Source organism: Yoonia litorea (genome assembly GCF_900114675.1).
Taxonomy (GTDB): Bacteria; Pseudomonadota; Alphaproteobacteria; order Rhodobacterales; family Rhodobacteraceae; genus Yoonia; species Yoonia litorea.
Map to the genome: position 1 here is coordinate 1,519,355 of NZ_FOZM01000001.1, position 115,343 is coordinate 1,634,697.

Below are 115,343 nucleotides of genomic sequence, written 5' to 3' on the forward strand. Positions count from 1 at the left end.
CCGCCCCCTTTGATCTCAGAGAGTTGCTGGCGCACAAGATTCATCGCGCGGATATCAAGCCCCGCTGCAAGAAGTGCTTCGTTGACGGCCGCCTTGTCGGCCAAAGTCAGATCACCACTCGGCGCTGGTAAAAGCGCAGAACCACCCCCCGAAATGAGGGCCAAGGCGGGGCCATCTGCCTTGCGCAGTGCGGTGATCACTGCCTTTGCTGCCTTGGCGCCGTTTTCATCAGGTACAGGATGCCCGGCAGCATAGACCTCTGCGCCGTCAAGCGGGCCTGCGTTTTCGTAGTTCGTCACCACGATTGTCGGGCGACCGGGAAAACGCGCCATGGCGGCTTCGGCCATCCGCATCGCGGCCTTGCCGATCGCGACAATGAGCGCAGGCGATGGAATGTCATCCAAGTGTCGGGAAACGGCTGCATAGGGATCAGCGGCGGCGACACCAGCCTGAAAGATGCGCAGCGCTGCAGCACGTGGGTTGTCCATAGGTTCCTCGCTTTGCAGGAGTGAGATGGGGCGGGGATAGCGCGATTTCGAGCCTAGCCCCCTCTTCATCAACCCGCAATCACGGCAACCTGCGATGCTATTCCATATGTTTGCGAATGCGGTTGACCATCAGCCAAACCAGCAACAGCACGACCGGCGTTGCCGCTGCTGCCATAAAGGCTTTGCTCAAGCCAAAGCTTTCTTCCAACGGTGCCAAAAGATACATGACCAGATTGACGGCGTAGTAACTGATGGCGACGACTGACAGCCCCTCAACGGTGCGCTGCAGGCGCAATTGCAGGTCGGCACGCTTGTCCATGCTTTGCAGCAATTCCTGATTTTGCGCTGAACGGTCGACGTCCACCCGTGTCCGCAACAGATCGCCTGCCCGCAAAGCGCGTTCCGACATCGCTTGCAGGCGCGCCTCGGTGGATTTGACCGTCCGCATGGCAGGATCGAAGCGGCGCATCATGAATTCGGAAAACGTCTGACGCCCTTCGAACCGTTCTTCGCGCAGGACCTGAATGCGCTGATTCACAATTTGCTCATACGCACCTGTCGCGCCAAACCGAAAGGATGACTGCGCAATTGTGTTTTCAATCTCTGCCGAAACCTCCAGCAAGGATTGCAACACGTCAGCCGCATGTGATGTTTCGTTTCGCATGTCTTCCAGCAACGATGTCAGGCGCTTGTCGAACTCACCCATCTTTGGCCCAAGCTCCCGCACGCGCGTCAGACCAAGCATCGACATCGCTTTATAGGTCTCTATCTCGCAAAGCCGCTGCACAACACGTCCGACACGCCGGTTTCCGACCCGCGGGCGTGCGAAGATTGCGAAACGCATGTGACCGGCGGTGTCGATGCGGAAATCCCCAGCCACGACGAGATCGTTTTCAATCACCCGACTGATAGCGAGGCTTTCAGGGACAAACCAGTCACGCGCTTTTTCGATGATCCCGTCATCGCCCTCCGCAACCTCGATGCGGATCAACGCAGACGTCACCCGCGTTCCGGGGGCCTTTTCCAGCCAGTCGGAGGGAAAGACGCCAAAGGTTGCTGCATCAAACGGACGCTCGGCCAGCCCTTCGCCGAAGATCGTGTAGGTCACAAACTCGGTATGGCTTTCCCATTTCAGCTGATGCTTGCCAATCGTGCCGAAATAATGCGTGGCATCAGGCTGCGGGTGCTGGGCCCCAAAACGGTCGAGCAAATCTATCAGATGCGCGCGATCAGCAGCACGATCACGTCCTGCTGCGTTGTCTGCCGGTTTGATTGCAAGATAAGCCGCGCGGCTTGGCGCATCGACAGACGGAAACGGACGCGCGTGAAGCTCATTTGCCATCGCATAGCGAAGCGGATGATCAGCGATGGTCGACATGGCAATGGCCCTTTGCGGGTTACTCTGTCCGCTAACCTAGCGGCGATCCATGCCATGTAAAGAAAAACATGTTGTTTTTGAAGGCGTTACCGGCACACCACAGTATACTGGGTGCCGGTAACGCCGGGTGCCGATATCAGATGACGACGACGTCGAGTGGTGGGAAGCCGTTGAAACCAACCGAGGAATAGGTCGATGTGTAAGCGCCTGTATTGCGGATCAGGACACGGTCACCAGATTTCAGGGTCAGCGGCAGTGAGACCGGGCGCTTCTCATACAGAACGTCAGCGCTGTCACAGCTTGGGCCAGCCATAATGCAAGGACCGTGCTGGTCAGCGTCACGGGGTGTTTCGAACTGGTAGCGGATCGCTTCGCCTTCGGTTTCGGCCAGACCGGAGAAACGGCCAATGTCGAGATAGACCCAGCGGTGCAGGTCACGCTCTGACTTGCGCGACACCAGCATGACTTCCGAAACGATGACACCTGCCTCTGCGACCATACCGCGGCCGGGCTCTGCCATGATTTTCCGGGCCTCCGGGAAGCGGGCCTCGACCATCGCGATGACCTGCGACGCGTAGGCTGTCGGTGCTTCGATTTCTTCACCGTAGAACGCAGGAAAACCGCCACCGATGTTCAGAAGGCTCAGGTCGTGACCGGCTGTGCGGGCGTCTGCCCAGATTTTCGCAAAAACATCGAGGGTCGGTGCCCACATGGAGGCCTGACGTGTTTGCGACCCAACATGGAAAGAGAACCCGACCGGTGTCAGCCCCAGCGATTTCGCAACATCCAGAAGGTGCAGCGCCATATCACGGTCGCAGCCGAACTTACGGGACAATGGCCAGTCAGCTTCGCTCACTTCGACGATCAGGCGAATATAGACCGAGGCACCAGGCGCGTGCTCTGCGATTTTGACAAGCTCTTCCTCGGCGTCTGCAGCAAACAGGCGGATGCCTTGCGCATGAGCCCAGGCAATGTCGCTTGCGCGTTTGATGGTGTTGCCGAAGGAAATCTCTGACGGATCAGCGCCTTCTGCCAAGCAGAGTGCGATTTCACCGCGAGAGGCTGCATCAAAGTGCGACCCGAGATCGACCAGACGTGCAATGACCTGACGTGCCGGGTTTGCCTTGACCGCATAATGGACATCCGCACGGCCCAGACCGGCCTTCAACGCGCGGTATTGAGCACTGACGCGATCCAGATCCATGACTAGGGTTGGACGATCAAACTCTCTGGATGCGACATAAGCATCGAGGCGGGATACGGAATCGACAGAAATTTTGCCCAGATCGGGCACGTAATGCATAGTCATTGGTCATCTCCAAAAGACCCGGCCATGATGGGGTTTCCCACCGCAGACCGCTCAGTTCCAAGGGAGACGTTACCGTCGCTACGTAAACACGTGTGCGTTGACTATCACCGGCCAGAGGCGCGTGCGTTGGCGTCTTGAGCGCGCATTTGCGCTTCTTTTGGATTCGGCGCAAGAAGTTTTTTGCGTGATTGCGATTTTTCATAACTGCGTGGACGCAGATGCATATCTCGCGTTAGAGAACGCCATGTCTCGCGTGATCCTTTTCAATAAACCGTTTGGCGTTCTGTCCCAATTTACAGATGCCAAAAGCCCGACACCACGGCCAACCCTGTCGGGCTACATTGATATTCCCGATATCTATCCGGCCGGACGGCTTGATCGCGACAGCGAAGGATTGCTGGTGCTAACCGATGACGGACGCCTGCAAGCCCGCATCGCTGATCCGAAAAACAAAATGACCAAGACATATCTGGTGCAGGTCGAGGGCGCACCGACAGACGGTGATCTGGACCCTCTGCGTGAAGGTGTGACGTTGAAGGATGGACCGACGCGTCCCGCCAAAGTCCGCCTGATTGATCCGCCCCAGCTTTGGGAGCGTGAACCCCCTGTCCGCTTCCGCAAATCCGTGCCTGATCGGTGGATCGAAATCACACTCAGCGAGGGGCGCAACAGACAGGTCCGGCGCATGACGGCCAATATCGGCTTTCCGACGCTGCGCTTGGTGCGTTGGCGTGTCGGCAATTGGACGCTCGACGGCATCGCATCGGGCAAATTCGTGGTCGCAGATATCTAAGGGGATGGTGCGGTCGGGGTGCATTGAAGCTATGTGTCACCAAGTCTCGTGTTGCTCTATAATTTTTATTTGTCAGCTACTTATGAAGAGCCCCCTGTCCCGCCACGTTGCATAATGCCCCACGGTATACCGTATGTAGGAGTGGATAGGGAGGGGGATAGATGAGTCGTGCTTTGAACAAGCTCTCGGCAGCATTTGTAAGGAATGCTCCTGAAGGCAAACACTCCGATGGCGGTGGCCTCTGGCTTTTCCAGCGTGCGGACGGAGGTGCCCAGTGGATCTTGCCTGTGACGATCCATGGTCGCAGGCGCGAGATGGGACTGGGCTACCTTTCGTTCGTGAGCCTGAAGGAAGCGCGCGAGGAAGCGGAGAAGTGGCGCGCTGTTGCGCGCGTCGGTCGAGACCCCATAAAGGAGCGCGAGCGCGAACGGCGCGAGACAGAACGCAACCTGCACATTCTGGCCGATGTCGCGCATGACTGTTTCGAAACGCGTAAAGCCGAACTCAAGGGTAATGGAAAAGCCGGCCGGTGGTTCTCTCCGCTGTAACTGCATGTGTTGCCCAAGCTCGGCAAAGTGCCAATCACCGAACTCGACCAGCTTGATATCCGCAACACGCTCGCTCCGATCTGGCACACCAAGGCAGCAACCGCGAAGAAGGCTATTGATCGCCTGTCCGTCTGTATGAAGCATGCAGCGGCCCTTGGTCTGGACGTGGATCTGCAAGCTGTCGCTAAGGCCAAGGCGCTATTTGGGTGCGCAGCGCCACAGGGTCGAACATACCGCCTTTGTGCCGTGGACGGAAGTTCCGGCCTTCTACGCGTCTCTCGAGCCCGACATCGTAACACATCTGGCCCTGCGCTTGCTGATCCTGACCATCGGGACGCGGTCCCGCCCCCTGCGCTTTCTGCGGCTGAACCAGATTGACGGAGAAGTTTGGACAGTCCCTGCCGATCAGATGAAGGGCCGCAGCGGGATCGGCAGTGACTTCCGTGTGCCTCTCTCGATGCAGGCCCTCGACATCATTGAACGCGCCAAACCCTATGCACGGGACGGATATCTCTTCCCGAGCTCACGCAAGGGCGTCATCTCGGATGCGACGATGGCGCGGCTGATGGAGCGGCGCGGGATGGACGCGAGGCCGCACGGCTTCCGCTCCAGTTTCCGGACGTGGTGTGCCGAAGAAGCACAGGCTCCTTGGGAGGTCGCGGAAGTCCGTCTCGCGCACAGTGTCGGCGGCAAGGTCGAGCGGAGCTACAAGCGGACGGACTATCTGGAGCAGAGGCGCGAACTGATGCAACTGTGGGCGGACTTTGTTGCTGAGAGGGCGTCATGAAAGGGAAGCGCTTTGATCTACCTCGTCGTCCAAGGGCCGCCCCGCACCTTACTCTGAGTGAAGACGAATGGAACGCATGGGAAGCACTGTTTCGAGTGCAAGGTAGACCTCAGTCCGAGCGTGTGTTCAGCGACCAGTTTCGAGATCGTGTACAAGTATGTCTTGAAGATTTTGTATCCTATAAGGAAGACTATTTCGACCCGAACCGCATTTCACCTTCTGACTTGCGCAAGAAGATAAAGCGGCTAACGGAACGCGATCAGAAGGGGCAGGAACTGGACGATCCTGAAACCTTAAGACAGCTGTTCATGTTGGTGCCGGAACGGATGGCTACTTTCGCGGAAAAGGCTGAACTTGCCCTCCTGCGGCACGACACTGAGATGGAGGACTCCGCTCAGGAGGCTCGAAAGCCGGAGGTGGTCTTTACAAAGATAATCTACGAACGTTTCAAGGAACACGGTGCAAGGGTAGTGATCACAGGTGGTTGGGGCCTGTCTCAAAACGGTTATTCCACGGTCCACCCAACGTCCATTGAGCAGTTCATACTGAAGTACATTTGGGAAATAGATCATCCCCTGGTCAAAGATGTTGATCGCATCCGAAAAATTATTCGTAACTATTTCAAATAGTTAAATAAGCAAATCTCGATTTCCAAACTTTTTCCCCCGAGTAGAAACCGCAACATGCTGATAGGTATCTGGTGGTTCAAACCTAGAGGAGTAGCATAATGACACCCTATCTGAACACACGAGACGTTCAACAGCACTACAGGATCGGTCGGAGTACGCTGTATCGCTGGCAGACCGTGCCAGACATTCGGTTCCCGAAGCCGCTAAAAATCGGACATCGCCTGCTGTGGCGTGAATCCGACCTCGTCAAGTTCGACGAAAGGATCTCGGCCCGGTAAGGGCCGCTCCAACTCTCCACAAACCGACAGCCTAGACATGAAGTGACCGCTTTGGCGGAGCCAGTCGTGCTGTCTCTGAACATTGCCGAAAGGAATACTGATGACCGAGCAATCAAACCGTCTGGACCGTATCTACGCCAAAATGAACCCGTACCAGCCAGAAACAGAAACTGTCCGAAAGATGTTCCCGCGATCCGAGTGGTGTGAGGGCCCTACCGACTTTGCAGCCGTCGTTGACAGCGACGCTGTCTTATTCTGCCTAAAGATGCGTGAAACTGGCCCCTCAATTTCAGTTCTACTGGATGCCACCGAGGCAAGAGCCATAGCCCTCAGACTCCAAGACGCGGCCACATGCGCCGTCGGGATGAAGCTCATGGATATGGCGACAGAGGGAGGAGAGTAATGACACACCCTTCGTACGTCCCCGAAGGACTCCCAAACCAATTCCTGAACTGGCGTCTCAAGGACGGTAAGAAGCTACCCTGTCGCCCTGACGGAACGATCTGTGACGCCCATGATACGGCGAACCACGTCGATTACGCGACTGCTTCTGCTGCGCCATATGACGTCGCGTTCGCGCTACGTGCCGAAGATCCGTGGTTCTTCCTCGATCTGGACAAGTGCCATGAGGGAACGGATTGGTCACAGGAAGCCAAGAACATAGTCGGTTATTTCCCCGGCGCATGGATCGAAGTGTCCCAATCGGGAACCGGACTTCACATCATGGGACGCTGTGATCCTTCGCAGTTACAGGACCGGCGCAATAAGTGGGATGGATGGCTTGAGTTCTATACGCAGGACCGATTCATCGCATTCGGTCCGCATGGGTGGTCGCCCATCGGCGGCACCGCGACCAACAAAGACTGGACACGCGAATTGCTGTCATTCGTTCCGCAACGGGAGTTCTTGGGTGAATTACTGGACGGGCGAGATCCGGCTTACACCGGACCCGAAAACGACGACGAACTGATTGCGATGATGCTCCGGTCATCGAGCAAGGCGTCAGCGTTCGGTGACGCTGCGACAGTCAAAAACCTGTGGGAAGCCAATGTGGCCGTCCTTGCCAAACAGTATCCGGCATATGAAGAGTCGCAGGACTTCGATCACAGTAGCGCGGACGCGGCACTGATGTCGCATCTGGCGTTCTAGACCGGCAAAGATATGCCGCGCATGGATCGCCTGTTCCGCAAGTCGGCCCTGATGCGCGACAAGTTCGAGAAGCGGGCCGATTATCGGCGTAATACGATCCGGAATGCGGCGCGGCTATGCAAGCGGGTCTATACTGGGGAAGCAGATCGGGTCGCACAAACGCTGGATGACCGCTCTCCTGTTGATGCGATTGCCAAGGCATTTGTTTCATGTCAGGCCCATGCTGGTCGATGGATGCATGTCCAGGCAACGGGAAAGGACTACCTCTACAATGGCCGGCATTGGAGCATCTGCAGCAATGAAGAACTGCTGTCCGCAATCCGGGACTTCGTAGCTTTCAGAGTCAGAGGCCAAAGGGCCTCCCAACACAAACCAGCCTTCTGGGAGGAGGTGCGTAAAGCGGTTCGGATTGACCCATCCGTCGCTCGCGCCCCGGACGCCGACCTATCCCTTCTCAACACACCGGCGGGCACACTCAATCTAGCGACAGGCCTAATGCAGGCTCACAATCCTGCGGACATGCTTACTCACATGACGGCGGTGGCGCCGGAACCATATCAGGGCACCCGATGGGATCGCTTCGTGCAAGAGATTGTCGGGCGCGACACAGAACTGGCCGCCTTTTTACAAGTCGCTATTGGCGCCGCGCTATCGGGCGCAGTTGACGATCACTGGTTCGCGCTTCTCTTCGGGCAGGGCAGAAATGGCAAATCCCTCTTCATCGAAACTGCCATCGATGGGTTGGGCTCCTACGCCATCCAGATACCCTCGCAGGCCCTGATGCCGGCAAAGAACCCGGTTGGTCGCGATGTACTGGCGCAACTACAGGGAAAGCGCCTCGTTATTACGTCGGAGGTCGACTCGGCTGCGCACATCGATGAAGTGTTGATAAGGTCCCTTACGGGAGACAAGCGCATTTCCGCGCGCCCTCTGTACAGGGACACCTTCTCGTTTCGACGAAGCTTCAAGCTGGTGATGGTTGGTAATCACCGGCCACAACTCAGAACTGACGATACGGCCATGCGATCCCGCCTAAAACTGGTTAGTCTCGATCAGGATTTCTCTGACGACCGCGGCGATCCATCACTCGGAAAGACGTTTCAGAGCGAACTTGGCAGCGTTCTTCAATGGATGATTGATGGCAGTCAGAAATACAGAGAACTTGGAAGGCTGCCGCACAGCCGACATGTTGAGGAACAGGTAGAGGACTACTTTTCTTCTCAGGCGACGGTCGAGCAGTGGATAGAAGAGCGCATTATTCGGGTCTGCGATGAAGGTCAGCCGGTTTCCTCATGGCCGAAAGCAGGAAATCTATACTCGGATTACAGTGACTGGTGTCGCTGCACCGGTACAAATCCCGCCAATCAGACACGGTGGTCGGATGCTATGCAGCGCAATGGCTTTCGGAAGTTAAGATCAAACGGCTGGCGCTATGTCGGCGCCAAGGTTCACAGTGGGGGCCATCAGTTCTCGGCACTTCCCGCTCCAAGCAAGTTTTGGAACCTTTGCCCCCCCCTTCTTTTGTTTTGAGAGGAAGAAGATTCCTAGAAAAGGAAAGGGAGCACTTCCAAAGGTTCCAAGGTGAAAATTACCAAAAAGTTTCTGTCACTAGTATTTTGTCGCGGTCGCGCGTTACCCGCGATGCAATTTGCCATACGAGGATCCATTGTGATTGTAGATACGGCGACTCCGTTTCGCCAAAGCTGCTACTAAGGGCGGAAAGCGGACTTTCGCTGCGCGAGCCGCCAAGGTCTGCAACGCGGGACGAAGTGTGAATTCGCCGCGGTTGCGCCATTGGCTGCTTTGGAAGTTCTGAGAGGCACTATTCAAGCCCGCATGCGTTCGAACCTGGGGTCATAGGGTGATGGTTCGATAATTTGCGCAGCGATGTGTTTGCCGCACAGGTCCAGCTGCAGCGTTGATCCGACATCGGCAAAATCGGGTTTCACAAAGGCATAAGCAAGGTTCATTCCTACGCGGTGGCCGTAGTCGCCGGACGTGATGGTGCCAACCACTGTGTTGCCTTGCATGAGTGATGCGCCCGGGTGTGCCGGGGCGTGGTTGGTACCGATCTTTAGCGTGACCAGCTTGCTTTGCGGTCCGGCAGCCTGCCGTTTCAAGAGTGCCGCTTTGCCGATGAAATCTGGCTTGTCCAGTTCCACAAAACGGGAAAGGCCCGTCTCGAGAGGGTCGAATTCGGTAATCAGGTCGGTTTTCCAGTGCAAGAATCCCTTCTCCATGCGCATGGAGTCGATGGCCCGCGCGCCGAAGAGTTTCAAGCCATGCGCCTGCCCGGCCTCCCGCAAGGCAAGATAGGATGCATAGAGCGATGCGTTTGGCACGTGGATTTCATATGCCAATTCCCCCGAAAAGCTGACGCCCATCACCACGGCGGGCGCGAACCCGATGCAACATTCGCGGGCCGACAACCACGGGAATGCCTCTGCAGACCAGTCGCCGCGCGCGCAATCGGACAGGACGGCACGCGCCTTCGGCCCCGCCAGCACCAGAATAGTGTGATCATTGGTCAGGCTGCGAAGCTGCACATCCTCACTCGGGTCCAGATGCGCCCTAAGCCAGTCCATGTCGTGGTACTCCGACGCCGCTGCCGATCCGTACCAAACCCGGTCCGGCCCGCGATCCGATGCGGGCAGATTGGCCACCGTCGCCTCTGCCTTGACGCATCCATGATGGTTCAGCAGATACCCCAGTCCTAAACGGCCGTCGCGTTTGTTAACGGTCCCGCACATCATGCGATCGAGGAAAGCGTGACGATCTTTCCCGGTGATTTCGATGCGGTTGAAGCCGTTCACCTCCGCCAACCCCACGTTACTCGCAACATTGGCGACCTCCGCGGCGACCACGTCGAAGACTTCGTCGAAATCGAAGCTAAGCGACGGGTGAAAGTCGGGCGAAGGCTTGATGTAGTCAACACGCTCCCAGCCGTTCACGACGGTGAATTCCGCGCCCTCGGCAGCGAGAATAGGCGTCAGGGGCGTTGTCTTGGCGTTCCGTCCTGCGGGGCGGTGTTCGTGCGGAAAATGAAATCGGAACTCGTTCTGGTAATCCTCAATCGCCTTGCGCGAGGTCAGCTCCACCGTTGCATGGCCGGTAAACCGCCGCGGGTCGATCACCCAGGTGTCAAAGCACGCCTCGCCATGCACGATCTGCTGCGCCAGAAGCCATCCATGTCCGCCGCCTTCGCCCAGGCCCGCCCGCAAGCCGATGATGCAGTAGGCGTTGCGTTTTCCCGGAATTGGGCCGACCAGAGGCGCACCGTCTATGGTGTAGGTGATCGGGCCGTTCACGACCCGTTTGATCCCGACCTCCGCCAGAACCGGCATCCGTTCGAACGCGCCCTCGAGAACGTCCATCACGCGGTCGAGATCGTCAGGGCACAGGTCGTTCGAAAAGCCCGGGTTGATCCCGTCCATACCCCATGTCTTGCAATCCTGTTCGTAGAAGCCGACCAGAAGACCGTCCTTTTCCTGGCGGCAGTAGTAGTCGGATATAGGACAGCGCAGGAGAGGCATGCGGTGCCCGGCCTCAGTGATGGCGGGAATGTCTTCGGTCACGAAATACTGGTGTTCCATCGACGCGACGGGATGCTGCACGCCCATCATCGCCCCGATCTCGTTCACGCGGTAGCCGCCCGCATTGACCACGATGTCACAATCGATATCACCATGCTGTGTATACACGGTCCAGGTATCGTCCTTGTGCTGGGTCAGCTCGGTGACAGCTGTGCTGCGATAGACCTCTGCCCCGGCCTTGCGGGCATGAAAGGCAAGCGCTTGGCAGAGCTGGGCCGGATCGACATCACCGTCCTCGCCATCCCAAAGTCCACCAAGGAGGTTGTCGGTGGAAATGAGCGGGTGGCGGCGCGCACATTCTTCGGCGTCGATCACCTCGAATTCCACACCCATGCCCCGCGCCATCGACGCGAAATGCCGATATCCCTGCATCTGCTCTTCGGTGTTGGCCAGACGAATGCCGCCATCGCCGTGATGATAGCCGACAGGATACTCAGGATCGTCCCGAAGCTTCTTGTAAAGGGCGATGGAGTGTGACTTGAGGCCCACCATCGTCTGCGTCATCCCGAAATTCGTGACCTGCGCCGCCGAATGCCATGTGGTGCCGGACGTCAGTTCATCCCGTTCGACCAAGACCACGTCAGACCATCCCTCCTGCGTGAGGTGATACAGGGTCGAACAGCCCGCGATTCCGCCACCGATGACGACGACTTTGGTTCTGGACTTCATGCTGCGCTCCTTGATCTGTTGCCGCGATCACCCTGGCAGACCCAATATCCTTTGAAAATTCTTTATATAATTGGTATTATCTCAGAAAAATTGAGGTTTAAGCGTGACACTTTCCCTGCGCGCCTTGCGCTACGTACAGGCCGCCTTGAAGAGAGGCAGCATCACGGGCGCGGCTGAGGCCACACACGTGACACCGTCCGCTATCGCGGCTGCATTGGATCAGGCGGAAGCCGCGTTTGGAATGGCGCTTGTCACGCGCGCCCGGGCCAAGGGCATCTTTCCGACCGCCGCAGGCCGCGATGTCGGACGGCGTATCGATGATCTGCTGGAACGCTACGATGGATTGCTCACGAGCATTTCCGATCTTCAATCGAACCTCTCAGGCAATCTGAGCATTGGGTACAACGCGCCGATCGCTCCGGCATTTCTACCAATGCTTGCGGCGCAGATGTTGCAGGCCAATCCCGGCGTGACGTTTACGCTGACCGAAGGCGACAACAATTCTGCCCAAACCGGGCTAATGGACGGGCAATTCGACGTGATCCTGTTTGTCGAAGAACTGCCTAATCCGCAAATCGAGACGCAACCGCTGATCTATGCTCCCACCTATTGCCTGTGCCCCACGGACCATGCGCTTGCCCAGCATGAGACGGTCAGTGTTACCCAAATTGTCGCCGAACCGCTGATACTGTTGGATCGACCGGCTGCACGTAGGTATTACTTGGATCTGCTCGAACAGAACGGCGGAGACCTGCGCATAGTGGCAACCGCCAATTCAACCGAAATGGTCCGGTCGCTCGTCGCCTCGAAAGTCGGGATTTCCCTGTTGAATATGAAACCACGGGATCTGCCGACCTACGCGGGACAAGACATACGCTGCCTACCGATCCGGGACTGCAACAGTAGCGTCACACTATCACTGGGTTTCGCACCAGGGCCGAAACGAAAACTGGTTCAGACCTTCGTCGAAAGTTGCGTCACATTTTTTGAGGGACCGTCGAGCGCGAATTTGACTGTTTCCATGGCTTGATGCGCGGCAAAGACGCTGCACCGTGAGTCTCAGGAAGACGGTATCGCGGACATTTGTTCATCGCGCAGCATTCGGTACTTCGGGCTCTGTCCTGCCATTCGCTGCAAAACGCTCTAAAGTCCGGTACCGGCCCATTGCTGCCGTTCGTCGAAACTTAGCATCGCTGCAGTTGCACTTCGCGTTGCGGTCAATCGCTGCATTTGCAAATTCCAGCGATCGGCGAACTGGTGGAGTGCAGGACAGCGCAAGCTTTCGCTGCGGGTGCGCCCCGGTCTGCTTTCCTTACAGCACATCCGGTGTAAAACAGTCGCCAGCGCGGAAACTGGGGTCCGCGTGCCGCAGGCAGTGATGCCATGCGCATGAAGAACCTGGGCACAGTGAGCCTGAAACATCGATCAAAGTTCTCAAGGTGCAAGCTAGAGATCAAGCGTTCTCGCAACGATCTGCTTAAGGCTGTCTGAGCTGTATGGTTTGTTGAGCACTTGAACTTCAGGGAACCGCTCAACGATAGCCGAGTTCGCGCCATACCCTGTTGCGAGGGCCGTGGGAATGCGCAACTCCAAACACTTCTCGATCACGGGGAGCGATGTCTCATCGCCCAAATTGACATCCAAGAGTGCAAACGAGATGTCACGTTCACCGATGAGCTTAAGCGCATCGGCAACGGAGCTCGCGGTAAAGACATGCTCGGCACCCAAGTTTGACAGCATGTCTGACGCATCTAACGCGATGACCATATTGTCCTCCAGTACGAGGCACTGTCCCTCGAGTCGCACTTTCGAAGCTTTTTCGTTCTCTTCCACTTGCGGCCTTACAGTCTTCAACTCGGCCTTCCGAACATGGGCAGATGGCAAGACGAAGTCGGCTTCTAACCCTGTCACGCGGTATCGCGTATCGGCCCGGCCTTTCAGTTCGAATGGAATGGAGCGCTCGATGATCGTCGTTCCGAAGCCACGCCGTTTAGGTGCCTGCACAGGGGGGCCGTTTTTCTCGCGCCAAGACAGCTTCGCGACCCCATCAGGCTGCAGACGGACATCAAGCGCAACGGAGCCCGATGAGTCGTTGAGCGCGCCGTACTTGGCCGAGTTTGTCACAAGTTCGTGTATCACGAGCGCAAGGGTCGAGAAAGCCGTGGGCGACAGATCAATCTCATCGCCGGTGATCATCACTCGCGAGGCTTTCGCCGTCAAAAACGCTTTCACCTCGGTTTCGACCAAGGAGCGGAAAGAGACCCAATTCCACTCTGTCTGTGTCAGCTGGTCGTGCGCTCGAGCGAGGGCAAAAATGCGATCTTCCAGAACGGATCGGTAGTCGTCTAGCGACTTCGCATCTTCCTGTCCCTGGGATACCAATCCACGAATAAGATTCAGAATGTTCCGGACGCGGTGGTTCAACTCCGCCACGAGTAGCTCTTGCTGATCCTGCGCCTTCTTGCGTACCGCGTTCCGCTCATCGGCCATCTTCAGTACGACTTCCAGCAGCGTCACGCGAAGGGCGTCAGCTGCACGCAGTTCTGAACTTCGCCAGGGCGCGGATTGTCCGCGCACGACCTCTTGCCAGGCGTCAAAGCTTTTGCGTGGGGTTAGCCGGACACCGTTTGGACCAAGCTCGACGGGTTTTTCTGGGTTTCCCGCCCACTTTACGGAAGACGCGATCTCGCGACGGAACAGTACGAGATAGTCTCTTGGAGTACGAGATACAGGGAGGGCCAGAATACCGGCCACCCGATCTGCGAAGTTCTCAGCGGCCGGATAGCGCGTTGAGAGCGCATGAGTTTGGTAGACCTGTCCCGACGGCGTTGTGTTCAAAAACCTCGCCAGACCCATGAATTCTTCTTTGGTCGGTGTGGCTCCGGCCGACTTGTAGTCGCCATCCGTGAACACAGCAGCCCCGTCGAAGGGGATGACTTCTTTGATATTCTCAGACAGGACGTCGAAGGCCTCTGACATGGATTTGCCGCCAGAGAGCTGAGTCATCAACCGATCGTGCAACGACCGCGCAAGATCCACTTCGGCCAGTTCATTTGTCAACTCCACCTGGGCGAGTTGATAGTTGAAAAGCTCTGAGAACAGCTCGATCTCGCTGCGGGTCTCGTAGCTGATGTGTTTTGCCATTTGGTGATGACACGCAAACAGTCCCCATAGCTTGCCATTTCGAATGATCGACACCGACATCGAGGCAGAGACGCCCATATTGCGCAGGTACTCGAGGTGGATCGGAGAGACCGCGCGCGTCACCGCCAGCGAAAGATCGAGCGGCTGACCATTTGGATCAAGGGAAGGGTGTATGGCATAGGTCTTTGCATTGACGTCCGAGATGATCCTTAAGGGGCTGCGGAGATAGAGCGCCCGTGCCTGCTTTGGAATATCGCTCGCGGGATAGCGTAGGCCCAGAAACGGTTCCTGATCGGGTTCGGCAACTTCCGCGATGACTGTGCCGCTATCGTCTTCGTTGAACCTATAGACCATGACACGGTCGAATCCGGACAACAGCTTCACCGCACGGGCAGCTTCGCGCGACATGTCCTCGATCGTTTCGTGCCGCCTTACCCGACCAATCAAAGCGCGCACCGACGAACGATCCTGTTCGCTCTGTGTCCCGATCTGGCGCGGCTCGAATTCGAAGATCATATTCCGGTCGCTTTGACTGACTGAGATGTCAAAAAGCCTCTCATCTTCGAGAGCGGCATATGCGAACACACGCGCCGTGCCGGTTTGATAGCTGAGCACCTGCATCTTCGTTCGCAGGTTGTGGACCGTCTCCTGGGGGAAGATATCCGTGAACCGTGAACCAACAATGCTTTGGGCGTCGAGCCCAAGAATGGTGCCACAGTTCTCCGAGGCACACGTCACCATCCAGTCTGACGACAGCGCGATCAAACACCCGTAGCTTTGGACACGCCCGAGAATATGGATCGGTTCGCGGTCGCAATTGGTCAGATCGTAGTCTTGCTGTTGCTGGATTGGGTCTGTCTCAGGCATGGGTCTCTCCCTTCATGAGCGTAACAGCGCGGGCACACTCACGGTACATATGAAAAATTCGGTCGGCGTCTCTGACGATTTGATCAGCAAGTGGACCGGTAGAAGACAACTCTTCGGCAGTGTCGCAGAAAGATGCCCAAATCTCGATATAGCTCGGTGCCGAAAAGTATGCGTCTGCCTGTCGAACCTGAGCGTTAGTCGTTGCTTGCCATCTCTTTTTGAGGATTCGTGAGCCAAGCCTTGACCCTGAAATGGCGTAGTCGATGGCAAGCGGGTGAACCGGTTCGATTTCAGCTGGTGATGTTTGAGTGGACGAGCTCAGTTTTCGAAGGTCACGCGTTGCGCGCTCAAGCAGATCTTGTATCACGGCTTCCGCTTTCGCCGAGACGTCAAGTGCCGAGAGCGTTTGAAGCGCGGCGGACTGCATATTGAGAAAGCCCATAAGACCATCCGGCATCGTCAGGTTGAACCTAGACACCTCATGATCGAGGCTTTCATGAGCCGAGTACGTGTCTATTCGCAAACGCGCGCGCAGGCTGGTCTGTGTGTGTTTTATCATCCTCCAATCATGTCAAAAATTCTAGCAACTTCAATGTAAACGACACTGGACAGTTTTGCATTAATCTATGACATCTCTCGTGCGCGAGTGGTGAAGCATAGTGATGTGGTTAGGCGCACAACCAAAGCCGGGTTTTCACCGACGGCAATGAAACGAAAACGCTCGAGAACCGTTCGCATCATATCTTCAGCAAAACGCGCTCTAATTCTGTCATGCTTTCAAACACTCGCCGGGCCGCGGATGTTGATGTACAGTATAGGATCTGGAGATTTGTGTTCAGAGCCAACCTCCTAGGCGTAGAATCAAGGCATTTCAGCTCGGATGGCCTTCGGGGACGGCCCATAGCTGCCGTTCACCGACTGATCAACATGCTGCGCTCGCAGCCCGCTTTACGGACATTCGCTGCAGGCGCGAAATCTGGGCGTCGTTGGCCTCATAGTCTGCAGGGCCTTGCTGCCGTTCGGTCCTTTGATTCGAAGATCAGCCATATGCGCATTACGAAATCAGAGAAAGCCGCAACAGACGAAGAGTGTGAAATCGCGGCAGTGCAACGCGTTCGGCCACAAAAAACAAGGCCGACGACCTGCGCCTCATCACAAGCCGCCCCCAACCAAGGCATATGCTGCCGTCTGCAGATCGGACATTTGGCGTGAGACATGTGCCAGAGCCAAGCGAAACAGCCGAACGAACTTAAGGTTTGGCTTCGTGGCAATGGCTTGAGCAGAAAGAGCTGCAACTGATGCGCCGTTGCCCTACTTTGCGCGACGCGTAATCTAGAGGTTGTTCGTGAATGTATTCAGCTGCCTGAGCGACGTAATGTGGTGCAAGGTTTTGCCCTTGGCCCGTACTTTGATTTTTTCAAGCAAATCTGGCGTCCAGAATGCCCGGGACAACTTTAGGTACTTGAAGCCTGCGAGGGTCCCTTTGAGAACAGAGCTTCCTTCGGGCCACCCCAGCGGCTTCACGAATGGAGCCTTAAGGAACCTCTTGATCACCCACCAGTAGTGAATGCGGTAGGGCAGATCGACGTAGACGAGCGTATCTGCCGCATCAATGCGATCCCAAAAGGACCGCATGGTTCCCAGGCCTTCGATCACCCATTTGTCGGACGCTATCAGCTCTGCATGTTTCTGGTAAAAGACGTCCCTATCAACAAGCTCGCCGTTTTGATGGTATTCCATCAGATCCAACGGAAACAGGGCGATACCGGTCGCCTCTGATATCTTGCAGCTCAGCGTTGACTTGCCGCCCGCAGGCTTTCCGAAAACCGTTACTCTTTTGATGGCTGCTGTGGTTGAGGCGTCTTGTGTCATCTTTTTTGTCTACTGTCGGACCCGTCGTGATGGAAGCCCGTTGGGGGGCTTCAGGTTTGTGTGTCGAATACGTGGTCGAGCCAAGAGCGGACCGAAGTTTCAAACCCGATGAAGTCTGCTGCAAGGAAGAGCGTGGGGACGGGAGCGACTGCAACTGCGGCACAAAAGAGGAATTGCCTGAACGTCAGCAACCGGCTGTATCCCATGGCCATCGCGATGCCGCCACCGCCGCCCACGACGGTGTTGGCGGGCATGTTAATCATGGCGATGAACGCCAGACCGCGAAATCGTAGAAGGCGCCGCAGGGCTGGCCGATGGCACAGCCTGTCTTGCAGCAGCGCGATCCCATCGGACGTCCATAAATCGTCGCCCGCACCATTGCCGCGCCGGTAAAGATGCGCGTGGCGCCCGGCTATGAAGGCGATGGTCAGGCCGAGAACGGTTGCGGCGTAGACCGGCACGGCCATTGACGATCCCAAGGCAAGCATAACGGCGAGCCCGATTTCTGCGCTTGGCACAAACGGGATGGCAAGGAGGACCACGTAGAGGAGTAGAATGATCCAGGCCAAAGAGAACGATGGCATTCCGATCTGCAGTTCCGCCAGGAGTGTCGCGGGGAACGCTGACATACGGACCGCCAGCCAACCCGCCACCCCAACGATGAGGGCCAAGCCGATCAGGCGGGTGCCGCTCAGGACCAGTCCCGGTGTGCCGGTCAAGTCGGAACGCATCGGAGGAAGCAGCCGCGTCATGGCGCGGGCCGCGCGGCTGGCTTATCGACGGCTCTGGTAGGTCTTGCAAGGTCGGCGTGGCGGATGATCGCCTCTGCGATGACAAGGTTGATCACCCAGGCAGCCACCATCAGGACATCGCGTGAAAAGCCCGATGGCTCGGCGCCGAAGAGGGCCATCCCAGCGATGAACAATGCAGTCTGCGTCGCAGCGCCCTGGCCGATGGCGTAGGTCCGCAGCATGGCGGCCCGGTGGGCTGCTATGTTTCTTGCCCGTATCGCAACGACCGCCCAGACAATGGCGGCAACCATTGCAATACTAAGAACGACGCGCGCCCAATAGAGCAACGGGCCCTGAAGTGCCGACGGAAAGACGTAGAACACCGTCATCCAAAGCCCGGTCAATGCACTGACACAGCCGGCCGCTGCAACCAGTCGACCAAGACCCCGGTGCAGGGCGGGGCGAGTGCGCCGCAAGCTCGGCAGAAACTGAACCGCACCGGCAAGACAGAAAATTGCGCTCGCCAGGATATGCAGAACAATCGGCACCGGCTCGTTGATCGCGCGTGGGTTGGGCGGCATGATGATCGGCCCGCCCAGAAGCTCGGAAACCCGGACAAAGGGCAAGACAGCGGGAATGAAGGAATAGACCAAGGCGAACGCCAGAAAGGCCCATTCGAATTTGGTGACGTTGCGCATTTCCGGCTCCGTTTGACTGAATGCCCCCTGTCAGGGCATTGGCTGACTAAGTGCTGCGCGACGTCAGCGAAGGCGTCGCGCGGTTTGGCACTGTGGCGGTGTTCGTGCCGTCGGCACTCCTCACTTGGAGATCTATTAGCTGTGCGCCTATAAATGGTGGATTGCCCAAATCCTGACAGCTGCCATACACAGATGTATAAGCGCGGGGTCCGCCCTTTGGATTAGAAGCAGGTCCGGGTGTCAGGCTGCCTCAAGCTTCGCTGACAGGCAGGCAAGGCCGAACACCTGACAGGACAGGGCTTATAGTGACGCGAGATTATGTGCCAGCGCATGGCCGCTGTTCGGATTTCGGAGATGGACCATGCAGGCACAAATGGGCATTCCTGAGGTCGAAAGCCCGTCCTGCCGCGACTACGGGACCATGGCACCAGGGACGGAGCCATTCAAGAATGAACGATTTTGGTCGCGCCGCTCCGAGTGACAGGGTTGCGGACGGTCTTGAACAAGACAAAGCCATTATCGTTTGGCAAAAGTGAACGTCATGAAGAACCCTCGACGCCCACTTCGCGTGCACTTTGCGCGCCCATCCCCCTCTGGGATATGCGCCGCTCGGCTGCGGCGCGGGGCATGGACACTCACGTTTGCCTTTCTTGCCGTGCATCCGGCGCTGGCCCAGACGCCTCAGACCAAATTGCGCGAAACCGTCGCCAGCATAGAAGACACGCTCGATGCGCGGGTCGGGCTGGTCATCCGCCAGAGCGGCACCGACTGGTCATGGAGCCATCGCGGAGATGAGCGGGTTTTGATGACGAGTACGTTCAAGGCACTGCTCTGCGGCGCGGTCCTGGCCCGCGCCGACGCGGGTACCCTCGATTTGGATGAAGCCCTTGCGATCACGCCATCGGACCTTCAGGACTATGCCCAGGTGACCGAGGCCCGCGTCGGGACCTTCATGTCCATCGGCGATCTCTGCCTTGCGACCATTGATCTGAGCGACAACACAGCCGCGAACCTCTTGATTGACCGCTTGGGCGAGCCGGGCGCCGTTACCGACTTTCTGCGGAGCATCGGGGATGAGGTGGGGCGGCTGGACCGTCACGAACCTGCGCTGAACACACGCAGCGCTGATGGCCTTTCGGACACCTCGACACCCGACGCGATGGCTACGTCACTGGAAGCATTGCTGGTGGGCGATGCGCTGTCACCGTCCTCCCGCGCGCAGTTGCGCGAGTGGATGGGCCTCGGCGGGGTGACGGGCAGCCTGTTGCGTGCGTATGTGCGGGACACCTGGGATGTTGCAGACAAGTCCGGGGCTAGCGCCAACAGCCGAAGCCTGATTGCAATGGTGACCCCGGATGCGGAGGCGCCGTATTTTGTCGCGATCTACATCTCGGAAGCCGAAGTGGGCTTTGAGAGGCGCAACGCCGCGCTGATTGCGCTGTCAGCTGCTGTTGCCGACCTGATGGCAGACCAGTGAAGTGATGGACGCCACACCAGCCGATCCCGACCCGCTTGACAGATATCGCGCGTCTCCGTAGTGACAACGCAGGCCACAGACGCCCGCCGCCCGCCGACATTCGTCACGGTGAAGTTCTGCATCAGATACGATCTTTGTCATCCTCGGCCTGTGTCGTGCAGATGGTAATGCGGGCCCCATCCACCTATTGCGCGACCAAAGCCAGAAGGAAAACAGGGTCATGTCGTCCCAAACCAATACGTTTCTGAATGGGCCATTGCGCCCGATCTATATCCGCACCGCACTGCCGATCATCTTCGTGATGAGCATGAACGGGCTGCTTGCGGTCGCGGATGCCTTGTTTCTCGGCCATTTTGCCGGGGCTCAGGCCTTGGCGGCCGTCACACTGATGTTCCCGCTCTATATGCTGGTCGTTTCGCTGGCGACGCTGGTGTCTTCGGGCATGTCAAGCTGCCTCGCCCGCGAGTTCGGTGCAGGCAGGATGGCCGGGGCCCGCGCGACCTATGCCGGCGCGCACGGCATGGCACTGGCGATGGGTGTCGGTCTTGTGGCCCTGTTTCTTGCCTTCGGAGAGCCGGTGGCGCTTCTCGCCGCCGGTGGGTCGGAAGAGTTGGCCGAGATGGGGCTGATCTATCTCCGCATCACGGCCTTCGCGTCACCCATCGTCTTCATCTTGTCGGTCAATTCCGATGCGTTACGGAACGAAGGGCTGGTCGCGTTAATGGCAGGGATGAGCCTGTTCGTGTCGCTTGCCAACATGCTGTTCAATTACATCCTGATCGGGCAACTCGATCTGGGGGTGGCCGGTTCTGCCTATGGAACTGCGTTGGCGCAAGTGTTGGCGCTGGTTCTCATTCTCGGATACCGCGTCCTTGGTGCGACGGCGCTGAAACCTTCTGCCTTGTGGCAGCATTCGCTTTGGTCAGGGTGGGCGCGCATGCTTGCGCTTGGCGCGCCGCAAAGCCTCAATTTCATTGGCCTCGCACTTGGGTCCGGGGCGATCATCGCTGCCTTGCAATGGGTTGAAACCCCGAATTACGATGCGACGGTTTCGGCCTATGGCATCATTACCCGGCTGATCACCTTCGCTTTCCTGCCGCTTCTTGGGCTGGCCCACGCAATGCAGACAATCACCGGCAACAACTTTGGCGCGGGCCTGTATGGGCGCAGCGATGCTAGCTTGCAGACGGCGGTGATTGCGGCCTTTGTCTATTGTTTGACGCTGCAGATCGCGATGTCCGTCTTTGCCGGACCCATTGGTGGGACATTTGTGTCGGACCCGACTGTCATTGCCGAAGTTGCACGGATCTTGCCGGTGCTTTCTGCCGGGTTCTTTGTCGCGGGTCCGCTGATGATGATCGCGATGCATTTCCAAGCGATTGGCGATGCCGCGCGTGCGGCGGTCCTTGGCCTGTCCAAGCCCTATCTCTTTGCGATCCCTTTGACCTTTGTCCTTTCGGGTCTGATCGGTGAGCCCGGAATATGGATTGCCGGTCCGTTGGCCGAGGCGCTTCTGGCGGGACTGACCGGCCTCGTCCTGTCGCGGCTGGCACGCAAGCAATCATTGAGATGGGGCCTGTTTTCACAAACTGAGAGGGTTGCCCTATGAACCGTGATCTTCCTTCCGTGGCGGAGGCCAAAAGCGAGGCGAAGGCGTTGCGCACCTCGCTTGCCGAGCAGGGCCAAAAGATCAGCCACGCCCAGGCGCTTGAGCGGATTGCGATGCATTATGGTTTTCGCGATTGGAACGCACTTCACGCGAGACTAAGCGATGTGCGGCCACGTAATTTGCAGATCGGAGCGCGCGTCACAGGGCGGTACATGTCTCAACCGTTCCGCGCGACGGTCCGGCAGTCCGATCAGATCCGACCCGGGTGGTTTCGGCTGGTGCTTGATCTTGAGGAGGCCGTGGATGTCGTCCGCTTTGACAGTTTCTCGAACCTGCGCAAACAGATTCGGGTCGAGATCGGCCCGGCAGGTCATTCGAAAGAACGCACGTCGGATGGGGTACCGCATGCAGAGATCGACCTGTGAAGTTCAGACCATCCATGTAATCGGTGCACGCGGCGACAGGTCCGGACAAATAGACGCCTGAAACCCTTAGCCGCCGTGACAGGTTCTTGGTCCGAAGACCCGCCATCCGTGGATTTGGCCCATCAATGCCTAGTCGGCCTTTGCATATTGGCTAAGGCCATGCGCGATTTGGTCGAAGACGATGCGGATCCGCTTGCTGGTCTGAAGCTCGCGATGCGTCACCAGCCAAACCGGCATTTGCGGGGTGGGCAGGTCGGGCAGAATCCGCTCAAAACCTGGATCACCCTCGCAAGTCGCGGCGGGCAAGAGAGATACCCCGTAGCCTGCCTTGACGCAGCCGGAAATGGCGACGCCAGCGTCGCTTCCTATGATGAAGTTGCGCGCGTTGACCGGTATCCCCAGCCCGTTCATCAAAGCGTGCACCTCGCCTTGTTCGGTCGGACCAACGAAGGTCAGATCCCCAGCCTCACGCGGTGATTTTGGCCGCCCGACACGATCCAGGTAACTGGGCGCGGCGTAGAGATTTGTTGCCAAACCGCCAAGCCGCCTTGCGACCAATTCAGGCTGCTCGGGCCGCACGTGCCGCACCGCGATGTCCGCCTCGCGTCGCAAAAGGTCATCAACCGAATTGGACGAGATCAAAATCGGCCGTAATCCGGGCGCCTTATCACGCAAGGGCAAAAGGATGGTCGGCAACAGTTGCGCGGCCATCATGTCAAATGCCGTGATCCGCACAGTCCCTGACACCTCGGCTGACTGGCTGACGGCTGCCATTGAGACCATCACCGCTGCATCGCTCATGGCGCGCACGTGATGCAACAGAACGCCGCCCGCCTCGGTCAGATTTGGCCCTTTCGGGCTTCGTTCGAGCAGCGTGACGCCAAGCCTTTCTTCCAGTTCCGCGATTTGGCGTCCGATGGTCGGCTGGGTGGTCTTAAGCGCGCGCGCAGCAGCACTAAACGTGCCCTCTTCGACCGTCGCCAAGAAAGCACGCACCTGATTCCAATCAAACGAAATTGCGTCCCAGTTCATGCATTGACGTATAGCAGAAAGCCATTTTTAGACAATCGATAGATCGCATGCGCATGGCTAGACTGGTGCACAAGGGTTGCGATGCACGTTGCGCCCCGAGCAATAGCACCTTGTTCTCGCACGCAGAAAGCGAAGATTTTGAAGTATTCCGGTCATTGCAGCCTTATGGTGGAAAGACTTTTGACGGCGGCGGGTTACCACCCTTGCTGCCGCGCTTGCCGGTCGGTGCCCAATTCGCATCTTCCCGAGGCCCATCCTTGATCACGACCGAACACATGGACCGTGCGATCCTGCCGGATCAACGCCTGCTGCGTGCTTACGATCGGTTGGCGCCAACTTACGCTTTCCGACATCAGAGGTGGCTTCGATTTGCAGGTGGTGAGGCGCAGGCGGCCTTAGAGGCAGCTGTGCGCATGGTCCTGGCCTCGGGGTCGACCATCTTGGATGCGGGGGCCGGGACGGGTCAATTTGCCCGGTCATTGTTGTCTGAAGGGTTTCCACCAGAGCAAATCACGCTGCTTGATCCGTCGCGTGCCATGTTGGAGTATTGTGATGATATTCCGGTGACTAAAACGCTTGGCCGGATTGAAGAGATGCCGTTCGCAAACCGATCCTTCGACGTGGTGACCTGCGCATGGGCCCTGGAAGTGGTCACCCAACCGGACCTGGCGCTCAGTGAATTATGCCGTGTTCTGAAGATTGGGGGCGTCTTGTGTCTCACCTTTTGTGCGCAGGCGCCGCTGCGTGATTTGGTTGATTGGGCCATGCGGAGCGCTGTGAAGCTACGTGGGACTGGCAACTTCCTGCAAACCTTCGATGTCATTGCGGCCTTGCAAGAGACAATGCCTTGCGAAGTGCAGATCATGCCATGCTCCGGCCCGGCCGCCACGATCATCGCGCGACGACTGGCAGCCTAGCCGCAATGCAGTCAGTCATTTGTTCCGTCTTGTTTGATTGGTGCGGCGCGAGGAACAAGTTCACAATCACAGCTTCCGAAGCGTCAAAAGCCATCGTTCGTCGGTTCGCAATTCTCACAATTACAGTTTTCCGACATTGGTGCGCTTCGCGGCCTTGGTCAATGTAGGCTCGGATCCACCATTAGATCGGTCGCAACATATTTGGCTGAAGGATCACCACGCCCAAACACCGCCGGCCCGGAGCCGATCTCGGCGAAGTTTGTCCGATGCAACGACGGCCGCAGCCCGCATTGCTGCCTTTCGCCGCAGTCGCGAGATCGCCTAAAGCTGCTCCAGCCGGAATCCACGATTGGCAGAAATGTGGTCTACGAACAGATGCGCCAGACTGTCCTGCGGGCTATTGGCTGGATAGATCGCATAAATGTCGATCTGTGGGAGTTCGATGTCCGGCAGAAGCTGCACAAGCCGCCCGGCGCCGATGTCATTCGCCACAAGCTCGTAGGCTTCCACCATGAAACCCAGCCCGTTTTCCACGTATCTACGGGCGAGCGTGTAATTGTCTGCGGTGACCACGATCCGCGGCTCTTTGGCCATCTCGGTGCCAACAACTCGAGACCATGGGATTGGTCGGGCGCGCACCCAGTCCCAGTTAGACAGATCGGCGAAAGACGTCGCACGAGGTCGCGCGGCAGCGTATGACGGCGCCGCAAAGAGGCACAGTTGAAGCTGCCCGATCTTGCGCGCCTTGTAGCTGCTGTCATCCAGATCCTGCACCCGGCCCCTGATTGCGACGTCAAATCCTGATCCCTCGAGCGGTACCGTGCTGTCGGTGAGGTGAATATCCAGTTGTACATCAGGGTAGGCCGCAGAAAACCGCGTGTAGTTGTCGACAAGCGGAGTGTGGGCCGTTGGCGTGGCTGCGGTGATCCTCAGCGTGCCCGAGGGCCGATCGGCCTGCCTCTGAATAGCGGAAAGCCCATCTGCAGCGGCCATCGACATCCTCTGTGACGCCTCGAGCAGCTTTGCACCGGCCTCTGTCAAAGAAATTCGGCGGGTCGAGCGATAAAGTAAAGGTGTGCCCAGTTGCTCTTCAAGCTTTGATACATGGTGGCTCACCACAGAGGGTGACAAGTTGAGCCGGTCGGCGGCTTTGCGGAACGTGCCGAGTTCCGCCACGCATTGAAAGATGGCCATGTTGCGAAGCTGGTCGATCATTGTTCGATCTCATGAGATAGTGATTTCGATCATGCGTATATTATGCGACAATCGCAAATGTGCCATCCTTTCTGTGTCGCCGGGCTGACCCGGTTCATGTTCTCACTGGAAAGGATCAACCATGACACTTTTTGCATCAATCGTCCGTCGCACCGGACCGCGCAGCCAGGAAGAGATGGACGCCTACAAAGCGGCCCATCAAAAGGTTTTCGGCAACTGCGCTGATGTCCCGACGTTCTTGAGGTCACCCAAGGATGACACACTCGCCGCTGTTGTCGGTGAGGTGCACGATCTAGAGGAAATGCGTCGGATCAGCCGGACACCGGAAGGCGACGCGCTCATGCGCAAGTACGGCTTTCTTGAGCAGCTCGATTACTTCATTGAGGAGGCATAGGCCGTGTTGCACGAGCTCCTGATCACTTTGGCCAAATCCGGTCTAGGCGGGGGACGGCCAAGGAGGTCGGTCCTCGCGCATCTCAATCGCGACCCCATGGATTTTCACCTTCAGTGTTTGCTGAGTGCACGCCAGCATTTCAGCCATTTCGGGTGCAGCCTGAATTGAACTTGCGCACAACACAGGAAAGGTCCGATCCGCGACCGTCTTCGGATCGGCCTCGGTGCCTGGATCTTCAAGCCGCCAGAGCGTTGGTCGAAATGCTGACGCCATTCTCCGACAGAAACTGGGCAAAGTGTCATTTGCGCATGATGCAGGATCACATCCTCACGACCGCGGACCAGCAATGTAGCCTCGCGGCAAGACCCAATTGAACTCGACGAACTCACCGGCGCTTCCGGCCCAAAGCTGCCGCTCATCCTACCATGCCACTGCTGCGCTGCGGCCCGTAATTCCGGACTTTCGCTGCAGGTGCTAAATCGAGCCTGAAACGAACTGGTGGTGTGCGGGACCTTGCTGACTTCGGATTTAACCTCACACACATGTTCAATCACGCTACGCATCACCGAGGTCAAGTCCATGGAATATTGACTGGTTTTGGCATCGATCCTGGTTCAACGGACCTCCCCATGTTGCCTGATGTCGCCCAAGCTGCAAACAGTACTTGAGGCATCTTGCGCAAGCCGGAAGCCGTCATTCGCACGTCGTGCGGCATCGGTGACTCTGGGCTCCTTGCGGACATCGGAGGCAGCGCAGCGTCCTGTCCGATTTGGTAGGAGGCCATCGACATGAAAGGCCCAAAGCTGCCGTTGACCACTAACGCTCAATGCTGCGCTCGCAGCCTGCGATGCCGACATTCGCCGCGCTTGCACCAAGCCGAAGGGTTCGAATTCACACTTCGCGGGACAGTGCGGCCTTTCCGTTCTGCTAGCGGAATGGCGGCTATCAGAGCACTACCACGGTGGCATTCTGCGTGTCGAGCGGAGAGCGGTCGTTTGCTGCAGGTGTAAGTGGGTTCTAGCCAGCAACAAAGGCAGTCATTCGGCTAGACAGGTGTGAGAAACAGGGGCCAGAGAACTGATGTCCTCAGCCAGAACCTGTAGTCGCTGACAACTCAGCTGGCGAGAAAACACGACCAAAAAGCGAGCCGATCTCTTGACAGTGGAATTTATGGCCGTGTTGCCAATACTGCTGGCGAAATCATCGCCTCTAGCGTCCTACGCCCAGTCAGGCGACGCTCGTTTCGTTCAGGTCGAAGGCGGCGGCGAGCGTTTCGGCCATGGCCGCAAGGTCGAAGTCGGGGTTGGCCCTTCTGAACTGCCTGACGATCTCTGCGGGGACCGCTTCAGGTCCCTTGAGGGCCCCGCCCATCGCGCCGGCCATTGCGGCGATGGAATCGCTGTCATTGCCGATGCTTGCCGCCAGGCGGACGATCAACCAGGGGTCGCCCTTGGCGTAGGCAAAGATTCCGATGGCGCAGGGGACGGATTCCGCGGCCAGCACTGAGTTGCCCACTTCCGCCTCCAGCCGCTCCAGAACTTGCCAATCGTTCTCGACCGTCCCGGCAATGGAGAGAGCCATCTCCATGCGGGCGGCAAACCGCGGCCCAGCCTCGAGCCGCGCATGGGTGGCGGCAAGTCTGCGCCCCCGGCTCGCGCCCTCTCGGCAGGCCTCGATCACGTCGGCAACGGTGGCCCCTGCCGTCATTGCGCCCGACGTGCCACAGGCGATAGCGCAGGCCGCCTCGATGGCGACACTGGCATCATGCGACGGCAGGCAGGTCAGCAGCGTCATCTCGCAGGTGGCGGCAAGATCGCCGGGGTGGCACATGCCGATCGGCGCGCAGCGCATCGCCGCGCCATTGGTCGCCCCGATGTTGGTCATCTTGCGGTCGGAGGTTCCGATGATGCCGAAACGCGTCGGGTCACGCCCGTCTTTCAGGGCGCTGATCAGGGCCTCGGTGCTGGGGCCCATGAAGCCCGCCTTGGGCGAGGTTTCGCGCCATTCGACAAGGCAGTCGATCCAGTCCGCGTTGGAAAAGGCCGGTCCGCGCTCTATCAACTTGCGCGCCAGATAGTACATCTGGCTGGCGTCATCGGTGATTTCCGCGATCTTGCCTCCATTGGCACCAGCAAAGGTGTCCGGTTGCGGCGCGACAAAGCGGTCGAGCAGGCCGTCTCCGAACCTGTCGCGGATTTCGGACATCGTGTATTGCTCGGTCGGGGCGCCGAGCGCATCCCCGATTCCGGCAACCAGAAGCCCGGAATGGATCTTTTGTACCAGTTCGTCAGGCTTGTGCATCGGGGGTGTCCTTTCGGCGCGCGTTGAGGGTAATCAGCTCCGCCGCCACCTGGGCCCGTGTGCGGCGCTGGCGCCGCCAGGCAAAGGCCAGCAGGGCCAGGATCGTGACCAGGGGGGCGACGGAGAATACGACGGCGGTCGGCACATCCAGCAGGCCCAACTGCGCCGCAAAGACGCTGGCCAGGCCGAAGAAGGCTGCCGCACCGGCCGTTCCGAAGACCGACCGTGCTCCAAGAAAGATAGCCGCCAAGGCCAGGAACCCGCGCCCGGCGGTCATGTTGGCCTGAAACAGTGTCAGGTAGCCCATCGACAGATAGATGCCCCCCAGCCCCGCCAGAAACCCGCTGAGAAGGATCGCGACATACTGGATGCGCTTGACCGGTACGCCGACTGTCCGGCAGGCATCGGGGTTTTCGCCCACCGCGCGCAGGCGCAGGCCAAGGCGGGTCTTATGCAGGAAGACCCAGACCAGCCCGATGGCCAGAAGCGCTGCATAGACGAGCACATGGTGCCCGTTTCCGTTGGCCCCGGCAAAGAGTCCCCCGATCACCGGGATGTCCTGGAGGAGCCTGAGCGGCAGGGTCGGCAGGGCAAAGCTGGTCAGCCCGGCGGAAGACCCCTTGTCGCCCGAGATCGAGAACAGAAGGAACACGGTCAGGCCCGCAGCAAGGATATTGATCCCGACACCCGCGATGATCAGGTTCGCGTCGAATTCGAGGTAAAATACGGCCAAAACAAGCGCGAGAAGCATCGCGGCGCCCAGCCCCGCCGCCGCCCCCACAAGCGCAAAGAAAAGCGGGCTGGCCTCGGGCCAGACGCTCGCCGCCCAGGTCGATCCGACGACGCCGAAGAAGGCGGCGATCAGCATCATCCCTTCAAGTGCCACATTGATGACGCCCGCCAGTTCGGAAATCAGGCCGCCAAGGGCGGCAAACACCATGGGCGTGGCCGCGCGCAGGATCGCCGCAAAGAAGGAGGCCGTCAGCAGGGTCTGGAAGAACTCAACGATCGTCATCGGGCGCTCCTTCCCAGCCCGATCCATTGACCGAGCCGCGGTAGCAGGTTCTCCGACACGATCAGCAGGATGATGATCGCCTGAACGACAAGGACCATTTCGCGGCTGACATCGGTTGTACGCTCCATCACCTGTGCTCCGGCGCGCAAGTAGCCATAGAATAGGGCCGCTGGTAGGATCAGTCGCGGGTCGTTGCGCGCCAGCAGGGCGACCACGATCCCCTCGAAACCAAGCCCCGCCGGGAAGTCGCTGGGCAGGCGCTTGAGGATGGCGTTGGCAATGTGGAACCCGGCCATGCCCGCCGCCGCGCCGCCAAGCGCCATGGACAGGGCGACGGTGCGGTCCACCGGCATACCCATGCGCCGCCCGAAGGCCGGGTTCTGGCCCACCACGCGCAGTTCGTAGCCCATATTGGTGCGGGACAGGAACAGGTAAGCCAGCAGGCAGACCAGGGGGGCTACCGCGATCATCCAGGTGACGTTTGTCCGGTGGATCAGCGGGTTCAGGATCGCGGCATCCTGAAAGAAGGGCGTGACGATGAACCCGGCCTGCCGGTCCAGCATGAGGAATGTGACGCAGTAGATGAAGAACTGGATCGCGATGACGTTCAGCATCAGCGTCGTCACGATCTCGTTCGCGCCGGCCCTGGCCTTCATGACCCCGGGCAGCCAGCCCCAGGCAAAGCCCGCGATGACGGCGGCGAGAAAGGCGAGCGGGATCAGGACGATGCCCGGCAGGGGCAGGTAGATGCTGACCACGGCAGAGGCCAGCGCGCCGAGGAACATTTGCCCGTCCGCGCCGAGCGAGAACTGCTGCGCCCGGAACGGGATCGCCACAGCCAGGCCGACCAGTGCGAGGGTGATGCTGTCTTCGAGGAATGTGCCGAACCGGGTCATTCCGCGCCAGCGCACCGTCCCGTCATCGAGGGTCGAGGCCGACGGCAGCGGCCCGGTCAGGATTGCGTCGAACACTTTCGTCGGCTCTTCGCTGATGAAGAGAACGATGACCATGCCGATCAGCAGGCCGATCACGATGACCACCAGCGTTTTGATGACTTCCTGAAGGACCGAACCCTGCCCCCCCGCGATGCTAGACATGGGCGTGCTCCGGCTGTTGGTCGATGCAGCCGTTCGCGCCGGCCTTGCGTTCTGCCCCCAGCATGTAGAGTCCCAGCACGTTCTCGTCGGCCTCTTCGGCCCGGAAATGCGCCACGATCTGGCCCTTGAACAGGACGATGATCCTGTCTGACAGCGCGATGGTTTCCTCCAGATCGGCCGAGATCAGCAGCACGGCGGTGCCCGCGTCGCGCAGATCGACCAGTTGCTGACGCAACCCCTCGGCCGCGCCGATATCGACGCCGCGGGTCGGCTGGGCGGCGATCAGGAACCGGGGCTGGGTGGTGAATTCGCGGCCCAGCACGACCTTCTGCATGTTGCCACCCGAAAGCGCGCCGATGGGGGTCTGTTCCGACGTGGTCTTGACACCGAAGGCGGCGATCATCTCGCGCGTGGCTGCGTTTACGGCATTGCGGTCGCGAATGCCGCGGCGCGAAAAGCGGGGGTTTCGGTATTCGGCGGCGACGAAATTCTCTTCGATCGACATGTCGGTCACGATGCCGTCATGGATGCGGTCTTCGGGAATGGCGGCGATGCCCAGTGCCCGCGCCGCGGCCACGCCGCGTCCAGTAAAGACCGTGCCCCCGATCCGCGCCGCCCCTTCTGCGGGCTCCAGCAGGCCGGTCAGAACCTGGCCAAGCGCGGCCTGGCCGTTACCCTCGACCCCCGCCACGCCAAGGATTTCGCCGGGGCGGATGTCAAAGCTGACCCGGTTCAGTCGAACCCGGCCATCAAGGCCGATCAGCGTCAGGTCGCGGGCGGTGACGCTTGCGGGCAGGTCCGGGCTGCGCCGCTCGGCCGGTTTGTGCGACAAGGGGCGTCCGACCATCATCTCGGCGATTTTGGCGACGGTCACGTCCCGGGGCTCGACACGGCCTGTTACCTGGCCGTCGCGCATGACCGTCACACGATCGGCCACCTCCTTTACCTCAACCAGCTTGTGGGTGATGAAGACCACGGTCATGCCAAGCTCTGTCAAGCCCCTGATCGCCTTGAACAGATCGCGGGTTTCCTGCGGGGTCAGAACCGCCGTCGGCTCGTCCAACAACAGAATGCGGGCGCCCTTGTAGAGCACCTTGAGGATCTCGATCCGCTGTTTCTGCCCCACGGCCAGGCGGGCCACTGTGGCAGCCGGGTCGATGTTCATGCCATAGGTGGCCGCGACCTCGGCCACCTCCCGGTTCATCTTCGCGCGATCGAGGAACGGCCCCCTCACAGGCTCGGCCCCGAGGGCGATGTTTTCAGCCACGCTGAGGCTTTCGAGCAGCATCATGTGCTGGTGAACAAGGCCGATATGGAGGTCGATGGCGTCCTGTGGCGTCGTCAGCCGGACTTGCTGTCCCGCGACCGCGATCCTGCCCGTCGTCGGCTGTTCCAGCCCGTAGAGCATCTTCATCACGGTCGACTTGCCGGCGCCGTTCTCGCCCACGATGGCGTGGATCTCGCCGCGCCGCAGGTCGAACGACACGCCTTTGACCGCTTCGGTGCCGTTCGGATAGGTCTTGCCCAACCCGTCCACCGCCAGGACGATTTCATTCTGCATGCGGGTCCTTCCCCCTCGGTCCCCCGGGCGGGGAGGTACGCCCGGGGTGAAGTGCCCGCGCTCAGAAAGCGGTCGGCACCTCGATGGACCCGTCGATGATCTGTGCGGCGATCTCGTCAAGCCGGGAGAGCGTTTCCGCAGAGACGTAGGCCCGCGTCACATCGTTGATCGCAAGGCCGACACCGCCGGTTTCAAGGCCCTGGGCCTCGGCGGTTCCGAACAGGTTCTCGCCTGCCTGAATGCGGGTGACCGCGCTGACCAGTGCATTGTCGACGTTCTTGAGGACTGACGTAACGATCCGGTTCGCGATTTCGGGGTTTGACTCCGCAAATATCGCGGCCTGGTCCGAATCTACGCCGAACGCCAGCCGACCCTGTTCGACCGCTGCCTCGAGCACGCCCTGACCGGTGCCGCCGGCCACGGCAAAGACGATATCGGCGCCCTGTCCGTATTGGGCCAGCGCGATTTCCTTGCCGATCGCGGGATCGCCGAAATTGTTGGCGTATTGTTCAAGCATGGTTGGACCAGTCAGGACCGATTCCGCGCCGGCCTTGTAGCCTACGAAGAAATCCTGAATCACCGGGATCTCCATTCCGCCGACAAAGCCGAGAACCGGATCGGGGTTGAGCGAGTCCGTGGTCTCGGTCGTCAGCGTCGCGGCCAGAACACCGGCCAGGTAGGATCCCTCGTTCTGTTTGAACAGGATCGAGTGGACGTTCTCGCAGCCGCATTCCGCGTAATTCACGATCCCGTCGAACAGGATGAAATTCACCTCGGGGAACTCCTGCGACAGCTGCTCAACATAAGAGACCATGGTGAAGGTCCCAGTGATGATGGTGTCGTATTCACCGCTGTCGGCCAGGTCGACGAGCGCAGATTCCCACCGCGTCGGATCGAACCCCGCCTCGATGGTGCGGGTTTCAAGACCAAGCTCGCCGCCCAGGCGGTCCATGCCACGTTGCGCGCTGTCAAAGAACGACTTGTCACCAAGCGTGCCGTTCACGAAGAAGGCGACCGACTGGATGTCTTGGGAAAATGCCGGGGAAGCCGCCAGCGCCGAGGCCACACAGGCGGCCATGAGGGTGTGTTTCATTCGTTTTCCTTTCCTGTTGGAGTGCAGGTGGCGTTCGCTGCAAGCCGGCCGCCACGTTTTTCATTATTGGTTTTCATGTGCAGATTGGCACCGGACACGTCCTTGGATCTGCCCCAGGACCAGCCTTGGAGCATTGGGGCTTTCAAAATGGTACGTACCAATTTAAGGTTAATTCGTCAAGAAGGCGCAAACCGGAGAGGTTCCGACAATGTCAAAAGGCATCATACTCGATTGTGATCCGGGGATCGACGATGCGCTGGCGCTGATCCTTGCGCTTGCATCGCCCGAACTGGACGTCAAGGCGGTGACGTCCGTGTCGGGCAATCGTCCCGTGGACCAGACATTCGAGAACGCCCGGCGACTTGTCGCCCTGGCTGGGCGCGCCGATATCCCGGTCTTTCGCGGCGCGCACTCCCCGCTGGACCGGACGGAACCGCGCAGCAACCTTGTTCACGGGGAGGATGGGTTGGGCGGTGTCCTTTTGCCCCCCTCCGGCGCACCGGTCGAAGGAACCATCGCAGCGCAGGCGATCCTCGACTTTCTGGCGAGAGAGCCCGAAGGCACGGTGACGCTCGTCGCCATCGGCCCGCTGACCAATCTTGCCCTGGCCTTTGCGATGGATCCGGATGTATTCCGCCGTGCGGAACGGCTGGCGATCATGGGTGGTGCGGTGCGAGTGCCCGGCAACGTGACCCCGGCGGCAGAGTTCAATTTCTGGGCCGATCCGCTGGCAGCGGACAGGATTTTGCAGGCAGGCGTTCCGGTCGAGCTTTTCGGCCTCGATGTGACCGCACAGGCGATCTGCACCCCGGACTGGCTCGATGCGATCGCCGCGCTGCCCGGGCCTGTCGGCGCTCCGCTGTCCGGCATGATCGCCGCCTATTTTCGCGAGGATCCGCTGTTGCACGATCCTTGCCCGTTGGCCTGGCTGGTTGCACCAGCGCTTTTCACGTCGGTCCCGATGTGCGTTCGTGTCGAAACCGCAGGGCACTACAGTTCCGGCAATGCGGTCGGCTGGACGGCGGAGCGGGCGGATGCGCCGGGGCCCGCCAATGCCAAGGTGCATACGAGTGTCGACTGCAACGGCCTGCTAGACCTGATGCTGGACCGCATTCGCAGCCTTTCCGAAAGGACCTTGAAGCCATGACAACCATCGCGGTGATCGGAGACCCGGTTCTGGACCAGATCTACCATGCAAGCGATCCGGTCCTGCCCGGCGGCAAGATGTTGGGTCGCTTCTTCGGCTCTGTTCCGGGCGGGACGACGGCAAACTTCGCCTGTGCTGCCGCTCGGTTCGGGTTGGAGGTGCAGATGATCGGCCGCGTTGCCGACACTTGGGAGGGAGAGTTGCACGCAGATGCGTTGACCGCTTTCGGCGTGAACACCGATGGCCTGACCGCCCACGACGTCGCGCGCGGGGCGCATACGGTCATCATCATAGGTCCCGACGGCGAGAAGACCCTTGTCTATGTCCCCTTTCCGCTGGACGCCGCGATCAATCCGGCGGTGCTGCAGGGGCACGATATGGTCTACGTCATGGCTGCCGATTTCGACCGGATCGCGCCGCACCTGCCCGGGGCGACGGCAGAGATCTGCGTCGATGCGGACGCGGCCGCCGGGTTGAGCGCGGAAGGTTTCGCGCGGGTGGCGGCCAGCGCCCATGTGGTCTTCGTGAACGATGTCGGCTTTCGCAAGCTGACCGGAGAGGACCCCGACAGGGACAACGTGGCGGCCCTGCTGGATCAGGGCCCGTCGCTGGTCTGCTGCACGGGGGGCGCCGGGATCACCTATGTGGCGACGCGGGATGGGGAGGGGCAGGTCTTGTGCCTCCACCGTCCGGCGCGTCCCGCGAGGGTCGTCGACACGACAGGCGCGGGCGATTGCTTCAATGCCGCCTTTCTCGCCCGGCGGGCACAAGGTGCTGATCTGGCCGAAGCATTGGATTTCGCCATAGCGGCGGGCGCGCTGGCAACCGAAGTGACCGGCGCGCGCGAGGCCATTCCCACCCCGCAAAGTGTCGCAGACAGGATGGGGCGATGACCCGTGCAACGCCTGAATTCGTCACGCTGACGGGTTGCGACCGGCCGGACGCCATCGACGCGCTGCATCGGATCGCCGCGGACTATCCCGGCCGCGTCGAGTACGGCATCCTCATCAGCGCGGAAAAGGCCGGATCGCCGCGGTTTCCCGCGCCGCCGACTGTCGACGACCTGCGCCGGGCCGGGCTGCGCCTTTCGGCGCATCTTTGCGGCAGCCTGGCCGAGGCGGTCTTTGCCGGTCGGGCCGTGGATTTCGACCTGTCCGGCTTCACACGGGTTCAGGTGAACCTTGTCGGTCGCCATGCAAGCCCCATGGAGGCGGATGCCGCCATCGCCTTCGGCCGGTCGCGGGGTATCCGCACGATCCTGCAATGCGGGCACGGCTTTCCGGCAGAGACGCGCTGTGACTGGCTGCTGGACAATTCCTTTGGCGAAGGTCGAGCGGTTCGAGCCATCCCCGACATGACCGAAACGCCCGCTTTCTGCGGCGTCTCGGGCGGCCTGACGCCTCGGACGGTCGGCGCGGTGCTGGAACAGATACCCGCACCTGCCCGCCCGTTCTGGATCGACGCTGAGAGCGCCCTGTTCCGTGACGATCGATTCTCGACGGTGGCTTGCGGGGCATTCCTGGCGAGCGTCTACGGCTGAGGACGCCGCCGCACCGCGGTGTCGTATGTGTAGGCCCGGATATGCCGCATGTCGCTGTATTCGATCGGCATCAGGTCCTTCGACAATGTCAGGCGCTCCACCCGCAATAGCGGTGAGCCGGGCTCGACCTCCAGCCATTTTGCGTCCTCGGAGCTTGCCGCGACGGCGCTTATCGTGTCTGTGGCTTCGGCCAGGGCGATGCCGAATTCTTTCTCTAGGAGGTGATAGAGGCTGCCCTCGCGCTCCAGCGCTGTACGGGTCAGGCGCTTGGGCTGCGGCAGGACGAGGTAGGATTCGTGTACGCCCAGGGGCAGATCGTCCAGATAGCGGACCCGCTCTACATGCACGACCGAGGTGCCGCCGGTGACCGAAAGAAGGCCGGCCACGGCCATCGGCGGCGCGATGATCTCGACGGACAGGACCTTCTGACCAGCCCTTCGCCCAAGCCGTTTTGAGTAATCGGTCCATCCGTCGATCGACGACTGGGCGGAGCGCAGCGTCTTCGGGGCGACGAAGGTGCCGCTTCCCCGGCGCGATACGAGATAGCCCTGCTCTTCCAAGAGCTTGATCGCCTTGCGCATGGTGTCCCGACTGACACCGAACTGGTCGGACAGGGCACGTTCGGGCGGCAGGGCCTCGCGCTCGGAATAGCGGCCTGCATCAATGTCAGTCGCGATCCGCGTCGCGACCCTGGTGTAACGGGCTTGGGTCAATTTCAGGTCCGCCTACAAAGAACGTGCGTTCTACCCCACCGCGGCATTTCCATCAAGCGTCATACATTCATAACAATTCTCTGGTTGACTCATATTGGTACGTACCAAGATCCTCGCGCTCATATTGTGATGGAGGACCGAAAGATGAAAACGGGACGACTCGCCGTGGCCGGCCTTGTGGCGGCACTGTCTCTGTCGGGGATCGCGGCGCGGGCAGATCAGGTCGAACATTCGTTCATCCTGACGAACGACATTGACCAGATGACCGACCCCGATGGCCGTGGCGGCCTTGACAGGGTGCTTGCTGTCGTTGCCGCCGAACGCGCCGCGAAGGGCGACAATGCCCTCTTCGTCCATGCGGGCGATACCTTCGGCCCTTCGCTGATGTCGCGTTTCGATGAAGGCGCACACATCGTCGATCTTCTGAACCTCGTGCCGCCCGACGTCTTCGTTCCCGGCAACCAGGAGTTCGATTTTGGCGAGGCGGTGTTCCGCCAGCGTGTCGGCGACGCGGATTTCCCGGTGCTGGCGGCCAATCTATCCCATCCTCGCGGGCTGATGGCCGGCATCCAGGATACGCGGATCGTCGAGGTGGACGGCGTCAGAATCGGCTTCGTTGGCGCGATCGAAGAGGATGCGGCGGACCTGTCCGAGGTCGGTGCCCTTCGGCTGTCCGATCCCCTGGCCGCTGCCGAAACCACCGCGCAGGCCTTGCGCGAGGCGGGGGCGGATTTCGTCGTTGCGGTCATGAGCACCAGCAATTCAGTCGATCAGCGCGCGATCCAGAGCAAGGCCTTCGATATGCTCCTGTCCGGGGACGATCACGACCTGGTCGCGTTCTACAACGGCATCACCGCCCATGCCGAATCCGGCTCTCAAGGCGATTACGTGACCATCGTCGATGTCGCTTTCAATGTGACGTAAGGGCCGCGGGACCGCACCGTGACGTGGCATCCGAATTTTCGGATCGTGGACACCGCCGATATTGCGCCATTGCCCGAGGCGGCCGAGATCGTCGCGCGCCTGGACGAGGTCCTGTCGGGCGAACTGAACGCGGTCCTTGTGACATTGCCCGAGGGTTTCGCCACGACCAAAGCATTGGTACGTACCGAGGAAACCGCGATGGGCAACCTGATCGCCGACGCGACCCGTGTTGCCACCGGGTTCGATGTCGCGCTGGTCAATTCCGGGTCGATCCGCGGTGACAAAGTCTATGCTGCGGGGCATGAACTGACCGCGCGCGACGTGCTGACCGAACTGCCCTTCGGCAACACGACCTACGTGATCGAAGTCTCCGGCCAGACCCTGCGCGATGCGCTGGAAAACTCGGTCAGCCAGCTGGAGGACAAGGCAGGGCGGTTCCTCCAGGTTTCGGGCGTCGGGTTCGAATACGATCCCTCCGCTGCAGCGGGGACCCGCGTGATTGCCGCGACGGTCGGCGACGCGCCACTGGACGACGCTTCGACCTACAGCATCGCCATCAACAACTATCTTTATGGCGGCGGCGACGGATACACGATGTTCGAGAATGCCCTGCTGCTCGTCGGGCCGGTCGGTGCCGACACCGTGTCCAACCAGGTCATCGCATATTTGCAATCGGGACAAGTGGGCACGCTTGGGGTCGAATGCCGGATCGTCGCGCTGGCGCAGGAACGGGCCAGCGAACCGCCCACCGCCACCTTCGAGGCGAAGGTTGCCGGGCTGACCGTGTCTTTCACCGATGGATCGACCGATCCCGGTGGGCAGATCACAGCCTGGGCCTGGGATTTCGGCGACGGCGCCACCTCTACCGAGCAGAACCCAGCCCATGGCTATGCAGCAGGCGGACTCTACGCAGCCACACTGAGCGTCACGGACAACAGTGGCGAAGCCACTGATGCGACGTTCCAAGTAGAGATTCTGGCGACGGCTGGGCAGATCAGCACGGTCCTGTCCCGCATCGGCCATTCCCTCGACGATGCTGAAGAGACGCGCGATGGCGGAGCGATGTACATGGACAGCTCCGATCTTGAATTCGTCAATGACGACCACGTAAACGGCGACCAGATCATCGGCATGCGGTTCGAAGCCTTGGCGGTGCCGCAAGGAGCCGAGATAACCGAGGCCAGGCTGACATTCGAGGTGGACGAGCCAAGCGGGGCCGACACGGCGTTGACGATCCGGGGTGAGGCGACGGGCGACGCGCAACGTTTTGCCATGGATGCCGGCGATATCAGCCGTCGTCCCTTGACCGAGGCCGCCGTGGACTGGTTGCCGGAGCCATGGATTCAGATCGGCGCCTCAAAGACCACCCCCGACCTGTCGACGGTCATCACGGAAATCGTGCAGCGCGACGACTGGGCGGAGGGCAACGCCATTGTGCTGATCGTGACGGGACAGGGGCTGCGCACGGCCGCCGCCTTTGATGGCGATCCCGGCGGTGCCCCGGCGCTGAGCATCGATTTCGTCGTGCCGGAATGACGTTTGCCCCGGCCGGACCAGCGGCCGGGGCCAAATCAACCAAAGCCAACAGATGAGGAATGAAGATGACCCAGTTGAGAACGACAATGAAGGCGGCCGTTGTGGCCCTGCTTGGCAGCGCCGCTATCGCGCAGGACCTTCCCGTGATTGATGGGGCCGGCCTGGACCTGATCTCGGAACTTCGCCTGCCTTCGGACACCGCCGTCGACGGTGTGCCCTTCGGCGGCATTTCGGGCCTCTTTCCCTTGAGCGAGGGTCGCTACGTGGCCCTGTCCGATGACCGGTCCGAAAAGGGTCCCGCGCGGTTCTACGAACTCGCCATCGGCGTGGGCGAGGGCCACGTATTTGCCGTCGAGATCCTGTCCCAGACCACAATCATGACCGAGGAAGGCACCCCCTACGAGACAAAGACCGTGGACCCCGAAGGTATCGTCTTCGATGCCGAGAACGGGAATTACATCTGGGTGAGCGAGGTCGATCTTAACAAGGATCCGACCATACATGTCATGTCGCCCTCAGGCGAACACATGGGCCGCTACGATCTGCCCGCCGGCTATTTCGGGACCGCCGAAGGCACCGGGGACGTGGACGCCGCCTCGCTCGAATCCATCGCCATCACGCCGGACGGAGGCACGCTCTTCATCGCGACTGAGAACGCACTGCAGCAGGACGGTCCCCGCGCGTCCTCGACCCAGGTCTCGCCGGTTCGGATCGTCCAGATCGACAAGAACAGCGGCGAGGTCGCGGCCGAGTACCTTTATATCGTCGATACCGTCGGCACCGTGGCGCTCGACGAAGATAGGCCGTGGAGCGACAACGGCCAGACCGAGCTTTACAGCCTTGGCGACGGTCGTCTGATCGCGACCGAGCGCAACGGATGGCATGTTGCGAATTTCGAGTTCCACTTCGCGATCAAGGCCTATCTGGTCGACCTGAACGGCGCGACCGACATCAAGGACATTCCCAGCCTGGCCGAGGCCGAGGTCGCCCGCATCCAGCCGGCCCGCAAGACCCTGCTGGTCGACTTCGCGCAACTGGAGCTGGAAAGCGTCGACAATATCGAGGCCATGGCGCCGGGCCCGATGGTCAATGGCGCGCCGACGGTGCTGTTCGTGTCGGACAACAACTTCGACGGTCGACAGGTGACTCGATTCGTCCTGATGCAATAGCCGAAGCCGGGCGGGAAGCGGCCTCCCCGCAGGGTCGTTTCCAATGCCTGATCCGCGTTGAGGCAATGGCTGAGGGTGGATGACAGGAGGTAGGTCCTAAGTATTACGAGTACGCTTGGGAGGGGAACTGCAATTAACTTCTCAGGCGTGCCCTCGCAGCGAATGGCCGATGTGCGCACTGCGATTACAGCTTCTCGACCCGCGGGAAAATGGCATCTGTGGGTGGCTCCTGCATCGTGCAGCATATTGGCGGCTAAATCGTCGGTGAGCGGACGAAGCGGACATTGCGCCGATGAACGTTCCGGCAACTACGGGGAAAAGTGAAAAGCAAAACGTCGATCACCTTAGCAAGCAGCTTTTTTGCGCAGATCGCGCTTAGCTTCGTTCGCGGCGTTCGACCCGCTCATAAGACAGGCTACACTTCCAAGACCCGGCCAGACATATTCTCCTGCCAAAAAGACACCATCGCGAACTCTGGTTTGCATCGCATTCTGGTTCGCGTTTCGCATCGTCGTCCTGACCCCGCCGACCGCGCCCAGCGGGCGTCTTGCAAATCGAGCATAGGACTTCGGTGTGCCAACTTCCAGTATTCGGGCTTGGTTTCCAAGATTTGGATAGACCCTACGAGCCAGTCTCAAAAGATGATCCGTAATTTCTTGTTTCACAATTTTGTATTCGGCGTGACACAACCCATCCCATGAATCGATGTCAGTATGCGTTGATATCATGACACTTCGAAATCCCTCGGGTGCGCTCATTAAGTCATTCGCTGCGGAAACAGAGATAAACATGTTATTTCCGTTTCCCAATGGTGCATCATAACGCTCAAGTATCTGGTGATGCCGATGTTCATGTATGTCTACTTCTGTCTCCGGCACGCCAAGACAAATGACCACACCGCTTCCATATTCCCCAGCGTTTCGCCGCAGGACTGCGTTGAACTTTTTCGAATCTAAACTTGGTGCTAACTCGGCAAAGCTTGGTGCGGGAATTGTATTTACTATGGTTCTTGCTTTGTAGCGGCCTCGCTTGGTCAAAATAGTGAAATCACCGCATTCACCTTCGACCCCTACCACCTTTGTCTTAAATACGAACGTACCCCCGAGCATTTCATAGTGATCTGTTATTGCCCTCCAAAACCCTTGCATCCCGCCTCTGGGCCTAGAGATTCGACCGCGTATGCTTGTCCCTAGAGCCGCGCTTATCAAAGGGGCATCGTCAATTGTTCGAGAATGTAGAGTGTCTTCGCAAAGCATCGAGAGCAAAGCAATCAACCGCCTATTCTCCCGAACTCCACACCGATCGACCAGGTCGCCCAAGCTATGTGACAAGTATCGGGCCTTTGGCCAATCTATAGCTGGAAGACTTCGCGCAGCTCTCAGCACGCCCGACATGTCATTGATAGGTAGCGTGATCCCTTTCTGACAAGCCGCCCAAAAAATGTCAGCTAGGCTATCCAGGGTTTTCCAGAATTTCTGCATTTGCGGAGAGTTTCCAAATGCCGCTTCGCGCTCCGCTCGCCACAGACTGCGCTTCCTATGTAAAGTAACCGTCTGGTCAGGTAGCCATGCTTGGTAGCCCGGTAGATGCTCAAGCGAGAGTTTGGTCAATCCGATGTCATCTAAGAATTTTGCGCCAACCCCTGACCCGGAGAAATCCACTAACGTCGTCGCGCCGATATCAAACGAGAATCCGTCCCGGGTGTAATAGCCAGCGCAGCCGCCTGGCTTGTCATGGACTTCAAGAACGGCAGTGGAAAAACCCAAAGTTTGTAGCCTGCAAGCCGCGCTTACACCAGAGATCCCGCCCCCTAAAACCACAACGTCAAAGTTTGACAGCGTCTGCAATGTATCTCTTCACCCTTTTGGAAAGTTAAGAACTTGTCTGCAAGCGACCACAAGACGCCAGCGCGTGCAATGCGCTCATTCGTCAAAACGCAGCATCCGTCACTTTGGGCTCTCTGCCGCCATTAGATCGACCGCAGCAATCTCGCGCTGAGCAGTGAGATGACCGCCGAGGACGGCCCAAAGCCGACATTCATCGCGCTTTTTTGTCGCTGCGCCGCGGCCAGCCAAACCTACCGTTCGCTGCGAGCGCGAAATCAGGGTTCGGGCGAACTAGCACTGTGCCTACCAAGCCGCCTTTGGACGCTCAATTTCAAATGTCTGCTTACACGAAGATTCTCTCGAAAGATGGTCGAAACAGTATTTTTGGGGATCCCAGAAGACCCGAACAGACGTACTCTATGCTGCCTAGCATTTTCGAAGCGAGCAGTGGTGATCGTATTGCCGGCCACATCATGCGACCAATCGATCTGTGCTGCAGGGTTGATCTCAAGGTCGCAGGACGTCAGACTGAGCTCAGGGGGCTTCCCGTGGGCGTAGCATGAGCCATGCGGCCCGAGAGCAACCGCGTTCCCGTAGAGATAACGCGTTGTGTGCTTGGTGATGACTTTTGGCATCGTACTGCCTTATGACAACCGACGGCCATTGCGGCGCTGTCCATTTCCAATTCCGTCGCGAATTGAAGCGCGCCAAACCGAGGAGACCTTGCAACGTGGGCAAATTCGTTCTCCGAAGCCATCACTCCAGAAGGTCTTGTGACACTTTAGACAGGCGCGCTCCGCAGCAATGTCGGATTTTGCTTTCTCTGCCCAAGCCTGTTCTTCTACAGTTTTAGTCATTTCTTTCTCTCCTCAAGCTTCTTCAACCGCCGCAAGTCGGTGAGAGCCCGGGCTATGAGTTTTCGAACGCGTTCATCTTGTGCATCCGGCGATGCTGCAAAGCGAATAAGTAGAAACCGGCATCTTTCCGCGACGTCGATCCATGTGCGGGCTGGCTCAAGAAGAATCTGGCTTTCAACGCTTTTGGCCATCGAGTCTTGCACGTGGGCCAGACGCTGCTGATTGTTCGCGGTTCGCCGACGCATTTCGGATTCTTTTCGGGCCGCTGTGGTTCTGTGGACATCAAGTTTGATCGGATCATCTGTCATTGCGGCACCCGATTTCTGTGGCTGCAAGCCGAATTGAGGTCACTTACATCCCTTATTCGCACATGCGGCCTCATTCGCCGATGCCGGGGCGCTGAGTTCCGGAACGAGGTCCAGCCCTCTCTTCCGGTCGGGTCGTCCTGTGGATTTTGGGAGGAGCCATCCCCCAACCTTTTGGCTGCGGTGCATAGAATTTGCGAAGGTCAGCTTCGTCCACACCGTCAGCCTCCATCATGAGGCAAATCATCGGGTCAGCGAGCATTTCCTCTAGGATGTAGTCCGTCAAAGCTTTGCCCGAGAGCTTGTCTTTGGCAATGGCAGTCTCCAGTGCGACGAGCGGTACAGTCAACTCTCGGCTAAGCCCCGGATGGGAGGCACGCGGGTGCAGGTGAACTATGACCGATGATGTCCACTTGTCGGATTCGATCAAATTCAGCGTTACCCCGACTTCTGTCTCGATATCGTATTCACCTGCCGGCAGCGTCTCGTTGAAGCTTTCCAGTCGGAAAGGGTGCAGAAACACGACGGTCGTTTTGATAGAAGAAGTCATCTTGAATCTCCGGAATGAGCTATGTTTGGGTCGTCAAGCAGAACGGTGTGGTCGGACGTAACTCGTACCTCTGTGCGGAACACGCAGACAGGAATTGCGGACTGTGGCTTGCCTAGTTTCGCCTATGAGTAAGCGACACCCTGGGGTCGTCATGGGCGTCCCAAGTCCAGACATTGAATTGGGTCAAAATGTTAGGACCGAAAGTCTGTGTCAGGGGGACATCGGCAGCATCCCGACCACGCGCGATCAGAACCCTCCCCAAACGCCGTGCGTTGTTGCGTGGATCGAAGGTCCACCAGCGGCCTCCCAAAAAGACTTCCATCCAGGCCGCGAAATCGTCGGGTGGATGCGGCATTGGTTGGCCAAACTCACTGAGGTAACCGGTGCAATATCGCGCCGGAATATTCATGCACCGGCAAAGGGCAATGGCAAGGTGGGCGAAATCGCGGCAGACACCATGTTGGGCAGACAGTGTTTCGGACGCCGTCCGCGTGGCACTCGCCTGCAGGTAGTCGAAGGTAATACTGGAATGCACGAAGTCACAGATTGCCTGAACACGTGACCACCCGCTGGGAGTGTTCTCGAAAAGCTTCCAAGCCTGCTCTGACAATAGGTCTGTGTCGCAGTAGCGGCTACCGAGAAGATACACCAAGGTTTCGAACGGGAGAGCCTCCACTGCATGCTGTGCGGCATCTGGCGCTATCGGATCGGGCAGGCCGGAGTCACGAAAGATGCCGTCGGTTGAAAGGGTGAAATCTCCTGCAGTTGCTACCATCCGCGTGCACCAGTTTCCAAAACTGTCGCGATAGCTCTCCAGCGGTACGCTTGGCGAAGTGACGAGAAAATCAGCGCGTTCCAGATCGCCAAAGCGGGAGTAGTGCACGTTCAACATCGCTATCAAGGGCGTCGGCTGGTCAAGCCGGTAGCGCATCCGACAGCCGATCCGCATCCGTATGCCGGGCATCTCGAAACACTCCCTATCCTGCGCGCTATCGCCCAAGAATACATTCTCCGCCCGAAAGCTGAAAATTGCGGTCACATCTCCAACGGTTTCCAGAACGATCAAGATGGGCGTTGTTAGGAATTTCGATGGCAACGCAGTTGTCTTTCATGGGTTCAAACCCACGTGCGCACCGCCAGCCCGGACCGTAGGATGACTGATCCAGTATGGCATTTGCAGGGAGCGTCACGGCATCGCAACGGCCATCAATCTCCCGATACCCCCGCTCGCATGCCCACTTCTTCCCGTGCTCGGAACCTGTAAGATAGCCGTTCGCAGGTACTGCAATCGGCCGGCAGGCGTTCGCCGAAGCCTCGAAGCCGCGTTCACATGCCCAGCCAGAACCCCACGCACTTTCGGTCAAGAACGCGTTGGCAGGAAGTAAGATGCGAACACATGTCTCTCGATCTCGCTGATAACCTCGTTCACATTGCCAGTCGGTGCCCGAAGACCTGAGGTAGGCATTCTCAGGTATGGGAATTGAAGTGCAGGATCCATCCCCAACGTCTTGAAAACCCCTATTGCAAGCCCAGCCCCCGCCATAAGATCGCCCTGTTGCATAGGCGTTTTGAGGGATATCGATTGCAATGCATTCCACGCCCACAATCTCATATCCCAATGCACAGTCCCAGCCGCCGCCATGGCTCCGCGCATTCGCGTTATCCGGCAGAGGTCCGGTGCCGTCTTGCGCACCGACCGGAAAAGCCAGAAGGATCAGCAAGCTCGTCAGAAGCAGCATTGGAATCCGATAGTCAAATGGTAGTATTTCGGGCTGCGTTCCACCGATGAGGCGGCTCATCTCACGCCCGTCCAAGGCCCGGATTTCGTATACACGACAACCGGGGTGAGCCCTTCGAAAGTTTCTGGTGCGGTTCGACCGGTCAGGCCGCACCGCCCCATGAAACCTGAGGTGCTGATAACTGCGGCGTTCATGGCCGCGCGGAAATCAACCCGTTTGAACCATTCAGGGATATTCATGAAATATTCTCCAGCGGTGAAAGCGCCGCGTCGCTATGAAAGCTTTTCCGGACGCAGTAAGCTGCCGGACCTGCGCGTCAAATGCAGTCTGTTTCGAGGTGGTAGTCCACGGCACCGCAAAGCGTCACACCCTCTTCTGAGAAGGGTCTCCCAAGGTGATCTGGGAAGAAGGCATGCTCTGGCCGGGGTAGGAAGCGGGCCGTCTGTTCACGTTGCAGCACGACGTTGTATCTTAGAGGTGGGGGTGCGAGAGGACAAAGTCAATGGCAGCGTCCGTCGGGCTAAAACCGACCGATCTCAAATGCGCGTCCGCGATGACGCTTGTTTTCTGTTGCTCAAAGGCCCATGTCTAGACGGTCAACGTGATTCTCTGTGACCCTCTGCCTCCGTTTATCCGGCTTCAGTCGATCTCTCAGTCTGACTTTGCCGGGCTGCCGCATGTTGCGGGCAGCATATAGAACAGGAGACCACGGATATGGCCAATGGCACCGTGAAATTTTTCAATTCCTCTAAAGGTTTCGGCTTCATCGAAACGGACACAGGCGGCAAGGACGTCTTTGTTCACGTTTCCGCCGTTGAGCGCGCCGGGCTGACCGGACTCGCAGATGCGCAAAAGGTGACATTCGATGTCGAAACTGGCCGTGACGGCCGCGAAAGTGCGACAAACCTCGCTCTCGCTTGATCAAGTCCAAGCCGCGCGGTTCAAGAACTGCGCGGCTTATCAAGCATAGCGTTTGCTATGTATTGCACCATAAAACCGGAAGCGGACTTCGGCGGTTCCCGATAGAACTTTTGACGTTGCAATACTCCCGAAGGGAGAGGCGACCCAATGACCGATAGAACTGCATACGTCGAAGATGCATAGATGAAAGAGCTCGGCGCATGCGGTGCCGCCATGTCTCTTTTCAAGTGAAATCAGTGTGAAGTGCTGCGCGGAGGTTCTCACGCGGTACTTCGCTTGATCAATACGCGCGTTCTGCAAGACGCGGCAGCCAACTTGGAGAATAGTCCGACATGACACGTTTCAGTATGCAAGGCCGCACAGCGACAGGTCGCGAACTTTTCAGAGACAAGAAACCAAAGAAGGTGGCCAAAGCAAATTCGGACACGCCGCCGTCTGTCCAACTGGGTGAACACGGTCGTTATCAGATCAAGTCTGGTCGCCTGTCGGGGGAATACGTCGCGCGTGCGTTTCCAAAATCGTCCACGAATGCGCGTGGGCTAATTGCTGAGGCAAAAGGTGCGACGGAAGAGCTCGCAATTGCAGCCTTGCACAACGCCTTGGATGCACGCGAGAAACGACGCGCCGACAATCGTCGCGTCGATGAATTGACTGGCTTTCCTATTCCGAGCGCTGAGGAATATCGTGAGGCAGTTAACCAAGTTTCCCTCTCCGGTCCGCAGCGCGCAATGTTGACCGCCTTGGCTTATGCCGACGCTGATGGTCTGACGGAAACGCGGCTGAGGAGCGCGGCAGGCTATGCCTCGCACACTTCAGCCAATCGCGCTCTGTCAGCGGCAGGACAGTTAATTGCCAACTACCTTTCGCTGGACGCCGATCTCGAGGTCGTTTTGGAGCAACCCGAGGGGACGATGTTCTTAGCGTATCGGGAAGAAACCGGGGAAGATGAAGATCAAGGGAACTGGGTTCTTCACGCTGAGTTACGCGCAGCCATCAGAACTGGTCCCTCATTGACCTAGCTTGAAATCAGAAGTGGGCCTTTCGTCTGTTTCATTCTAGCTTCCGTGACATAGCCCAGCGAATTCCGCAGCGAAGTTGACAGGCCATGAGTTATCACATTTCGGCAGTCCCTCGATATGTGGCGTCTTTGTTCGGTATCCACGCGACGCGACAGTCTTGAGGCGGTACTTGCCTATTGGGAATGCCCGGTTTTCGGGGCTTGGCATCCGATTTGTGCTTTTGCAGCGAATGTCTGCTTTCCGCCCAAACTGTCGGTTCTTGCCTCAATACCCATGCGCCTTTTGGATCACGCATTGTCGGACGGGGGAAGTTTCTTCGTTCAGCAAGTTCAAGTCCATAGCGTCCTTGCCTGCTATTGCCAGCCAATTTCAAAAGGTGGGCACAAGGGTGGATAATTCCCAACCAAGTGAACTTAAACGTCTGGAGCGTAAGATATATTTACGTTTCTATGGTGCGGTCGGGGGGACTCGAACCCCCACGAGTGTTACCTCACAGCGACCTCAACGCTGCGCGTCTACCAATTCCGCCACGACCGCAAGTCATAAGCTGGGGTGCTTCTAGAGCAGGTCATTCGGCTTGCCAAGGGGCAAAACGCGCGTGATGAAGATTGCGATCAGTATGCAGGGCGCAGCAGCGTGACATAATTAATTGAAGCAAGTCTTGGCCGCCCGGAAAAGATATGAATCCACCGGATATCGGTTCGCTATATGATGATGGCTATTCATCGCAGATGCTGAAATTTGCATGGCGCTCAAAAGGCCCAAAGACTTGCGTCTTGGCTGCGTTCAGCCGATAGACTTCGCCTCAGGAACGGATTTGAAATTTCATGGTCGAATGGATCACCACCCCTGGCTTGACGCCCTATGAAGACGCCCTCGCCTTTATGGAGCAGCGTGTGGCGGGTATCATTGCCGGCCAAGCAGACGAATGCATCTGGCTGCTTGAGCATCCGCCGCTTTATACGGCGGGAACATCTGCAAAGCCCGAGGATCTCGTCGATCCTGAGCGTTTTCCGGTCCATGAGGCACGAAGGGGCGGTGAATACACCTATCACGGACCGGGGCAGCGGGTCATCTATGTGATGCTGGATGTCGGTAAGCGGGGGCATGATGTGCGTGCCTTCGTCAAGGACATGGAACATTGGGTCATGGCCACGCTTGAGCGATTCAACGTGAAAGGCGAAATCCGTGACGGGCGCGTTGGCGTCTGGGTGCAGCGCCCGGAAAAACCACGCGGCCCTGACGGCTCTGTCGCAGAAGACAAGATTGCCGCCTTGGGGATCAGGCTGCGCAAATGGGTGTCCTTTCACGGCATCTCGATCAACGTCGAGCCAGACCTATCCCATTTCGAGGGGATTGTGCCGTGCGGGATCAAGGACCATGGGGTCACATCTTTGGTTGATCTCGGGCTTCCCGTGACGATGGATGATCTTGATGTCGCACTCGCAAGCACATTTGAAGAAATTTTCGAAAATTCAGCGCACTAGAGATCAGTATTAAAGTCTTCTATCAGCATCGCCACCATAGCGGCTAGCGCCTCGTCCTTGGTTCCGCCAGCGTCAATCACTTCGGCATATTTCGCACGCTGTTGGTCCGAACTCGTACCAGTTTCAAGAATTGTCCGTGCGGCTTCCACTTCGGCAACGCAGTCAAGAACCTCGGCATCTTCGGCGATCAGCGCGATGATTTCGTCTACAGCTTGCGAGAACGGGATCAGGGCCTTGCGACCGAAATCAATCAGGCCTTCGCTGACGCCATAGCGTTGCGCGCGCCAGCGGTTCTCGCTCACCATGAAGTTCTGCACCACGCGCCAGCCGTCCCCTTCCATTGATTTCCGCCAAAGCATGCGTGTCAGGCATTGCGTGAGGGCGGCCAATGTCAGTGTCACCTCCATACGGGGTGCGACATCGCAGATGCGGGATTCAATCGTCGGGAATTTCGCGGATGGTCGGAGATCCCACCAGATCTTGGAGGCATCTTCGATCAGTCCCAGATCGACCAATGTGTCGACCGTCGTCTCAAACTGCGCCCAGTCTGTCATGTAGGGCGGCAGACCGGTTCGCGGAAGATTGTCAAAGACTGTCAGCCGGTAAGAACTCATCCCGGTATCCTGCCCCTGCCAAAACGGCGATGAGGCCGAGAGCGCATGAAGATGCGGCAGGAAGTATTTGAGTTGGTTGACCAAATTGACGCGCATGTCCTTGTCCGGAATGCCAACATGCACGTGCATTCCGCAGATCAGCATGCGCCGCGCCACACCGGCGAGGTCTTTTTGCAACTGGTTGTAGCGCGCCTTGTCCGTATGGGGCTGGTCCTTCCAGTCGGCAAAGGGATGGCATGAGGCCGCAATCGGCGCGAGGCCGTAATTCGCGGCATGCTTGGCAACCGTGCGGCGCAAATGCGCAAGATCTTCGCGCGCCTCACCGACAGTCGCGCAGACACCTGTCCCGATTTCGATCTGGCACTGCAGGAACTCAGGGCTGACCTGATCAGCGAGGTCTTCGGTGCATGCTTCAATCAGCCCGTCAGGTGCTGTGGCAAGTTTGAAGGTCTCCCGATCAACCAAAAGGTATTCTTCTTCGATGCCGATGGTGAAAGACGGCGCTTCCTGCATGTGCAAATCCCCCTTGTTTGATTTGACCTTAGCAAATTTATTGCCGCTGTCAGCGATTGGATCGTCCAAACGGGTCAGATCGTCTCACTGCGCCAAATTTACACAACTTTTCGGCCTCTTCCTTTGTTGCTCCTGTTAGTCCGAGCCGTTAGAACGACGCGGGACGGTGGCCTTGTTTTCGACTCGGCGACCCAAAAGAGTAGCCAATACGAGGAGAGCCACATGGCAGACGCAGCCATTCACGGCGACGATCACGAGGACGAGCGCGGCTTTTTCACCCGCTGGTTCATGTCAACGAACCACAAGGACATTGGTATCCTGTATCTTTGGACAGCAGGTGTTCTTGGTTTCATTTCCGTAGCCTTCACAGTTTACATGCGTTTGGAGCTGATGCAGCCCGGCGTGCAGTATATGTGTCTGGAGGGCGCGCGCCTGACAGCCGCAGCAGCCGGTGAATGTACACCGAACGGTCACCTCTGGAACGTTCTGATCACCTATCACGGCGTCCTGATGATGTTCTTTGTCGTGATCCCTGCCCTGTTTGGTGGTTTCGGTAACTACTTCATGCCGCTCCAGATCGGTGCGCCAGACATGGCATTCCCGCGCCTGAACAACCTGTCCTACTGGATGTTCGTTGCCGGTGCGTCTTTGGGTGTTGCATCAATGTTGGCGCCCGGCGGCAATGGTCAGCTGGGATCAGGCGTTGGCTGGGTGCTTTACCCGCCGCTTTCGACCTCTGAAGGCGGTATGTCGATGGATCTTGCGATCTTTGCGGTTCACCTATCGGGTGCGTCGTCGATCCTTGGTGCAATCAACATGATCACGACCTTCCTGAACATGCGTGCCCCCGGCATGACACTGCACAAGGTGCCGCTCTTTGCATGGTCGATCTTTGTCACAGCATGGTTGATCCTTCTGGCGCTGCCTGTTCTGGCCGGCGCGATCACAATGCTTCTGATGGACCGCAACTTCGGCTTTGGCTTCTTCCAGCCTGAGCAAGGTGGCGACCCGATCCTTTACCAGCACATCCTGTGGTTCTTCGGTCACCCCGAAGTGTACATCATCATCATCCCCGGCTTCGGTATCATCAGCCACGTGATTGCGACATTCTCTCGCAAGCCGATCTTTGGCTACCTGCCAATGGTCTATGCGATGGTTGCGATTGGTGTTCTGGGCTTCGTCGTCTGGGCGCACCACATGTATACAGTAGGCATGTCGCTGACACAGCAGTCCTACTTCATGCTGGCCACGATGGTGATCGCTGTTCCGACCGGCGTGAAAATCTTTAGCTGGATTGCAACGATGTGGGGCGGTTCGGTTGAATTCAAAGCACCAATGCTTTGGGCCTTCGGCTTCCTGTTCCTGTTCACCGTCGGTGGCGTGACAGGTATCGTGCTTAGCCAGGCAGGTGTCGACCGCGTCTATCACGACACCTACTACGTTGTTGCACACTTCCACTATGTGATGAGCTTGGGTGCGGTCTTTGCGATCTTCGCAGGCATTTATTTCTACCTGCCGAAAATGGCTGGTAAGATGTATCCTGAGTGGGCCGCGAAAGTGCACTTCTGGATGATGTTTATCGGTGCAAACCTGACATTCTTCCCACAGCACTTCCTCGGTCGTCAGGGTATGCCACGTCGCTACATCGACTATCCTGAGGCCTTCGCCTACTGGAACTATGTCTCAAGCTGGGGCGCATTCCTGTCGTTCGCGTCGTTCCTGTTCTTCATCGGTATCATCTTCTACACGCTGACACGCGGCGCGAAGGTCACCGAAAACAATCCGTGGAACGAGTATGCCGATACGCTGGAATGGACACTGCCATCCCCACCACCAGAGCATACGTTCGAGACGCTTCCAAAGCGTGAGGACTGGGACAAGCAACACGCACATTAGCGTCTTACTGTCTAGAGAATTGAAAGCCCCCGCAGCGCGGGGGCTTTTTCTTTGTCTCATTTCTCAGACCGGACACAAGAAAACCCCATGCTTGCGCAAAATGTGCACCTGGCGTCTACTTTCCCTGACCACACCGGAGGCTTTTTCCATGACGCAACGCCAACTCTATCTGGGCGCATTGAGCGACAATAGACGCTGGGATCAGGTCAAGCTCAGGTCGGACGATGTCATCGTCGTGACCCCTCCCAAGTGCGGCACGACCTGGATGCAAACCATCGTTGCCCTGCTCATCACAGGCGACCCGCATGTGGAGACGGAGCTGTCTGTCAGAATGCCATGGGTCGATATCCGCATCCGCGAAATGCCTGAGGTGGCCGAGCGGCTTGAGAACATGAACCACCGGCGCAGCATGAAGAGCCATACCCCGATTGATGGCCTTCCGCTTCATCCAGAGGTCCAATACCTTTGCGTATTTCGTCACCCGTTGGATGCGCATTTCTCATTTCGCAATCACATCCGAAATGTGCCGATCGGCTGGTATGACCATTGGTATCCGGAAGATGACCCTGACGGGATCACATTTCGACGGTTCCTCGATGGCGGGCCTGAAGGCTTTGATATGGATGCGATGCCGCTTGCGCATATCTTGCGTCACTACAAGACAGCGCGCGCATTGGCGGACCGCCCCAATGTCACCCTTTTCCACTATGCCGACATGAAGCGCGATCTGGCGGGGACCTTTGAGCATGTGGCAAAGCTTCTGGGGGTGACTTATGCGCCAGCACAGATGGAAGAATTGGTGTCACAAGCGACCTTTGACAACATGAAGCAAAACGCCGCGCGCTTCGCACCGTCAGGCGGCAAGGGTTTCTTCAAGTCCGACAGCGCCTTTTTTCAAAGTGGCAAACACCAGAAGTGGATAGGCGAACTGAGTGACGCGGAATTGGCGGCATATGATGCGGCTATGGATGCGGCGCTGACCAAAGATGAGCGGGACTGGCTTGAAAACGGCGCAGGCACAGGTGTCTAGCGCGGCGCGAAATCCGAAATTATGCGACCTTCCGCCCCCATCTGCTGACAGGGAATTGACCTTGGATAAGGGTCCACTAAAACCCTGATATGCCTTACGAATGGAGCCCGAAACCAGCCGAAGATAGCAGCCGTTGGCAACTGAGCCTGTGGCCTTACCGGTCGCTTTTGCGCAAGGATTTCGTCCTCTTTATCGGGGCAACTGCAGCGCTTGTATCGCTGCCATTGCTGACACTGTTGGGCCAGCCTGTCCTGTGGGGTCTCTTGCCATTCTTTGCGCTGATGCTGGGCGGCATCTGGTTTGCGCTTCACGTCAGCTACAAACGTGGCGAGGTTCTTGAAGAGCTCACAGTTGATCAAACCCATGCAGCATTGACCCGCCATAATCCAAAGGGCGACGTGCAGGAATGGCGCGCAAACAGGTACTGGGTCACTGTGCATCTGCACCCTAAGGGCGGGCCTGTCGAAAACTACCTGACGCTGCGCGGCGGGGATCGTGAAGTAGAACTGGGCGCGTTCCTCGATGCCGAAGAACGCGTGACGCTTTACAACGAACTCAAAGGCGCCTTTCGCTAGGCTTCAGCCCAAGCGGTTCTTTACCATGGGGCCAGCTTTGCCAAAATCCATCTGACCTGTGTATTTGGCTTTCAGCACGCCCATGACTTTGCCCATGTCGCGGATGCTTTCAGCATTCACATCCTTGATGGCTTTTTCAATCGCGGCGGATACCTCTTCTTCGGTCAACTGCTTTGGCAGAAACTCCTCGATGACTTCGACTTCGGCACGTTCCTTTTCGGCGAGCTCCAGTCGACCGCCCTCTTCATAGGCGCGGGCGCTTTCTTGCCGCTGCTTGACCATCCGTCCCATGATCGCAAGCACATCAGCGTCGCTGACGCCGCTGGTTTCGTCACCAGTGCCGCGCATCGCAATATCTTTGTCCTTGATGGCGGCATTGATGAGCCGAAGAGTCGAGAGGCGATCAGCCTCTTTTGCACGCATCGCATCCTTGAGGGCTGAATTCACCCGTTCGCGCATGTCCATAAATGTGTCCCGTACATTTGTTGCCAAACGAAACGGCAACATAGTCGTGTGCAGTGCGACTGACAAGGTTTCCGAAGGGTTAATGAAAGCGACGTCAGATGCCGGTGATCCGGTCTTGACCATACCTGCCCTCCCCCTTAAACCCAGCCCGATTTGACTGATTGGAGAATGGCCATGGCGCAGAAACCGACAGCTTGTTTGGCACTTGCGGATGGTACGATTTTCTACGGTAAGGGCTTCGGCGCAACCGGTGAAACAGTCGCCGAACTTTGCTTCAACACCGCAATGACCGGCTATCAGGAAATCATGACGGACCCCTCTTACGCCGGGCAGATCGTGACCTTCACATTTCCCCATATCGGCAACACAGGTGTGAACCCAGAGGATGACGAGACCGCTGATCCCGTCGCTGCCGGAATGATCGTCAAGTGGGACCCGACAGAAGCGTCCAACTGGCGCGCGACCGACGAGTTGACGTCTTGGCTCTCCAAGCGCAACCGGATCGGAATGGGCGGTGTCGACACGCGCAGGCTGACACGCGCGATCCGCCAGCAAGGCGCGCCGCATGTCGCCTTGGCGCATAATCCTGATGGTGTCTTCGACATTGAAGCACTGGTCAAAGCTGCGCGGGACTTTCAGGGGCTTGAGGGTCTTGATCTTGCCAAGGATGTGACCTGCGCACAGAGCTATCACTGGAACGAAATGCGGTGGGCCTGGCCGGAAGGCTATAAACCACAGACAGACCCCAAGCACAAAGTCGTGGCAATCGACTTCGGGGCGAAGCGCAATATCCTGCGCTGCCTTGCCAGTGCGGGCTGCGACGTGACGGTCCTTCCTGCGACGGCCACCGCCGAAGACGTGCTTGCCCTTAATCCTGACGGTGTCTTTCTGTCGAACGGTCCCGGCGATCCGGCTGCGACCGGCGCCTATGCTGTGCCAATGATCAAAGGTATTCTTGAAGCCGACCTGCCCGTTTTTGGGATCTGCCTTGGACACCAGATGCTTGCCCTGGCGCTTGGCGCGAAGACAATCAAGATGAACCACGGCCATCATGGCGCGAACCATCCTGTGAAGGACATGGAAACCGGCAAAGTCGAGATTACCTCGATGAATCACGGATTCACGGTGGACAGCCAGACCTTGCCAGTCGACGTCGTTGAAACCCATGTTTCGCTCTTTGATGGGTCAAACTGCGGGATCCGCATGACCGACCGGCCTGTTTTCAGCGTGCAATACCACCCTGAGGCAAGCCCTGGACCGATGGACAGCTACTATCTGTTTGAACGGTTCGCTGACGCGATGGCTGGCTAGGCTATTCAGCCGCCTCGACCGCCTGCGCGTCCAGCTTCAGACGTGTGACGTAAGCCTGCGAGATATGGTCCCTGAGCGCGTTGTAAGCCGCCTCTCCGTCCCCGACCTCGATCGCCGCGACGATCGCTTCATGTTCCTCAAGCGTCTGATCACCCCGCCCTTCCGCCGCGATTGATGTTGTGGCCAGCAGCGCCATGGACCGATGCACAAGGTCCAGTTGCTGCACCAGAAACCGATTATGGGATGCCAGATGGATCTGCTTGTGAAAGCGCTTGTTCGCGCGGCTCAGTGCTACAGGATCATCAATCAGGGCTTTGTCGGCCTCCATCATATCACGTAGCACCTTGATTTCTTCCGGCGTGGCATGTCGTGCGGCCAGACGTGCCGCAAGACCTTCCAGCTCTCCTCTGACAACGTAGAGCTCTGACAGTTGCGAATGATCAAGTGACGCCACAATCAGCGAACGGCCATCACGGGTCAGCAGTGACTGTGTCTCAAGGCGCTGAAGCGCCTCTCTGATTGGTGTGCGCGAAACGCCGAAACGCTCAGCAAGTTCGCTTTCAACCAAACGGTCACCAGGCTTGTAGATATGGCTGTCGATGGCTTCGAGGATCAGCTGATATGCGTCCTTTTGGTTTGCGCGGGCATCTTGCATCAGAGGCAGTCCTTGTCATGTTGGTTTGACAATACGCCTGTAAGGGCCAGCCAATCAAGGCAAAGCGATTGTCACTGTTTCATGCAAGGATTACTGTCGCTGTATGGTCGCGCAGTACTTCGCCCATGTCGATACATGGGTTTTTGATCTCGACAACACGCTTTATCACCCGTCGGCCAACCTCTTTGGCCAGATGGACGTACGCTTTTCAGCCTATGTCCAGCGTCTGACCGGGCTTGATGCGGAAGGCGCACTGCGACTGTGCCACGACTATTGGGACGAATACGGCTCCACCCTGGTCGGACTGATCGAGCACCACGATGTCGATCCGCATCATTTCCTCGCTGATGTGCACGACATTGATATCTCTCACCTTGAAGAGGATGAAGGATTGATTGCCGCGCTGCAAAGCCTCTCTGGCCGCCGTATTGTCTACACCAATGGATCTGAAAACCACGCCAAACGGGTGCTGGCGCAGCGGGGTCTGACACGTCTGTTCGATGCCGTTTACGGGGTGGAGCACGCAGCTTTCGCCCCGAAGCCGACCGAAGGGGCCTTTGCCCGCGTCTTTGCCAAGGACGGTCTCGATCCCAAGAAGGCAGCCATGTTTGAGGACGAAGCGCGCAATCTGGCCGTTCCCCATCGTCTGGGAATGCGGACGGTGCATGTGCACCGTGAGGCAGGCGACCATGACTTCGTGCATCACCACAGTGATGATCTGACAGAATTCTTGTCGCAGTTGGCGCGCTGACCCTTTCCGCCCTGTGCCCCGCGACATATGTCAACGCTATGGAACGCACACACTCTGATATCGTGATTGCCGGCGGCGGGGTCGCCGGTCTGACCGCCGCAGCAGCATTCGGGACCGCCGGTTTTTCGGTGACGATTATCGACCCTGCCCCACCAATTACCGTGGGTGATCAGGAAGGATCTGACCTGCGAACAACAGCTTTCCTGCAACCTGCGCAGCGATTTCTTGAAGCTGCCGGGCTTTGGGAAAAGCTCGCGCCGGACGCAGCACCATTGCAAGTCATGCGAATTACCGATCTTGGGACGGATCACCCGGTCACACGAGACTTCAACGCATCCGATATTTCCGACCAGCCGTTTGGCTGGAACCTGCCAAACTGGCTATTACGCCGCGAAATGGTCACGCGTCTCGACGAATTACCAAACGTAGATTTCAGGACAGGCGTTGGCTTTCAAAGTATGTTGGCCCGCACCACTGAAGTCATTGTCACCTTAAGCGACACGACGCAGGTCTCAACGAAACTGTTAATCGGTGCCGACGGTCGCAACAGTGCTGTCCGTCAGGCGGCCGGGATCGGCGTCTCCACCACGCGCTACGGCCAGAAGGCTTTGACCTTCGCTGTCACACATGATGCGCCACACAACAATATCTCGACTGAGATTCACCGCTCCGGCGGCCCTTTCACACTTGTCCCGCTACCTGATCACGAAGGCAAACCCTGTTCTGCTGTTGTGTGGATGGAGCATGGATCAGAGGCCAATCGCCTTGCGGCATTGCCGGTTGACGAATTCGAAGAGGCCGCAAACGACCGCTCAGGTGTGCTTTACGGTCCACTGAAACTGGTCACGCGCCGAGGCGTTTGGCCGATCATCAGTCAGGTCGCTGATGCTTTGGTAGCGCCACGGACCGCTCTTGTAGCCGAGGCCGCCCACGTCATGCCGCCCATCGGCGCGCAGGGCTTGAACATGTCGCTGCGGGATCTGGCATGCTTGCTTGAGCTTGCGCAAACCAATCGAGAAACGCTTGGCAACACCAAGATGCTGGAGAGCTACGCGCGGCAACGTCACCCTGATATCAAGTTGCGTGTGACTGGCATTGACGCACTCAACCGCGCCTCGATGGCAGGCAGCCCCTTGGCACAGACACTCCGCACCAAAGGGATCGAGACGCTATACGGCGTGGCACCCGTGCGGCGCGGCCTGATGCAACTTGGATTGGGCGCGACCTAAAGCACGCGGTTCAGGACCGGCAACAAACGGTCGAGCGTAGCTTGCACGTCATAAAGCTTGTCCAAGCCGAAAAGCCCCAAACGGAATGTTCTGAAATCATTCGGTTCGTCGCATTGCAGCGGAACTCCCGCGGCGATCTGCATGCCTTCGGCTGCGAACTTCGAGCCGTTCTGGATGTCGGGATCATCGGTATAGCTCACCACCACACCCGGCGCACCGAAACCTTCGCCGGCAACAGACTTGATGCCCTTCTCTGCCAAAGCTGCACGCACGGCATTGCCCAACGCCCACTGCGCGTCTTTCAACTTTTCAAATCCGAACTCACGCGTCTCCAGCATTGTGTCGCGAAACGCGCGCAGGCCATCTGTCGGCATTGTCGCGTGATAGGCGTGCCCACCGTTCTCGTAGGCCTGCATGATGCTGTGCCATTTCTTGAGATCGACAGCAAATGAGTCAGACGATGTGTCCTGCATCCGGGCCACCGCGCGTTCAGACATCATCACAAGCCCTGCGCTGGGGGTCGACGACCACCCCTTCTGTGGCGCAGAGATCAGGACATCGACGCCGGTTGCCTTCATATCAACCCAGGCACAGCCCGAAGCGATGCAATCAAGCACCATGATTGCGCCAACCTCATGCGCGGCGGATGCCAGAGCGGTGATGTAATCATCGGGCAAAATGATGCCTGCGGATGTTTCGACATGAGGGGCAAAGACGACGTCCGGCTTTGCGTCCCTGATCGCTGCTGTCACCTCTTCGATCGGTGCCGGTGCAAACGCTGCCCGCGTATCATTGCCCGCCTGCCGTGCCTTCATCACGGTTGTCTCTGCTGTAAAGCGCCCTGCCTCGAAAATCTGGCTCCACCGATAGGAAAACCAGCCGTTGCGAACGACAAACGCATGGGCGTCTTTGCCGAATTGCCTGGCGACGGCTTCCATTCCGTAGGTCCCGCCACCGGGGACAAGTGCCACGGCATCAGCGTTGTAGACCTCTTTCAGCATGGCGGAGATATCTGTCATCACAGACTGGAACGCCTTGGACATGTGATTGAGAGAGCGATCAGTAAAGACCACCGAAAATTCCATCAGCCCGTCAGGGTCGACTGCGTTCTGTGTTCCGTCCATCGCTTCCTCCTCACGTCACTTTGCATGACTTAACAAGCAAAGCGCCGCTGGCAAAGCGTTCAATCGGCCCGTTCCCACAGATCGATCTGACGTGTTGCCGCATCCTCCTGCCGTGTATTGGAAAAAACTGTGCGGTTCCGGCCTGCATTCTTGGCGCGGTAGAGTGCGTTATCTGCTTCCTGAATGGCGACTTCGACGTCTTCAAGGCTTTCCTTCAGCGAGCCACCGATTGAGACAGTGACCTTGAGGTGCGTGCCGTTGAATTCCAGGGCGTCCTGCTCAATCGTTCTGCGCATCCGCTCTGCAATCTCGAAACCGGATTCTTCCCGCTGCTCATGCAAGAAAACGATAAATTCTTCTCCGCCAAACCGGCAAACGATGTCCCGATCCCTCACGTTGCGGCAAAGGATTCTGGCAACACGGGCGATCACCGCATCACCGGCCAGATGTCCGTAGGTGTCATTGACGGACTTGAATTCATCAATGTCGATCATCAACGATGTGCCATAGGCGCCGGGCGCATCCCGCATCTGTTGGAAGAAGAAATCGCGCGTTGCAACATTGGTCAGCCGGTCACGGTTGACCAGTTGCTGTAGCTCGTCTTTCAGCAAGACGTTGCGACGCACCTGCGCCCAGACAAAAAAGCTGAAAGGCAGCGCAACCAGAGTTGTAATCACAGGCGAAAGAACCATCAATTCGGCCCTGTCCTGCCCATCATAAAGCACAAGCAACAGCGCCAATGACAAAACGACCGCTGCAAGCGTCATGAGCATTGCAGCGACAGTTACAGCACGCCAACTGGCAATCTGCGCCATCATCCTGAACCCTTCCGCGTCATGCGGCGAAAGATCGCGCAGAAACCTCTGCAAATGATTAAGCGCCTCGCGTTAGATGGGCCCCGGCCTGCGTTCCTCGCTCAGCAGGACATTCGCTTCAACATCGCCCACACCGGGCATCGTCATGATCCGGCGGCGCAAGACCCGCTCGAAATCAGCCAGGTCACGCGCCACGACCCTCAAGCGATAATCATAAAGGCCAAGCACATGATCGACGGTTTGCACCTCAGGGATTGCACCGATTGCCCTTTCAAAGGCCTCCAGACTGACGCGTCCCTTTGTGGCAAGCTTGACGCCGAGAAAGACCGTCACACCGAAGCCGACCTTTTCTGCGTCAAGTTCAAGCCGCCGCCCGACAATGATGCCAGCCTCCTGAAGACGCCTGATCCGCCGCCAGGTCGCAGGCTGGCTCATCCCAAGCTTTGCGGCCAACTGGGTCGTGGATTGATCGGCGTTGCGCTGCATTGCCTGCAAGATTTGCTTATCCAGATCGTCAAGCGTCATAGCGGCAGGCTTTCATCGGACTTGACCGTTGCAACTGTCATCAGCGCTTCGATGTCTGCGATATGAGGTAGGGTCAGAATGTTGTCCCTGTAAAGCCGCTGATAGTCCGCGAGGTCCTTGGCGATCAACGACAGACGGACATCAACCCGCCCCAAGAACGTTTGTATCTCGATCACCTCGGCCACGTCGCGCGCCGCTGCAATAAAGTCGTCAAAGGCCCGAGGCACCGTTTTATCCAAGGTGATGCGCAAACTGACCGCGATCGAATATCCGAGCGCGCGCCAGTCAATAACGGCCCGACTGCCTTTCAGGATGCCGTCATTGCGCAACCGTTCCAGCCTGCGGCTGACCTTGGCCGGGGTCGAACTCACAGCCTCAGCCAGATCAGGGACGCCGCGTGTGGGGTCCGACTGTAAAAGGCGCAGCAATCGTCGATCAGTGTCATCAAGCATGATTCCCCTGTTAATGGTTAATATTACGCATAACAATTATCATTTTGCCAAAAATACTCACGATCCATCACTCACAAATCAGATGGACACCGGTATAAGAGCGCCAGAGAAAACGCCAATCAAAGGACCGAAACAATGCGCGTATTTTACGATCGCGACTGCGATGTGAACCTGATCAAGGACAAAAAAGTTGCCATCCTCGGCTACGGCTCACAGGGCCATGCCCATGCGCTGAACTTGCGCGACAGCGGCGCCAAGAACCTTGTTGTTGCACTGCGCGAAGGTTCACCTTCGGCCGCCAAAGCTGAAGGCGAAGGCCTGACAGTGATGGGTATTGCCGAAGCCGCTGCCTGGTGTGACGTTATCATGTTTACAATGCCCGATGAGCTTCAGGCAGAGACTTACAAGAAATACGTCCATGATAACCTCAAAGAAGGTTCCGCGATTGCATTTGCACACGGCCTGAACGTCCACTTTGGACTGATCGAACCCAAGCCAGGCGTTGACGTGATCATGATGGCGCCCAAGGGTCCAGGTCACACTGTGCGCGGCGAATACACCAAAGGCGGCGGCGTGCCTTGCCTTGTCGCTGTCCACAATGATGCGTCCGGCAAAGCAATGGAAATCGGCCTGTCCTACTGCTCGGCCATCGGTGGCGGCCGCTCAGGCATCATCGAAACCAACTTCCGTCAGGAATGTGAAACCGACCTCTTCGGCGAACAGGCCGTTCTCTGCGGTGGTCTGGTTGAACTGATCCGCATGGGCTTTGAGACACTGGTCGAAGCCGGTTACGAGCCGGAGATGGCCTACTTCGAGTGTCTGCACGAGGTAAAGCTGATCGTAGATCTGATCTACGAAGGCGGCATCGCGAACATGAACTACTCCATCTCGAACACGGCTGAGTACGGCGAGTATGTCTCCGGCCCACGCATCCTGCCTTACGCTGAGACCAAGCAGCGCATGAAGGACGTGCTGACAGACATCCAGACAGGTAAATTCGTGCGTGACTTCATGCAGGAAAACGCTGTCGGCCAGCCATTCTTCAAGGCCACCCGCCGCATCAACGACGAGCATGAAATCGAGCAGGTCGGTGAAAAGCTGCGCGCCATGATGCCTTGGATTTCCGACGGCAAGATGGTCGATAAGTCCAAGAACTAAGCTGGACCTGAGGCGGTTATTCCGCCAGCTTAAAGACTTGAAGGCCCGAGCAACTGCTTGGGCCTTTTTTGACCTTGAGGAAGACCGTGACCCAAAGACCCACACTTGCAAATTGGCTTTCCGTTGCCGCCCTCGGTTTGATCTGGGGTGCAACCTTTATGGTCGTCGCGATCGCACTGGAAGGCTACGGTCCTCTGACCGTGGCCTGCGCGCGGGTGACCTTGGGTGCCATCGCGCTTCTCACCTTGATGCAGATTATGGGACGCCCGGTGCCGCAGTTGACGGGCCGGTTGTTGAAATACCTGATCGTCATCGGCCTGTTGAATTCTGCGATTCCCTTTGCTCTGCTGAGTTGGGGGCAACAATATGTGCCGTCAGCTTTTGCAGGCATCGCGATGGCGGCGGTTTCTCTGTTCGTGTTGCCGCTGGCGCATCTGTTCTCGGATGAACCTCTCACTGCACGCAACGGATTTGGGGTTACCCTTGGCTTCATTGGCGCTGTCACCCTGATTGGACCTGGCATCTTGCGCATCGGCACAGGCTGGGAGCCACTTGGACAGATTGCGTGCCTCGCGGCGGCGCTCTCTTACGCGATCTCAAGCATCATGACGCGTCGGTGTCCGACGATTGATCCCATTGTGATGGCAACAGCCGTCTTGGTTGTCGGCGCCATCGCACTGATACCGGCAATGCTTTTCTTTGAGGGGATACCCGTCATTGAGGGCACACGCCCGACAATAGCCATTGTGGTCTTGGGTTTGATCCCAACCGCTTTGGCAGCTTGGCTCCGGATCAGCACAATCCGAAGTGCAGGATCGGTCTTTATGGCGCCTGTCGGTTTTCAGGTTCCGGTGTGGTCGATGATCTGCGGCGCATTGATCCTGAACGAAGACCTGCCTTTCCGGTTTTTCATTGCGCTCGCACTGATCCTTTCAGGGCTCGCCATCAGCCAATGGGCCAATCTGCGCAAGATCTTCCGCGGTTAAGCTGCCGCTTCGACCTCGGTGACGATGCTGTCGACAACCTCGGACAAAAGGTCATTGTCTTCGCATTCAGCCATGACACGGATCAGCGGTTCAGTGCCCGACTTACGGATGAGCAACCTGCCACGCCCCGTCAATTGCGCTTCTGCATTTGCAATCGCACTCTGAACCGAAGCCGCGTTCAGTGGATCCTGGCCCTGAGAGTACCGGACGTTCTTGAGAAGTTGTGGCACAGTTTCAAAGCTGCTTGTCAGCGCGCTGGCAGGCTTGCCTGTCTCGATCATCGCTGCGAGAAACTGAAGCCCCGCCAAAAGGCCGTCACCTGTCGTGGCGTAGTCGGTCATGACGATATGCCCTGACTGTTCACCACCAAGGTTCCAGCCACCTTTGCGCATGGCTTCTACCACGTAGCGATCCCCGACCGCGGTGCGTTCCAGTCGCAGGCCACGCCCTTCCAGGTATCGCTCCAGCCCGAGGTTGGACATCACGGTTGCCACGAGCGTGCCGCCTTGCAGGCGTTCTTGTTCCGCCCAACGCCCAGCCATCAGCGCCATCAACTGATCGCCGTCAGCAACAGTGCCGGTTTCATCGAGGATCATCACGCGGTCCGCATCACCATCTAGGCAGATGCCGACGTCAGCCCCTTCGCGGCGAATGACCTCAGCGGCGAAATCTGGATGCGTGGACCCGCACCCTTCGTTGATGTTGGTGCCGTCAGGGGCCACGCCAATCGGGATCACGGTCGCGCCGAGTTCCCACAAGACCTCAGGTGCTACGCGATGCGCGGCACCGTTGGCGCAATCAATGACCACCTTGAGGCCGTCAAGCCGCATGCCAGCGGGGAAGGTCGATTTCACACGCTCTGCATAGCGGAAACGGCCATCGTCGATACGTTTGGCTCGTCCGATGTTTTCCGCTTTCGCCGGTGTAATGACGCTGGCGATGAGCGCCTCGATCTCGGTTTCTGCCGCGTCAGACAACTTGAACCCGTCAGGCCCGAAAAACTTGATCCCGTTATCATGATGCGGGTTGTGGCTGGCCGAAATCATGATCCCGAGGTCGGCACGCATTGAGGTGGTCAGAAGCCCCACAGCGGGCGTTGGAACAGGCCCCAGCAGAAGCACGTTCATGCCGGTACTTGTCAAACCAGCCGTCAGCGCGTTCTCGAACATATAGCCCGACAGGCGCGTATCTTTGCCGATGACCACGCGATGTCCGTTCGACCCGTCATTGCGAAAGTACCGTCCGGCAGCAGCGCCAATCTTGAGCGCCATTTCAGCCGTCATCGGATAGGAATTTGCCGTGCCGCGCACACCATCGGTGCCGAAGAACTTGCGTGTCATGTCATTGCCGCTCCGCCAATGGCCCATTCAAGATCGAGAGCCTGCTTTGTAGCGAAGATATCGTGCACCCGCAGAATTTGCACGCCCTGACGTGCACCAAACAACGCGACGGCAACCGAACCGCCGAGGCGGTCCTGCGCGTCCTCGCCGCCACCGATTGTTCCGATAAACCGTTTGCGTGATGCACCCAGCAAAATCGGACATCCCAGCCCGTGGAAAATCGCAATACCCCGCAAGATGCTGAGGTTGTGTTCAAGCGTTTTGCCGAAGCCGATGCCGGGATCGACAATGATACGTTCGCGCGGCACGCCAGCTTGTTCGGCGACCGTCACCCGCTCTTCCAGAAAATCGTAGATATCCAGCAAGACATCGTCGTAATGCGGATCCTCTTGCATTGTTTCAGGTGTTCCTTGGGCGTGCATGATGCACACTGGCAGATCGTGCCCGGCAGCCAGTTGCAAAAGTGCCGGATCAAACGTGAACGCCGCGACATCGTTGATAAGGCTTGCCCCCGCCTCAACCGCGGCACGGCCCACACCGCCCTTGCGGGTATCAATCGAGATCGGAATATGGCTTTCGGCACGGATGGCAGCGATCACTGGCGCGGTGCGTGCAATCTCATCGTTGACGGCAACCTCTTTGGCACCCGGGCGCGTGCTTTCACCACCAATATCGATGATTGCTGCCCCGTCGCGTTGCATCGCGCGGGCATGATCAACAGCGGCTTCTGGCGCCGCGAACAAACCACCGTCCGAAAAGCTGTCGGGTGTGACGTTGAGAATCCCCATGATCTGGGGGCGGCGCATGTCCAGACCGGCGATCGACACACGCGGTGCCGTCAATCGCGTCAGGACAGTACCGGGTAGATCGCCTGCAGCCTGTTTTCGCCTGCTGCCGCCTCTTTCCTGAACGACAACGGTATCGAACCAGCACAACCCACCTGCGAGTGGAAAGCTCTGTGGGCTGGGCACTTCGCCAAAACGGACAATGGGTCGGTAATAGACTGTCACGGCAACGTCTCATCCAACTCTGACACCGCGCGCACAGGCACTGACGCCTCAGGTGCATCAGCACCTATGACCAGAAGCTCTTTCGCGTCCACCTCGGCTGCAAACCATGCGACAAGCGCCAGCGCATCACGCGGGCCGGCAGAGGGGCCATCAACAGCATCCAGCACGATTTTTGAAGGGGCCCAGATACAGATCTGGTCGTTCTTCATCGCCCAGTCGAGTTCAGTGCGTGTTCCCACCACCATCAACCTCTGGTCATGGGCAGCCAACCGCCATGCGTTCTGTTCAATCGCCAGAAGATCAATCCGCCTTTGCGCCAGCAAATTTTCGACCTGCGGCGCTGAAACATCATCGGCACCGACGCATATGATCAAAGGGGCATCGCGTGCCTGAAGCTGATCAATCCATCCTTTCAGATGCGGCGAGGTAATGGCAGCGTTCGTCAGGTAAACGACGCGAGGATGCGGAGCTTCGACATGCTCTTGCGCGGCCCGATCCAACCCATCACGCGAGCGCACGATCTCGACGCCCAGTGCGAATGGCCCACGATCCAGCTTCTCGATCCTGACAAAGACACGTTCGGCCTGAGGCTCCAGAAGGATTCGTTCAGCGACGCGCGCCGCCAAGGTTTCCAGCAGGTTGATCCGCTCGGCCTCAAGTTCAATCGCAATCGCTTCGGTGACTTTGTCGTAGGACAGTATGCGGTCAACATCATCGTCAATCGGACCACTCAGCGGCATCACCTCGACAACGACATTGAAACGGACCCGCTGCAGTTTGCCCCGTTCCTGCTGGAATGCACCGATTTCTACTTCGACGGTGTAGTCGCGTAGCGAGATGCGATCACAGGGGGTCTGGCTGCTGGCTTCGGCGCGCTCGCTGGGATGCGCAAACGCCAATCGGATGTCATCATTCATCGGTGGTTCCAGCTCATATCTACGTCTGGCACGAATAGCGAAACGCGCCCGATGCGACAAGCATCAGGCGCGACAGGCTTGGCCGGTTGTGCGACTTACATAGAGGCCGTGCGCACCGGCTGACGATAGAAGTAATGCGACCCGATGGACGCCGTACGTGGGAAACGCTTTGCCCATGACGGGCTGACTGCTTTCGTGTGGTAGTGCGTAGCACCACCTGTCAACGCGCGTGGCGCACCTTCAAGCAGGATTGCCGCCACCTTGCCGACGCGCTCCCAAGCGCGTGGTTCGTTGATGTTCTCTGGCAAACCGTCACAGGTATAAGTGAACTGGCAAGCGTATTTGCGTCCGGTGCCCTGATTGATCACACCGCAGAGCGTGTCAGGATAGGCGTCGCTATCCACACGGTTCAGGATCACCTCACCCACTGCAAACATACCGCGCACGGTCTCACCGCGGGCTTCGAAGTAAAGGGCTTCGGCAAGGCACTGCCATTGATCACCACCATCAGCGGACGGCAGCGAAGCGAGGTATTCGCGGTCGTAAATGGTGCTGCTTTCAGTTTCGACACCCCGTTCAACAGCAGGAGGCAGGCTGGTCAGAAGGCTCAATCGGCTGTCAGGAACGACCGAGAGCGCTTCGCGTTCTTGCCCAAGAATGGCGCTCAAGCGGCTAGCGAGCACCTCATCTGCGGCGGCTGGCAGGGCCCCGAAGATCATCGTTGCCGCGGTACACGCAGCGAAAAATCGTCTCATCAAACTCATCTTTTCCCACCCAGGAAGTGCACGGATCGACCCCGCGCTGGCAGGCAGTGCTTAAAACATGGTTGAGAATACGTCTACCCTTTGGTCAACGCAGTGGCGCAAAGGTGCTGCCCGCACCGCGCATACCGCAATATATGGTGTATTTTTCGGCGATTATTCGCCATAATAACTATATATAGAATGACATTATCGTGAGATTTGGCCCAGCAATGCAAGTTGCGCCGCTGTCAGACGTGCAACCGGCACACGAAACGGCGAGCAAGACACATAGTCAAAGCCCTTTTCACGGCAAAAAGCGATGGCAGCACGGCTGCCGCCGTGTTCACCGCAGATCGACAAAACAACATCTGGCCGGCTTGTCCGTCCGCGCTCTGCGCCCAAGGCAATCAGCTCGCCTACACCCTCGATATCGAGGGTATGAAACGGGTCCTCTGCATAGACACCCTGCTGGACATAGGACGACATGAACCGCCCGGCGTCATCGCGCGACAGCCCGTAGGTCATCTGGGTCAGATCGTTTGTCCCGAATGACAAGAAGTCGGCATGTTCGGCAATATCGTGTGCCCGCAAGCAGGCCCGCGGTGTCTCCACCATGACACCAAGCCGATAATCAAGATCGATCCTGCTTTTTGCACGCACGGCGTGGGCAACCGCGTCAACACGCGATTTGATCAACTCGACCTCTCGCATGGCGCTGACCAGCGGGATCATGATTTCTGCCGAGATCGCGACGCCCTTCTGACCGACTGCCACCATCGCTTCGAAAATCGCGCGGGCCTGCATGTCGTAAATCTCTGGCAAAGCGATCCCGAGACGCACGCCACGCATCCCCAGCATGGGATTGTATTCGGCAAGCGCATGCACGCGCTCGGTCACCTCAGGCAGTGGCAAGGCCACCTGCTCTGCCAGATCGCGCAAACCGGCCTTGTCTGACGGCAAAAATTCATGAAGCGGTGGATCAAAGAGACGAACACAGACAGACTTTCCGGCCATAATCTCAAAGAGCGCCTGAAAATCAGCCCGCTGCATCGGCAACAACCGGTCGAGCACCGCGCGACGGTCGTCGCTTTCCTCAGCGAAGATCATCTCGCGCATCACGCCCAAACGGTCGCCTTCAAAGAACATGTGCTCCGTCCGGCAAAGCCCGATACCTTCGGCGGCGAAATTTGCAGCCGTCTGTGCGTCGGCGGGTGTATCGGCATTTGCCCGCACGCCAATGTCACGAAAATCATCGGCCCAGTCGAGAAGCGTCTGAAACGCACCATCAAGGGCGGCCTCCAGCATTTTGGGTTCACCGACCAGGACCTGTCCTGTCGTCCCATCGACCGTGATTGTCTCACCGACGGCGAAGCTGCGTCCGTCAGCGCCGGTGATTCTGCCTGATTTACGGTCGATCACCAGATCGGAGGCACCAACGACACACGGCAGACCAAGCCCGCGCCCGATCACGGCCGCATGGCTCGTTACGCCGCCACGCATGGTCAGAACGGCAGAGGCCGCATGCATTCCGCGGATATCTTCCGGCGTGGTTTCACGACGCACCAGCACGCATGGTTCACCGCGCGCGGCGCTGGCCTGTGCCTCGCTCGCTGTCAGCACGATGCGCCCCGATGCAGCACCCGGGCTGGCCGCAATACCTCTGACAATGACATCTCGGGCTGCTTGGGGATCAACCTGCCGGTGAAGCAATTCGGAGAGCGCGGCAGGCTCGACACGCATGACAGCCTCTTCGCGCGGGATGATCTGATCCTCGGCCAAGGCCACCGCGATACGGACCGATGCCCGCGACGATCGCTGAACACGCACAGCATCGAGGATACGCAGCGCGCCATCCTGCAAGGTGAACTTGATCTCCATTTCCTCGCGCAGTCTCTTCCGGCAGAGATCACCGTAAGAGATCAATTGCGCAAACTGATCAGGGCAAAGATCTTCGAGCGAGGGACCACGTGTGTCACGTGTCAGATAAATCGCGCCTTCGGTTTCACGCCCGATCTCGCGCGTCGCAGCAAGATGGGAACTGACGTAGCGCCCGATGATCTTGGGCTGACCTGTCACGCTATCGACGAACTGCACCACGCCTTGTCCGCACTCGCCCTGCCCTGTGCCAGAGGCCATCGCCTGCACAACCAGACCAAGCCCCGCATCGGCAGGCGCGCCTTTGGCCTGCCGCAACAACCGCGCTGTGGTGCCATCCCACGCCCGCGCCATTGAGCGCAGAACCTCTGCAAGTTGCGTTTCCACATCCTGCGGGAACGGCATGTCGGTTTCGTATTCGAAGGTCGCCATCATCGCCTTGAGGCCCTTGGCGTCGGCCTGATCGGGCATGTGGAATTCGTCAGGATCAAGACGCGCAACATGGATCGCATAGGACTGCACGAAACGCATATAGAGCTTCGTTGCGGTTTCCTCGCCCAGCCAATTGATCAACTCGACATAGCGGGCGTCGTTCATACCGACGTTCAGGATTGCACCGGGGCCACCCCAATCGGGGTCCTGACTTGAGGGGCGCACCGACAAAAGCGGCGCATCCCCGAACGGCGCCAGAAGTTCATCCATATCCGGCAGATTGCCGATTGCCGCCTCATGCACGGCATCAAATGACAGCGCAACAGTCACAGGCACCGGCATATCCAGCCGGATCAGCCGCTGCAGGCATTTGGCACGCCCGCCATGCACGGCCGGCGACATGGCTGCTGTCGGCGTGATCAGGGTCAGGGGCTTGTATGTCGTCTGTTGCTGCACTGCGGCACCGTTATTGCGTGGCTGCAGCATAGGCAGAACAAATCACCCTGTCCAAGGAAGTTTACAGGATTTTACCCTTCGATCTTGGTCAGATCAGCCACAGAAAGGCAGATATTTCTGATGCGCGACAAAAGGTTCAGGCGGTTCCGGCGCAAAATCTCGCTGTCGGCATTGACCTGCACATCTGTAAAGAACGCATCAATCGGCCCCCGCAGAGCGGCCATCGCGGACATGGCAGCGCCGAAATCCTCGGCCTGCATGGCCGGTGTGATCTTGGCCTCTGCGGCATCGAGGGCGGCGAACAGGTCTTCCTCGGCCTGTTCCTCAGCGAATTTGATGTCGGCCCCGTAGGAGTATTCGACCCCGTCCTTTTCCTCGGCTTGGGTGAGGATGTTGTTGGCGCGTTTGAAGCCCTGGATCAAGTTCTCGCCGTCGTCAGTGGCAAGGGTTTCGGCCAGTGCCTCGGCCCGTTTGACGAGCAGGGTCAGGTCATCATTTCCCGGCATGGCAATGCAGGCGTCGATGATGTCGTGGCGGATGCCCTTGTCGCGGAGGAAGACCTTGAGGCGGTCGTGGAAGAAGGAGAGGAGGTCTTTTATCACGTTTGGATCACTTGCCGGATCGCTTCTTAGCTGATCAATCCAAGCGTCGATTCGACTTGTAAGATCCTCGGGGTTCGGCAGCTTCTTGCGAGCTTCGTCAAGCTCGAGAGAGAATAGAGTTTCCTCGTCAATTCCAGTTGCATTTGAATATTGCTGCCGAAGGCTCGGTCCCCTCTCATCGCCAACACCATCTCTCGTTTTCACATGCGGAAAAAATGCCCTTATCAAGAATTGGAGCAGTCCAAACCCAATATCATTCTCCAAAACCAACCGAATAACCCCCAGCGCCGCACGACGCAGCGCGAACGGGTCCTTGCTCCCAGTCGGCTTTTCGTCAATCGCCCAGAACCCTGTCAGCGTGTCGATCTTGTCGGCCAGTGCTACGGCGACAGACACCGGCGCGGTCGGCACATCATCTGACGGCCCCAGCGGAGAATAGTGTTCCTGACAGGCGGCGGCTATCTCAGCAGGCAGCCCCGCGGCCTCGGCATAATACCGCCCCATCAGCCCCTGCAATTCGGGGAATTCATAGACCATCTCGGACGAGAGATCGGCTTTAGCCACCTTTGCCGCCTGCTCTGCCAGATCAGGGTCGGCCCCAACGCTCGGTGCAATTTCACGAGCGAGTGCCGCGATGCGTTCGATCCGGTCTTTCTGGCTACCCAACTTGTTGTGGAAGGTCACGTTGCCAAGGCTTTCCAGCCAAGGCTCCATCCCCGCCTTTGCAACGCGCAGATCGTTCTCCCAAAAGAACTTCGCATCCGACAGGCGCGCCGAGAGCACCTTCTGGTTGCCCGCCAGAATGGTCGCACCATGATCGGCGGTCTCCATGTTGGCGACGGTCACAAAGCGTTCGATGCGGCCCGTCTTGGGTTTTTTTACGGAAAAGAACTTCTGATGTTCCTTCATCGAGGTTTGCAAAACCTCCGGCGGCAGCCCGAGGAAATCCTCGCCAATCTGTCCGATCAGCACGACAGGCCATTCGACCAGCCCTGCAACCTCGGCCAGCAACCCCTTGTCCTCGACCACTTCCAGACCCAGTGCAAACGCCTGATTGGTGGCGTCATTCCAGATCACCTCGGCCCGCTCGTCAGCGCGCAGGATGACTTTGGCACGCTTCAGCTTTGCTTCGTAATCATCGAAAGATGCGACAGAAAATGCATCAGGCGCCAAGAACCGGTGTCCACGCGTGGTAGCGCCAGATGAAATGCCGTCTATGTCCAGAGGCACAACCTCGGCCCCTGCCTCGTCAACCAACAGGCAGATGATGGAATGCAGCGGGCGCACCCACTTCAGCGTGCCCGTCCCCCAGCGCATCGACTTGGGCCACGGAAAGTTGCGAATGGTCTTTTCCAGAACCTCGGCCACGATTTCAGCTGCCGTGCGACCGGGCTTTTCGATCACCGCAAAATAGACCTGCCCCTTTTTGTCGTCGCGGATTTCGAGGTCTTCCATCGCAACGCCAGCACCACGCAGAAACCCTTCAACGGCCTTTTCAGGCGCGCCAACCTTCGGGCCGCGACGTTCTTCGCGCACGGCCTTGCTTTCAGCGGTCAGCCCTTCGACAGACAGCGCCAGACGACGCGGCGTGGAAAAGGCAGCAGCACCGGCATAGGTCAGACCCGCCTCGACCAGACCGTCAGTGACCAGCTTGCGCAGGTCCTCGGCGGCTTTGCTTTGCATCCGCGCGGGGATTTCCTCGGAAAAGAGTTCAATCAGAAGATCAGGCATCAGTTCAGACTTTCGGGTGGTGTGGGGCAGCCCTCCGGGGCCGGTTCGCCGTCAAAGACGACCTCGCCACATGCATTGATTTGGTGCCACGCGTAGCCGCGGCCATCAGGATAGACCGCTACGATCCGGTCGATCCCGTATTGGATATTCTCGATCCCCATGAAGGCCACGGCATCGGTGCGCATGTCTGCGCCGATTTGTTCGGCATCAAAGCAATCAAACCAGCCCGGCGCGACGCGCGGCTCTGCCTCGTCAACAATGACGTAGGTTTCGGTCAGCGTGGCAAGGCTGATTGGCGTCGTGAAACAGGCACGGTAGCGCAAAGGGCTGGAAATGGCGTCGATGGCGTCAAACTCTTCTACCAGCAGCGGCTCTGGTGCACCGGAGGTGAGCGAGGTCATCACAACCGCATCGGGCGAGAATTCGACCTCTTCATAGTAGGCATAGACCTGCTGGTAATACATCAGGCCGCCTGCAATCGCGCCGGTCAGGAGAATAAGCACAATGATTACCCGCGCCATCAGGCTGCCGCGCCCCCTGCTTCGGTTTGCACAAAGGCATCGGCACAGGCCTTTGCCAGCGCGCGCACGCGCCCGATGTAGGCCTGACGTTCCGTGACAGATATCACGCCGCGCGCATCAAGCAGGTTAAAGACGTGGGACGCCTTGATGCATTGGTCATAGGCGGGATGCGCCATGATGATCTGCTTGCCGGTCTTGGGATCTGTAGCAGGTGCATCAAGGATGCGCTGGCATTCGGCCTCTGCATCAAGGAAGTGTTGCAACAGCACATCTGTGTCTGCCACGTCGAAGTTCCAGCGCGAGTATTCCTGTTCGGTCTGGCGGAAGACATCGCCGTATTTCAGCGCAATCGGCGCATCGGGATCATTGAACGGCATATCCATGACGTGATCCACGCCCCGAACATACATCGCCAGACGCTCCAACCCGTAGGTCAGCTCGCCAGAGACCGGTTTGCAGTCATGTCCGCCAACCTGCTGGAAATAAGTAAACTGGCTGACTTCCATGCCGTCGCACCAGACCTCCCAACCTAAGCCCCAAGCCCCCAATGTCGGGCTTTCCCAGTCGTCCTCGACAAATCGGATGTCATGGATTGTCGCATCAATTCCGATGGCTTTCAGCGAACCAAGGTAGAGCTCTTGCAAATCAGGCGGGCTGGGTTTGATCAGCACCTGATATTGATAGTAGTGCTGCAAGCGGTTGGGGTTTTCACCATAACGCCCATCAGTGGGACGGCGTGAAGGCTGCACGTAGGCAGCAGCCCAGTGGTTCGTGCCCAGCGCGCGGAGGGTTGTGGCGGGATGAAACGTACCAGCACCCACTTCCATGTCATAAGGTTGCAGGATCGCACAGCCTTTGGCCGCCCAGTAGGTCTGGAGCCGCAGGATGATTTCCTGAAAACTGCGTGGTTTGTCCGACATGAAAGCCCTCTTTTCTTTAGAGGGTTCAATAGGGTGTGCTGCAGGAAGGGTCAATTAGGCAACGGCGCGTGATTTATCAGGCGGATGGATGCCTGATGCACACCAGATTGCTTGCTATTTCGTGCCAGAACCCGCTTCCATAAGTGTGTGACTTTCGCAATGACAATGGATCACCCATGATACGCACTGCCCTGATTGCCGTCTTTCTTTTTCTCGCGGCGCTACCTGCCAGAGCACAGGACAGTTGGTGGGTCCAGATTGCAGCCCGCCCGACGCTGTCTGCGGCGACCGATTTTGCACGTGAGGCGGCGACACAGATCAGCGGCATTCACGGGTTCTACCTTGGTAACGGGTTTTATGCGATTGCCATCGGGCCATTTGACCGGTCCGAAGCCGATCAGACCCGGTCGCGGCTCCTGAATGCGCGTGCCATCCCCAGCGACAGCTTTGTCAAAGACAGCCGCAGCTTTGACCAACAGTTCTGGCCAATCGGCGGCGCGATTACCGCCCCGGCGGTTGCCCTCGCCCCCGCCCCACTGGCAACGGCGACCTTGCCGGACGAAACGCCGCGAGAAGCGCGCGCATCGGAAAGCACGCTCACCCGCGACGAACGGGAGTTGTTGCAAACGGCACTTCAGTGGGCAGGCTTTTATGATGCGGCAATTGATGGGGCATTCGGGCGCGGCACACGTGCTGCGATGGAAGCTTGGCAGCTTGCAAATGCCGCTGAACCGACCGGCATCCTGACGACGCGCCAGCGGGCTGATCTGGTCGCTCAGTATAACGCGGTCCTCACCGCGCTTGATTTGCAGACAACGACTGAGACGGCCGCAGGGATCGAGATGCTGATACCGAAAGCATCCGTTGTTTTCACAGAATACCAACCACCGTTCGTCAAATACGAGGCCAGTTCCGATGCTGGCAGCGAACGCGTTTTGCTGATCTCACAGGCTGGCGACGCAGCGCAGCTTCGTGGCCTTTATGAGGTCATGCAGAGCCTTGATATCGTGCCAGTTGAAGGTGAGCGCTCTTTCTGGGCTGACAGGTTTGTCATCGAAGGGCGCGATGAGAACATCATCTCCTACACCGAAGCGAACCTGTCTGCGGGCGAAATCAAAGGCTTTACGCTTGTCTGGCCATCCGATGACCTTGCGACCTATCAGCGGTTGCGCCGCGAAATGCAGGCAAGCTTCGCGCGCCTGACTGGCACCTTGGATCCTGCGATTGCGCCGCCTTCCGAAGACCAGTCTGTCGATATGGTCGCCGGTCTTGCAATCAGACAGCCGACCTTTGCCAGATCCGGCTTCTATGTAAGTCAATCCGGCCATGTCCTGACCTCGTATCAGGGATTGGACCAGTGTTCGCGGATCACGGTCGCCGAAGACCTGATGATGCGCATTGAAGTGATTGATGAAGACTTAGGCCTCGCATTGCTGACGCCACCGACGGCGCAAAGCCCCAGGGCTGTCGCGCAGATTGACACGGCTGTGCCCCGCCTGCGCGATCGCGTAGCTGTCGCAGGCTTTCCGTTCGGCGGTGTCCTGGCGGACCCCACTTTGACATTCGGGACGCTTGCGGATTTGCGGAACCTAAAGGGTGACCCTTCGCAGGCCCGACTGGAGCTCACCGCGCAGCCTTCAGACGCAGGTGGCCCGATCCTGAACAGCAAGGGCCACGTTATCGGGATGCTACTAACAACCGAAGCGCAATCGCAACAGACGCTCCCTGAAGGCGTCAGCTTTGCGGTAAAGTCCGCCGATATCGCTGCATTCCTGACAACCGCCGGACTGAATGTCGCGCCCCTTGAGCAGACCGATGCCCTAAGCCCTGTGGCCCAAACACGATTGGCGGCGGATCTGGGCGTCCTGGTTAGCTGCTGGTAAGCGCAATATCAGAACGCAGTCTGATCACTGTCGGGACATTGCGCGAGAAAGCGGCATAAAGCGCTGGCGCTAGGTCTCCAAGGCTTTCAGGCTCAGTAGCTGCTGCACCATAGGCCTCGGCGAGTTTCAGGAAATCTGGGTTGCGCTGGATGACAGCATTCGGCGCGATCTGCGCGCGCACCATACTGTCTTCGATCTCACCCAATTTACCGTTGTCCCAGATGATGATGGGCAGGTTTTGCCCGAGTTCCACCGCGACAGCCAATTCCTGCACGGTGTACTGGAACCCGTAGTCGCCCAGAATGGCGAGAACCGGTTGCTCACCCACCCCAACCTTGCCACCGATGGCCGCGGGCAGCGCGTAGCCTAAGGTGCCGAAGCCATAAGGGTGATGCCAGTGATTTGGACGATCAAGCGGATAGACCTCTTTTGCGGCGTAGGCGAATTGAGTCATGTCCGAGAATATCATCGTGTCGTCAGGCAGCGCCTCTTTCAGCACGTCCACAACAGGCAAAATACCGGGCCGTTCGGCGTTGATCTGCGCCCGCATTCGCGATTTGAAGCTTGCGACTTCTGCAGGGTCCCATCCGGTCTTCGGCGGCTCCTTCGTCATGGTGGTCAGGGTCGCAAGCAGGTGCCCGTATGCGCTAGCGTGGATTACCATATCCGCCTTGTGTCGGTCGGTGAGCACTTCGGGGTCCAGATCAATCCTTACCAGCTTTGCCGTATGTCCCAGCGCATCACGCCAAAGATCAACTTCTGACAATTCTGTGCCAACCGCGATCACAAGATCGGCGGTGCTGATCACATCCGCGCTTTCAGGACGCGCCAGCATCGACCCGAAGTTGAGCGCATAATTCGGCGAAATCCGTCCCCGCCCTGCATAGGTCGTCATGACGGCCGCCCCCATGTCCTGCACCATCCGCGACACCTGATCGCCACCGGTTTGCGCACCAAGGATCACGTTCAGGTCGCGGGTCGCACCACCGCCAAAGATGAAAAGCGGACGCTTGGAGGCGCGCAACCATTCACGCAAGGCCTCAAGACGCAACGGATCAGCCTCACCCACCGCACCGATTGGCCACTCTGATGCGGACGGCGCTTCGGGCGCTTGCGCCTCAAGTACAGAAATCGGCACCTGTATATGCTTCGGTCGCATCCGGCGGGTCTGGAACTCTGCCAAAGCACGGTCGATCAAACTGAAAGCGGCGTCAGCTGTCTTTGCTGTCACAGACCAATCGCAGACGGTCGCGGCGGCGGCTTCCTGATCTTTCATCTGGTGCAATTGGCCCCGTGTCGCTTCCGTTTCGTCAAGCACGGAGGAGAGAACCAGCATCGGCACGCTGTCCGAATAGGCTTGCCCCATCGGTGTCATGATGTTGCACAGGCCGGGGCCCGAAATGACATAGGCCACACCGGGACGACCTGTTGCGCGTGCATAGCCATCCGCCATAAAGCCCGCACCCTGTTCATGGCGCGCCAGAATGTGCGTGATGCCTGCCTCTTCGATACCGCGGTACATCTCTTGGTTATGGACACCGGGGATACCAAAGATCGTCGAAACGCCACGATCCTTCAGCATATGCGAAATTTGCGCACCAAGCGGTCGGGTCGGCATGTCAGCTTCTCCAGAATTTAATTGTCAGGATGGTCAGCACGACCATGATCTCAAGCCGGCCAACGAACATCGCAATTGCGAGGATCCATTTGGCCGTATCGTTGATGTTGGCGTAATTGCCGGCGGGTCCGATCTCCAGCCCCAGACCGGGCCCGATATTGGCCAAAGCTGCGGCTGCACCTGATACAGAGGTGATGAAATCCAGCCCGGTCAGCCCCAGCAAGACAGCTGTTACGCCAAGCGACAGAATAAACGCCACCAGAAATGCAATCACCGAATTCAGGACATCTTCGCTGATCGGACGACCATCATAGCGCGGTGTAAAGACGCCATGGGGTGAGTGGATTTGCCTGATCTGCGTCTTGATCGCCGCAAAGACCAGTTGATAGCGGAACACCTTTACCGAACAGGAGGTCGATCCGGCGCAACCACCAATCAAGCCGATCAGAAAAAAGACGACGACCGGAAACGTCCCCCAGAGCATGTAATTGGCGTTGGCATAGCCTGTGCCAGTCATGATCGAGGTGACATTGAACATCGCCTCACGAAAAGCCGTCTCGGTCATCACCCCGGCCCGCCCCCACAGCCATGCGGTTGTGAGCACAACAAACAGCCCGATCAGCAGAAGAAAAACGTGGATCTGACGGTCATAGAAAAGCGGACGCGCCGTTCCAGCCAGGATCTGCACGAACCGGACGAAGGGCAGCGCCGCAAGGATCATGAAAACAATCGCTACGTAGTGCACACCCGGACCGAACGCGGCAAAAGAGGCGTCATAGTTTGCCATGCCGCCGGTCGATACCGTCGTCATCGCATGCACAACTGCGTCGAAGCCGTTCATCCCCATGATCGAATAAAACATCATGCACGCGAGCGTCAGGCCAGCGTAGATGTAAGAAATGCGCTTCGCGATTTCACCCGCGCGCGGCAGGATTTTCCCGCTTGTGTCAAACCCTTCAGAGCGGAAGATCTGCATCCCTCCGACACGCAGTTCCGGCAGAAAGACCATCGCAACAACGACGATCCCCACGCCTCCCAGCCACTGCAAAATACCGCGCCAAAGCTGCAGGCCCTCTGGCAGGGCCTCAAGCCCTGTCAGCACCGTTGCGCCTGTGGTCGTAAGCCCTGACATCGCCTCAAAGAAAGCATCTGTGAAGCTCGAACCCGTCGCGCCAAGCGCGAAAGGAATTGCGCCAAAGACAGGCAAGGTCAGCCAGACCAGTGAGGTCAGAAGGAACGTCTGCCGCAAGGACAACCCTTCAGAAACGCCATTTGCGCAGGCCATGGCAATCAGACCACCTGTCAGGATGGTAATGACCATGCTTTCGAAGAAGACAAACCAGTGATCATTCCCATTGAACAGATCAACGGCCAGCGGGGCCAGCATGGTCAAACCAAGCGACGCCACAAGCAGACCGATCACATATCCCACTGGGCGTAAATCAAGCATAGGGCAGCGTTGTCCTGCCCGTCATCCGGTGTCAAGCAGCCTGAGACGCAAACGCTGGGTCTCGCGCTTGAAAGTGGCGAAGGGCGCGATAGCTCTCGGCTATGTTTGAACCGACCTACACTGCTGCCCTCGACCGCCTGCAAGGCTTTTTGCCTAATGCGGGCCGTTCATATGCCGAAAAGCGCAATTACGATGATCGCGCCAATGTCTCCACGCTTTCACCCTATATCCGTCACCGGATCATCACTGAAGAGGATGTTCTGAAGGCCACATTGCAGCGACACAGCGCGACCGCTGCTGAAAAGTTCATTCAGGAGGTCTACTGGCGCACCTATTGGAAAGGCTGGCTGGAGCTGCGCCCGGCGGTCTGGGACGACTACAAGGCCACGTTGCAAGGGTCCGTGAACCGCGTCCAGACAGAAAGCGGCCTTCGTCGCGACTGGGAGGCCGCCTGCAAAGGCGAAACCGGCATCGCCTGCTTTGATCACTGGGCCCAGGAATTGGTCGAGACAGGGTATCTGCACAATCACGCGCGCATGTGGTTTGCCTCAATCTGGATCTTTACGCTCAGGCTGCCGTGGGCACTAGGGGCGGACTTTTTTCTCCGTCATCTACTGGACGGTGACCCGGCTTCAAACACGTTGTCATGGCGTTGGGTGGCAGGACTGCAAACCATCGGGAAAACCTATCTTGCCCGCCACGACAATATCGCGAAATACACGAAAGGGCGTTTCCATCCTGAAGGTCTGGCGATAGAGGCAGTGCCGTTGGAGGGTCGCCCGCATCCGCCGCGCGGCGCGGTTCCACAGTCGGACCCCATCAAAGGGGGCGGATCATCCGCACTGCTGATCACCGAGGAGGATCTCTCGCCCGGCTGGTTGCTTGACAGGTTTGCACCTGAGCAGACAATCGTGGTGCAGACGACAAAATCCCGCAGCCCATGGCAGGTTGCACCGCAGGTGAATGACTTCGTGGCAGGCGCACTAAACGATTGCGTGGCGAGATATGGCGCAAAACTGCGCCGCGTGAGCTATGTCACCCCCGCAAACGTCGAAGATTGGTGTGCGCAAAACAATGTCCGAGAGCTTGTCAGCAGCTACATCCCCGTCGGCCCGACGAGAGACGCCCTAAGCCACCTCCCGTTATCGCTGCAAGTTCGCAAGTATGATGCGGATGCATGGCCGCACGCGACGCACGGTTTCTTTCGCTTCAAAGAAAAGATTCCGTCACTTCTGGGGCGTTTGAAAGGCTTGGAATTGACCTAACGTCATCTGAGCATTTTGCCGCCAATCGCGTCCTTTCCGCACCCTGCCTCTTGTCTGAAACCTCTACGGACATAAACTGAACTCAACAGTTTACTTGGAGGTCCACCGACATGGCAACGACGCTCACCATCAACGGAAAACAGCAGGCAGTTTCGCTGCCTGATGATGTACCTCTTCTGTGGGTATTGCGGGATGAGCTGGGGCTCACCGGGACAAAGTTCGGCTGTGGGGTTGCGGCGTGCGGGGCTTGCACAGTCCATATTGATGGCGAAGCCGTCCGATCCTGTCAGGTGGCGCTGGCAGATGTCTGGGGCGATGTGACGACGATTGAGGGGTTGGGCACGCCCGATAACATGGCTGTCATCCAGCAGGCATGGGTTGACCATCAGGTTGCGCAATGCGGTTACTGCCAGTCTGGCCAGATCATGAACGCAGCGGCACTTCTTCAGGCTGTGCCGAACCCGGCGGATCAAGACATAGATGATGCGATGCAGGGCAATCTTTGCCGCTGCGGAACGTACCCGCGGATTCGCGCTGCCATCAAAGATGCGGCACAGCGTATCAGCGAAGGAGCGTAGCGGATGGCAAGTATAGGAAAAATTGCCCGTCGCACCTTCCTGATAGGGTCAGCCGCGATTGTCGGCGGTGTCGCGTTTGGCATTTACCAAATCAACAAAGACGCGCCCAACCCACTTGTTGCCGGAGACGGCGAAGCGACTTTGAACCCCTTTGTTTTGATTAATGGCGACGGCGTCACCATCATCGCGCCCCGTGCCGAGATGGGCCAGGGCGTTCAGACCACGCTCGCTGCACTTGTTGCCGAAGAAATGGATGTTGCTTGGGACGATATCACCGTTTTGCACGGTCCACCCGCACAAGCATACTATAATTCCGTCTTTCTTGGGATGGCCCTGCCCTTTCACCACTACGGTGACAGCGCGTTTGTGCACAACCTTCGCAAACAAGTCGGTAAGGCGGGGAAACTCCTGAACTTGCAAGCGACCGGAGGTTCGACGTCGATGAAGGACTTTTATGAGAGAATGCGCCATGCCGGTGCTTCAGCGCGCGAAGCCATGAAACTGGCAGCGGCACAGCAGCTGGGTGTGGATGCGGCCTCACTTCGCACGGAAAACTCCAAAGTCATCGCTTCGGATGGGACGGAGATCGCTTACGGCGACCTCGCCATAGCCCTTCGCGATATCACCCCGCCGGATGCGCCGCTGCGGGCGAAGTCTGAGTGGAAGTATCTCGGCAAACCTATGCCGCGGAAGGACATGGTTGGTAAGGCCACAGGAACAGCGACCTTTGCAACAGATGTCGCCCTTGATGGCATGAAATTTGCAACCGTTCGTCGCAACCCCAAACGTGCGGGGATGATCAGCTATGACGATAGCGCAGCACGCGAAATGGACGGCGTTGAAGCGGTTGTCGATCTCGGCGACGGGATTGCAGTTGTTGCGTCAAACACGTGGCTGGCCATGCAGGCTGCCGACATGGTCGATATCGTTTGGGAAGATGCGACTTACCCCGCTGATACCGACAGCCTTCGTGCTGCGATTACTGCCTCGTTGAATGGTGAGCCAGACAGTGTCACCCGCGATGATGGCGATGTGAGCGCTGCTATTGAAGGTACTGAAATCACAGCAGAATACTATATCCCATGGCTTGCACATTCCACGATGGAGCCGATGTGCGGGACCGCACTTTTCACCGGTAACGCGCTAGAGCTTTGGCTGGGCAACCAAGCCCCGACAATGGTGCGCGACGCTTGTGCAGAGGCCGTGGGTCTGTCGCCTGAGCAAGTCACCTTGCACACGACCTATTTGGGCGGTGGTTTCGGGCGACGCGGCGAATTCGACTTTGGCACACAAGTTTCAAAGATCGCAGCTGCAATGCCGGGGACTCCGATCCGCATGGTCTGGACCCGCGAAGAGGATATGCGACACGACTTCTACCGCCCTGCCGCCGCCGCGCAATTCAGAGGCGTGGTCAACGATGGCAAGGCTGTCTTGCTAGATGGTAAGGTTGCCGCCCCGTCTGTCTTTCATAACTCGTCTCTGCGGCAGGTGGGGACGGTGCCGCCCGGTCCGGATCGATTGCATGTCGAAGGCGGAGCTGACCAACCCTACGCCATCCCAAACTTCCGCTATGCGGGACACCTGACAGATCTGACTGTCCCTCTGGGCTTCTGGCGGTCCGTCGGCGCATCGGTAAACGGCTTTATGCTGGACACATTCATCGATGAAATGGCGCATGCTGCCGGTGCCGATCCGCTGCAATTCCGTCTCGACCTTGCGACCCCGGAACACGCGCCATCTGCTGGCGTGATCCGCCGCGTGGGTGAGATGTCGGGATGGACTGGCGAAACACCAGACAACATCGGGCGCGGCGTTGCCTTTTGCTATTCCTTCGGCACGCCAACCGCAGAGGTCGTTGAGGTTGAAGACACCGGCAACGGTATCAAAATCAACAACGTCTGGATTGCCTGTGACGTCGGAACCGCACTGGATCCCAGCATCATTGAAGCGCAAATGGTGTCAGGGGCGATCTACGGCCTGTCCGCGGCCATGCAGGGCGAGATCACATTTGCTGATGGCGAGGTCGAACAGGGCAATTTTTACGACTATGACGCGCTCAGAATGCACAACACGCCGGCATTTGAAGTCAGCATCCTTGAGGACAACCCCTTTATGGGCGGTGTCGGGGAACCCGGCACACCGCCGTCCATGTCTGCCTTGGGAAATGCGTTGTTTGATCTGACGGGGACGCGCGCGCGGGAGCTGCCCTTGATCAACACCTTTGATCTGATTTTGTAGGTTGAGGGGTGCAGAGCCCCTCAAGACAGCCAGGTTTTGTAGTCACTCACCAGAAGATGCGTCGGTGCTTCATCTTCTTCGATGTTGGCAAAGCGCCCGATGGGCTCGCGGAAAATGTTATCGGTTTCATCGTCGTTGACTGTTGAAACCTCGCCGATGAGCACATCACCGCCCTCACCCCAGAATGCGTGCCAATCACCGGGCATGAGTGTCACGCTTTCACCGGGTGAGAACTTCAATTTTTCGCCCGGGGCAAATGTGCGCCTGATGCCGTCGCACATAACAACGCCGCCAGCGGTTTCGTCAAAATTGCCGTCACCGTCGGAGCCGTAAAGCTCGATCACCATGGTTGCACCACCACGGTTGATGATGTCTTCGGCTTTGATCACATGCGTGTGCATCGGCGAAAGCTGGTCCTGCTTGGAAATCAGCAGCTTCTCGGCGTAGCACATGCCCCCACCGCGTTGCAGATCGGCAAGCCGGCCATTGCGAAGCGTGAAGAGGAACAGACCCATCTCGTCATAGCGCCCTGCGCCATAGTCGGTGATGTCCCAGCCGCAACGCGCATCAATGACTGCCTGTGCTTCGGAAGCGCGCGCTTTGAATTCTTCAGGTGTCCAATAGGCCCAAGGTGGCAGGACAAATCCGTAGGACCGGATCATGTCGTCAGCTTCTGCCATAATCTCGTTGATGCGTGAGCGTTTCATGGGTCCATCTCCAACCTGTTTGCACGCATTGGTGCCACACTGGGGAGAAACTGCAAGTCACCTTGCTCCGCTGGCCTGCAATACAGATGTTTGTGGCCGGAAGCGTGGGCGAGGTGTTCAGGCGATCTTGCGCAGCGCGCCACCGCGCCAGTCGCAGCATGCTTGCCCGAAGGCCTCGAACATGGGGCGGGATACCGGATCACCTGCTGCGTTCCATTCGGGGTGCCATTGTACGGCCATCGCAAATCCGGGCGCATCCTGAATGTAGATCGCCTCTGGCGTTCCATCAGGGGCGTGACCGTCGATCACGACCCGCGGACCCGCCGTTTTGATGCCCTGCCCGTGCAAAGTGTTCGTCATCACCTTGTGGCTGCCGAACAGTCGGTGAAACGGTCCATCCTCAGTCAGCGTCACCTCGTGCCGAAGCGCAAATTTTTCCTCCAAGGTGCCGTCAGGCGGCATCCGGTGGTTGTCGCGGCCCGGCAGATCACGAATTTCCGGATAAAGCGTGCCGCCCATCGCGACATTGAACTCCTGAAAGCCCAGGCAGACACCAAAGATCGGCACACCGCGTGCGACGCTCTGTCTGATCAGTGGCAAGCTGATCCGGTCGCGGTCACGGTTGAAAGTGCCGTGTGCCTCGGTCGGTGCCTCGCCGTATTCTTCGGGGTGCACGTTGGGCCGCCCGCCCGGAAAGAAGAAACCATCACAACTGTCGATCAATTCTTCAACGTCGAGATGTTCGGGGTTTGTCGGAATGATGACCGGAAGGACATTTGCCACGCGTGACAACGCCTCCACATTCAACGCACCAGCGGCATGGACGAGGTACTGCCCCTCTAGCATGTGAGCGTTAGAGATAACTCCGACAACTGGACGCGCCATTGATCTTCCTTCCTTCGCTACGCCGTCAATTTATGTCGAAACGAGCCGAGGGGAAAGGGAGGGGTCCGCACAAGCCTGCAGGCAATCCTGCACACGTCAACCGCGACCGCAGGACAGCACAAAAAAGGGGCAGATCGCCAACCGATCCGCCCCCTATGATGACATGCATTTGCGCTTAGAATTCGCCGTCGAGCCCGGCTGCTTCGATACCGGCCATCGCAGCAATGACGTCGTTGTCGGAGGTGTCACCTGTCACACCGACTGCCCCGATGACTGCGCCACGCTTATCCTTGACCAAGACACCACCTGGAACGGGGACAACTGCGCCACCATAGACACCGTTGACGGCGGCCATGAAGTACGCTTGTTGCTCGGCCCGCGCCATCTGCGCTGATCCTGCCATACCAAGCATGATTGACCCGTAGGCTTTACCATGTGCAATGCCGAAGCGGCCAGGTGCGGCACCATCGGCCCGCTCGAAAGCTTTCACGTGACCACCTGCGTCAAGGATCACCACGGAAAGCGGCTTGAAGCCGAGTTCCTGACCTTTGGCCAATGCTTTGCGAATGATCGTGCGCGCCTTGTTCGCTGATATTTCAGCCATCTGTTTCTTCCTTGTCTAATGGTTTCGCTGGGCTTTAAGTTCGAGCCGGCGTTGGTGCAGCACAGGTTCTGTATAGCCCGACGGTTGCACACGGCCTTTGAAGACCAGATCGCAGGCCGCCTGAAACGCGATTCCATCAAAATCGGGGGCCATTGGTCGGTAGGCTGGATCATCGGCATTCTGTTCGTCAACGACCTGCGCCATTTTTCGCATGGCGTCCATCACCTGCTCTTCGCTGACCACATCGTGGTGCATCCAGTTGGCAAGGGCCTGAGACGAAATCCGACAGGTCGCGCGATCCTCCATCAGACCGACGTTGTTGATGTCGGGCACTTTGGAGCAACCGACGCCCTGGTCAATCCAGCGGACGACATAACCAAGGATACCTTGGGCGTTGTTCTCGACCTCGCGCATCTTCTGCGCGTCCGTCCAGCGCTGGTATTGCGCCAGCGGAATATCGAGGATCGACGACACATAGGCACGGCGACCGCCTTTGCGCAGCTTGGCCTGCACCGCCATCACGTCAACCTTGTGATAGTGAAGCGCGTGCAAGGTCGCCGCTGTCGGGCTTGGCACCCATGCGCAGTTCGCACCAGACTGCGGGTGCGCGATCTTCTGCTCCAGCATGGCGGCCATCATGTCGGGCATGGCCCACATGCCCTTGCCGATCTGCGCCTTGCCGGAAAAGCCGCACTCAAGACCGATATCGACATTCTGGTCCTCGTAAGCCCCGATCCACTGCTTGCGCTTGATAAAGTCTTTCCGGCTGAACGGACCTGCCTCCATCGAGGTGTGGATTTCGTCGCCAGTGCGGTCAAGGAAGCCTGTGTTGATGAAGGCGACGCGGCTTTTCGCGGCGCGGATACATTCCTTGAGGTTCACCGTGGTGCGGCGCTCCTCGTCCATGATGCCGATCTTGACGGTGTCGCGCGGCAAGCCTAGCGCATCCTCGACGCTGGCGAAAATATCATTGGTGAATCCGACCTCTTCGGGGCCGTGCATTTTCGGCTTCACAACGTAAACCGACCCGTGAGCCGAGTTGCCGCTTTCCTTTTTCAGGTCGTGCATGGCGATCAGGACTGTGATCATCGCGTCCATGAGGCCTTCGAATACCTCATCGCCATTAGCGTCCAGAATTGCTGGATTGGTCATCAAGTGTCCGACGTTTCTGATCCACAGAAGCGCGCGGCCCTTGAGCGTGACCTCACCACCGTCTGCTGCGGTGTAAGTCAGGTCATCCTTGAGGCGGCGGGTCATCGTCTTGCCACCTTTCTCGAACGAAGCCTCAAGGTTGCCCTGCATCAATCCCAGCCAGTTGGTATAGGCCTCAACCTTGTCCTCTGCGTCCACGCAGGCGACGCTGTCCTCGCAGTCCATGATGGCCGAGACCGCACTTTCAAGGCGCACGTCGGCCAGAAGTGCCTGGTCGCGGCTTCCGATCGGATGCGCACGATCGAACACAAGTTCGACGTGCAAGCCGTTGTTACGCAAAAGAATTGCGTCAGGTGCCTTGGGGTTGCCGCGATACCCCACAAATTTCTCAGGGTGCTTGAGGGGTTGATCGTCGATCAGCAGCGCTCCGTTATGGACATAGTAACGCGAGACATCGGCGTGGCTTGTCCCCTCAATCGGAAATGCCTCATCAAGAAACACGCGTGAGCGGGCGACAACACGGGAACCATGACCGCGGTCATATGGACCTTTCGGCGGGGCAACGCCCATGGCATCAGTGCCGTAGAAAGCGTCGTACAGACTTCCCCAGCGTGCGTTCGCGGCATTCAGCGCGAAGCGGGCGTTCGTGATGGGCACCACCAGCTGTGGACCGGGCACCGTTGCGATCTCCGGATCGACATTCGTTGTCTCGATCTCGAAATCGGGACCTTCTTCGACCAGATAGCCAATCTCTTTCAGGAAGGCCTCATAGGCTGTGCGATCATGCGGCTGACCTTTGCGCGCAACGTGCCAGGCATCGATCTGTTGCTGGATATCTTCGCGCTTACTAAGAAGAGCGCGGTTTCGTGGGGTCATTTCATTGACGAGGGCGGCAAAGCCGGACCAGAAGTCATCGGCGCTGATGCCGGTTCCGTCCAAAGCCTCATTTTCGATGAAACTTGCCAGTTTGTCGGCTACCTGTAGCCCGTGTTTTTCCACACGATTACTCATCCGTCGTCCCCCATTTTTATTGCATGCAGCGGCACACAAGGCTCCGCCTCGACGGAAGTAATGCCCATGTTTCCCTTAGGCAACATCGGGCGCGCACTTTTATGAAGGCGCCTCGTCTTTACGGGATCTTCCGGCCTTGCAGCGCTCTGAACAGTAGCGGACCTCGTCCCAGACCTTTGCCCATTTCTTGCGCCATGCGAACGGCCGTCCACAGGTCGCGCAGGTCTTATGCGGCAGGTCGGATTTTCGGCGCATCTTCGGCATGACTGGATGTTAGCGCGGATGCAGGATCGGCAAAGGGCCATCTGCCCTAAACCACAGGCACAGCCTGTCTTGAAGCTGTCTTGCGGTTCTTTTAAACGAGGCCGGTAACCCGCAAGAGGACACACCCATGCTTGACCTGACTTACGACGCTCCTGCCCCAAAAACCATCGCTGGTGCGACGGGTGATTGGGAATTGGTCATCGGCCTCGAAGTACACGCACAGGTCGCCACGAAAGCGAAACTTTTTTCAGGCGCGTCCACGGAGTTTGGTGCAGAGCCAAACAGCAATGTCGCATTTGTTGATGCGGGGATGCCGGGGATGCTTCCGGTCATCAATGAGGGGTGCGTGGCACAGGCCGTCAAAACCGGATTGGGCCTCAAGGCCGAGATCAATCTGGTGTCGGCGTTTGACCGCAAGAACTATTTCTACCCCGACCTGCCGCAGGGCTATCAGATTTCCCAGCTTTACCATCCGATTGTGGGTGAAGGCGAAGTGCTGGTGGAAATGGGCAACGGTCTGGCAAGGACCGTCCGTATCGAGCGTATCCACCTTGAACAGGATGCGGGTAAGTCGATCCATGACATGGACCCCGCAATGTCTTTCGTGGACCTGAACCGCACAGGGGTGGCGTTGATGGAAATCGTCAGCCGTCCAGATATTCGTGGCCCGGAGGAAGCTGCAGCCTATGTCGGCAAGCTGCGCCAGATCATGCGTTACCTCGGCACCTGCGACGGCAACATGCAGAACGGCAACCTGCGGGCTGACGTGAACGTCTCTGTTTGCCGCCCCGGCGATTATGAGAAGTATCAGGAAACGCAGGATTTCAGCCACCTCGGCACCCGCTGCGAGATCAAGAACATGAACTCCATGCGGTTTATCCAGATGGCGATTGATTACGAGGCGCGGCGCCAGATCGCTCTGCTGGAAGACGGCAAAGAGGTTGTCCAGGAAACCCGCCTTTATGATCCTGACAAGAACGAAACACGGTCCATGCGGTCCAAGGAAGAGGCGCATGATTACCGCTACTTCCCTGATCCCGACCTGCTGCCGCTCGAGATTGAACAGGCGTGGGTCGATGATATCGCCGCTGCTTTGCCAGAGTTGCCGGATGAAAAGAAAGCGCGCTTTATCAGTGACTTTGGCCTGTCCGACTATGACGCGTCAGTGCTCACCGCTGAAGTGGCCAATGCGGCTTACTTTGAAAAAGTGGCAGAGGGCCGTGACGGCAAACTGGCTGCAAACTGGGTCATCAACGAGTTGTTTGGACGCCTCAAGAAAGAGGACCACAGCATCGAAGACAGCCCGGTTTCCGCCGAGCAGTTGGGTGAATTGATCGGCTTGATCAAGTCAGGCGATATCAATGGCAAGATCGCAAAAGAGGTCTTTGAGATTTCCTATACGACCGGCCGTAGCCCTGCAGAGATCGTTGAAACCGAAGGCATGAAGCAGGTGACAGACACCGGCGCAATCGAAGCTGCTGTTGACGAGATCATTGCCGGCAACCCTGCGCAGGTTGAAAAAGCGAAGGCCAATCCTAAACTTGTAGGGTGGTTCGTAGGCCAAGTCATGAAAGCAACTGGTGGCAAGGCAAACCCTGCGGCGGTCAATCAGATGGTGTCTTCAAAGCTCGGCCTCTGATCGGTCAAATGAGCCACCAGCATGCGAAGCGGGCGCGTTGCGGCGTTATGAAAGAGGGTGAGACGATGTCTTATGAGTATAAGGTGGTACCAGCGCCGGTGCGCGGGCTGAAAGCCAAGGGGCTCAAAACACCTGAGGACCGGTTTGCCCATGCGCTGGAAACCGAGATGAATTCGCTCGCGGCTGACGGCTGGGAATACTTAAGGGCGGATACGCTGCCTTGCGAAAAGCGCGACGGCCTGTTGAGCAAGACAACGTCTTTTCAAAACATGCTTGTTTTCCGTCGGGCTAAGAAGACCACAGTGTCTCAGCAAAAGCGCGAACCCGTCATCACCGCCCCTGCCCCTGTCAAAGCAGCGTCGGTGTCCGAAGCTGATGAACCAACGCAGATTGCTGATGAACCCGCCAAGTCGCAGAAAAAAGGCGACAAGGGTTCGGCGGACGTTGCTGCTGAATGATCACTGAATATCAATAGCGAGCGCATGGATGCGCCCGATGATATCAGGACCAAGCGCAGCATGTATGGCGCGATGCCGGGCGATACGCGTCATGTCTTGCAACTTTTCTGCTTTGATGACGATGCGCCAGTGGCTTTCGCCTGAACCGTCATCGCCGGCATGACCTGCGTGTTTGGCGCTCTCGTTAATCACTTCGAGATGCTCAGGCGATAGCTCGCTCAGTGCACTGCGTATTTCTGTCTCAAGCGCCATAAATTTGTTCCTGCCCTCTTCAATCTCTCGTCCGAGAGTTTAAAGTTATTGCTCCGAGTCGAAAAGGTGAGACGCACCGATGAAAAAAGATGATCCTTTTGGTTTCGACATGTCCGTGTCGAGTTCGAAAAAGAAGAACACGCGCGGTCGGCGCGGCATGTCTGGTGCGTCAGAGACATCGACACGCGTCTGCGACCACGAAGGATGCACAGAATCCGGCAAATACCGTGCGCCGAAGGCGCCGGATGTGTTGGATGATTACTACTGGTTCTGCCAGCAGCACGTCCGCGAATACAATCTGAAATGGAATTTCTTCGACAGCACATCGGAAGCTGAATTGGCTGCACAAATGGACAGCGACCGCGTCTGGGACCGGCCCACCAAACCGTTCAAACGGTCCGTCGAAGAACGCGCATGGGCGAGGCTGGGAATCGACGATGCGCATCAGGTTCTGGGCGGCAACGCAACGCGGAATCCGGGCCGTGGTGCAGCGACGGGGCGCAAGCTACCGCCGACCGAACGTCGCGCGATCGAGATTCTCGATGCGAAGGACAACTGGTCAAAGCAGGAAATCCGCAAGGCCTACAAAGCCCTGATCAAGGTCTTACACCCTGATATGAACGGCGGGGACCGCAGTCAGGAAGAGCAGCTTTCAGAGGTTGTCTGGGCATGGGACCAGATCAAGGTGAGCCGCAACTTCCGTGACAAGGACTGACCCCCTCGCGGGTCAGTCACGCTGGTGATAGAGATTGGCGCGCGAAAGCGAGCTCAAGGGCGAAGTGACCTCGTGCGGTTCATCGTCTTGAGCAGGGTAATCCCATGTCTCGCCTTCGTAGCGCAGCGATGACATCAGGTGATGTGCGACCAGAATCGCTGCGTACCATCCCAAGCCAATCGTTGGGTTTTCCATGAACTCGGTCGCCAGCATGACCGGTGCATAGAACGTCCCATAGACGGGGCTAATCAGCGTTCCTGCGATGACGGCGGCGATGAGCGCTGCGGCAGTGCCGCCAACAAGCGCACGCATCCACCCAAAAGTGCCGCGCTCTCCCAACCAGCCGCGCGCGGCATAAAGGGCAAGGGCCCCGCCGATCACGCCAGAGATGAGCGTCCAGACTGAATAGAACGACTGCCCTGCAGGCAAAGCATCAACACTTTCGACCCCTGCCATGACATACATGGTCAATCCCGCAGCCACGCTTACGACGATTGCATAAGCAACCGCATAAGCCTTCTCACCTTTACTCATTCGAAACATCGAGGTTCGTCGCGACGACATGTCAGTATTTCCTTACAAAATTGCGCGGACCGCTTTGACAATATGAATTCTTGCGCGCGGTTAGATGAAAGTGAGTGAGACATATTAATGTCAAAACTCTGCCACAAAGGGCCAAAACCAACAAGAAAATCTGCCTCGTCGATTTCGATTAGCGGACAGTCTCCGATTTTCCGTTTTAATCCCTACGATTAGGAAACAACGCTGCGCCCGAATTTAAACACAATATGAAATTGTGCCGCGCAAATACCGCGAATCCGGATCATGTGGGCTATGATGGACGATGATCTGCCTGACGTGGCGGCTGTCTCTCACAACGGCGGCATCAGTCCACATCAGAGACATCGCAGGGCCAGTGTTCCCTTTCCCTTGCAGAGGCGCGCGTTATATTGCATCCCCGACCCGACAGGATCATTCAAGTTCAAAGGCTCTCAAAATGGCGGACGGTATGACGGAAATGCACGCAAAACCTACCGAGGAAATCTCGGTCCGGGAGGTCTTCGGAATCGACTCCGATATGAAGATCAAGGGGTTTGCCGAGCGTACGGACCGCGTTCCAGATATCGACAGCACCTATAAATTCGATCCGGAGACGACTTTGGCGATCCTTGCGGGATTTGGCTACAATCGTCGCGTGATGATCCAAGGGTATCACGGCACAGGTAAGTCGACCCACATTGAACAGGTTGCGGCGCGCCTGAACTGGCCTGCAGTCCGCGTGAACCTCGACAGTCACATCAGCCGGATTGATCTGATCGGCAAGGATGCGATCAAGCTGCGTGACGGCGTGCAGGTGACAGAATTCCACGAAGGCATCCTGCCTTGGGCACTGCGCAATCCGGTGGCTATCGTGTTTGATGAATACGACGCCGGCCGTGCAGATGTGATGTTTGTCATCCAGCGCGTGCTCGAAACCGATGGTAAGCTGACCCTTATGGATCAGAACGAGATCATCACGCCAAACCCTTACTTCCGTCTTTTTGCGACAGCAAACACGGTTGGTCTTGGCGATACGACCGGGCTTTATCACGGAACCCAGCAAATCAACCAAGCACAGATGGACCGTTGGTCGTTGGTGGCGACACTCAACTATCTCAGCCACGATGCCGAGGCTGCGATTATTCTGTCGAAATCGCCGCATTTCAACACAGAGAAGGGCCGCAAGACGATCAGCCAGATGGTGACCGTTGCCGACCTGACCCGGACAGCCTTTATGAATGGTGATCTGTCGACAGTCATGTCGCCACGGACCGTTCTCGCGTGGGCGGAAAACGCGCGCATTTTCCAGGATGTCGGTTATGCCTTCCGGCTATCGTTCCTCAACAAATGCGACGAGTTAGAGCGCCAGACTGTGGCCGAGTTCTACCAACGCTGCTTTGATGAAGAACTGCCAGAGAGTGCCGCGAGCATGAGCCTGCGATAGGCCAGAGCGCTAAGAAGATTTCAAAGGGCGGACCGCTGGGGCCGCCCTTTTTTGTTGCGCGGGTGGCAGTCTTAAATTGTGCTCCTGCACCGCAAATCCATCAACATTCGATCACTCTTGCCGCGGTTCTGCCGGCAAAGATCAGCCCCCATAAAAATGCGCAGGCAATGCCATATTCCGGTCGGATTTTTCGGCAGAATACCGGTCGGACCCAATTGGAGCATCACCAGATGAAAATGAAGATCGGCACGCCACTTCCTGACGATTATCAGGTCAGCCATGAGGATCTTGCGGAATCTGCCGCCACGCTGATGGCCCATGCGTTGCTTCCGCTTTTTGCTGAAAATATGGAAGAGTCCCTCGCCAAGGCCAATGTTGAAGGCATCGTGACTGAATTGGCCTATCTCTTTGACGAGGGTGAAATCACTCTTGGGGGTAAGACATATCGGCCACGCCTCGCATTCGTTGACGAAGGTGGCGCGATCCTGCCTGGTGCCGCGACTTTGACCCATCTGCACCAACTTGCCGAAGACCCATTCGAGATTGCGCCAGAAGCAGGGATCACCTTTGAGGAAGCTGAATTCGTCGATGAGTAGGCGCTTTTCGCTTCCTTAGGCACTGGTCATTGCCCTGCCCCGGTTCTAGTTTGCACAGCAGCAAGGGAAGGTGGCATGAGCAAACCGTCAGACAATCCGGCCGATCCGTTCAAGAAGGCACTGGCTGAGGCCACGAAGGTTCTCGCCGATGATCACGAATTGAATGTGACATACTCCGTCGATCCCGCGGGACAGACCTCTGACACGATTCGACTTCCGCAGGTGTCGCGGCGCATGACACGCGATGAGGTCTTGCTGGCGCGCGGCACTGCCGACGCCTTCGCGCTTCGTCACAAGTTTCATGATCCTAAAGTGGCTGCGCGCTACATGCCGCAAGGCCAGATGGCCCAAGACCTCTACGACGCGATGGAGACGGCCCGGATCGAGGCGGTCGGGGCAGAATATATGCCGGGCACGGCTGGCAATATCGATGCCAAGATCGAGACCGAAGCGATGCGCAAAGGTTACGACCAGATCAATCAGGCCTCGGACGCCCCGCTTTCTGTGGCCGCAGGCTATCTGATCCGCCATTTGGCAACTGGCCGCGATCTGCCGAAAGGGGCTGACAATGTCATGGAGCTTTGGCGTGGCTTCATCGAAGACCACTGCGGTGGCACGCTCGAAAACCTTCAGGACACGCTGAGCGACCAGAAGTCATTCGCCAAGTTCGCCCGTCAGATGATCAGCGATATGGGATACGGGGATCAGCTTGGCGATGATCCCGACGCGCTTGATGACGAGATGGAAGACGAGGCCGAAGAAGGCAACGACGACCAGCAGGAAGAGCCTGATAGCACTGGTCAGGACGACAGTGACGGCGACGAGGCAGAGGGTACGCCAGAGCAAAGTCAGGAAGAAACGCAAGATGCGTCTGAAGCGCAAGTCAGCATGGATGATCAGGCTGATGCTGAAATGGGCGAAGAAGCGGAAATGCCGGAAGGTGAGGCCCCTCTTGAGCCGCCCCCGCCGCAGCCAGTTTCCGATGCCGACCCAGACTACAAGGTTTTGACCACTGAATTCGACGAAGAAATCGCCGCTGAGGATTTGGCAGAGCCTGTCGAACTCGAGCGTTTGCGCACATATCTTGATCAGCAGTTGGAGCCGCTCAAAGGTGCGGTGTCGCGTCTGGCAAACAAGCTGCAACGCCGGTTGCAGGCACAACAGAACCGGACATGGGAGTTTGACCGCGAAGAAGGCATTCTTGATGCCGGTCGTCTTGCGCGCATTGTTGCCTCGCCAACGACGCCACTGTCTTTCAAGGTGGAAAAGGATACAGACTTCCGCGACACGGTCGTGACACTTTTGCTGGACAACTCAGGCTCCATGCGCGGCCGCCCGATCTCGATTGCTGCAATCTGTGCCGACGTCATGGCCAGAACCCTTGAGCGGTGTGATGTGAAAGTCGAGATCCTCGGCTTCACAACGAAGGCCTGGAAAGGCGGGCAATCGCGCGAGAAGTGGCTTGCCGAAGGCCGCGAAGCGACACCGGGGCGTCTGAACGACCTGCGCCACATCATATACAAATCTGCCGACGCGCCTTGGCGCCGCACCCGTCCAAATCTGGGATTGATGATGAAAGAAGGGTTGCTGAAGGAAAACATCGACGGCGAGGCGTTGGAATGGGCGCACCGCCGGATGGTGATGCGGCCAGAGCAGCGTAAAGTCCTGATGGTGATTTCTGACGGCGCGCCAGTGGACGATTCGACACTGTCAGTGAATCCGGCAAATTACCTTGAAAAGCATCTGCGCGACGTGATCGCGATGGTGGAAAAGCGTAAAGCTGTCGAATTGGTCGCCATCGGCATCGGGCATGACGTGACGCGCTACTATGAGCGGGCCGTGACGATTACAGACGTTGAACAACTTGCTGGCGCCATGACTGAGCAGCTGGCCAGTCTGTTTGACACTGATCCACGCAAACGCGCCCGCGTTCTGGGAATGCGCAAGGCAAGCTAACCCGAAAGCCTCGGCAGTTGGGTTCTCCTACCTGCCGAGCACAACCATCGAGGCGCACACAAGATGTTCCAGACTTTTGCAGCAACGTCGTCGCCTGATCAGGGCCCACCGCGTCTGGCGGCTTTGCGCAGGGTGATGGCGGAAAAGGGTTTTGATGTTTTCCTCGTCCCACGCGCAGATGCGCATCAAGGGGAATATGTTGCACCGCGTGATGCGCGGCTGGAATGGCTAACCGGATTTTCGGGCTCTGCCGGATTTTGCGCAGTGATGCAGGATCGGGCGGGCATCTTTATTGATGGACGCTATCGTTTACAGGTGCGCCAGCAAGTGGCCCAGGACTTTACTCCTGTGCATTGGCCAGAGACACAACTGTCTGACTGGCTGCAAGAGCATTGTAATGCCGGTGCAACGATTGCCTATGACCAATGGCTCCACACGGCGACGCAGATCGCAGACTTGCGTGCCGATTGTCCGAAACTGAACTTTGAAGCGAGCGAAAATCTGGTTGATTTGATCTGGGACGACCAGCCTGCAGCACCTGATGCTCCATTCATTGTTCATCCGATCGAATACGCTGGTGAAAGCCATGACGCGAAGCGCAGACGCCTCGCCGAGAGCCTTGAGGCCGATGCGGCAGTCATCACACTGCCGGACAGTATCGCGTGGCTTCTCAATATCCGCGGCAGTGATATTGAGCGTAATCCTGTCCCGCAGGCCTTTGCGATCCTGCACGAAACCGGAAACGTCGATCTTTTCGCGCATGAGAGCAAGACAACAGAGATCGCGACCGATTTGTCAGACGGCGTGACGATCCTGCCACCAGAGACCTTCCTGGATCATTTGCGAGGACTGAAGCAACGCGTCTTGATCGACAAGGGCACCTGCCCCGACGCTGTAGCCAGCACGTTGAAAGCGGCGGGGCTGACAGTCATCCACGGGCAAGACCCATGTATCCTGCCGAAAGCCAGAAAGAACGAAGTTGAAATTGCAGGGGCACGCGCTGCGCATGAGCGCGACGCCGTCGCCATGGTACGGTTTCTTGCCTGGCTTGACCGCGAGGCTCCGTCAAACAAATTGACCGAGATCGATGTGGTCAAAGCGCTTGAGGGTTTCCGCCGCGACACCAACGCGCTGCGGGATATCAGCTTCGAGACGATCTGTGGCGCAGGTCCGCATGGAGCCATCGTGCATTACCGCGTCACTGAAAATACCAACCGCGCTGTCAAAACTGGCGAACTTCTCTTGGTCGATAGCGGTGGGCAATACATCGACGGAACAACTGACATCACGCGGACCATTGCCGTGGGTGATGCGGGCGAGGAAGAGCGCGCCTGTTACACGCGTGTGCTGCAAGGCATGATCGCTGTCAGCCGTATCCGCTTCCCCAAAGGTGTGGGCGGTCAGCACCTTGATGCGCTGGCGCGCGCACCGCTTTGGCTTGCCGGGCAGGACTATGATCACGGCACAGGGCATGGTGTTGGTAGCTATTTGAGTGTGCATGAGGGACCACAGGGAATATCGCGGCGGTCCGAGACCGCGCTTGAACCCGGGATGATCCTGTCCAATGAACCGGGATATTACCGCGAAGGCGCATTCGGTATCCGGATTGAGAACCTGATCGTCGTGACAGAGGCCCCGACCCGTGCGGGTGCCGATGATCGGACCATGTATGCCTTTGATACGCTGACATATGTCCCGTTTGACCGGCGGCTCATTTGCGTTGATCTACTGACTGAGGCAGAACGGGGCTGGATTGATCGTTATCATGCGGATACATTGGCGCTTCTTGCGCCAAGACTGGATGACGCGACTGCGAGCTGGCTCGAAACCGCCTGTGCACCGCTTTGACCTTTTTGACGAAGCAAGCGCTGGACGGGTGACACGATAAGGAATGGATTATGGCTGATCACATCAAGATACGACCTGCGACGGGTACATGGGTTGTCCGTGCCGGTGGCGCGGTTCTGGGCGAAAGCAAGAACGCTCTGGAACTGATCGAAGGTGATTATCCGGCGGTGATCTATTTTCCGAAAGACGACCTCGCGATGGCGTTTTTGGAACCGACGGACACATCGTCAACCTGCCCTTTCAAAGGCGATGCAAGTTATTATTCCATCGTCGCCAAAAGCGGCCCTATCGCGAATGCTGCGTGGTCCTACGAAACGCCGAACCCAGAGGTTGCCGCAATCGAGGGCCATATCGCGTTTTATACAAACAAAGTCACGGTCGAGCAGGTCTGACGCTCAGGAATGCTCTTCTGCCGCTGTCGCGGCCAAGGCGCGGTTCATTGCGCGCAGCGCATCGACCTGAAACAAAGCACCCCATAGCACTGGCGGACTGTCTTCCCCGCCCAAGGTGACGATCGGAATAAAGCGCGGGCTACCGCGCTCAAAGATCGGCATTGCCTGTTCCAAAGTTGCGTTGCCATCGAGGTACAGACCCTCGCGCACCAGTCGCCAGCATTCTTCCTCGTCTGCGGCACCGGGCACGTCCATCTTGCGCATGATGCTGGACACTTTGAACGTCGCCAGCAGATAAGCTTGCGGCCCGGCAGCAAGGTGAACATTGCGCCGCTCAAGCTGGGTGAGAAAGAACGATCGATCCACGAGGCGTGATGACAGCGCGGTGGAGATCGACACCGCCACCATGACGGCTAACCCCGTCTGCCAGTCCCCCGTCAACTCAAACACAATCAAGGTGGTGGAGATGGGTGCACCCAAAACAGCTGCAGCAACCGCCCCCATTCCAGCAAGTGCATAGAGCGTGCTGCCGCCGGAAACGGTCGGAAATGCAGAGGTCGCGATGATCCCGAAAGCCAGGCCGGTCAATGCGCCGACCATCAGCGACGGCGAAAACACACCGCCACCCATGCGCCCCCCCATCGTGATCGCGACGGCGACAACTTTGAGGATTACAAAGACGATGGCCTCATGCCAAAGCAATGCGCCTGTCAGCGCCGCTGAGGTTGTTTCATAGCCTACCCCGATAATATGCGGCCACCAGATCGCCAGCCCACCAAGCAACGCACCAGCGATCGCAGGGCGGAGGTAGCGCGGTATCCCTGTTTCTTCCTGCACGTAGTTGCCAAAGTCATCCGCCCAGAAAATCGCCTTCATCAAGGCAACGGCAACCAGCCCACAAACAAATCCAAGAATGAGAAACGCCGGCAATTCGACATAGAAAGCCAAAGCATTCTGAACTGTGAGGGTGAATTCGGTCACATCACCAAAAACAAGGCGGTTGATTACAGTCCCGGCAGCAGATGCAATCACGATCGGCGCGAAGGCATGTACGGCAAAGTGCCTCAACACGACCTCCAGCGCAAAGAGCGCACCGGCGATAGGGGCGTTAAAGCTGGCAGAAACAGCCGCAGCCACAGCGCACCCAAGAAGGTCACGCCCCGTGATGCCGCTGGCATTGATCCACCTGCATACCCCTGTCGAAATCACCGCAGCAAGATGCACGACCGGACCCTCTCGGCCAGTTGATCCGCCGGTTGACAACGTGATCATGGAGGCCAGAGCCGAGGCCAAACCACGGCGCACCTCGACACGCCCTTCGGACAAAGCAGCCCCTTCAATGACATCAGCAACGGAACGCACCCGTCCATCATCGGTAAAGCGGTGCAGGATAACACCCACAATCAGGCCGCCACAGATCGGAATGACCAGTATCTGATACCATGCAAGACCGGCTGCGAAGCTATGCAAGGTCAGCACATCATCAGTGCCGTAAACTGTTGTCTGGATGGCATAAATCCCAAGCCGGAACAGCACTGCGGCAGTTCCTGCAGCAATCCCGATGGCCAGCGCGATAAACCAGAATTGGACATGGGTCGGGCCATGCGCCTTCAAGATTGTCCAGGCGCTATGGCAAGTATCTCTGGCGTCGGTCACGCCTTGCCGCAAAAGAACTTTAAGTGGTTTGCCCATAACCCGGCTTTCGGCCAATCTTTCAGCGACATACAGATCGAAACTGCGAACAGCTTCCATCAGCGTAAGCATTTACTATGGCAGGATTCCCGTTCTTCCAACCCCTTGCGGAGAGAAGTGCCCCTTCAGGGTGCTATGGCGGAGCGCAAAGTGAGCGCTAGAATCGCTCTGATTGGCCTCGGTGAACTTTGCCGGACAAGGTGTTCTTGCAACTTAAATGCGCGATGACGTTGCGTCACAGACGACTTCGTTCCACCGCGATTTGTTGCGAAATTCAGTCAAAATTCAGTAGCGCTGAAATGCCAAACTACTATTTGCAATGCATAATTTTGGTAACAGGTGAGAAAAATTGTTTTAAATTAATACTCTATCAAACGCACTAAACACAACCATTAGTTGATTAGTCATAGATACTGACATACTTTGGGACAGGTTGTCGCAAACTACTTGCAGTTGTTACCTTTGCGTCAAGAAGATGATAGTCTTCTGACGTTAACGAGTGATCCGGCACATGCAGCTGGTGTTAAATGTTCAGGAGCTTAGGGTATAAGTTTCCTGCATGAACTTCATGGATGTCGGAGGTGAGTGGCCGGCAGACATGCTAAAGAGTGGGCTGGGTAACCGGTATAAGTTCGGGGCGTCGCGCGTATTGCGACGCCCTTTTTAGTTCACCATCAGTGCCCTAGCAGCATCCCGTGCCGCATCTGTGACCTTATCGCCGGAGAGCATGCGGGCAATTTCATCAACGCGTGCGTTTTGATCGAGCGGCACAACATCAGATCGTGTTTCTTCATCTGATTGAATTTTGGTCACACGCCAATGATGGTTCCCCAACGCTGCGACTTGCGGGGAATGCGTGACCACCAAAACTTGACGCCCTTCAGCTAGGGACGCCAACCTTCGGCCAACGGCGTCTGCGGTGGCACCACCGACACCACGATCGATTTCATCGAAAATCATGGTCAGACCGGTGTCCGATTGGGTCAGGCAGACTTTGAGTGCCAACAAGAAACGGCTGAGCTCACCACCGGAGGCAATTTTATTGAGCGGCCCTGCTGGCGCACCCGGGTTTGTGGCGACAGTAAATGCAACAACGTCAACGCCGTCCGGCCCGGCCGTGCCGGTTGAGATCTCGGTTGCAAAGACTGCACGCTCCATTTTGAGCGGGGCAAGTTCATCGGCCATCGCCTGATCCAACCGCAACGCTGCGGCTTTCCTAACCTGTGTCAGATGGGATGCCGCCTTGTCGTAGGCTTGCTCCGCCCTTTCGACGTCCTTCTTCAATCTCGTCAGATCGTCAGTACTCTGATCCAGCGCCGAGAGGCGGTCGCGCAGCGTGTCAGCAAACTCTGCAAGATCGTCAGGTGCGACACTGTGCTTGCGTGCCAATCCACGGATTGCGAAAAGCCTTTCTTCAGCCTCCTCCAACTCGTGCGGGTTAAAAGACAGGGCATCAAGGCACGTCTCAACACCGCGCTGCGCCTCGTCCAGTGCGATCATCGCCTGTTCGATTGCGGCAAGAGGTTCATCAAGTTGACCATCAGCGTCATCTGCTACGCCCTGAAGCCAGCGTGATGCGTCACCTGCCATGCCTTCGGCCCCATTCAGACCGAGGGCCTCAGCAGCCTTGGCGATATCTGTACGGATTTTCTCGGATGCCTGCATCAGACGCCGTTTTGTATCCAGAACGGCCTCCTCACCTGGTTCAGGTGAAAGTGCATCCAATTCGGACACCGCATGCCGGAGGAAATCTTCTTCAGCGCGGGCCTCTGCAATTTGCGCCTCAGTCGAAGCGAGAGCTTTGCGCGCGTCTGTGAGGGCTTTCCATGATTTGCGCGTGGCACTTAAATCGGCACCCAGCTTTGCGTAATCGTCCAGGAGGTCTCTGTGACCACTTGGGTTCAAAAGCCCTCTGTCATCATGCTGCCCATGAAGTTCGACAAGCGTCTCCGACAGTCGGCGCAGTACTTCTCCGCTCACCCGCCGGTCATTCACCCATGCCGTCTTGCGGCCATCCGTGGTGTTCACACGCCGGAGGATGAGTTCGCCTTCATCCTCTATGCCGAATTCGTCCAGAATTGCATGCGCGTCATGGTCACGAGGGATATCGAACCAAGCAGTGACCTCGCCTTGCGATGCCCCTTGCCTGACAAGCTCTGCCCGGCCACGCCAGCCGAGCACGAAACCCAAGGCGTCAAGCAAGATGGATTTGCCGGCTCCGGTCTCTCCGGTGAGCACGTTCAAACCGGGCTGAAAGGCAAGCTCCAACCGGTCGATGATCAGCATATCTCTGATGTCTAATCCGCGCAGCATCTGGTCGCCCTGCGTTGTGCTATCACCCTGATTGCGTCAGAGCCATTCGCCACGAACCACCTGACGGTAGATTGATGACAACCAGTTGTTGCCGACCGGATCTGCTGTAAGCCCTTGACCAGTCAACAAGGCGAAGCTCGCCTCGTACCATTCGCTTGAGCGATAGTTGTAGCCCAAGATCGCACCTGCGGTTTGTGCCTCATCCAAGAGCCCTAGTGAGAGGTAGCTTTCCACCAACCTGTGCAATGCCTCAGGCGTATGTGTCGACGTCTGGAAATCCTCGACAACCGTGCGGAACCGGTTTGCAGCGGCGACGTAGTTTGCCCGCTTGAGGTAGAACCGCCCGATCTCCATTTCCTTTGCGGCCAGATGGTCAAAGGCCAGATCGAACTTTTGCGCGGAAAGTGCGGCGTATTCCGATCCGGGGTAGACCTCGATCACACGGCGCAAGGCTTGCAGCGCTGCTACCGTCAGACCCTGATCACGGCCGATTTCGTCAATCTGATCGTAGTAAGACAAAGCAAGAAGGTAGGCCGCGTAAGGAGCGTCCTGCTCTGCGGGATAGAAATCAAGATAACGCTGTGCAGCGGCGCGGCTGCTCGCGAAATCCTCATCACGGTGATAGGAAAAGGCCTGCATGATCAGCGCACGTTCGGCAAGTTCTGAATAAGGATAGAGACGCTCGATCTCGCCAAAGGTAACAGCCGCGTCATCCGCCTGCCCGGCCTCCAACTGACGCTCGGCGCGGGCGAAGATTTCGTTGGCGTTCAGTTCCTCGACAGATGGACCACTGTTGAGGCTGCCACACGCGCTCAAAGCAACAAGCGCGACAGCGCCGCTCAGCCTGACAAACCAACGCGATTTTGGGGCTTGGGTCACTGACATCGGTTGCCTCATTCACACCTTACAACAGGCGATCTAGCCTCGCCTGTGTTACTTGCGATTGGTCTAACATAGAAAAATCGGGTGCAAAATGCCTTTTGCAGTCCCGTAGTGTTCAACACTCCGTGCTGAAATCAGGCGACAGCCTCAAGGTCTGCAGCAGTGACGCCGACACCTGGCAAACGGGCAGCAATGCGATGGTCACAGTCAACCCAACGCCATGCATCCGGCGTGTCGAACAGCGCACGCAACAGCTTGTTTGTCATCGCATGGCCTGCGCGGCGGCCTGTATATCGACCAAGAATAGGTGCTCCGGCGGTATATAAGTCACCCAAAGCATCAAGCATCTTATGACGCACAGCTTCGTCACTATGACGGAGGCCACCGGGTGTCAGGACCTTTTCCCCATCGACGACAACGGCGTTTTCGACACTGCCGCCAAGCGCCAGCCCATTTGCCCGCATTGCTTCGACGTCGGCTGAACGACAGAACGTCCGGCTATCACACAGCTCACGGACAAATGCTCCGTTGGCCATATTCAGTGTCTTCTTCTGGTGGCCAATCGCGGCATCGGAGAAATTGATCTCGAAGTCGATTTGCAGGCTGGTCGATGGCGAGAGCGATGCAAAGACCTCTCCCTCCTTGACTGAGACCTCGCGGACAACCTCAATCGCGCGCAGCGGCGCCGATAGTCGCTGAAGACCGGTCGCAACAAAGCCCCGAACGAAAACTGCTGCGCTGCCGTCGAGGATCGGCACTTCAGGTCCATCGACATCAATCAGAGCATTGTGGATCCCGCATCCGGCCAAAGCCGCCATCATGTGTTCGATCGTCGAGACCGTCACGCCGTCACGATTGGTCAACCGTGTATTAAGCGGAGAAACCACGACGTCCGACCAGAGCGCCTGCAAAACCGGCTTGCCGGTCTGATCCACCCTGCGAAATGCGATCCCGTGATTGGCCGGTGCAGGATGCACGACAACACGAACAGGCGCGCCTGTGTGCAGGCCCGTTCCCTCAAAACTCGTCGTGTTGCGCAGTGTGGTTTGCAAACGCAGTTGTCCCGTTCGTTTTCTTTGTCTCCACCGAGGTAGATTGCCGCGCTGCAATCCTCAACTCACGCTTTGCGACGGTATGAAACATCTGATGCAATTCCGCATGCTGCAACTGCAGAAAAAACGTAAGCAGCTGATATGAAATGCAAAAGGCCGCCTGACTGGCGGCCTCTTTTGTGAACAGAACGTAACGTCCTGTCTCAACTGTTTCAGCGTTTAGTTCGCCTGACGCCGGAGGAAGGCCGGGATTTCAATCTTTTCCTGATCTTCATCCTGCTGTGGCTCCTGACGCAAAGCAGTCACTTGTGGCTGTGCACGCGATGGCTGCGCGCTGCTTTCGGCTTGCGCACCGGTCATCCGGTTGATCAGCGAATTGATCCCGAACCGTGGCTTCTCGGCCTCTGATGGCTGCGCTGCGGCACGCGGTTGTGCTGCAGGCGCTTGCGGCTCAGCCTTTGGCACGCGGTTCACGGCTGCCTGCAAACGGGCCAGCGCCTCTGGCGTAGGTGTCCCAGGTGCGACGGCCGAAGCCGCACGCGGTGCCACAAAGCTATCCGCTTCGGTGAGTTGTGGTTCCGGACGCGGCTGGTAGGCCGGTGGCGGCAATTCATCGGCAGCCTCAGGCGCAGGTGCGGCTGTTGGCGCCTCTGGTCGTGGGGCAAACGCTGCAGGCTGCGCTGGGGCTTCCTGTGCATCAAACAAGCCAGGTTCTTGTGTAGCTGCTGCCGGAGTTGCAGCGATAGGCTCTTCAACAACTGGCGCTTCGGGAGTTGGCGCTACTGTTGGTGCCAAAGGTGCAGCCATAGAGCGGCGCGGCACGGGGGTTTCTGTTGCACCGATTGCTGCGTCAATGCCAGTCGCGACGACAGACACGCGCATCCGGCCTTCCATGCCCGTATCGAGGGTCGAGCCTACGATGATGTTTGCATCGCCATCGACCTTTTCGCGGATCTTGTTGGCAGCTTCGTCCAGTTCAAAAAGCGTCAGATCATAACCACCAGTGATGTTGATCAGCACGCCCTTTGCGCCTTCAAGAGAAATCTCATCCAGAAGCGGGTTGGCGATTGCTTTTTCGGCCGCTTGGATAGCGCGGTTTTCACCTTCTGCCTCGCCCGTGCCCATCATCGCTTTGCCCATCTCGTCCATTACGGCGCGAACGTCCGCAAAGTCGAGGTTGATCAAACCGGGACGCACCATCAGATCGGTAACGCCTTTCACACCCTGATAGAGCACATCATCAGCCAAGGCGAAGGCTTCGGTAAAGGTAGTGTTCTCATTTGCCAGACGGAAAAGGTTCTGGTTGGGAATGATGATCAGGGTATCGACGACCTTTTGCAGTGCCTCGACACCCGCCTCAGCCTGACGCATGCGCTTGGCACCTTCAAACTGGAACGGCTTGGTCACGACACCGACGGTCAGAACGCCCAACTCGCGTGCGGCCTGCGCGATGATCGGTGCAGCACCGGTTCCCGTGCCACCGCCCATACCTGCAGTGATGAAGCACATATGGGCACCCGCCAGGTGATCTACGATCTGTTCGATGCTCTCTTCCGCAGCGGCGGCACCGACACTGGCCCGCGCACCGGCACCCAAACCTTCGGTGACTTTGAGACCCATCTGGATTTTCGCGGCAGCTCTGGATTGTGCCAGCGCCTGTGCATCTGTGTTGGCAACAACAAAATCAGTGCCGTCGAGCGCCTGCTCGATCATGTTGTTCACTGCGTTGCCACCTGCACCGCCCACACCAAAAACGGTGATGCGAGGCTTCAGCTCGTCGTGCCCGGGAAGGGAGAGATTCAATGTCATAATTTGATCCGCCTGTTTTTATCAATGCCCGTGCCCGCGGGCCATCACTGCTTATTGAGACTCACAATAACCAAGTGATGCCGAAAGGTCACGATAAAAACAAGAAAATGCCACCAAATCTGGACAGAATATTTTAGGTCACCGCCTGATTTCGGAGTAATGGCAATATCTTGCGGATCACCAGTTATCCTTAAACCATTTGACCGCGCGTTTCAGTGATCTTGCCGGATAGCGATCTGCGGGAATTTCGAAATCCCACCACTCATCCTGAGGATTCGCGGCAAAGAGCGTCAGTCCGACAGCGCTTGAGAACGCAGGGCCAATGGCGGCCTGCGGCAAGCCCTGCACACGCAAGGGTCTTCCCAGACGCACCTGCTGGCCAAGGATCTTGCTGGCTAGACCGTCCAGTCCGGGGATTTGACTGCCACCGCCGGTGAGAACAATTTGTTGGCTCGGCAGATGTTCAAATCCTGCTGCATCAAGGCGGGCGCGGACCTCTTCAAGGATCTCTTCGACACGTGGACGCATGATCCCGATCAGTTCAGCCCGGCTGACGGTGCGGCGGTCGTGTTCCCAATCGCCGGTATCGCCACCGATTTCGATCATTTCACGGTCGTCCATGCCGGTTGCGACGACACCGCCGTAAAACGTCTTGATCCGCTCGGCCGTTGCCGTTGGAATCTGCAGACCCATGGATATGTCGGACGTCACATGCTCTCCACCAATGCGCACGCTATCGGCATAGATCATGTGTTTCTTCATGAAGACCGAGATGCCGGTGGCGCCACCGCCGAGGTCAATACAGGCCGCACCAAGCTCTTGCTCGTCCTCGACAAGTGAGGACATGCCGGAGACATATGCCGATGAGGCGATACCCGCCAATTCAAGGTCACAGCGCTTGATGCAGTAAAAGAGGTTTTGGATGGCGGTCATGTCGACGGTCAACATGTGCATGTCACAGGTCAAGCTCGTCCCGATCTGTCCGCGCGGATCGGCCAGACCGGACCGGTGATCCAATGCAAAATTTACGGGCTGTGCGTGAAGGACTTCACGATCAGCGCCGTAGTCGGGCACGTCACAGTTTGCCATCACCTGACTGATGTCTTGTTCACTGACCATACCGCCGCCGATATTCAATTCGCCGTCCAGACCGTACGACCGTGGACGCGCACCGGAGAGGCAGGCAATCACATGATCGACGCGCACATTCGCCATCTTCTGAGCGGCCTGCACGGCCGTGCGGATTGCCCGTTCGGTTTCCTGCATGGCGTCAATCTCGCCGAAACGCACCCCGCGAGACCGCGTTGTAGCAGCACCAATCACGCGAAACTGGGACTGTCCTGCCAGTGATCCGACACCATCTGCCCCCCGAAACTGCTCCGGTCCGTCAAAGCGAAGCACCAAGCAGGCAATTTTTGAAGTGCCGACGTCAAGAATGGCGACAACACCCCGTTGCATTGCCGCTTTGCGCATTTGGCGCATCGCCCTTTGGCTATCGTATAAATCGCCCATCAGTTGCCCACCTCGTTATTATTTTCGTTGCCAGAGCTGATGCGCCGCAGCGCAATTGCCGCTTCTTCGTTCAGTCTCAGGGTCAGTCTTGCAGGATTTCGCATGTCGACGACGGCGATGTCACGGCTCAGCATGTCACGCGCGGCATCAAGCGCCAGAACCCGGTCAAGCGCGCGTTGCGCGCCGCGATCAGGCAGAAGGATCCGCAGATTTCCGTCGAGAACAAGGTCCCAACGTCGCTCGCCCATGCGTACAAGGCCTCTCACTCGCTGCAAAAGCGGGCCCGCCGTCGCGAATAACTGTAAGGCTTCGGCAATTTCAGCCTCAGCGCCTTCGCCAGCAATCAGCGGCAAATCCGAACGTTCGGATCTCGCCGAAATCTGCCCTGACACAACCCCTGCCGCATCGATCAACCGCAAGTCCTGACCGTCACGCCAAACCGCGACCGGAACGCGCGGCGTCAGGTCAACCTCTAACAGGCCGTTTTGCCCGACACGCACGCTGGCCGATTTGATTGGATCAAGGGCTTCGATTTCTACGCGGATCGCATCAAGGTCCATATCGAAGGAAGACAGCGGATATGCATCCGGCAAGAACGCAGAAACGATCTCCGTCACCTCTGCACCACCGCCTTCGATCCGCGAACCACGCACCATGAATTGCGGACGTTCCTGAAAATCGCGCTGTGCTTCCGCGATGGTCTGCGACAGAAAAATCCGGTTCTCAGGCTTGGAATACCATGACCCGGCAATCGCCCCGATCAACAGAAGTGGCACGCCGATTCTGACCGTGCCGCGAAAACCGGGGGTGAGCATCAAACGCTGGAGGCGATACCCAAAGCGCGACGGCGCCGGATCGCGCGAAGGTGCAGATGGCGTATCACGACGGATCAACGGTCGCATGACGCATCCTCCACCAAGGTGCGGCAAAGCTCAGGAAAGCTGATACCGACATGCGCTGCCTGTTCAGGCGTCAGCGACGTCGGTGTCATGCCAGGCTGCGTATTTGTCTCAAGCAAAATCAGACCATCGAGCCCCCTGCTCTCATCCCACCGAAAATCGGTCCGGCTGAGACTCCGGCACCCGAGGACCTGGTGCGCTCGCAACGCATAGTCCATGCAGGCATCAAAAATCTCTGTCGGAATATCGGCTGGCAAAACGTGCCGCGAACCGCCTTCTGCGTATTTGGCGTGATAGTCGTACCAACCATCCGTGATGATGTCCGTCACTGTCAGCGGGCGGTCGCCGAGCACAGTCGTTGTGAGTTCACGACCTGGAGCGTAGGTTTCCACCATGACAGTCGATGGCATATCGTCAGCCAACTGAGGCGGACCATTCGCTGCCTCATCAACGATGTAAATGCCGACGCTCGATCCTTCGTTGTAGGGCTTTACCACGTAGGGTGGCGGCAAGACGTGCGCACGGCGCACATCATCTACATCGGCCAGAATGCTCTCGACCACGGGAAGCCCGGCTTTGCGATAGACATCTTTGGTCCGCTGCTTGTCGAGCGACAGCGCTGACGCCAGAATACCTGAGTGCGTATAGGGAATACGCAACCATTCAAGCAGACCCTGAACGGCACCATCTTCACCCCATCGGCCATGCAAAGCATTGAAAACGGCATCGGGCTTGATTTCGAGAAGGCGTGCGGCAAGGTCGGGCCCTGCATCGACCTCGATCACTTCGCAATTTGCGTCCCGCAAAGCCGTTGCACATTCGCGGCCCGTGCTAAGCGACACTTCACGCTCAGCCGAGGGGCCGCCCATAAGGACAACTACTTTCGGGTTTGCCCTGCTCGACATACCCACCGCCTCTTTCGCGGGTCTTTTGCCGACCCGTCAATTTCAATGACCTGCTCTTCAGGTCGGGGCCTTTTTGACCCTTATTGTGCGGTGTCTTCGCCTTTCCGGACGCCGACCCGCATGATTTCCCACTGTAACTCAATGCCTTGGGAATCGTAAACCTTTTTCCGCACCAACTCGCCCAGATCTTCCAGATCGGCAGCAGTCGCGTCGCCAGCGTTCGTCAAGAAGTTCGAGTGCTTTTCGTTCATCACAGCACCGCCCACTCGCGCACCGCGCATGCCTGCATTGTCAATGACCTTCCAAGCTTTCAGGTCATGCACGTCATCAGCCAGTCCGGTCGAGGAAAATCCTGCAGGGTTTCGGAAGGTCGATCCAGCGGTGCGGTCTTTCGTGGGCTGCGTTTCGTCACGTTTTGCAAGCTGGTCTTTCATGCGTTGTCGCAGCACATCCGGGTCCGCCTTTTGGGCTTTGAAGCGGGCCGAAACGATGATGGACCCATCAGGTAATGTGCTCTGACGGTAGGCGAGATTGAGGTCTGCTGCGTCCCGTTCTTCAACTTGACCATTCCGCCGAATGATGGTCACGCTTTCAAGAACATCTGCGACATAGGTGCCGTAGCATCCAGCATTCATGCGCACCGCGCCGCCAATCGCACCGGGAATGGTCCGCAGAAATGTCAGATCAAGACCTTCATCGGCGGCACGACGGGCAACATGCGCATCCAAAGCTGCGGCACCGGCTGTGACATGCTCGCCTTCGATACTGATGTCATTGAAGCCCCTGCCAAGGCGGATCACCACACCCGACACGCCACCATCACGAACAATCAGGTTGCTGCCAACACCCATGGGGAAAACCGGTATCTCAGGAGGCAGTTCTTTCAGGAATTCACAGAGATCATCCTGATCTGCCGGCAAGAACAGCACTTCGGCAGGGCCCCCGACACGCATCCAAGTCAATTCTGCCAACGACTTTTGGTGTGTGATCGTGCCACGCACCTGGGGGAGATTGTCCATAACTGCTATGCCTTCGCGCTCTTACCGAATATTGCGATTGACCAGATAAACCAGGACGCCACAAAGGCAAAGCACCTCAGTCCGACCTCGGCCCGCGATCATCCCTGCGACGCAGTAGCCACCCCAAGAGCGCACCTGCGCAAGCTCCCGCTAACGCTGGAATAATCAGAAGAAGCGAAGCGCCCATCGCTTGCACAGGATCAAGGCCAAAGGGACGCCCACTGGCATAGAGCAGAACCGCGAGCACGCCGCCCAGAATGCTGAGAATCGTCAAAGCCAGTCCACTGTGGCCGCGTCTGACCAATCTGGTCAGCCAGACAAAGGGAATTGCCGCGCTGGCCAGCATAATGGCGATTATCGCGAGGTCCGCCATCAGGTACCGAGCCGCCTTTTGACCCAAAGCCAGAAGTAATAAACCGGCCAGCGCAGAATGAGGCACCCAACGATGAGGCCGATGGACCCAAAAAACACACCGTGTCGCCAGAAAAGCCAAACGAGCAACGGTAAACCGACGATGATCAGAACGTAGGCGCGACGCCAGTGATTATCTTTCGACGGAAGGACCGCCATCACAAATGACAGCAAGACCCATAGACCAATCAGGACCCATGGATCAGCCATCGTCCGCGATCAGCCTGCCAATTTCGCCGGAAGTGCATTCGCCCATGCGCTGATCGTGCCTGCCCCAAGGCACACGACGATGTCGCCTGGTTTCGCCTCTGCTAGAACAAGATTGGCAAGATCATCTTCGCTTTCAACAACGATCGCATGACGATGCCCGTGACGCGAGAGTCCGGCAACAAGATCACGATGGGTCGCGCCTTCAATCGGGTCCTCACCTGCGGCAAAGACTTCCGAAATCCCGACGATATCGGCATCGTTGAAGCAGGCGCAGAATTCATCGAAATGATGTGAAAGGCGTGAAAAACGGTGTGGTTGGTGGACAGCAATCACGCGCCCTGTTGCGGCCTGGCGTGCTGCCTTCAGGACGGCTGTGATTTCTACAGGGTGATGGCCATAGTCATCAATGATCGGCACGCCGTTATATTCGCCAACCTTTGTGAACCGGCGATTGACGCCCTTGAACCCGGCAAGTGCTGTGCGGATCTCGCCCTTCTTCATGCCGAGGTGACGTGCCACAGCAACCGCGGCCAGCGCGTTCGAGACATTGTGATCGCCCGGCATAGGAAGCACACAGTCGGAAATCAGCGCATCCTCTGCCTGCAGCGCAATGTCGAAATGCGCCACGCCAGCTTCATAGCGCAGGTTGATCGCGCGGACGTCTGCTTGTGCGTTAAAGCCAAAAGTCCGGACCCGCCGGTCACTGATCTTGCCCACAAGTGTCTGAACATCGGAGTCGTCAGTGCAGCAGACAGCCAATCCGTAAAACGGAATGTTCGAGACGAAGTCGAAAAAACCCTTATGCAGCGCCTCCACCGTACCCCAGTGCTCCATATGTTCAGGGTCGATATTTGTGACGATAGCAACTGTCGCGGGCAGTCGGTTGAATGTTCCGTCGCTTTCGTCAGCTTCAACCACCATCCACTCGCCCTGCCCCATACGGGCATTTGAGCCGTAGGCGTGAATGATCCCACCGTTAATGACCGTCGGATCGATTCCGCCTTCATCCAACAGAGCAGCCACCATAGTCGTGGTCGTCGTCTTACCGTGTGTCCCGGCAACGGCCACGTTTGATTTCAGCCGCATCAACTCGGCCAGCATCTCCGCACGGCGCACCACCGGCAACCCCAGAGCGCGAGCGGCGTCGAGTTCAGGGTTGCCTGGCTTGATCGCGGACGAAATGACGACGACCTGCGCCCCTGCCAGGTTTTCGGCTCTCTGACCCTCGTAAACAATTGCCCCAAGATCTTTGAGGCGCTTGGTGATCTTTGTCTCTTTCAGGTCAGAGCCCTGAATCGTGTAACCATGGTTCAACAGCACTTCGGCAATCCCGGACATGCCTATGCCGCCGATGCCCACAAAATGGATCGGCCCTATATCGGTTGGCAATTTGGTTGCAGCATTCATCAGTGCGGTTCCATCCATCATTTCTGCTGTCCCTCTGCCAGACTCTCAACCTCTTTGACAAGGCGCTCTGTGGCGTCAGGAACGCCACAGGCGAGTGCGGCCTGTGCCATCTTCATCATGCCGGCTTCATCAGACAAAAGTTCTGTCAGCTTCGCGGTCAGCGGAGCGACCTCGAATGTGTCTTCCTGCATCAAAACAGCGGCACCGGCTTCGACCATTTGCCGCGCATTCGCCGTCTGTTCGTCACGGATCGCACCGGCATATGGCACCCAGATTGTGGGCCGGCCCACAACACTGACATCAGCCACCGTGGATGCCCCGGAGCGCGATATGACAAGTTGTGCATCAGCCATGCGGCGCGGGACATCCTCGAAAAACGTCTCGACCTCAGCCGTCAACAGTTCGCTTTCATAGTAGTCAGTCACGCGCTTCATATCTTCAGGGCGCGCTTGTTGGGCTACACGGACGCGGCGTCTGATGTGCTCCGGCAACGCGGCTATCGCTGGGGGCACGATGTCGGACATCACGCGCGCGCCCTGTGAGCCGCCAAGTATCAGGATCGACATCGGATAGTCACCGGGCGCGATATATGGTGATCCTGCTTGTTCCAGCACTGCGGCGCGCACGGGGTTTCCGGTGTGGACGCCTTCGACCCCACGTGGAAGCTCGGTGGGCCATGTCCCACAGGCGATACGATTCACCCGCTTGGCAAAAAGCTGGTTCACCCGACCGAGCACACCATTTTGCTCGTGGATCATGCGCGGCAGTCGCAAGACCCAAGCCGCTGACATCGCAGGAATCGCAGGGTATCCCCCGAAACCGACAACAACAGTTGGCCGGTCCTTGATCATGCGCCACTTTGCTGCGGCAATTCCTGTCAGAATGCGGAATGGAACAACAAATTTCTGCAAAATCCCGCCACGAGCGAAAGTCGCGCTCCCGACAACATTGACTTCTACCGCGTCTGGAAAACCACCGGCGTAGCGCGCGCCACGGGCATCTGTGGAGAGCTTCACCCGCCAACCTTTCGCCAACATAGCCTCGGCCAAGGCCTGCGCGGGGAACATGTGACCGCCTGTGCCACCGGCCGCGATAATCAGCAAGGGTGCGCTCATCTGTTGGCCCTGCGCAGCAAGATGTCACCCATCTCGCCCTGCGGACGGCTGCGGGTGAAGGCCAGCAGCATACCAACGGCGATACCGCCAGCGATCAGGGACGATCCGCCGTAGGACACGAAGGGCAAGGTCATGCCTTTGGCCGGCAGCAATCTGACCGCAACACCCATGTTGATCATGGCCTGAACGCCGAAGATGCAAACAAGGCCGGTGCCAGCGAGGCGAATGAAAACGTCCCGTTCCTTCATCAGGCGCAACAACGACCGGACAACGATGACAGCATAAAGCGCGATGATGAGAAGCACGCAAATCAGCCCGTATTCCTCGGCTGCGACCGCGATTATGAAATCGGTATGTGCGTCAGGCAGCGACCACTTCACCTGACCCTCACCGACCCCAACACCAAAAAAGCCTCCTTCGCGGATGGCGTTCGTCGCATAGCCCAGCTGCGTCGTCGGATCGAGATCGGGGGATAGGAACCCGTCGATGCGGCGGGCGAAGTGTTCAGAGCTGTTATAGGCAAGCACCCCTCCTGCGATCACAAGACACGCGATCACAATCAGGATGGTCATCGGGGCACCGGCCACGAAATACATGACACCCCAGCCAAACAGTATCAGGGCTGCCTGACCAAAGTCAGGCTGCGCTGCAAGCATCAGCACGATCATCACAGTCAGGACAAACGAGTAGATTTTCCCCGGGGGTCCACCAATCTGCTGGGACGCCGCAAGCAACCATGCTGCCATCACGACGAATCCGGGCTTCAGGAACTCTGACGGCTGCACGGACGCAAAGCCCAGTGAATACCAGCGCGTTGCACCTTTGCCGAAGTCCGTTCCCAGAAATGGCAACAGTGCCAAAGCAACAAACGCGGCAAAGAAACCAATCACAGCAAGTCTGCGTACAAGGGTCGGAGACATCATCGACACCACGAGCATCACAAACATCGCCAGACCGCCGAAAACTGCCTGCCTTGTCACGTAATGGAAGGGTTCCAGACCATTTTTGGCCGCCAGCGGTGGTGACGACGCGAGTCCAAGAAGCAAACCGATCCCAAAAAGGACGAGAACACAGGACATTGTCCATTTGTCGATTGTCCGCCACCAACGGGGAAGGACTGGATCGCCCGATTGCACGGGAACCGTGCCATAGACCATTTCCGTCATGGATTTACCGCCATACTGCCTCTAACGCCCGTTTTCCGGGTCTGAATCCACCATAGACCGCCTTGGGCTTCGATTCTACACAAAATGCTGGAAGCCCGACGCTTCTTCCGACGCCGCCCTGCCCTGACAGATTCCACTGTTTGAACGTTTGAATTTCCGCATCGCCTCCGGCATATGCCGCGCATGAACGTCGAAACCTTGATCATAGGCGCCGGGGCCGCTGGCATGATGTGTGCAGCACATGCGGGTAATGATGTACTTGTCATTGATCACGCCAAAGCCGCAGGCGAGAAGATCCGCATATCGGGCGGCGGTCGATGCAATTTCACAAATCTCTACGCCAGTCCGCAGAATTTTATCAGCCAGAACCCGCACTTTGCGAAATCGGCCCTCAAACGGTACACGCAGTGGGATTTTATCGCGCTCGTTGATCAATACGGGATCAAATGGCACGAAAAAACGCTTGGACAGTTGTTCTGTGACACCACCGCCAAAGACATCATCGCTATGCTACGGGCCGAGATGGAAAAGTCCGGCGCGAAGCTTTGGCTGCAGACCGACGTGAAAGTCATCAGCCGCAATGCCGAAGGCTTCCGCGTCATCGTCGAAAAAAGCGGTCGCAGCACCACGATCCAAGCGCAAAAGCTTGTCGTGGCCTGCGGCGGAAAATCTATTCCAAAGATGGGCGCCACAGGGCTTGCCTACCAGATCGCGTCTCAGTTCGACATTCCGGTCGTCGCTCCCCGCCCCGGCCTTGTTCCGCTGACCTTTTCGGACGAGAAATTCAAACCGCTAGCCGGTGTTGCCGCGCCATCGCGGGTGACGACGGCCCGCACCAGTTTTGACGAGGCTATCCTGTTTACCCATCGTGGGCTTTCGGGGCCTGCGGTCTTGCAGGCCTCCTCTTACTGGGAAGAAGGCGAGGCAATCACCCTCAACCTTGATCCGTCCGGGACCTTGCTGCAAAAGTTGCAGCAAGACCGCAGCACACAAGGACGCAAGGCGCTGACCTCGGTGCTGGCACAACATCTGCCCACACGATTGGTCGAGTTTCTCAGCGCCGATCTGAACCTTTCCGGCAATATAGCTGACCAGAGCGACAGGCGCCTCGGCGAAATATCGGCGGCACTTTCAGCATGGGAGGTGAAACCGGCTGGATCAGAGGGTTATCGCACCGCTGAAGTGACCTTGGGCGGCATCGACACCGATGCGCTCTCTTCCCAAACGATGATGTCCAAATCCGTTCCCAACCTCTACTTCATCGGGGAATGCGTGGATGTCACTGGATGGCTTGGTGGCTATAACTTCCAATGGGCGTGGTCATCAGGATGGGCAGCCGGCAAGGCTATCGCTGCCGGCTAGGTTCCCTCTTTTGTTTACGCCAAAGCGGCTTTTACGCAGGCAATAAAGTCCTCGCCCCGCTTTTCGAAACTATCGTACTGGTCAAAAGATGCAGCCGCAGGTGCAAGGAGCACCGTCTCACCTGACTGCGCATCAGCTTTTGCCTGCGCAACCGCAGCGGCCATTGTGCCGCAAACTTCCGCATCTGCACCAGTCAACTGTCTGGCAAAATCCTCCGCCTCGCGACCGATGACGTAGGCTTTCACGACGTGGTCAAGATATGGCAGCAGTCCATCCAGCCCGCCGTCTTTTTGCAATCCGCCGCAGATCCAACGGATCTTGGAGAAGGCCTGAAGAGCCTTGGCCGCGCTATCAACATTCGTGGCCTTGCTGTCATTGATGAAAGCAACACCGTTCTGCTCCGCAATCAGCTGACTGCGGTGAGGCAAGCCGCCATAGCTGTGCATGGCAGCCTCAATCCCCTTTGGGCCAAGACCCAAGGTACGACAGGCCGCATAAGCGGCGCAGGCGTTCTGGTGGTTATGCGCGCCCGGCAATCCCTTGATTTTCCTCAGATCAATGGACCCAACCTGCCGGCCTTTGCGATGCTCTGCCAGAAAGCCCTTGCGAGCAAAGACAGTCCAACCATCGCCGGTCAGTTTTTGCC

106 protein-coding genes, 1 tRNA gene and 2 pseudogenes (2 of these 109 running past the window's edge) are annotated in these 115,343 nt (G+C 58.0%); 46 read left to right on the plus strand and 63 right to left on the minus strand.

All coding sequences use genetic code 11. The annotated features are described in order from the left end of the window. The 3 genes from BM316_RS07855 to BM316_RS07865 form a co-directional block, all read right to left on the minus strand. A protein-coding gene (locus tag BM316_RS07855; RefSeq protein WP_090206112.1) for a glycerate kinase type-2 family protein crosses the window boundary here: on the minus strand, positions 1-488 show its 5' end (the start). It extends 700 nt beyond the left edge of the window; 488 of the gene's 1,188 nt are visible here — the first part of the coding sequence; the start codon lies at positions 486-488; its stop codon lies off the left edge, out of view. Positions 489-585: 97 nt separating this feature from the next. Next, positions 586-1,866, minus strand: coding sequence for a DUF3422 family protein (locus BM316_RS07860; protein ID WP_090206115.1), 1,281 nt, complete (start codon positions 1,864-1,866; stop codon positions 586-588). A 136-nt stretch (positions 1,867-2,002) separates the two neighbouring features. Beyond that, on the minus strand, positions 2,003-3,175 hold the full coding sequence (locus tag BM316_RS07865; RefSeq protein ID WP_090206118.1) for a type III PLP-dependent enzyme: 1,173 nt from the start codon (positions 3,173-3,175) through the stop codon (positions 2,003-2,005). A gap of 244 nt (positions 3,176-3,419) precedes the next feature. On the opposite strand from BM316_RS07865, the gene BM316_RS07870 reads away from it, so the two are divergent. From BM316_RS07870 to BM316_RS07900, 9 genes and pseudogenes are all read left to right on the plus strand, one after another. Next, positions 3,420-3,968, plus strand: coding sequence for a pseudouridine synthase (locus BM316_RS07870; protein WP_090207734.1), 549 nt, complete (start codon positions 3,420-3,422; stop codon positions 3,966-3,968). A gap of 161 nt (positions 3,969-4,129) precedes the next feature. Further along, positions 4,130-4,516 carry an Arm DNA-binding domain-containing protein gene (locus BM316_RS16860; RefSeq protein WP_311135660.1) on the plus strand — a complete coding sequence of 129 codons (387 nt, stop codon included), beginning with the start codon at positions 4,130-4,132 and terminating at the stop codon, positions 4,514-4,516. A gap of 27 nt (positions 4,517-4,543) precedes the next feature. Next, a pseudogene (locus BM316_RS16880) lies at positions 4,544-4,618 on the plus strand (hypothetical protein); the annotation flags it as partial. A 40-nt stretch (positions 4,619-4,658) separates the two neighbouring features. Next, a complete protein-coding gene (locus tag BM316_RS16865; RefSeq protein ID WP_311135661.1) occupies positions 4,659-5,303 on the plus strand; it encodes a tyrosine-type recombinase/integrase in 645 nt (214 codons plus the stop codon). Next, a complete protein-coding gene (locus BM316_RS07880) occupies positions 5,300-5,932 on the plus strand; it encodes a hypothetical protein (RefSeq protein WP_090206121.1) in 633 nt (210 codons plus the stop codon). Before BM316_RS16865 ends, BM316_RS07880 begins: the two co-directional genes overlap by 4 nt. 98 nt (positions 5,933-6,030) lie before the next feature. Continuing rightward, positions 6,031-6,210, plus strand: coding sequence for a helix-turn-helix transcriptional regulator (locus BM316_RS07885; protein ID WP_090206125.1), 180 nt, complete (start codon positions 6,031-6,033; stop codon positions 6,208-6,210). A 100-nt stretch (positions 6,211-6,310) separates the two neighbouring features. Beyond that, a complete protein-coding gene (locus BM316_RS07890; RefSeq protein WP_090206128.1) occupies positions 6,311-6,613 on the plus strand; it encodes a hypothetical protein in 303 nt (100 codons plus the stop codon). Beyond that, positions 6,613-7,359, plus strand: coding sequence for a hypothetical protein (locus BM316_RS07895; protein WP_090206131.1), 747 nt, complete (start codon positions 6,613-6,615; stop codon positions 7,357-7,359). Before BM316_RS07890 ends, BM316_RS07895 begins: the two co-directional genes overlap by 1 nt. A 12-nt stretch (positions 7,360-7,371) precedes the next feature. Continuing rightward, positions 7,372-8,889, plus strand: coding sequence for a DNA primase family protein (locus BM316_RS07900; protein WP_090206134.1), 1,518 nt, complete (start codon positions 7,372-7,374; stop codon positions 8,887-8,889). Positions 8,890-9,185: 296 nt separating this feature from the next. On the opposite strand, the gene BM316_RS07905 is transcribed toward BM316_RS07900, so the two are convergent. Beyond that, positions 9,186-11,621 carry a GcvT family protein gene (locus BM316_RS07905; protein ID WP_090206137.1) on the minus strand — a complete coding sequence of 812 codons (2,436 nt, stop codon included), beginning with the start codon at positions 11,619-11,621 and terminating at the stop codon, positions 9,186-9,188. A gap of 103 nt (positions 11,622-11,724) precedes the next feature. On the opposite strand from BM316_RS07905, the gene BM316_RS07910 reads away from it, so the two are divergent. Continuing rightward, positions 11,725-12,651 carry a LysR family transcriptional regulator gene (locus tag BM316_RS07910; RefSeq protein ID WP_090206140.1) on the plus strand — a complete coding sequence of 309 codons (927 nt, stop codon included), beginning with the start codon at positions 11,725-11,727 and terminating at the stop codon, positions 12,649-12,651. A gap of 416 nt (positions 12,652-13,067) precedes the next feature. Here BM316_RS07910 and BM316_RS07915 read toward each other — a convergent pair whose 3' ends face one another. From BM316_RS07915 to BM316_RS07935, 5 genes are all read right to left on the minus strand, one after another. Next, positions 13,068-15,632 (minus strand): HWE histidine kinase domain-containing protein, encoded by a 2,565-nt coding sequence (locus BM316_RS07915; RefSeq protein WP_090206143.1) that lies wholly within the window; start codon positions 15,630-15,632, stop codon positions 13,068-13,070. Further along, on the minus strand, positions 15,625-16,191 hold the full coding sequence (locus BM316_RS07920; protein ID WP_090206146.1) for a heme oxygenase-like domain-containing protein: 567 nt from the start codon (positions 16,189-16,191) through the stop codon (positions 15,625-15,627). The genes BM316_RS07915 and BM316_RS07920 overlap by 8 nt, the downstream gene beginning before the upstream one ends. A gap of 773 nt (positions 16,192-16,964) precedes the next feature. Then, positions 16,965-17,504, minus strand: a complete 540-nt coding sequence (locus BM316_RS07925; protein ID WP_207493638.1) for a P-loop NTPase family protein — start codon at positions 17,502-17,504, stop codon at positions 16,965-16,967. Between the two features lie 50 nt (positions 17,505-17,554). Beyond that, complete coding sequence (locus BM316_RS07930) at positions 17,555-18,256, minus strand: hypothetical protein (RefSeq protein ID WP_131802551.1); 702 nt, start codon at positions 18,254-18,256, stop codon at positions 17,555-17,557. Beyond that, entirely contained in the window at positions 18,253-18,933 is a 681-nt protein-coding gene (locus BM316_RS07935; protein WP_090206152.1) for a DUF2306 domain-containing protein, read from the minus strand. Before BM316_RS07935 ends, BM316_RS07930 begins: the two co-directional genes overlap by 4 nt. A gap of 541 nt (positions 18,934-19,474) precedes the next feature. Here BM316_RS07935 and bla point away from each other — a divergent pair. From bla to BM316_RS07950, 3 genes are all read left to right on the plus strand, one after another. Then, a complete protein-coding gene (gene bla, locus BM316_RS07940; RefSeq protein ID WP_090207740.1) occupies positions 19,475-20,410 on the plus strand; it encodes a class A beta-lactamase in 936 nt (311 codons plus the stop codon). A 220-nt stretch (positions 20,411-20,630) separates the two neighbouring features. Beyond that, positions 20,631-22,019, plus strand: coding sequence for an MATE family efflux transporter (locus BM316_RS07945; RefSeq protein WP_090206154.1), 1,389 nt, complete (start codon positions 20,631-20,633; stop codon positions 22,017-22,019). Further along, a complete protein-coding gene (locus BM316_RS07950; protein WP_090206157.1) occupies positions 22,016-22,444 on the plus strand; it encodes a glyoxalase superfamily protein in 429 nt (142 codons plus the stop codon). Before BM316_RS07945 ends, BM316_RS07950 begins: the two co-directional genes overlap by 4 nt. 129 nt (positions 22,445-22,573) lie before the next feature. Here the strand turns inward: BM316_RS07950 and BM316_RS07955 are convergent, their stop codons facing one another. Then, the gene (locus BM316_RS07955; RefSeq protein ID WP_090206160.1) at positions 22,574-23,476 is read right to left on the minus strand and encodes a LysR family transcriptional regulator; all 903 of its coding nucleotides are present in this window, start codon (positions 23,474-23,476) and stop codon (positions 22,574-22,576) included. 257 nt (positions 23,477-23,733) lie between these two features. Here BM316_RS07955 and BM316_RS07960 point away from each other — a divergent pair, with 257 nt between their 5' ends. Further along, positions 23,734-24,393, plus strand: a complete 660-nt coding sequence (locus BM316_RS07960; protein WP_242649794.1) for a class I SAM-dependent methyltransferase — start codon at positions 23,734-23,736, stop codon at positions 24,391-24,393. A gap of 321 nt (positions 24,394-24,714) precedes the next feature. On the opposite strand, the gene BM316_RS07965 is transcribed toward BM316_RS07960, so the two are convergent. Next, positions 24,715-25,608, minus strand: coding sequence for a LysR family transcriptional regulator (locus tag BM316_RS07965; protein WP_090206163.1), 894 nt, complete (start codon positions 25,606-25,608; stop codon positions 24,715-24,717). 121 nt (positions 25,609-25,729) lie between these two features. Between BM316_RS07965 and BM316_RS07970 the strand changes: the two genes are divergently transcribed. Then, the gene (locus tag BM316_RS07970; RefSeq protein ID WP_090206165.1) at positions 25,730-26,002 is read left to right on the plus strand and encodes a hypothetical protein; all 273 of its coding nucleotides are present in this window, start codon (positions 25,730-25,732) and stop codon (positions 26,000-26,002) included. 42 nt (positions 26,003-26,044) lie between these two features. On the opposite strand, the gene BM316_RS07975 is transcribed toward BM316_RS07970, so the two are convergent. After that, positions 26,045-26,275 carry a hypothetical protein gene (locus BM316_RS07975; protein WP_090206167.1) on the minus strand — a complete coding sequence of 77 codons (231 nt, stop codon included), beginning with the start codon at positions 26,273-26,275 and terminating at the stop codon, positions 26,045-26,047. A gap of 269 nt (positions 26,276-26,544) precedes the next feature. On the opposite strand from BM316_RS07975, the gene BM316_RS07980 reads away from it, so the two are divergent. Beyond that, positions 26,545-26,670, plus strand: a complete 126-nt coding sequence (locus BM316_RS07980) for a DinB family protein (RefSeq protein ID WP_090206170.1) — start codon at positions 26,545-26,547, stop codon at positions 26,668-26,670. 559 nt (positions 26,671-27,229) lie between these two features. Here the strand turns inward: BM316_RS07980 and BM316_RS07985 are convergent. From BM316_RS07985 to BM316_RS08005, 5 genes are all read right to left on the minus strand, one after another. Continuing rightward, the gene (locus BM316_RS07985) at positions 27,230-28,303 is read right to left on the minus strand and encodes an ADP-ribosylglycohydrolase family protein (protein ID WP_090206173.1); all 1,074 of its coding nucleotides are present in this window, start codon (positions 28,301-28,303) and stop codon (positions 27,230-27,232) included. Beyond that, positions 28,290-29,318, minus strand: coding sequence for an ABC transporter permease (locus BM316_RS07990; protein ID WP_090207745.1), 1,029 nt, complete (start codon positions 29,316-29,318; stop codon positions 28,290-28,292). Before BM316_RS07990 ends, BM316_RS07985 begins: the two co-directional genes overlap by 14 nt. Further along, entirely contained in the window at positions 29,315-30,415 is a 1,101-nt protein-coding gene (locus BM316_RS07995) for an ABC transporter permease (RefSeq protein ID WP_090206176.1), read from the minus strand. The genes BM316_RS07990 and BM316_RS07995 overlap by 4 nt, the downstream gene beginning before the upstream one ends. After that, positions 30,408-31,976: an ABC transporter ATP-binding protein gene (locus BM316_RS08000; RefSeq protein WP_090206178.1), complete on the minus strand. Its 1,569-nt coding sequence runs from the start codon at positions 31,974-31,976 to the stop codon at positions 30,408-30,410. Before BM316_RS08000 ends, BM316_RS07995 begins: the two co-directional genes overlap by 8 nt. A gap of 61 nt (positions 31,977-32,037) precedes the next feature. Then, positions 32,038-33,069, minus strand: coding sequence for a BMP family ABC transporter substrate-binding protein (locus BM316_RS08005; protein ID WP_090206181.1), 1,032 nt, complete (start codon positions 33,067-33,069; stop codon positions 32,038-32,040). Positions 33,070-33,277: 208 nt separating this feature from the next. On the opposite strand from BM316_RS08005, the gene BM316_RS08010 reads away from it, so the two are divergent. From BM316_RS08010 to BM316_RS08020, 3 genes are read left to right on the plus strand one after another with little or no spacing between them, the layout of a single operon-like run. Then, on the plus strand, positions 33,278-34,216 hold the full coding sequence (locus BM316_RS08010) for a nucleoside hydrolase (protein ID WP_090206184.1): 939 nt from the start codon (positions 33,278-33,280) through the stop codon (positions 34,214-34,216). After that, complete coding sequence (locus BM316_RS08015) at positions 34,213-35,109, plus strand: carbohydrate kinase family protein (RefSeq protein ID WP_090206187.1); 897 nt, start codon at positions 34,213-34,215, stop codon at positions 35,107-35,109. Before BM316_RS08010 ends, BM316_RS08015 begins: the two co-directional genes overlap by 4 nt. Next, complete coding sequence (locus BM316_RS08020; protein WP_090206190.1) at positions 35,106-35,756, plus strand: hypothetical protein; 651 nt, start codon at positions 35,106-35,108, stop codon at positions 35,754-35,756. The genes BM316_RS08015 and BM316_RS08020 overlap by 4 nt, the downstream gene beginning before the upstream one ends. Here the strand turns inward: BM316_RS08020 and BM316_RS08025 are convergent. Then, the gene (locus BM316_RS08025) at positions 35,747-36,469 is read right to left on the minus strand and encodes a GntR family transcriptional regulator (RefSeq protein WP_090206193.1); all 723 of its coding nucleotides are present in this window, start codon (positions 36,467-36,469) and stop codon (positions 35,747-35,749) included. The genes BM316_RS08020 and BM316_RS08025 overlap by 10 nt on opposite strands. Positions 36,470-36,613: 144 nt before the next feature. Here BM316_RS08025 and BM316_RS08030 point away from each other — a divergent pair, with 144 nt between their 5' ends. The 3 genes from BM316_RS08030 to BM316_RS08040 all read left to right on the plus strand — a co-directional run bounded on the left by BM316_RS08030 (position 36,614) and on the right by BM316_RS08040 (position 40,098). After that, a complete protein-coding gene (locus BM316_RS08030; RefSeq protein ID WP_131802552.1) occupies positions 36,614-37,393 on the plus strand; it encodes a metallophosphoesterase in 780 nt (259 codons plus the stop codon). 18 nt (positions 37,394-37,411) lie between these two features. Further along, a complete protein-coding gene (locus BM316_RS08035; RefSeq protein WP_090206200.1) occupies positions 37,412-38,929 on the plus strand; it encodes a 5'-nucleotidase C-terminal domain-containing protein in 1,518 nt (505 codons plus the stop codon). Positions 38,930-38,994: 65 nt separating this feature from the next. After that, the gene (locus BM316_RS08040; protein ID WP_165606555.1) at positions 38,995-40,098 is read left to right on the plus strand and encodes an esterase-like activity of phytase family protein; all 1,104 of its coding nucleotides are present in this window, start codon (positions 38,995-38,997) and stop codon (positions 40,096-40,098) included. Between the two features lie 344 nt (positions 40,099-40,442). Here the strand turns inward: BM316_RS08040 and BM316_RS08045 are convergent, their stop codons facing one another. The 5 genes from BM316_RS08045 to BM316_RS08065 all read right to left on the minus strand — a co-directional run bounded on the left by BM316_RS08045 (position 40,443) and on the right by BM316_RS08065 (position 44,591). After that, entirely contained in the window at positions 40,443-41,945 is a 1,503-nt protein-coding gene (locus BM316_RS08045; protein ID WP_090206206.1) for a phytoene desaturase family protein, read from the minus strand. 254 nt (positions 41,946-42,199) lie between these two features. Further along, positions 42,200-42,559, minus strand: a complete 360-nt coding sequence (locus BM316_RS16885; protein WP_090206209.1) for a transglutaminase N-terminal domain-containing protein — start codon at positions 42,557-42,559, stop codon at positions 42,200-42,202. A 218-nt stretch (positions 42,560-42,777) separates the two neighbouring features. Then, complete coding sequence (locus BM316_RS08055; protein ID WP_090206212.1) at positions 42,778-43,089, minus strand: hypothetical protein; 312 nt, start codon at positions 43,087-43,089, stop codon at positions 42,778-42,780. Between the two features lie 70 nt (positions 43,090-43,159). Continuing rightward, entirely contained in the window at positions 43,160-43,636 is a 477-nt protein-coding gene (locus BM316_RS08060) for a hypothetical protein (RefSeq protein ID WP_207493640.1), read from the minus strand. Positions 43,637-43,748: 112 nt separating this feature from the next. Then, positions 43,749-44,591, minus strand: coding sequence for a transglutaminase-like domain-containing protein (locus BM316_RS08065; protein ID WP_375342238.1), 843 nt, complete (start codon positions 44,589-44,591; stop codon positions 43,749-43,751). A 1,498-nt stretch (positions 44,592-46,089) separates the two neighbouring features. On the opposite strand from BM316_RS08065, the gene BM316_RS08080 reads away from it, so the two are divergent. Both BM316_RS08080 and BM316_RS08085 read left to right on the plus strand, forming a co-directional pair. Next, positions 46,090-46,296, plus strand: a complete 207-nt coding sequence (locus BM316_RS08080) for a cold-shock protein (RefSeq protein ID WP_090206221.1) — start codon at positions 46,090-46,092, stop codon at positions 46,294-46,296. A 332-nt stretch (positions 46,297-46,628) separates the two neighbouring features. Next, the gene (locus BM316_RS08085; protein ID WP_131802553.1) at positions 46,629-47,315 is read left to right on the plus strand and encodes a hypothetical protein; all 687 of its coding nucleotides are present in this window, start codon (positions 46,629-46,631) and stop codon (positions 47,313-47,315) included. Positions 47,316-47,765: 450 nt separating this feature from the next. Here the strand turns inward: BM316_RS08085 and BM316_RS08090 are convergent. Next, positions 47,766-47,852 (minus strand) — tRNA-Leu (locus BM316_RS08090). Between the two features lie 290 nt (positions 47,853-48,142). Here BM316_RS08090 and lipB point away from each other — a divergent pair. Further along, a complete protein-coding gene (gene lipB, locus BM316_RS08095; protein WP_090206225.1) occupies positions 48,143-48,802 on the plus strand; it encodes a lipoyl(octanoyl) transferase LipB in 660 nt (219 codons plus the stop codon). Here the strand turns inward: lipB and BM316_RS08100 are convergent. Beyond that, positions 48,799-49,929, minus strand: a complete 1,131-nt coding sequence (locus BM316_RS08100) for a carboxylate-amine ligase (RefSeq protein ID WP_090207750.1) — start codon at positions 49,927-49,929, stop codon at positions 48,799-48,801. The two genes, lipB and BM316_RS08100, sit on opposite strands and share 4 nt — an antisense overlap. 222 nt (positions 49,930-50,151) lie before the next feature. Here BM316_RS08100 and ctaD point away from each other — a divergent pair, with 222 nt between their 5' ends. From ctaD to BM316_RS08115, 3 genes are all read left to right on the plus strand, one after another. Continuing rightward, positions 50,152-51,825 carry a cytochrome c oxidase subunit I gene (gene ctaD, locus BM316_RS08105; protein ID WP_090206228.1) on the plus strand — a complete coding sequence of 558 codons (1,674 nt, stop codon included), beginning with the start codon at positions 50,152-50,154 and terminating at the stop codon, positions 51,823-51,825. A gap of 148 nt (positions 51,826-51,973) precedes the next feature. After that, entirely contained in the window at positions 51,974-52,855 is an 882-nt protein-coding gene (locus tag BM316_RS08110; protein WP_165606556.1) for a sulfotransferase domain-containing protein, read from the plus strand. 89 nt (positions 52,856-52,944) lie between these two features. Continuing rightward, positions 52,945-53,430: a DUF2244 domain-containing protein gene (locus tag BM316_RS08115; RefSeq protein WP_090206231.1), complete on the plus strand. Its 486-nt coding sequence runs from the start codon at positions 52,945-52,947 to the stop codon at positions 53,428-53,430. A 3-nt stretch (positions 53,431-53,433) separates the two neighbouring features. Here the strand turns inward: BM316_RS08115 and BM316_RS08120 are convergent, their stop codons facing one another. Further along, positions 53,434-53,895 (minus strand): GatB/YqeY domain-containing protein, encoded by a 462-nt coding sequence (locus BM316_RS08120; RefSeq protein WP_090206233.1) that lies wholly within the window; start codon positions 53,893-53,895, stop codon positions 53,434-53,436. Between the two features lie 174 nt (positions 53,896-54,069). On the opposite strand from BM316_RS08120, the gene carA reads away from it, so the two are divergent. Beyond that, positions 54,070-55,206: a glutamine-hydrolyzing carbamoyl-phosphate synthase small subunit gene (gene carA / locus BM316_RS08125; protein WP_090207756.1), complete on the plus strand. Its 1,137-nt coding sequence runs from the start codon at positions 54,070-54,072 to the stop codon at positions 55,204-55,206. A gap of 1 nt (position 55,207) precedes the next feature. On the opposite strand, the gene BM316_RS08130 is transcribed toward carA, so the two are convergent. Beyond that, positions 55,208-55,861 (minus strand): GntR family transcriptional regulator, encoded by a 654-nt coding sequence (locus tag BM316_RS08130; protein ID WP_090206236.1) that lies wholly within the window; start codon positions 55,859-55,861, stop codon positions 55,208-55,210. A gap of 103 nt (positions 55,862-55,964) precedes the next feature. Between BM316_RS08130 and BM316_RS08135 the strand changes: the two genes are divergently transcribed. Further along, positions 55,965-56,612, plus strand: coding sequence for a pyrimidine 5'-nucleotidase (locus BM316_RS08135; RefSeq protein WP_090206239.1), 648 nt, complete (start codon positions 55,965-55,967; stop codon positions 56,610-56,612). A gap of 38 nt (positions 56,613-56,650) precedes the next feature. Continuing rightward, complete coding sequence (locus BM316_RS08140; RefSeq protein ID WP_090206242.1) at positions 56,651-57,841, plus strand: UbiH/UbiF family hydroxylase; 1,191 nt, start codon at positions 56,651-56,653, stop codon at positions 57,839-57,841. Here BM316_RS08140 and BM316_RS08145 read toward each other — a convergent pair. From BM316_RS08145 to BM316_RS08160, 4 genes are all read right to left on the minus strand, one after another. Beyond that, positions 57,838-58,965 (minus strand): aminotransferase class V-fold PLP-dependent enzyme, encoded by a 1,128-nt coding sequence (locus tag BM316_RS08145; RefSeq protein ID WP_090206245.1) that lies wholly within the window; start codon positions 58,963-58,965, stop codon positions 57,838-57,840. The genes BM316_RS08140 and BM316_RS08145 overlap by 4 nt on opposite strands. A 59-nt stretch (positions 58,966-59,024) precedes the next feature. Then, on the minus strand, positions 59,025-59,783 hold the full coding sequence (locus BM316_RS08150) for a GGDEF domain-containing protein (RefSeq protein WP_090206248.1): 759 nt from the start codon (positions 59,781-59,783) through the stop codon (positions 59,025-59,027). A 69-nt stretch (positions 59,784-59,852) separates the two neighbouring features. Then, a complete protein-coding gene (locus BM316_RS08155; protein WP_090206251.1) occupies positions 59,853-60,305 on the minus strand; it encodes an Lrp/AsnC family transcriptional regulator in 453 nt (150 codons plus the stop codon). After that, positions 60,302-60,757: an Lrp/AsnC family transcriptional regulator gene (locus BM316_RS08160; RefSeq protein ID WP_090206254.1), complete on the minus strand. Its 456-nt coding sequence runs from the start codon at positions 60,755-60,757 to the stop codon at positions 60,302-60,304. Before BM316_RS08160 ends, BM316_RS08155 begins: the two co-directional genes overlap by 4 nt. A 132-nt stretch (positions 60,758-60,889) precedes the next feature. Here BM316_RS08160 and ilvC point away from each other — a divergent pair. Further along, positions 60,890-61,915: pseudogene (gene ilvC / locus BM316_RS08165) on the plus strand (ketol-acid reductoisomerase); the annotation flags it as partial. 86 nt (positions 61,916-62,001) lie between these two features. Continuing rightward, positions 62,002-62,901 carry a DMT family transporter gene (locus BM316_RS08170; protein WP_090206259.1) on the plus strand — a complete coding sequence of 300 codons (900 nt, stop codon included), beginning with the start codon at positions 62,002-62,004 and terminating at the stop codon, positions 62,899-62,901. Here the strand turns inward: BM316_RS08170 and glmM are convergent. The 8 genes from glmM to BM316_RS08210 form a co-directional block, all read right to left on the minus strand. After that, positions 62,898-64,241 carry a phosphoglucosamine mutase gene (gene glmM, locus BM316_RS08175; protein ID WP_090206262.1) on the minus strand — a complete coding sequence of 448 codons (1,344 nt, stop codon included), beginning with the start codon at positions 64,239-64,241 and terminating at the stop codon, positions 62,898-62,900. The two genes, BM316_RS08170 and glmM, sit on opposite strands and share 4 nt — an antisense overlap. After that, on the minus strand, positions 64,238-65,251 hold the full coding sequence (gene folP / locus BM316_RS08180; protein ID WP_090206265.1) for a dihydropteroate synthase: 1,014 nt from the start codon (positions 65,249-65,251) through the stop codon (positions 64,238-64,240). Before folP ends, glmM begins: the two co-directional genes overlap by 4 nt. Then, the gene (locus BM316_RS08185; RefSeq protein ID WP_090206269.1) at positions 65,248-66,168 is read right to left on the minus strand and encodes a dihydroneopterin aldolase; all 921 of its coding nucleotides are present in this window, start codon (positions 66,166-66,168) and stop codon (positions 65,248-65,250) included. Before BM316_RS08185 ends, folP begins: the two co-directional genes overlap by 4 nt. 95 nt (positions 66,169-66,263) lie before the next feature. Then, complete coding sequence (locus tag BM316_RS08190) at positions 66,264-66,923, minus strand: cell wall hydrolase (protein WP_090206272.1); 660 nt, start codon at positions 66,921-66,923, stop codon at positions 66,264-66,266. A 195-nt stretch (positions 66,924-67,118) separates the two neighbouring features. After that, positions 67,119-69,704, minus strand: a complete 2,586-nt coding sequence (locus tag BM316_RS08195; protein WP_090206275.1) for a putative PEP-binding protein — start codon at positions 69,702-69,704, stop codon at positions 67,119-67,121. Positions 69,705-69,745: 41 nt separating this feature from the next. Beyond that, positions 69,746-72,007 carry a glycine--tRNA ligase subunit beta gene (glyS, locus tag BM316_RS08200; RefSeq protein ID WP_090206278.1) on the minus strand — a complete coding sequence of 754 codons (2,262 nt, stop codon included), beginning with the start codon at positions 72,005-72,007 and terminating at the stop codon, positions 69,746-69,748. Then, the gene (locus BM316_RS08205) at positions 72,007-72,528 is read right to left on the minus strand and encodes a DUF6446 family protein (protein WP_090206281.1); all 522 of its coding nucleotides are present in this window, start codon (positions 72,526-72,528) and stop codon (positions 72,007-72,009) included. The genes glyS and BM316_RS08205 overlap by 1 nt, the downstream gene beginning before the upstream one ends. Further along, entirely contained in the window at positions 72,528-73,448 is a 921-nt protein-coding gene (locus BM316_RS08210; RefSeq protein WP_090206284.1) for a glycine--tRNA ligase subunit alpha, read from the minus strand. The genes BM316_RS08205 and BM316_RS08210 overlap by 1 nt, the downstream gene beginning before the upstream one ends. A gap of 176 nt (positions 73,449-73,624) precedes the next feature. Here BM316_RS08210 and BM316_RS08215 point away from each other — a divergent pair, with 176 nt between their 5' ends. Further along, positions 73,625-75,331: a trypsin-like peptidase domain-containing protein gene (locus tag BM316_RS08215; protein WP_090206287.1), complete on the plus strand. Its 1,707-nt coding sequence runs from the start codon at positions 73,625-73,627 to the stop codon at positions 75,329-75,331. Here BM316_RS08215 and BM316_RS08220 read toward each other — a convergent pair. Then, entirely contained in the window at positions 75,318-76,949 is a 1,632-nt protein-coding gene (locus tag BM316_RS08220) for a thiamine pyrophosphate-binding protein (protein WP_090206289.1), read from the minus strand. The genes BM316_RS08215 and BM316_RS08220 overlap by 14 nt on opposite strands. A gap of 1 nt (position 76,950) precedes the next feature. Beyond that, complete coding sequence (locus BM316_RS08225; protein ID WP_090206292.1) at positions 76,951-78,399, minus strand: TrkH family potassium uptake protein; 1,449 nt, start codon at positions 78,397-78,399, stop codon at positions 76,951-76,953. 101 nt (positions 78,400-78,500) lie between these two features. Between BM316_RS08225 and BM316_RS08230 the strand changes: the two genes are divergently transcribed. From BM316_RS08230 to BM316_RS08240, 3 genes are all read left to right on the plus strand, one after another. Then, a complete protein-coding gene (locus BM316_RS08230) occupies positions 78,501-79,664 on the plus strand; it encodes an FAD-binding domain-containing protein (RefSeq protein WP_090206296.1) in 1,164 nt (387 codons plus the stop codon). A gap of 110 nt (positions 79,665-79,774) precedes the next feature. Continuing rightward, positions 79,775-80,242 (plus strand): (2Fe-2S)-binding protein, encoded by a 468-nt coding sequence (locus tag BM316_RS08235; protein WP_090206298.1) that lies wholly within the window; start codon positions 79,775-79,777, stop codon positions 80,240-80,242. A 3-nt stretch (positions 80,243-80,245) separates the two neighbouring features. Further along, positions 80,246-82,480, plus strand: coding sequence for a xanthine dehydrogenase family protein molybdopterin-binding subunit (locus BM316_RS08240; protein ID WP_090206300.1), 2,235 nt, complete (start codon positions 80,246-80,248; stop codon positions 82,478-82,480). Positions 82,481-82,500: 20 nt separating this feature from the next. Here BM316_RS08240 and BM316_RS08245 read toward each other — a convergent pair whose 3' ends face one another. From BM316_RS08245 to BM316_RS08265, 5 genes are all read right to left on the minus strand, one after another. Next, positions 82,501-83,187, minus strand: coding sequence for a D-lyxose/D-mannose family sugar isomerase (locus BM316_RS08245; RefSeq protein ID WP_090206303.1), 687 nt, complete (start codon positions 83,185-83,187; stop codon positions 82,501-82,503). Between the two features lie 117 nt (positions 83,188-83,304). After that, positions 83,305-84,072: a gamma-glutamyl-gamma-aminobutyrate hydrolase family protein gene (locus BM316_RS08250; protein WP_090206306.1), complete on the minus strand. Its 768-nt coding sequence runs from the start codon at positions 84,070-84,072 to the stop codon at positions 83,305-83,307. Between the two features lie 175 nt (positions 84,073-84,247). After that, positions 84,248-84,676, minus strand: a complete 429-nt coding sequence (locus tag BM316_RS08255; RefSeq protein ID WP_090206308.1) for a GlcG/HbpS family heme-binding protein — start codon at positions 84,674-84,676, stop codon at positions 84,248-84,250. A gap of 15 nt (positions 84,677-84,691) precedes the next feature. Next, a complete protein-coding gene (locus BM316_RS08260) occupies positions 84,692-86,839 on the minus strand; it encodes a malate synthase G (protein WP_090206311.1) in 2,148 nt (715 codons plus the stop codon). A 99-nt stretch (positions 86,840-86,938) separates the two neighbouring features. Beyond that, positions 86,939-87,103 carry a DUF2256 domain-containing protein gene (locus BM316_RS08265; protein WP_090206314.1) on the minus strand — a complete coding sequence of 55 codons (165 nt, stop codon included), beginning with the start codon at positions 87,101-87,103 and terminating at the stop codon, positions 86,939-86,941. 127 nt (positions 87,104-87,230) lie between these two features. On the opposite strand from BM316_RS08265, the gene gatB reads away from it, so the two are divergent. Further along, a complete protein-coding gene (gatB, locus tag BM316_RS08270; RefSeq protein WP_090206317.1) occupies positions 87,231-88,742 on the plus strand; it encodes an Asp-tRNA(Asn)/Glu-tRNA(Gln) amidotransferase subunit GatB in 1,512 nt (503 codons plus the stop codon). A gap of 65 nt (positions 88,743-88,807) precedes the next feature. Continuing rightward, on the plus strand, positions 88,808-89,200 hold the full coding sequence (locus BM316_RS16810; protein WP_242649796.1) for a DUF4177 domain-containing protein: 393 nt from the start codon (positions 88,808-88,810) through the stop codon (positions 89,198-89,200). On the opposite strand, the gene BM316_RS08280 is transcribed toward BM316_RS16810, so the two are convergent. Further along, positions 89,201-89,452 carry a BolA family protein gene (locus BM316_RS08280; protein WP_090206321.1) on the minus strand — a complete coding sequence of 84 codons (252 nt, stop codon included), beginning with the start codon at positions 89,450-89,452 and terminating at the stop codon, positions 89,201-89,203. It lies immediately after the preceding gene. Between the two features lie 79 nt (positions 89,453-89,531). Between BM316_RS08280 and BM316_RS08285 the strand changes: the two genes are divergently transcribed. Further along, positions 89,532-90,167: a J domain-containing protein gene (locus tag BM316_RS08285; RefSeq protein WP_090206324.1), complete on the plus strand. Its 636-nt coding sequence runs from the start codon at positions 89,532-89,534 to the stop codon at positions 90,165-90,167. A gap of 12 nt (positions 90,168-90,179) precedes the next feature. Here BM316_RS08285 and BM316_RS08290 read toward each other — a convergent pair whose 3' ends face one another. Continuing rightward, on the minus strand, positions 90,180-90,701 hold the full coding sequence (locus BM316_RS08290) for a hypothetical protein (RefSeq protein ID WP_090206326.1): 522 nt from the start codon (positions 90,699-90,701) through the stop codon (positions 90,180-90,182). 463 nt (positions 90,702-91,164) lie between these two features. Between BM316_RS08290 and cobS the strand changes: the two genes are divergently transcribed. From cobS to BM316_RS08315, 5 genes are all read left to right on the plus strand, one after another. Continuing rightward, positions 91,165-92,151, plus strand: a complete 987-nt coding sequence (gene cobS / locus BM316_RS08295) for a cobaltochelatase subunit CobS (protein ID WP_090206329.1) — start codon at positions 91,165-91,167, stop codon at positions 92,149-92,151. 230 nt (positions 92,152-92,381) lie between these two features. Further along, positions 92,382-92,747, plus strand: coding sequence for a hypothetical protein (locus tag BM316_RS08300; RefSeq protein ID WP_090206333.1), 366 nt, complete (start codon positions 92,382-92,384; stop codon positions 92,745-92,747). A 75-nt stretch (positions 92,748-92,822) separates the two neighbouring features. Further along, positions 92,823-94,703 (plus strand): cobaltochelatase subunit CobT, encoded by a 1,881-nt coding sequence (cobT, locus tag BM316_RS08305; RefSeq protein ID WP_090206337.1) that lies wholly within the window; start codon positions 92,823-92,825, stop codon positions 94,701-94,703. A 63-nt stretch (positions 94,704-94,766) separates the two neighbouring features. Then, on the plus strand, positions 94,767-96,551 hold the full coding sequence (locus tag BM316_RS08310; RefSeq protein ID WP_090206340.1) for an aminopeptidase P family protein: 1,785 nt from the start codon (positions 94,767-94,769) through the stop codon (positions 96,549-96,551). Between the two features lie 50 nt (positions 96,552-96,601). Then, positions 96,602-96,943, plus strand: a complete 342-nt coding sequence (locus BM316_RS08315) for a DUF427 domain-containing protein (RefSeq protein ID WP_090206343.1) — start codon at positions 96,602-96,604, stop codon at positions 96,941-96,943. 3 nt (positions 96,944-96,946) lie between these two features. Here the strand turns inward: BM316_RS08315 and BM316_RS08320 are convergent, their stop codons facing one another. From BM316_RS08320 to ftsW, 14 genes are all read right to left on the minus strand, one after another. Further along, positions 96,947-98,635, minus strand: coding sequence for a chloride channel protein (locus tag BM316_RS08320; protein ID WP_090207759.1), 1,689 nt, complete (start codon positions 98,633-98,635; stop codon positions 96,947-96,949). Between the two features lie 663 nt (positions 98,636-99,298). Beyond that, the gene (gene recN / locus BM316_RS08325; protein ID WP_090206345.1) at positions 99,299-100,948 is read right to left on the minus strand and encodes a DNA repair protein RecN; all 1,650 of its coding nucleotides are present in this window, start codon (positions 100,946-100,948) and stop codon (positions 99,299-99,301) included. 36 nt (positions 100,949-100,984) lie between these two features. Further along, complete coding sequence (locus BM316_RS08330; protein WP_090206348.1) at positions 100,985-101,833, minus strand: outer membrane protein assembly factor BamD; 849 nt, start codon at positions 101,831-101,833, stop codon at positions 100,985-100,987. 131 nt (positions 101,834-101,964) lie between these two features. Next, entirely contained in the window at positions 101,965-102,882 is a 918-nt protein-coding gene (gene lpxC / locus BM316_RS08335; protein WP_090206351.1) for a UDP-3-O-acyl-N-acetylglucosamine deacetylase, read from the minus strand. A gap of 219 nt (positions 102,883-103,101) precedes the next feature. After that, positions 103,102-104,691 carry a cell division protein FtsZ gene (ftsZ, locus tag BM316_RS08340; protein WP_090206354.1) on the minus strand — a complete coding sequence of 530 codons (1,590 nt, stop codon included), beginning with the start codon at positions 104,689-104,691 and terminating at the stop codon, positions 103,102-103,104. A 177-nt stretch (positions 104,692-104,868) separates the two neighbouring features. Further along, positions 104,869-106,203 carry a cell division protein FtsA gene (gene ftsA / locus BM316_RS08345; protein WP_090206357.1) on the minus strand — a complete coding sequence of 445 codons (1,335 nt, stop codon included), beginning with the start codon at positions 106,201-106,203 and terminating at the stop codon, positions 104,869-104,871. Next, complete coding sequence (locus BM316_RS08350) at positions 106,203-107,105, minus strand: cell division protein FtsQ/DivIB (RefSeq protein ID WP_090206360.1); 903 nt, start codon at positions 107,103-107,105, stop codon at positions 106,203-106,205. Before BM316_RS08350 ends, ftsA begins: the two co-directional genes overlap by 1 nt. After that, positions 107,093-108,007 (minus strand): D-alanine--D-alanine ligase, encoded by a 915-nt coding sequence (locus BM316_RS08355; protein ID WP_090207762.1) that lies wholly within the window; start codon positions 108,005-108,007, stop codon positions 107,093-107,095. Before BM316_RS08355 ends, BM316_RS08350 begins: the two co-directional genes overlap by 13 nt. Before the next feature lie 80 nt (positions 108,008-108,087). Further along, positions 108,088-109,026 carry a UDP-N-acetylmuramate dehydrogenase gene (gene murB, locus BM316_RS08360; protein ID WP_090206363.1) on the minus strand — a complete coding sequence of 313 codons (939 nt, stop codon included), beginning with the start codon at positions 109,024-109,026 and terminating at the stop codon, positions 108,088-108,090. A gap of 76 nt (positions 109,027-109,102) precedes the next feature. Next, positions 109,103-109,399 (minus strand): UDP-N-acetylmuramate--alanine ligase, encoded by a 297-nt coding sequence (locus BM316_RS08365; protein WP_090206366.1) that lies wholly within the window; start codon positions 109,397-109,399, stop codon positions 109,103-109,105. Then, positions 109,399-109,647, minus strand: a complete 249-nt coding sequence (locus BM316_RS08370) for a DUF2484 family protein (RefSeq protein WP_090206369.1) — start codon at positions 109,645-109,647, stop codon at positions 109,399-109,401. The genes BM316_RS08365 and BM316_RS08370 overlap by 1 nt, the downstream gene beginning before the upstream one ends. Before the next feature lie 9 nt (positions 109,648-109,656). Further along, on the minus strand, positions 109,657-111,054 hold the full coding sequence (gene murC, locus BM316_RS08375; RefSeq protein ID WP_207493669.1) for a UDP-N-acetylmuramate--L-alanine ligase: 1,398 nt from the start codon (positions 111,052-111,054) through the stop codon (positions 109,657-109,659). A 17-nt stretch (positions 111,055-111,071) separates the two neighbouring features. Further along, on the minus strand, positions 111,072-112,169 hold the full coding sequence (locus BM316_RS08380; protein WP_090206377.1) for a UDP-N-acetylglucosamine--N-acetylmuramyl-(pentapeptide) pyrophosphoryl-undecaprenol N-acetylglucosamine transferase: 1,098 nt from the start codon (positions 112,167-112,169) through the stop codon (positions 111,072-111,074). Further along, positions 112,166-113,335, minus strand: a complete 1,170-nt coding sequence (gene ftsW / locus BM316_RS08385; protein WP_090206379.1) for a putative lipid II flippase FtsW — start codon at positions 113,333-113,335, stop codon at positions 112,166-112,168. The genes BM316_RS08380 and ftsW overlap by 4 nt, the downstream gene beginning before the upstream one ends. 183 nt (positions 113,336-113,518) lie before the next feature. Between ftsW and BM316_RS08390 the strand changes: the two genes are divergently transcribed. Then, positions 113,519-114,697: a BaiN/RdsA family NAD(P)/FAD-dependent oxidoreductase gene (locus BM316_RS08390; RefSeq protein ID WP_090207765.1), complete on the plus strand. Its 1,179-nt coding sequence runs from the start codon at positions 113,519-113,521 to the stop codon at positions 114,695-114,697. Between the two features lie 14 nt (positions 114,698-114,711). Here BM316_RS08390 and murD read toward each other — a convergent pair whose 3' ends face one another. Next, positions 114,712-115,343: the end of a UDP-N-acetylmuramoyl-L-alanine--D-glutamate ligase gene (murD, locus tag BM316_RS08395; protein WP_090206388.1), read on the minus strand. 769 nt of this gene lie beyond the right edge of the window; only the last 632 of its 1,401 coding nucleotides appear in the window; the start codon falls outside the window, past its right edge; it ends in the stop codon at positions 114,712-114,714.

Bases quoted from the DNA above. Each gene is read 5' to 3' on its own strand.
- BM316_RS08265 (WP_090206314.1), bottom strand. From the start codon at position 87,103: ATGCCGAAGATGCGCCGAAAATCCGACCTGCCGCATAAGACCTGCGCG.
- BM316_RS08215 (WP_090206287.1), top strand. From the start codon at position 73,625: ATGATACGCACTGCCCTGATTGCCGTCTTTCTTTTTCTCGCGGCGCTA.
- BM316_RS07905 (WP_090206137.1), bottom strand. From the start codon at position 11,621: ATGAAGTCCAGAACCAAAGTCGTCGTCATCGGTGGCGGAATCGCGGGC.
- BM316_RS16865 (WP_311135661.1), top strand. From the start codon at position 4,659: ATGCAGCGGCCCTTGGTCTGGACGTGGATCTGCAAGCTGTCGCTAAGG.
- murC (WP_207493669.1), bottom strand. From the start codon at position 111,054: ATGAATGCTGCAACCAAATTGCCAACCGATATAGGGCCGATCCATTTT.
- ftsW (WP_090206379.1), bottom strand. From the start codon at position 113,335: ATGACGGAAATGGTCTATGGCACGGTTCCCGTGCAATCGGGCGATCCA.
- BM316_RS08000 (WP_090206178.1), bottom strand. From the start codon at position 31,976: ATGCAGAATGAAATCGTCCTGGCGGTGGACGGGTTGGGCAAGACCTAT.
- BM316_RS07930 (WP_131802551.1), bottom strand. From the start codon at position 18,256: ATGACGCGGCTGCTTCCTCCGATGCGTTCCGACTTGACCGGCACACCG.
- BM316_RS08390 (WP_090207765.1), top strand. From the start codon at position 113,519: ATGAACGTCGAAACCTTGATCATAGGCGCCGGGGCCGCTGGCATGATG.
- recN (WP_090206345.1), bottom strand. From the start codon at position 100,948: ATGCTGCGCGGATTAGACATCAGAGATATGCTGATCATCGACCGGTTG.
- BM316_RS08100 (WP_090207750.1), bottom strand. From the start codon at position 49,929: ATGCAGGAAGCGCCGTCTTTCACCATCGGCATCGAAGAAGAATACCTT.
- BM316_RS07975 (WP_090206167.1), bottom strand. From the start codon at position 26,275: ATGGCGTCAGCATTTCGACCAACGCTCTGGCGGCTTGAAGATCCAGGC.
- BM316_RS07955 (WP_090206160.1), bottom strand. From the start codon at position 23,476: ATGAACTGGGACGCAATTTCGTTTGATTGGAATCAGGTGCGTGCTTTC.
- BM316_RS07915 (WP_090206143.1), bottom strand. From the start codon at position 15,632: ATGCCTGAGACAGACCCAATCCAGCAACAGCAAGACTACGATCTGACC.
- BM316_RS08080 (WP_090206221.1), top strand. From the start codon at position 46,090: ATGGCCAATGGCACCGTGAAATTTTTCAATTCCTCTAAAGGTTTCGGC.
- BM316_RS08030 (WP_131802552.1), top strand. From the start codon at position 36,614: ATGAAAACGGGACGACTCGCCGTGGCCGGCCTTGTGGCGGCACTGTCT.
- BM316_RS08040 (WP_165606555.1), top strand. From the start codon at position 38,995: ATGACCCAGTTGAGAACGACAATGAAGGCGGCCGTTGTGGCCCTGCTT.
- BM316_RS08220 (WP_090206289.1), bottom strand. From the start codon at position 76,949: ATGCCGACCCGACCGCTTGGTGCGCAAATTTCGCATATGCTGAAGGAT.
- BM316_RS08130 (WP_090206236.1), bottom strand. From the start codon at position 55,861: ATGCAAGATGCCCGCGCAAACCAAAAGGACGCATATCAGCTGATCCTC.
- BM316_RS08315 (WP_090206343.1), top strand. From the start codon at position 96,602: ATGGCTGATCACATCAAGATACGACCTGCGACGGGTACATGGGTTGTC.
- BM316_RS08115 (WP_090206231.1), top strand. From the start codon at position 52,945: ATGCCTTACGAATGGAGCCCGAAACCAGCCGAAGATAGCAGCCGTTGG.
- ftsZ (WP_090206354.1), bottom strand. From the start codon at position 104,691: ATGACATTGAATCTCTCCCTTCCCGGGCACGACGAGCTGAAGCCTCGC.
- ctaD (WP_090206228.1), top strand. From the start codon at position 50,152: ATGGCAGACGCAGCCATTCACGGCGACGATCACGAGGACGAGCGCGGC.
- BM316_RS07890 (WP_090206128.1), top strand. From the start codon at position 6,311: ATGACCGAGCAATCAAACCGTCTGGACCGTATCTACGCCAAAATGAAC.
- cobT (WP_090206337.1), top strand. From the start codon at position 92,823: ATGAGCAAACCGTCAGACAATCCGGCCGATCCGTTCAAGAAGGCACTG.
- carA (WP_090207756.1), top strand. From the start codon at position 54,070: ATGGCGCAGAAACCGACAGCTTGTTTGGCACTTGCGGATGGTACGATT.
- BM316_RS08010 (WP_090206184.1), top strand. From the start codon at position 33,278: ATGTCAAAAGGCATCATACTCGATTGTGATCCGGGGATCGACGATGCG.
- BM316_RS08245 (WP_090206303.1), bottom strand. From the start codon at position 83,187: ATGAAACGCTCACGCATCAACGAGATTATGGCAGAAGCTGACGACATG.
- BM316_RS16860 (WP_311135660.1), top strand. From the start codon at position 4,130: ATGAGTCGTGCTTTGAACAAGCTCTCGGCAGCATTTGTAAGGAATGCT.
- BM316_RS08285 (WP_090206324.1), top strand. From the start codon at position 89,532: ATGAAAAAAGATGATCCTTTTGGTTTCGACATGTCCGTGTCGAGTTCG.
- BM316_RS07920 (WP_090206146.1), bottom strand. From the start codon at position 16,191: ATGATAAAACACACACAGACCAGCCTGCGCGCGCGTTTGCGAATAGAC.
- BM316_RS07965 (WP_090206163.1), bottom strand. From the start codon at position 25,608: ATGATCGACCAGCTTCGCAACATGGCCATCTTTCAATGCGTGGCGGAA.
- BM316_RS08055 (WP_090206212.1), bottom strand. From the start codon at position 43,089: ATGACAGATGATCCGATCAAACTTGATGTCCACAGAACCACAGCGGCC.
- BM316_RS08280 (WP_090206321.1), bottom strand. From the start codon at position 89,452: ATGGCGCTTGAGACAGAAATACGCAGTGCACTGAGCGAGCTATCGCCT.
- BM316_RS08085 (WP_131802553.1), top strand. From the start codon at position 46,629: ATGACACGTTTCAGTATGCAAGGCCGCACAGCGACAGGTCGCGAACTT.
- BM316_RS07950 (WP_090206157.1), top strand. From the start codon at position 22,016: ATGAACCGTGATCTTCCTTCCGTGGCGGAGGCCAAAAGCGAGGCGAAG.
- BM316_RS08365 (WP_090206366.1), bottom strand. From the start codon at position 109,399: ATGGCGGACCTCGCGATAATCGCCATTATGCTGGCCAGCGCGGCAATT.
- BM316_RS08145 (WP_090206245.1), bottom strand. From the start codon at position 58,965: ATGGACGGAACACAGAACGCAGTCGACCCTGACGGGCTGATGGAATTT.
- BM316_RS08020 (WP_090206190.1), top strand. From the start codon at position 35,106: ATGACCCGTGCAACGCCTGAATTCGTCACGCTGACGGGTTGCGACCGG.
- BM316_RS08110 (WP_165606556.1), top strand. From the start codon at position 51,974: ATGACGCAACGCCAACTCTATCTGGGCGCATTGAGCGACAATAGACGC.
- murB (WP_090206363.1), bottom strand. From the start codon at position 109,026: ATGGACAATCTCCCCCAGGTGCGTGGCACGATCACACACCAAAAGTCG.
- glyS (WP_090206278.1), bottom strand. From the start codon at position 72,007: ATGCCTGATCTTCTGATTGAACTCTTTTCCGAGGAAATCCCCGCGCGG.
- BM316_RS07925 (WP_207493638.1), bottom strand. From the start codon at position 17,504: ATGACACAAGACGCCTCAACCACAGCAGCCATCAAAAGAGTAACGGTT.
- BM316_RS08255 (WP_090206308.1), bottom strand. From the start codon at position 84,676: ATGGCTGAAATATCAGCGAACAAGGCGCGCACGATCATTCGCAAAGCA.
- BM316_RS07980 (WP_090206170.1), top strand. From the start codon at position 26,545: ATGTTCAATCACGCTACGCATCACCGAGGTCAAGTCCATGGAATATTG.
- BM316_RS08190 (WP_090206272.1), bottom strand. From the start codon at position 66,923: ATGAGACGATTTTTCGCTGCGTGTACCGCGGCAACGATGATCTTCGGG.
- BM316_RS08260 (WP_090206311.1), bottom strand. From the start codon at position 86,839: ATGAGTAATCGTGTGGAAAAACACGGGCTACAGGTAGCCGACAAACTG.
- BM316_RS08135 (WP_090206239.1), top strand. From the start codon at position 55,965: ATGGTCGCGCAGTACTTCGCCCATGTCGATACATGGGTTTTTGATCTC.
- BM316_RS08160 (WP_090206254.1), bottom strand. From the start codon at position 60,757: ATGCTTGATGACACTGATCGACGATTGCTGCGCCTTTTACAGTCGGAC.
- BM316_RS07870 (WP_090207734.1), top strand. From the start codon at position 3,420: ATGTCTCGCGTGATCCTTTTCAATAAACCGTTTGGCGTTCTGTCCCAA.
- BM316_RS08015 (WP_090206187.1), top strand. From the start codon at position 34,213: ATGACAACCATCGCGGTGATCGGAGACCCGGTTCTGGACCAGATCTAC.
- BM316_RS07900 (WP_090206134.1), top strand. From the start codon at position 7,372: ATGCCGCGCATGGATCGCCTGTTCCGCAAGTCGGCCCTGATGCGCGAC.
- bla (WP_090207740.1), top strand. From the start codon at position 19,475: ATGAAGAACCCTCGACGCCCACTTCGCGTGCACTTTGCGCGCCCATCC.
- cobS (WP_090206329.1), top strand. From the start codon at position 91,165: ATGGCGGACGGTATGACGGAAATGCACGCAAAACCTACCGAGGAAATC.
- BM316_RS08195 (WP_090206275.1), bottom strand. From the start codon at position 69,704: ATGCTGCAGCCACGCAATAACGGTGCCGCAGTGCAGCAACAGACGACA.
- BM316_RS07935 (WP_090206152.1), bottom strand. From the start codon at position 18,933: ATGCGCAACGTCACCAAATTCGAATGGGCCTTTCTGGCGTTCGCCTTG.
- BM316_RS08350 (WP_090206360.1), bottom strand. From the start codon at position 107,105: ATGCGACCGTTGATCCGTCGTGATACGCCATCTGCACCTTCGCGCGAT.
- BM316_RS08205 (WP_090206281.1), bottom strand. From the start codon at position 72,528: ATGGCGCGGGTAATCATTGTGCTTATTCTCCTGACCGGCGCGATTGCA.
- BM316_RS07885 (WP_090206125.1), top strand. From the start codon at position 6,031: ATGACACCCTATCTGAACACACGAGACGTTCAACAGCACTACAGGATC.
- ftsA (WP_090206357.1), bottom strand. From the start codon at position 106,203: ATGGGCGATTTATACGATAGCCAAAGGGCGATGCGCCAAATGCGCAAA.
- BM316_RS08320 (WP_090207759.1), bottom strand. From the start codon at position 98,635: ATGGGCAAACCACTTAAAGTTCTTTTGCGGCAAGGCGTGACCGACGCC.
- BM316_RS07945 (WP_090206154.1), top strand. From the start codon at position 20,631: ATGTCGTCCCAAACCAATACGTTTCTGAATGGGCCATTGCGCCCGATC.
- BM316_RS07990 (WP_090207745.1), bottom strand. From the start codon at position 29,318: ATGACGATCGTTGAGTTCTTCCAGACCCTGCTGACGGCCTCCTTCTTT.
- lipB (WP_090206225.1), top strand. From the start codon at position 48,143: ATGGTCGAATGGATCACCACCCCTGGCTTGACGCCCTATGAAGACGCC.
- BM316_RS07880 (WP_090206121.1), top strand. From the start codon at position 5,300: ATGAAAGGGAAGCGCTTTGATCTACCTCGTCGTCCAAGGGCCGCCCCG.
- BM316_RS08330 (WP_090206348.1), bottom strand. From the start codon at position 101,833: ATGTCAGTGACCCAAGCCCCAAAATCGCGTTGGTTTGTCAGGCTGAGC.
- BM316_RS08290 (WP_090206326.1), bottom strand. From the start codon at position 90,701: ATGAGTAAAGGTGAGAAGGCTTATGCGGTTGCTTATGCAATCGTCGTA.
- BM316_RS08380 (WP_090206377.1), bottom strand. From the start codon at position 112,169: ATGAGCGCACCCTTGCTGATTATCGCGGCCGGTGGCACAGGCGGTCAC.
- gatB (WP_090206317.1), top strand. From the start codon at position 87,231: ATGCTTGACCTGACTTACGACGCTCCTGCCCCAAAAACCATCGCTGGT.
- BM316_RS07985 (WP_090206173.1), bottom strand. From the start codon at position 28,303: ATGCACAAGCCTGACGAACTGGTACAAAAGATCCATTCCGGGCTTCTG.
- BM316_RS07860 (WP_090206115.1), bottom strand. From the start codon at position 1,866: ATGTCGACCATCGCTGATCATCCGCTTCGCTATGCGATGGCAAATGAG.
- BM316_RS08210 (WP_090206284.1), bottom strand. From the start codon at position 73,448: ATGTCGGACAAACCACGCAGTTTTCAGGAAATCATCCTGCGGCTCCAG.
- BM316_RS08250 (WP_090206306.1), bottom strand. From the start codon at position 84,072: ATGGCGCGTCCAGTTGTCGGAGTTATCTCTAACGCTCACATGCTAGAG.
- BM316_RS08230 (WP_090206296.1), top strand. From the start codon at position 78,501: ATGTTTGAACCGACCTACACTGCTGCCCTCGACCGCCTGCAAGGCTTT.
- BM316_RS08120 (WP_090206233.1), bottom strand. From the start codon at position 53,895: ATGGACATGCGCGAACGGGTGAATTCAGCCCTCAAGGATGCGATGCGT.
- BM316_RS08235 (WP_090206298.1), top strand. From the start codon at position 79,775: ATGGCAACGACGCTCACCATCAACGGAAAACAGCAGGCAGTTTCGCTG.
- BM316_RS16885 (WP_090206209.1), bottom strand. From the start codon at position 42,559: ATGCCAAAAGTCATCACCAAGCACACAACGCGTTATCTCTACGGGAAC.
- BM316_RS08240 (WP_090206300.1), top strand. From the start codon at position 80,246: ATGGCAAGTATAGGAAAAATTGCCCGTCGCACCTTCCTGATAGGGTCA.
- BM316_RS07995 (WP_090206176.1), bottom strand. From the start codon at position 30,415: ATGTCTAGCATCGCGGGGGGGCAGGGTTCGGTCCTTCAGGAAGTCATC.
- BM316_RS08155 (WP_090206251.1), bottom strand. From the start codon at position 60,305: ATGACGCTTGACGATCTGGATAAGCAAATCTTGCAGGCAATGCAGCGC.
- glmM (WP_090206262.1), bottom strand. From the start codon at position 64,241: ATGACACGCAAGTTCTTCGGCACCGATGGTGTGCGCGGCACGGCAAAT.
- BM316_RS08310 (WP_090206340.1), top strand. From the start codon at position 94,767: ATGTTCCAGACTTTTGCAGCAACGTCGTCGCCTGATCAGGGCCCACCG.
- BM316_RS08370 (WP_090206369.1), bottom strand. From the start codon at position 109,647: ATGGCTGATCCATGGGTCCTGATTGGTCTATGGGTCTTGCTGTCATTT.
- BM316_RS08185 (WP_090206269.1), bottom strand. From the start codon at position 66,168: ATGAATGATGACATCCGATTGGCGTTTGCGCATCCCAGCGAGCGCGCC.
- BM316_RS08150 (WP_090206248.1), bottom strand. From the start codon at position 59,783: ATGATGGCGCAGATTGCCAGTTGGCGTGCTGTAACTGTCGCTGCAATG.
- BM316_RS08140 (WP_090206242.1), top strand. From the start codon at position 56,651: ATGGAACGCACACACTCTGATATCGTGATTGCCGGCGGCGGGGTCGCC.
- BM316_RS08225 (WP_090206292.1), bottom strand. From the start codon at position 78,399: ATGCTTGATTTACGCCCAGTGGGATATGTGATCGGTCTGCTTGTGGCG.
- BM316_RS08355 (WP_090207762.1), bottom strand. From the start codon at position 108,007: ATGTCGAGCAGGGCAAACCCGAAAGTAGTTGTCCTTATGGGCGGCCCC.
- BM316_RS08060 (WP_207493640.1), bottom strand. From the start codon at position 43,636: ATGACTTCTTCTATCAAAACGACCGTCGTGTTTCTGCACCCTTTCCGA.
- BM316_RS07970 (WP_090206165.1), top strand. From the start codon at position 25,730: ATGACACTTTTTGCATCAATCGTCCGTCGCACCGGACCGCGCAGCCAG.
- BM316_RS16810 (WP_242649796.1), top strand. From the start codon at position 88,808: ATGTCTTATGAGTATAAGGTGGTACCAGCGCCGGTGCGCGGGCTGAAA.
- BM316_RS08005 (WP_090206181.1), bottom strand. From the start codon at position 33,069: ATGAAACACACCCTCATGGCCGCCTGTGTGGCCTCGGCGCTGGCGGCT.
- BM316_RS08300 (WP_090206333.1), top strand. From the start codon at position 92,382: ATGAAAATGAAGATCGGCACGCCACTTCCTGACGATTATCAGGTCAGC.
- BM316_RS07865 (WP_090206118.1), bottom strand. From the start codon at position 3,175: ATGACTATGCATTACGTGCCCGATCTGGGCAAAATTTCTGTCGATTCC.
- BM316_RS07895 (WP_090206131.1), top strand. From the start codon at position 6,613: ATGACACACCCTTCGTACGTCCCCGAAGGACTCCCAAACCAATTCCTG.